Source organism: Tepidicella baoligensis, from assembly GCF_013432195.1.
In the GTDB taxonomy this organism is placed as follows: Bacteria; Pseudomonadota; Gammaproteobacteria; order Burkholderiales; family Burkholderiaceae_C; genus Tepidicella; species Tepidicella baoligensis.
In genome coordinates, this window is the sequence record NZ_JACCDB010000004.1 from 57062 (window position 1) to 172404 (window position 115343).

A 115343-nucleotide genomic window follows, 5' to 3' on the forward strand; every position below is an offset into this window, starting at 1 on the left:
GCGAATTGACGGTGCGGCAAAACCTGGTGCTGCACGCGCGCCTGTACGGCCTGCCGGAAGCCGACGTCGCGCCCCGGGTGCAGGCCATGGCCGAACGCTTCGATTTGCTGGACATCCTGGATGCCTTGCCCGACGCCCTGCCGCTGGGCGATCGGCAACGCCTGTCGCTGGCGGTGGCGATGATCCATGGCCCGGAGATGTTGATCCTCGACGAGCCCACTTCGGGCGTGGACCCGGTGGCGCGCGACGCCTTCTGGCAGACGCTGATCGAACTGTCGCGCAAGGATGGCGTGACCATCTTCATTTCCACCCACTTCATGAACGAGGCCGAGCGCTGCGACCGCATCTCGCTGATGCACGCCGGGCGCGTGCTGGTGAGCGACACGCCGCAGGCCATCGTGGCCTCGCGCGCGGCAAAGACGCTGGACGACGCCTTCGTCGCCTACCTGCAGGAGGCGGCCGGCGAGGCGCCGCAGGCGCGCGAGCGCAAAGCCCGCCCGGTGGACTCGGCGCCCGCCCAAGCGACGCCGACGCCTGATGTCCGCAGCGCCTTCAGCCTGCGTCGCCTGTTGAGTTTCACCCGGCGCGAATCACTGGAACTGCGCCGCGATCCAATCCGGCTAAGCCTGGCCGCTCTGGGCAGCATCGTGCTGATGCTGGTGCTGGGCTACGGCATCACCCTGGATGTGGAAGACCTGACCTTTGCCGTGCTCGATCATGACCAGACCAGCATCAGCCGCGATTACAGCCTGAGCCTGTCGGGCTCGCGCTATTTCGAAGAGCGCGCGCCGCTTGCCGACTACGCCGAGTTGGACCGCCGCATGCGCGCCGGCGAGATCAGCCTGGCCATCGAGATTCCGCCTGGATTCGGACGCGATCTGTTGCGCGGCCGGCCGGTGCAGGTCGGCGCGTGGATCGACGGTGCCATGCCGCAGCGTGCCGAGACCGTACGCGGCTATGTCCAGGGCATCCACCAGCACTGGTTGAGCCAGCGAATGCGCGAGGCGATGGGCGACACGGCAATGACCCCGCTGGCGACCGTGGAGACGCGTTTCCGCTACAACCCCGATGTGCGCAGCCTGCCGGCCATGGTGCCGGCGGTGATCCCGCTGCTGCTGATGCTGATTCCGGCCATCCTCGCCGCCCTGTCGGTGGTGCGCGAGAAGGAACTGGGCTCGATCATCAACTTCTACGTCACCCCGGCCACCCGGCTCGAATTCCTGCTCGGCAAGCAGATTCCCTACATCGTGCTGGCAATGGCGAGTTTCCTGCTGCTGGTGGTGTTGGCGGTGGTGCTGTTTCGCGTACCGGTCACCGGCAGCTTCGCGGCACTGGCGCTGGGCGCCTTCCTGTATGTCATCAGCGCCACCGCCTTTGGCCTGCTGATCTCCTCCTTCGTGCGCAGCCAAGTCGCCGCCCTGTTCGGCACGGCCTTGCTGACCATCCTGCCGGCGGTCCAGTTCTCCGGACTGATCGATCCGGTGAGTTCGCTCGAAGGTGCCGGACGCCTGATCGGCGAGATCTTTCCGACCACGCACTTCGTCATCATTTCCCGCGGCACCTTCTCCAAGGCGCTGGAATTCGGTGATCTCTGGGCCTCGTTCGTTCCGCTGCTGATCAGTGCCCCGGTGCTGGTCGGCTTGACCGCCCTGCTGCTGAGGAAGCAGGAAAAATGATCCGCCAGCGCCTGCGCAACATCACCCAACTGGCACTCAAGGAGCTGCACAGCCTGCTGCGCGACCCGATCATGCTGGTGCTGATCGTCTACGCCTTCAGTGCCTCGATCTACACCGCCGCCACCGCGATGCCCGAGACGCTCAACAAGGCCCCCATCGCGGTGATCGACGAGGATCGCTCGCCCTTGTCCCGGCACATCATCGACGCCCTGTATCCACCGTACTTCATGCCACCGGTGCTGATCACATCAGCCGAGCTGGACGCGCGCATGGACGCGGGCCTCGACACCTTCGCCCTGTACATCCCGGCCGGCTTCCAGCGCGACGTGCTGGCCGGTCGCGCCCCGGCCATCCAGTTGAGCGTGGACGCCACCCGCATGAGCCAGGCCTTCACCGGCAGCGGCCATATCCAGGTGATCGTCCAGGAACAGGTCAACGAATTCGTGCGCCGCCACCGTGCGGTGGAAAGCCCCCCCGTGGACCTGGCCCTGCGCGCCCGCTTCAACCCGCAGCTGAACAAGGCCTGGTTCGGCGGCGTGATGCAGATCATCAACAACATCACCATGCTGTCCATCGTGCTCACCGGTGCGGCGCTGATCCGCGAGCGCGAACACGGCACCCTGGAACATCTGCTGGTGATGCCGGTCACCCCGTTCGAGATCATGACCGCCAAGGTGCTGGCGATGGCCGCCGTGGTCCTGGTCGCCTCGGCGTTTGCGCTCAACGTCGTCGTGCGGGGCTTGATGGGGGTGCCCATCGAAGGCTCGCTGCTGCTGTTCTTCAGCGGCGCGGCCCTGCACCTGTTCGCCACCACGTCGCTGGGTATTTTCCTGGCAACCCTGGCGCGTTCGATGCCGCAGTTCGGCATGCTGCTGCTGATGGTGCTGCTGCCGCTACAGATGCTCTCCGGCGGCAGTACGCCGCGCGAGAGCATGCCCGAGCTGGTCCAGCTCGTGATGCTGGCCGCACCCAATACCCACTTCGTGATGCTGTCGCAAAGTATCCTTTACCGCGGCGCCGGCCTGGATGTGGTCTGGCCCCAGTTGATCAGCCTGGCCGTGATCGGGTCGGCCTTGTTCATCTTCTCGCTGGCGCGTTTCCGCAAGACCCTGGCGGCCATGGGTTGAGTGCGATCACAGCAGGCCCATGCGCGCCAGGATCTTCACGCCTGTCAATGGAGAAACCGAGTGAAACTTGTCGTCAAACACATGTCCCCGCGCGTGGTCCTACTGGCATTCATCATGGCACCTCTGGCCGCTCAGGCCGACGGCGATGCGCCGGTGGACCCGCGCTCCGAGTCTCCCCCGCCTTCCCTCGTGGAGGTACTGGCGGATCGCCAAGAACCGGCCCTGACGGTCAATGAGCCCATGTACTTCGTCGTGGGCAAAGACGGTGGCGACACCAAGGCCCGCTTCCAACTCAGCCTCAAGTACCGGATCCTGGACGAAAACTCGGGAGTCGTACAGAAACTACCGTGGCTGGAAAACCTACATTTCGCCTACACCCAGACCTCGCTTTGGAACCTCAGCAAGGACAGCGCGCCTTTCGAAGACACCAGCTATCGACCCTCGCTGTTCTGGGAGTTTGGACGTATGCGTGGCCCTGACCGCACCCATTTCCTCAGGGTGGGCTACGAGCATGAATCCAACGGCCAAGCCGGTGAAAAATCGCGTTCCATCGACACCCTGTTCTTTATGCCTGGCCTGGCTACCCGAGCCTTCGGCCGCGATCTGGTGTTCACGCCGAAACTTTATACCTACCTGGAGCGCAGCGACAACCCGGACATCGCCGACTATCGCGGCCACGGCGACTTCATCGTGCGTTACGGCAACGACGACAGCACCGTGATTCAGCTCATGTACCGGCATGGAAAAAGCGGGCGCCACACCACCCAGCTCGATCTCAGCATCCCCATCCGGGAACGGATTTTTGCCCGCACCGGCGCCTTTTTCTACGTCCAGGCATTCGACGGGTACGGTGAAACCCTCCGGAATTACAACCAACGTACCTCGTGGAATGTTCGGGTAGGGCTGGCCATCGTACGATGATGGTGTGATGCGCAGCCTCAATCGCTTGTCGGTGACGCAGGCTCACGGCGGCGGAACATGCCGTAGCCTTCCATGTGCAGGACCTTCTGCTCGTCCTGGTTGAACATTTCCCACACCGTGCGTACCAAACCGACGTCGGGCCGCTTGTTCATGGGGCGCTTCTCCACGATGCGGTGTTGCAGGCGCAAGGTGTCGCCCGGAAACACGGGCCGCAGCCATTTCAAGCTGTCCAGGCCGGGAGAACCCAGACTGGACGTTTGGTGCAGAAAGTTCGTGACCATCAACCGCATGGCCAGGGCGCAGGTGTGCCAGCCGCTGGCGCAGAGTCCCCCGAAAACCGAATGCCGGGCCGCCTCCGGGTCCAGGTGAAAGGGCTGGGGGTCGAACTGGCGAGCGAAGGCCACGATCTCTTCTGCCGTGGGGGAGATGGTGCCGAGGTCGCGCACCTCACCCACCGACAGGTCTTCCCACCAGATGCTGATGTGCGGACTTTGATCGGGGTTGATTGCGGTCATGCGGGACTCCTCGGTAGCGGTTTCAGGCCATGGAGCGCACCTTACACCAGACCACCCTGACGCGCATACAGGGAGTTGTCACACAACGGACTGGAGGGGCCAGCGACCGTCACATCCGTTACAGGCCAGAGGAACGGTCGCCGCCAGAATGCCTCCAACCCCCAGGAGCCGGCCCATGCAGCAACAGGAGACAGCACCCCCTTCGATCCGCAGCCAGGTGAGCGACGCAGAATGGCAAATCCGCGTCGATCTGGCCGCAGCCTACCGCTTGGTGGCCCTGTTTGGCTGGGACGACCTGATCTTCACCCACATTTCCGCCCGGGTGCCCGGCGAAGCGGAGCATTTCCTCATCAACCCCTATGGGCAGTTGTTCGACGAGATCACCGCCTCCAGCCTGGTGAAAGTGGACGCCCGCGGCGAGCCGGTGCTGGAGACGCGGTTTCCGGTCAACCCGGCAGGCTTCACCATTCACAGCGCCATCCACGACGCCCGACCGGACGTGCAATGCGTGCTGCACACCCACACCCCGAGCGGGGTGGCGGTCTCGGCCCAGCAGGGGGGGCTGCTGCCGCTGTCGCAGCAATCGATTTTTCCGTTGGCCAGCCTGGCCTACCACGACTACGAAGGCGTGGCCCTGCGCGACGACGAAAAGCCACGCCTGGTGCGCGACCTGGGCAACGCCAACCACATGATTTTGCGCAACCACGGTCTGTTGACCTGTGGCCGCAGCGTGGCCGAGGCGTTCCTGGCCATGTACACCCTGGAATCGGCCTGCCGCATCCAGATCCTGGCGCAGTCGGGTGGAGCGGGCCTGATCGAAATCCCACTGTCGGTACGGGCCAATGCCGCCGAACAGGCACGGCAGGTAACCAAGGGGCTGGGTGGCGGGCTGGCCTGGCCCGGGCTGCTGCGGCGGCTGGACCGACTTTCACCCGGCTACGCAGCGTGACACCTGTACTCCCGATGGCTCCACGTCCCCTGCCCCACCCCCATTGGCCACCGGGCCTGCCGGCACACCTGACCCTGCCCCAAACCAGCCTGTTCTACAACGCGGAGGTATCGGCCCGGCGCTTTCCGGACAAGCCGTTCATCCTCTACTACGGCACGCCGCTGACCTTCGCCGACTTTCACGCCCAGGCCGAGCGGCTGGCGGGCTATCTGCAGCGGCACTGTGGTGTTCAATCGGGTGAGCGCGTTCTGCTCTACCTGCAAAACAGCCCTCAATGGGTATTGGCTTACTATGCCATTCTGCGTGCCAACGCCGTGGTGGTGCCGGTGAACCCGATGAACAAGACGGACGAACTGGAGCACCTGATCCACGACAGCGGTGCCCGGGTGGCCTTCGCGGCTCAGGACCTGCTGCCTGTCCTGCAACCTCTGCTGGGTCGCGCAACCACCGGTGCAAATGGTCTGGACCACGTAGTGGTGGCTACCTACAGCGACTATCTGGGGCCTGAAACCGCAGGCCTGCCCCTGCCCGACTGGCTCACCGCTCCGGCCATCCCTCTGGCACAGCCCGGTTTGCACGCCTGGCAGCAGGCGCTGGCAACGGATGCGCGACCCGGCCCCCACACCCGTGGGCCTGACGACCTGTGCGTGCTCCCTTACACCTCCGGCACCACCGGGCAGCCGAAAGGCTGCATGCACACCCACCGCAGCGTGGCCGCCACGGCCGTGGGGGGCATGCAGTGGTTCGGACGCACGCAGGATGCGGTGCTGCTCTCCGTGCTGCCCTTCTTCCACGTCACCGGCATGGCCAGCGGCATGAACGGTCCGCTGTACGTGGGCGCCACCATCGTGCTGATGTCGCGCTGGGACCGGGCACTGGCCGCCCGCCTGATCGCCCAGCACCGGGTGACGAACTGGCAAGCCATTTCCACCATGGTGGTGGACTTCCTGGCACAACCCGGAATCGAACAGGCGGACCTCTCCTCCCTGCAAGGCATACGCGGCGGTGGCGCCGCCATGCCCGAAGCCGTGGCGCAACGCTTGAAGGCTCTCACCGGGCTGGATTATGTGGAGGGCTACGGCATGTCCGAGACCATGGCGGCCACCCACATCAACCCACCCCATCGGCCCAAACCGCAGTGCCTGGGCATTCCCGTGTTCGACGTGGACGCCCGCCTGATCGACCCGCAGACGCTGCAGCCGGTGCCGGCAGGCGAAACCGGCGAGATCGTGGTACACGGCCCGCAGGTGATGCTGGGCTACTGGCGCAACGAGGCGGCCACCCGAGAAGCGTTCATCGAACTGGAAGGCCGGCCATACCTTCGCACCGGCGACCTGGCCCGGGTCGATGACGAGGGCTATTTTTTCATGGTGGACCGCCTCAAGCGCATGGTCAACGCCTCGGGCTTCAAGGTCTGGCCCGCCGAGGTGGAGGCCATGCTCTACCACCACCCCGCCATTCACGAGGTGTGCGTCATCGGCGCGCGCGACGCGCGACGCGGGGAAACCGTCAAGGCCTTCGTCGTCTGCCGGCCCGAGCACCGGGGCACGGTGAACGAGGCAGACATCATCCGTTGGGCCCATGACCACATGGCAGCCTACAAGGTACCGCGCATCGTGGAGTTCGTCGAGCAACTCCCAAAGTCTGGCAGCGGCAAGATCCTGTGGCGCCAGTTGCAGGAAGAACAGGACCGGCTAGACCGCGCCATTTCCACCCCCTAGAAAAGGAGACGAACCATGAAAAAACCCGTTTCACGCCGCCTGGTGCTGGGCGCGGCTTCCGCCGCCGTGATGGCCCCATGGGTCGCCCCGCAGGCCTGGGCCCAGAGCTTCCCGAGCCGGCCCATCACGCTCATCGTGCCTTGGCCCGCCGGTGGTTCCACCGACCGGCACCTGCGCACCCTGGCCGAAATCGCCAGCACGCACCTGGGGCAGCCCATCGTGGTGGACAACCGCCCGGGTGCCGGCGGCACCCTGGGCCCGGGCACCATGGCCCTGCAGGCACGCCCCGACGGCTACACCATCGCCCAGTTCCCGCTGGGCATGCTGCGCATGCCGCACATGCAGCGCACCAACTGGCACCCGATCAACGACTTCAGCTTCATCCTGGGCGTTTCGGGTTACACCTTCGGTTTCGTGGTGCGGGCCGACTCGCCTTACAAGACCTTCCAGGACTATGTGGAGGCCGCGCGCAGGGAACCGGGCAAGATCGACTACGGCTCCACAGGCACCGGCACCAGCCCGCACTTGCTCATGGAGGAAGTGGCCACGGCGGTGGGTATCAAGCTGAACCATGTTCCATTCCGAGGCAATGCCGACCTGATGCAGGCCGTGCTGGGCGGCCACGTGAGCGCGGGCAGCGACGCCACGGGCTGGGACCGGTTCGTGGATGCCGGCCAGATGCGCCTGCTCCTGACCTTCGGCGAACAGCGCACCAAGCGTTGGCCCGACGTGCCCACGGCCAAGGACCTGGGCTACAACGTGGTGTCGCAGTCGCCTTACGGGCTGGTCGGCCCCAAGGGTATGGATCCGGCGGTGGTGCGCACGCTGCACGACGCATTCAAGAAGGCCATGGAAGACCCGCGTCACCTGGAGGTGCTTGGGCAGCTCAACCAGGAGGTGTGGTACCGCAACAGCGAAGACTACCGGGCCTGGGCCATCGCCACCTTCGAGAAAGACCGCCAACTGATCGAACGCCTGGGGCTGGCAGCCAAATGATCACGCGACGGCCGGTCAGCCTCAAGGCCGAGGCTTGCGCCGCAAGGCCACATTGAGTTGATCAATGACCGGAGCCCAGTCGGCATCTTCCAGCAATTCCTCGCGCAGCAGGGCACGCTGGGCTTCGGTCCAGAACGGTGCCTCGTGCAACGGCATGTCGTCCGGCAACGGTGAATGTGACTCGATGAATTGGCCGATACTGGCCGGGTCGTCTGGCAGACCCAGTTGAGCAAACAGCTCGCCTAAGTGGTGGTAGGGTGATTCCATGACTACACTCTATCGCTTACCATGCCGGGCGGTCAATCATCGCCATCACCATGTCCAAAGCCTCCCGAATCAGCGAGACCCCGGCCACCGCCCTGCTCAAGTCTCGCGGGGTGGTGTTCAGTGAACACCCTTACGAGTACCTGGAACACGGTGGCGCCCTGCACAGTGCCGAGGTGCTGGGACTGGACCCTTTTGCCGTGGTGAAAACCCTCGTCATGCAGGACGACAAGGCAGCCCCGCTGCTGGTGCTCATGCACGGCAACCGCAGTGTGTCCACCAAGAACCTGGCGCGCCAGATCGGCGCCAAGTCGGTGGAGCCTTGCAAACCCGAAGTGGCCAACCGCCACAGCGGCTATCTGGTGGGGGGTACGTCGCCGTTCGGTACCCGGCGCGAGATGCCAGTGTATGTACAACGCACGGTGCTGGAACTCCCCCGCATCTGGCTCAACGGCGGGCGGCGCGGCTACCTCATCGGAATCGAGCCCCGTGTGCTCACAGACATACTGGGTGCCCGCCCCGTGGACTGCGCCTTGCCCCTCTGAAACGGACCTCAACGGACGCTGCCGGTCTGTGGGTCGGGGAGCAGCCACGAAACGTCCTGGATGACCCGGTCCGGTGCGCAGGCTTCGATGGGCTCGCCCATGTTGTAGCCATAGGGCAGCGCCCAGACGGCCATGGCCGCGCGGCGTGCCGTGTCCACGTCGATGGACGAGTCCCCCACCAGGAGCGTTCGCCCAGGTTCCACACCGAAGCGCTGCATGCAATCCTGCGCACCACGGGGGTCCGGCTTTTTCACGGCGAAGGTATCGCCACAGACGACGTGATCGAACAAGGGCACCAGGGCGTGAGCGTCGAGCACGCGCTGGGTGTAACGCCCTTCCTTGTTGGTAAGCACCGCGAGCTTGACACCGATCCCGCGCAGCGCCTGCAGGGTTTCGCGCACCCTCGGGTACAGGCGACTGCGGGTACCACAGCGTTGCAGGTAGTGTGCGGCAAACCGGCTCTCCACCGCCGCGAATGCCCCGGATGCCCGCGCCTGAGTCACCGGCACCCCCGAACGAAAGGCCAGCGCCTGCGCCAGCAGCTCACGCGTGCCCAGGCCAATCCAGCGTTCCACGCGTGGTTGCTCCAGCGGCGCCAGGGCCAGCTCGGCCAATGTGTCGTTGACGGCATCGGCGATCTCGGCAGCCGTCTCGACGAGTGTGCCGTCCAGATCGAACAGGATCAGATCGAAAGGGTAGGAAGATTCGGGCATGCCCGAGGTTATACCTGCTTACGCCGCGGCCCAGCCGATCACCGCACAACCCAGCACCACCAGCCACGGCGGCAGGCGCCAGAACATGAGTGCCACCAGGGCCAGCAGCGCCAGGATGAATTCGTGTACGCCCACAATGGCGCTGGTCCAGACCGGGTGGTAGAGCGCTGCCAGCAGCAAGCCCACCACGGCGGCATTCACACCCGCCAGCGCGGCCCGCGCCAGCGGGTGGCTGCGCAACACCTCCCAGAACGGCAGGGCGCCCACCACGAGCAGGAAAGACGGCAGGAAAATGGCCACCAGCGCCAGCGCACCACCCCACCAGCCCGTAGGCCCCTGCAACGACGACGCCCCCAAAAACGCCGCAAAGGTGAACAGCGGCCCCGGTACCGCCTGCGCCGCACCGTAACCAGCCAGGAATACATCGTTGTTCACCCAACCTGTGGGCACCAGCTCCGCCTGCAGCAGCGGCAACACCACGTGCCCGCCGCCAAACACCAGCGACCCGGCACGGTAGAAGGCATCTGCCATCTGCAAGGCAGGGGATGACAGGCTAAACGCCAACAACGGCAGGCCCAACAACCCCCCGAAGAACAATACCAGCCACAGCGCACCCGCACGGCGCCCCACCCGCTGCGGCAACGGTTCGTGATCGCCCACCTGGCCTGCCGGCAGCCACCACACACCGGCCACGCCGGCCAGCAGCAAGCAGCCCACCTGCACCCAAGCTGTGGGCACGAGCAGCACCACGGCAGCCGTCAGCGCCATGAAGGTCACACGCTGGGCATCGGGGCACAACTGGCGTGCCATGCCCCAAACCGCCTGGGCCACCACCGCCACCGCGGCCACCTTCAACCCCTGCAAGGCGCCACCAGAGATGACCTCATCCATCGCCCCCAAACCGAGCGCAAACAGGATCAGCAACAGCGCCGAAGGCAACGTGAACCCCAGCCATGCGGCCAAGGCACCCCGATAACCCGCCTGGTTGAGCCCCAACGCCATGCCCACCTGGCTGCTGGCTGGCCCGGGCAGAAACTGGCATAGCGCCACCACGTCGGCATAGGCTCTTTCACTCATCCAGCGCCGGCGGTTGACAAATTCCTCGCGAAAATAGGCCAAGTGCGCCACCGGCCCACCAAAAGAGGTCAGGCCCAGACGCAAGAACGCCCAAAACACAGTCCAGGCGGAGGTTGGTTCAGGTGACATGCCTCCATCCTAATGGATCACCACGCCCTGCCATCCCGGCCCAACATCATGCGCCTGCCAGTCAACCCTAAAGCGCCGGCCGGCACTCCAGGGCGGCGTTCTGGAGCAGGGGCAACAGCTCGGCCTGGACCGCCCCTGACTGAAGCCTGGCCGTAGAGACCACGGCGTTGAGCGCAGCCACCGTACGACCAGCCATGTTTCTGAGAGGAACCGCGACGGCATGCACCCCCAGCTCGTGCTCCTCGCTGGCCAGGCACCAGTCCTGCCGGCGCACCTGCGACAGAATGCGCCGCAATCCCTTGTGCTCGATCACGGTATAAGGCGTCAGCCGGGACAGCAACCGCCCCTTGAGCCATGCCGTCAATTCAGCCGTTGGGAGGCTGGCGAGCAACACCCGCCCGGTGGAGGTTGCATGCGCGGGCAAACGCGCCCCCAGATGCAGGCCATGCGCCGTCCAGCGCACATCCTGTGACGGGCGAAGCGGGTTACCCAGTGAGGATTCCAGCCAGTCGTTGCGGGAGCCGTCCTTCGCTGCAAGTACGCTGCGCGCCACGATCACGACCGAATCGCCCTCCAGCACGGCCACAGAGAAAGAATCCCCCGTGTAAGCGGCCAGCCGATTGAGCACGGGCTGCACCGTCCTGGGCAGTCGGGCGCTGGCCAGATAGCTGCCGGAAAAACGCAGCACCTTGGACGACAACCAGAAGTAACTGCCATCGGTTTCCAGATAACCCAGATGCGCGAGCGTGAGCAAATGGCGTCGGGCTGCAGCCCGGGTGATCCCGGCTCGCTGCGCCGCCAGCGTGGCGTTGAGGCGCTGACGCTCGGTATCGAAACTTTCCAGCACCGCCATCCCTTTGGCCATGCTCTCGATGAAGTCGGCCTTGGCGATGACGAAGTTTTGCGCGCTCATCGCGCAATTGTTTCACACATCGCGCAAAAGCGCTGCTGCACGCCCCCCAAACCGCTTGGCCCTGCCTAGCATGGCAGCACTGTCATCAATGGAGACATCATCATGCGCACCCAAGTTGCCATCATCGGCGCCGGCCCTTCCGGCCTGCTGCTCGGCCAGTTGCTTTACAAAGCGGGGATCGACGCCGTCATCCTGGAGCGCCAGACGGCGCAATACGTGCTCGGCCGTATCCGAGCCGGTGTGCTGGAGCAGGTGGCCACAGACTTGCTGGACGAAGCCGGCGTCGGCGACCGCATGCACCGGGAGGGCCTGGTACACACCGGATTCGACATGCTGTTCGACGGCAAGCGTCACCGGATCGACCTAGAAAAACTCACGGGCGGCAAGAAGGTGATGGTGTATGGCCAGACCGAAGTCACCCGTGACCTGATGGATGCGCGTCAAGCCGCCGGCCTGCCCACAGTGTACGAAGCCACCAACGTGCAGATCCACGACTTCGACAGCACCCGGCCCCGCGTGACCTATGAGAAAAATGGCCAGAGCCACACCATCGAGTGCGACTTCATTGCAGGCTGTGACGGCTTCCATGGGGTGTGCCGGGCCAGCGTGCCGCGCAACGCCATTCAGGAATTCGAGAAGGTCTACCCCTTCGGCTGGCTGGGCCTGCTGTCGGACACCCCGCCCGTGCACCATGAACTGATTTATGTGAACAGCGAACGGGGGTTTGCTTTGTGTTCGCAACGCAGCCACACCCGCAGCCGCTACTACCTGCAGGTGCCGCTGACCGACAAGGTGGAACAGTGGAGCGACGACGCCTTCTGGGCCGAACTGAAGTTGCGTCTGGACCCGGAAGCCGCCGACAAGCTGGTGACGGGCCCGTCGCTGGAAAAGAGCATCGCGCCGCTGCGCAGCTTCGTCACCGAGCCACTGCGCTTTGGCCGACTGTTCCTGGCGGGCGATGCCGGCCACATCGTGCCCCCGACCGGCGCCAAAGGCCTGAACCTGGCCGCCACCGACGTGAAGTACCTCTCCAACGCCTTCGTGGAGTTCTACCAGGACAAGACCGAAGCAGGCATCGACAGCTATTCCGAACGCTGCCTCAAGCGCATCTGGCGCGCCGAGCGTTTCAGCTGGTGGTTCACTTCCATCATGCACCAGTTCCCCAATGAGGGCGCCATCCACGCCAAACTGCAACACGCCGAGCTGGACTACCTCATGCACTCCGAAGCGGGCCTGCGCACGATCGCCGAGAACTACGTGGGCCTGCCACTGGACTTCGGTTCCTGACCTTATGATGAGGGGCATGAAACCCCTCCAACCCCTGCGGGGCGTGCGCGTGCTCAGCCTCGCCCTCAACCTCCCAGGCCCGGCGGCGCTGATGCGCCTGCGGGCCATGGGCGCCCGCTGCACCAAGCTCGAAGCCCCTGCACCGCAAGGCTTGGACAGCAGCGACCCGATGGCCCAGTACAGCCGCAAGGCTTACGACGAGATGCACACGGGCATTCGGCGCATCGAAGCCGACCTCAAGTCCCCGACCGGCCAGCGCAAGCTGCACCGGACTCTGGCGAGCAGCGATGTGCTGCTCACCTCCTTTCGCCCCTCGGCGCTGCGCAAGCTCGGACTCGACTGGCCAGCCCTGCGCCGAACCTACCCGGCCTTGTGCATGGTGGCCATCGTCGGCAGCCCCGGCGAGCGGGCGGACGAGCCCGGGCACGACCTCACCTACCTCGCCGAGGCCGGCTTGGTCGATGGCCTGAACACCCCACCCACCCTGTTTGCCGACATGGGTGGCGCCCTGCTGGCATCGGAAGCCGTGCTGCGGGCCATGCTGCACCGTCAACACAGTGGAAAAGGCTGCTTCCAAGAGGTGGCTCTGTCGGAAGCCGCCGATTGGCTGGCCTTGCCTCGCCACTGGGGGCTGACGGTGCCGGGCGCCGCCGTGGGAGGCGGGCACGCGGGGTATCGGGTCTATCCGTGCAAGGACGGGCGGGTGGCCGTGGCCGCGCTGGAGCCCCACTTCGCCCGAGCCCTGTGCACCGTGGCGGGCCTGACCCCGCGCAGCTTGGCCGGCATGTTCGACGCGGACACCCACGAGGCCATCGCGGCCTACCTGCGCAGCAAGACGCGGCGGCAACTGGACAAGCTCGCCACCGAGCACGACCTCCCCTTGCACACCCTGCCGGCGAACTGACCTGGGGTTTCAGCGGCCCGTGGATCGGCGATACCGAGGGCTGGAACCGCTGCCCTGACCACGGGGTGGCAGGCCAGTGTGCTGCGTCAGGATCCGGCCTTCTCGCACCGAAGCGGTGGAGGCGGCTTGACCCCCAGGGGTGGAATTCTTTCGCCGCGGGCTTTGGTAAGCGCCGTCCGTCACGGGCTGGAAGGTCGGAATCAGGTGCTGCTTGCCGTTACCGATCAGGTCGGCGCGGCCCATGCGCTTCAAGGCCTCGCGCAGCAGGGGCCAGTTGTTCGGGTCGTGGTAGCGCAGGAAGGCCTTGTGCAAGCGGCGGCGCTTCTCGCCCTTGACGATGTCCACCGTTTCGGCCCGTTCGTCGCGGTGTATGCCCTTGAGCGGGTTCAACCCAGTGTGGTACATGGCCGTGGCCGTGGCCATGGGGCTGGGGTAGAAGGTCTGCACCTGGTCGGCACGGAAACCGTTGCGCTTGAGCCAGATGGCCAGGTTCATCATGTCCTCGTCGCTGGTGCCGGGATGGGCGGCGATGAAGTACGGAATGAGGAACTGTTTCTTGCCTGCTTCTTCGCTGTACTTCTCGAACATCTGCTTGAAGCGGTCGTAGCTGCCGATGCCGGGCTTCATCATCTTGGACAGCGGGCCGGGTTCGGTGTGTTCGGGCGCGATCTTCAGGTAGCCACCCACATGGTGCTGCACCAGCTCCTTCACGTACTCGGGGCTTTTCACGGCCAGGTCGTAGCGCAGGCCGGAACCGATCAGGACTTTCTTGATGCCCTTCAAGCTGCGGGCACGTCGGTAGATGTTGATGAGCGGGCGATGGTTGGTGGTGAGGTTGGAGCAGATGCCGGGATAGACGCAGCTCGGCTTGCGGCAGGCGGCCTCGATCTCTGGGCTTTTGCAGCCCAGGCGGTACATGTTGGCGGTCGGGCCGCCCAGGTCGGAAATGACGCCGGTGAAACCGGCCACCTTGTCGCGAATGTCTTCCACCTCTCGGATGATGGACTCTTCGGACCGGCTCTGGATGATGCGGCCTTCGTGTTCGGTGATGGAACAGAAGGTACAGCCCCCGAAGCAGCCGCGCATGATGTTGACGCTGAAGCGGATCATCTCCCAGGCCGGGATCTTGGTGGGGCCGTCGTGGCGGCCGTTCTCGTCGGCGTAAGCGGGGTGCGGGCTGCGGGCGTAAGGCAGACCGAACACCCAGTCCATCTCGGCGGTGGTCAACGGAATCGGGGGCGGGTTGATCCACACATCCCGCGCCGACGAGCCGCTGCCGTGCGCCTGCACGAGCGCCCGCGCGTTGCCGGGGTTGGTTTCCAGGTGCAGCACGCGGTTGGCATGGGCATACAGCACCGGATCGGCCTTCACTTGCTCGTAACTGGGCAGGCGAATGACGGTGCGCTCGCGCGGCGGCTTGCCTTTGGAGGGCAGGGCCGGGTTGGCCACGAAGCGCAGCGGTTGCACCGCCGCCGCCTGCGCCTTGTGGCCGACGGCAGTCCCGCCTGCGGCTTCGAGCACGGCGTTGGCTGCGTCGGCATCGGCTCGGGCTTCTTCCTCGCGGGCACAGGTCTGTCCCTGGGCCTTGGCCTGCTCGGACACCATCAGGTAGGGGTTGATGTGCGCATCCACACGGCCCGGCTGGTCCACCTCGGTGGAATCGATCTCGAACCAGCCTTCGGGCGTGCTGCGGCGCACGAAGGCGGTGCCGCGCACGTCGGTGATTTGTTCGATCGGCTCACGCTTGGCCAGCCGGTGTGCGACCTCCACCAGCGCACGCTCGGCGTTGCCGTAGAGCAGGATGTCGCACTTGCTGTCGAGCACGATCGAGCGGCGCACGGTCTCGCTCCAATAGTCGTAATGGGCGATACGGCGCAGCGAGCCTTCGATGCCGCCCAGCACGATGGGCACGTCCTTGTACGCCTCGCGGCAGCGCTGGCTGTACACGATGGCCGCGCGGTCCGGACGCTTGCCGCCCACATCCCCCGGCGTGTAGGCGTCGTCGGAACGGATTTTCCGGTCGGCCGTGTAGCGGTTGATCATGGAGTCCATGTTGCCCGCCGTCACGCCCCAGAACAGGTTCGGCTTGCCCAGCACCTTGAACGGTTCGGCACTGTGCCAATCCGGCTGGGCAATGATGCCCACGCGGAAGCCCTGCGCCTCCAGCACCCTGCCCACCACCGCCATGCCAAAGCTGGGGTGGTCCACGTAGGCGTCGCCCGTCACCAGAATCACGTCACAACTGTCCCAGCCGAGCTGGTCCATCTCGGCGCGGCTCATGGGCAGGAAGGGGGCGTTCCCGAAGCGTTTAGCCCAGTACGGCTTGTAACTGGTCAACGGTTTGGCGGCACGCGGGAAGAAGGAGACGTCGATGGGGGCGTTCATGATCGGGCAGTCAACAGGCAATTATCCCGGCAAAGGGGGCAACCCCACAACTCCCGGGGAGCTGCATCGCAGGGGTGGCTGTCATCAAAAATTCCACTGCGTGTGACACACTGGTCGTCTGCGACTGTGTCGCTGCTTGCTTGTCTTCTGTCGTTTCTTTCAAAACGGTTGCATGAAACTGCGTTACAAATTGCCTTTGTCGTTCGGCGCGCTGATGCTGGTGATGCTGCTGGCCTCCGCAGTCGGCATGTTCCAACTCAGCCGAGTCATCGCTTTCTTCCAGACCGATGTCGAGGAAATAGCCCAAGTAGAGCGCCAAGTCGTGGAGACCGAGCTGCGGTTCCGGACCCAGGTGCAGGAATGGAAAAACCTGTTGTTGCGCGGGTATGCGGCCGATGATCTCGAACGCTATTGGAACGCCTTTCAGCAGGAAGAGGCCGCGGTGGCCGAGCAGGTACGCCAGATCATGGCCTCCATGCCAGACAACGAGCGCATTCAGGACATCGGCCAGCGCTTTCTGGACGCTCATACCGCCATGGCCACGGGTTACCGACGCGGCTATGCTTCGTTCGAAGCCTCGCTGTTCGACCACCGCGCCGGAGACCAGGCTGTGGCGGGTCAAGATCGGCAGCCTGCACAGATGTTGCGTGAACTGCGTATGGCCGTTGCCGAATACAACCAGGCGGTCACCACACAAGCCGCCAACATGGCCCGCCTGACGCTCTGGACCGCCGTCATCGTGCTGTTGCTCGCCGCCATTGGAGGTCTCGTTTTTGCCGTGTACACCTCCCGCTCCATGGTCAGGCCACTCGATGCAACCCTGACGCTGGCGCGCCGCGTAGCTGAAGGTGATCTGACCACCCCGGTGGAGGTACAAGGCCGCGACGAAATCGCCCAGCTCCGTGAAGCCATGCGCGACATGCAGGGGGCACTCACCGCCATCGTCCAGGAGGTCCGGCAATCGGCCGACAACCTTTCCAACACCAGCCAACAGATCGCCAGTGGCAACCAGGACCTGGGCGCACGCACCGAATCGCAGGCCGGATCGCTGGAGGAGACGGCTGCCTCCATGGAGCAGCTCAGCGCCACGGTGAGCCAGAACGCCGACAACGCGCAGACGGCCAACACCCTGGCCACCGAAGCCAGCCAGGTGGCCTCCGAAGGCGGACAGGTTGTGAACGAGCTGGTACAGACCATGCAGGGGATCACGCAAAGTTCTCGGCGTATCGGCGACATCATCGGTGTGATTGACGGCATTGCCTTCCAGACCAACATCCTGGCCCTGAACGCCGCCGTGGAAGCGGCCCGGGCTGGAGAGGCTGGCCGCGGGTTTGCCGTGGTGGCCTCCGAGGTGCGCAGCCTGGCCGGCCGCAGCGCCGAAGCCGCCAAGGAAATCAAGCAACTCATCAACGACAGCCTGCAGCGCGTGGAAACCGGCAACCAACAGGCCACACTGGCCGGCGACACCATGATCCGGGTGGTGGACTCCATTGCCAAGGTGTCCAGGGTGATGGCCGACATCACCGCTGCCAGCCGGGAACAGAGCGACGGCGTGGCACAGATTGGCCAGGCCGTGAGCGAACTGGATCAGACGACCCAGCAGAACGCCGCCCTGGTGGAAGAAATGGCCGCCGCTGCCGATGCCCTCAAGCAACAGGCGGCGGCCCTGGTTCGCACGGTGTCGGTGTTCAAACTGGCCATCGGGTCCCAGAACATGTCATCGGCGGTCGCGCTGGCTGTGCGAGGCTGAAGAACCCACCCCCCCCAGCTTCGCACGCCGTCCGGGGCATCAGTCTCCGAACGCCTGACGCAGCGCCCGCGCCGCGTCCTGATGCGCTTGCAGTGCCTCGGGAATGGCCCGGCCCATCTTGATGAACTCGTGCGTCACACCGCGGTAGATCTCCAGGTCCACTGGCACCCCGGCCATGCGGAAGCGGTCGGCCATCATCACGCCCTCGTCCACCAGCGGGTCGCATTCCGCCAAGCCCATCCACACCGGGGCCGCGCCATCCAGGTCGGGAGCGTTCAACGGGGAAAAGCGCCAATCGTCCCGATCGGCGGGGGTGTTGACGTACTGGTTGAAGAACCAGGTGATGCTGGCCTCCTCTAGCACAAAGCCGTGGGCATAGGTTTTGTGGGAGGGGGTGTCCTGGTGCGCGGCGCAGCCGGGGTAGAACAGCAATTGCAGCCGCAAGGACAGACCGGCATCGCGGGCTTGCAGAGCCGTCACGATGCTGAGCGTGCCCCCGGCGCTGTCGCCCCCGATGGCGATGCGTGCCGCATCCAGCCCGAGCGCAGGGGCCTGGGTGTGCAGCCATTGCAGGGCATCCCAGGCATCGTTCACGGCGGTGGGGAATTTGTGCTCCGGTGCCAACCGATAGTCCAACGACAGCACCGCGCAATGCGCCAGATGGGCGAGGTGTCGGCAAAGGCTGGCGTGGGTGGCCACGCTGCCCACGGTGAAGCCGCCGCCATGCAGGTACAGCAGCACCGGCCACGGCGCGTGCATCTGTGCGTCATCAACCCCTTTGAGGTGTGGCACCACCAGTTCAGCGGGCAGTTCGGCACCGTCGCGTGTGGGAATTCGCAACGCCTCCACCCGCGCCATCTTGTGAGGCGGAATGTCCAGCACGCCGGAGCCGACCTCGTAGAACGCGCGGGCTTGCTGGGGCGACAGGGCATGCATGGGCGGGCGGCCGGCACGGGCCATGCGGTCGATCACACCGCGCATGGCAGGGGTCAACAGGGAACGGGGGTTGGCATGGGCACGCATGGACCGCATTGTCACATCCGCTCCATCGTGTCCAAGCCGTAGGCGCTATATTGCTTGGCAAAAACCACGACGGAGACAAGCGTGTCACAGATCCTCTACCTGACGAACATCCAGATCGAATGCGGTGCCTTGAAGCTGTTGGCCAGCGAATGCGAGCGCACCGGCATGCGCAAGCCGCTGATCGTGACCGACCCCGGCGTGAAAGCCGCCGGGCTGCTGGATCGGACCGTGGCAGCCCTGGGTACAAGCACCAGCGCCCTGCCCCATGCGGTGTTCGACCAGACACCCTCCAATCCCACCGAGGCGGCTGTGCGTGCGGCCCAGGCGATTTTCGAAGCCCACGGTTGCGACGGCCTGGTGGCGTTGGGCGGCGGCAGCGCCATCGACTGCGCCAAGGGCGTGGCCATTGCCGTGGCCCACCCCGGCCCGCTCAAGACCTATGCCACCATCGAAGGCGGCTCGCCCAAGATCACCGATCGCGTGCCGCCGCTCATCGCCATTCCCACCACTGCAGGCACCGGCAGCGAGGTGGCTCGCGGCGCCATCGTCATCGTGGACGACGGACGCAAACTGGGCTTCCACAGCTGGCACATCCTGCCCAAGACCGCCCTGCTCGACCCCGAACTCACCCTGGGCCTGCCGCCACTGCTCACCGCCGCCACCGGCATGGACGCCATCGCGCACTGCATGGAAACCTTCATGGCTGCCCCCTTCAACCCACCCGCCGACGGCATCGCGCTGGACGGCTTGGAGCGCGGCTGGTCGCACATCGAACGCGCCACCCGAAACGGCAACGACCGCGAGGCCCGGCTGCAGATGATGAGCGCCAGCATGCAAGGCGCCCTAGCCTTCCAGAAAGGGCTGGGGTGCGTGCATTCGCTCAGCCACAGCCTGGGTGGGGTGAACCCGCGCCTGCACCATGGCACCCTCAACGCCCTCTTCCTACCCGAGGTGATCGCCTTCAATGCGGAGGCTGAGTCGGTGCGGAAAGAGCGCCGGCTGGAGCGCATGGTGCGCGCCATGGGCTTGGGCAGTGCGGCCGATCTGGGACTGGCCATCCGCGACATGAACGCCCGCCTGGGTCTGCCCAACGGCCTCGCCGCCCTGGGCGTCACCGAGGCCCTGTTCGACCGGGTGATCGAAGGCGCACTGGCCGATCACTGCCACAAAACCAATCCAAGGCTGGCCAGCGCGGACGACTACCGGCGCATGTTGCAAGCCGCCCTGTGATGCGTGGCCCAGGGGGTACAAGGCAGAGGGGGAGAAGAGCCCACTGCACCCTGAATGATTTCACAGGGGCAGGATCACCGAAGGATCGGGCCGCTGCAGCCACTGCGCGAATTCGTCGGCCAGTTGCTGGCTGGCCGCCACGGCAGCTCCCCAGGCCCGCATGCGGGCCGGCAAGTCGGCACCATAGCGGGGAAAGTCCGCCCGGTCCGGCAGCTTGCCATTGGGCAGGCGGCTCACCCAGGCCGGATCGGGTGCCAGCACCAGAACATGGTCCAGGAAGGACGTGGCCCGGTGACGCCATTTCCACGCCTTGTCCAGCCACCCGGGCACCACTTGACGCTGGAAGTGCGGGTACAGCACCAACCCGCGTTCAGGCCGGTAGGCCAGATGCAGGTGGTAATCGGTGATGCCGCCATCCCAGTACGCGCCACGCGGCGCGCCTGCAATATCGTGCACCGCTTCCAGCAGGAACGGGATCGAGCAACTCGCCTGCAGAGCGGGCATGAAGTTCGCTTCGTCCAGCCACACCTGGCGCGTGCGGTAGTCGTGCGTGGCAAACGGTAAGGGCGTCGCCCGCGTGCTGAACACCACACGCTCCAGCCAGGCCCCCATCGCTCGCCGGTGCAACGCGTTCGTGAGGTAGGCACCCAGATAGCCGGCTGGTGTGCGCCACCCGCCTTCCCGAGCCAGCACATGCCGTCCGCGAGAGGTGACGATGTGCACCCGGTAGCGGGGATGTTCCAGCACCTCACGAATCCGCCCCCCGTAAAAAGCCTGCAGGCTCTCCCCGAACCGCTCACTCACATGCCGCGCGCTGGGGCGCTTGCGCCCGGGAGGGACTTCGTAATCCTGCCCGATGTAGTCGCGCTCCAGCCGCAGGAAGGCCTGTACCGGGTCGTTCAGGCAGGCCGTGGCCATGCGCCATGCCCCGATAGAAGCCCCGACCAAGTCCACTGGATGAGCTTCTCTGGCGAGCCATTCACCAAAAATCAGCCGGTCCAGCGGTCCGAGAATGAGCCCCTTGGGGCCACCGGCAGCGCCGGCCACCACCCCCACATGCGAGGGCTGCAACCCCTCGGAACGGATATGCGCCCAAGCTTCGGGGCCCGCGTAGATGCGCAATGCCTGCATACCGTGGACCACCCGCTACCACCCGCCACCCAAAGCGTCGAGCCCGGCCACATCAGGTGCCACGAGCAGGTCGGGATCGAGTTCAAGCACCTCGCCCAAGGCGTCGGGATAGGTGTGGATCAGGTCATCGCTGCGGTTGCCCGACAACAGCAGCCGCGCTCGCCAGCTCGCCAAGTGGACCACGGCCGCCAACGGATCCAGCGGGTCGTGTTCCATCGGGTTCGCATGTTGCGCGATCGCATCCACCAGCAAGCGAGGCAGGCGCCAGTGCTGCGCCAAGGCGCCACCTGCTTCGGCATAAGAGTAGCCCAGCGCCAGGTATTCCGCACGGCCGCGATTCAGATCGAAAACATCGAGATTGTGGTCGATCGCCTGCATGGTCTCGGGCATACCGATGTGCATGACCAGCTCCCCCACACCGTGCAGCAGCGCCGCGGTAAAGGCCACGTTTTCGTCCAAACGGCGTGGCAGGCAGATCAGTTTGGCCACGCTCGCTGCGGCAAAGCTGAAGTGCCAGAAACGTTCGAGATTGACGCCACTGACCGCATGAAAACTGTCGTTCAGCGCCGCGCCGATGACGAGGGCGCGCACCTTGTGGAGCCCGAGCACCATCAGGGCATCGCGCACCGTACCCACCGGCCGGATGAGTCGGAAAAAAGAGGAATTCGCCTGCTGCAGCAGCCGCGCCACCAGCGCCGGGTCATGTTCGATTTCCCCCGCGATGCTGGACAAGTCAACATGTTCCTGCTCAAACGTTTCGATGAGCCGGGCCGCCAGTTCGGGGACCACGGGCAGGGCCTGGGGTTGGCGCAGCAACTCGTCGAGCTGCATGTTCACCCCATGAACGCCGACAACTCACCGGCCGAAGTCCATTCGCTCGGGTCTTTGTCCAGCACCATGTCCAGCTCCAGCCCCAGGAGGATGGCGACCACGTCGGGAAAGGTGGCGGTGAGCCCTGCACGGTCCATGTGGATTTCCTGCGCCCGGGCGCGCCAGGAGGCCATGTGCACCACCCCCGCCATGGGCTCGTAGATGTCACCCTCGAACGGCAGCAATTGGTGTTTGAGCGCTGTGACGATGACTTCCGGAAAATCCCATTTCTGGGCGAACGCAGCGCTCACGTCGGCATAGGTGTAACCGAGCGCCGCGCGCTCGGCTTCGGCACGCTTCAAGTCGAGGGGTGACACCGTCCAGTCGAGCTTGGCCACAACCTCAGGCATGCCGATGTGCATCACCAGATCACCTACGGCATGGACCAAGCCGGCGGTGAAGGCGGCCCCATCGTTGTAACGCAGGCTTTTGGCCAGCGTGCGGCAGATCTTGGCGGTGTTGAGGCTGTAGCGCCAGAACTGTTCCAGATTCACGCCTGGCACCGTTTTGAAACTGCTGCTGAGCGCCACCGCCTGCACCAGTGTGCGCACATGATGGAAGCCCAGGACGCTGATCGCATCCTGCACACTGAGAATTTCCCGCGTGAGCCCGAAAAAGGCCGAATTCGCCAGCTTGAGCATACGCGCCGTCAGGCCCGGATCGGTCGCGACGGCCTCGCTGATGAGGCGCGGGTCGGGATCGTCCTTGTTCAGCTCGGCCATGACTTCGGAGACCACCCGGGGAATGCTGGGCAGTGCCTTGGCTTGGGCCAGGAGCTCTTCGAGTTGCATGACGGCACTGGATCGAAGCTATTGATGAGGGCAGTATAGTGGACGCAATCAGCGCTTGAGGCCCTGGAGCTTGGCAAAGGCCGAGGCCATGGCGCTGACCGGCGTGGGCTCGCTGGAGCGGTTGCCAACCCGCCCCGCTTGGTGCGGCCGCCCCGCCGGTTGGAAGCGGTGACTGCCCTCCTCGCGCCGTTCGCTGCGCGAACCCACGGGAGCATCGAGTTTCATGGTCAGGCCGATGCGCTTGCGCGCGACATCCACCTCCACCACCTTGACCTTCACGATGTCGCCGGTCTTGACGACCTCCCGGGCATCGTTCACGAACCTGTGTGACAGTTGGCTCACGTGGATCAGCCCGTCCTGGTGCACGCCCAAATCCACGAAGGCGCCGAACTGCGCCACGTTGCTCACGGTGCCTTCCAGCACCATGCCCTCTTTCAGGTCGGTGATGTCTTCCACCCCCTCGTTGAAGCGGGCCACCTGGAAGTCGGGGCGCGGGTCGCGACCCGGTTTTTCCAGCTCACCCAGAATGTCCTTGACGGTGATGACACCGAACCGCTCGTCGGCGAAGCGTTCGGGCTTGAGGGTCTTGAGCACATCCACCCGACCCATCAGCTCGGCCACGGGTTTGCCGGTGGCCTCGATGATCTTTTCCACCACCGGGTAGGTTTCGGGGTGCACGCCGGTCATGTCCAACGGATTATCGCCGCCCCGGATGCGCAGGAAGCCCGCGCATTGTTCGAAGGTCTTGGCCCCCAGGCCGGTGACCTTGAACAAATCCTGCCTGTTCTTGAATGCACCGTTCGATTCGCGCCAGCGCACCACAGCCTTGGCCACGCTGCCCGACAGGCCGGACACGCGCGACAACAGCGGCGCACTCGCGGTGTTCAGATCGACACCGACGGCGTTGACACAATCCTCCACCACGGCGTCCAGCGTACGGGCCAGTTCGCTTTGGTTCACGTCGTGCTGGTACTGGCCCACGCCGATGCTCTTGGGCTCGATCTTCACCAGTTCGGCCAGCGGGTCCTGCAGGCGGCGGGCGATGCTGGCCGCGCCGCGCAGGCTCACGTCCACGTCGGGCATTTCCTGGCTGGCGTATTCGCTGGCGGAATAGACGGAAGCGCCCGCTTCGCTGACCACCACCTTCTGGAGCTGCACGCCCCGGTCGGCCAGGCGTTTGATGAGGTCGGCGGCGAGCTTGTCCGTCTCGCGGCTGGCGGTGCCGTTGCCAATGGCGATGAGCTGCACGCCGTGCTTGAGGCACAGCGCCCCGAGCGTGGCGATGGCGCCTTCCCAGTCGCGGCGGGGCTCGTGCGGATACACGGTGGCGGTGTCCACCAGCTTGCCGGTGGGGTCCACCACGGCCACTTTTACGCCGGTTCGGATGCCCGGGTCCAATCCCATCACGGCCTTGGCACCTGCGGGCGCGGCCAGCAGCAGGTCGCGCAGGTTGTCAGCGAAGACCTTGATGGCGACTTTTTCGGCCTCTTCGCGCAGGCGGGCGAACAGATCGCGCTCGGTGGAGAGACTGAGCTTGACGCGCCACGTCCAGCTCACGCATTTGCGGATCAGGTCGTCCGCCGGGCGGCCCTGGTGGCTCCAGCCCAGGTGACGGGCGATGCGGCCTTCGGCCAGCGCGGGTACGGCGGGCTTGGCACTGGCTTGCGCACTGATCTGGACACTCGGGGACAGCTCCGGCTCGGGCACCACCAGCTTCACGTCCAGAATGTCGAGCGCGCGGCCACGAAACACGGCCAGGGCGCGGTGCGAGGGCACGCGGCCGATGGGTTCGTCGTATTCGAAGTAGTCGCGGAACTTGGCCACGTCTGGATCGTTCTCGTTCTTGCCTGCGACCCTCCTGCTCTGCAGCAGGCCTTCTTGCCACAGCCATTCGCGCAGCATCTGCACCAGCACAGCATCTTCGGCCCAACGCTCGCTCAGAATATCGCGTACCCCATCGAGCACGGCGGCCACGGTGGTGAAATCACTTCCATCCTCGCCTTTTTCGGCCTTCACATAAGCCTGGGCTTCGTCAGCAGGCACCCGGGTGGGGTCGTCGAACAACAGATCGGCCAACGGCTCGATGCCGTTTTCACGGGCGATCATGCCCTTGGTACGGCGCTTGGGCTTGTAGGGCAGGTACAGGTCTTCCAGTTCCTGCTTGGTGGGCGCGGCTTCGATGGCGGCACGCAGTTCCGGGGTCAGCTTGCCCTGCTCTTCGATGCTCTTGAGCACGGCGGCGCGGCGGTCTTCCAGTTCGCGCAGGTACGCCAGGCGATTTTCCAGTTCGCGCAGTTGGGTGTCGTCCAGGCCACCCGTGGCCTCCTTGCGGTAGCGGGCGATGAAGGGCACGGTGGCCCCTCCATCCAGCAGCGCCACGGCAGCCTCAACCTGCCGGGCCTGCACCTTCAGTTCGTGCGCGATCTGGGTGATGATTTTTAGCATGCGTTCAAAGCAGAAGCCGACCCGCAGGTCGGCCTCAGGGTTCCATCGAATGGGTCGAGTTTGCCAGAAAAATCCACCCAGTCAGTCGGGCACGACAGCGGTGACTTCGATTTCCACCTTGGCCCGGTCCTCGATCAGGGCCGACACCTCCACCGCCGTCATGGCCGCGTTGTAGCAGCCGATCAGTTCCTTGAACGCCTTGCCGATGTCGGGGTAGGCCGCCACGTATTCGCGCTTGTCGGTCACGTACCAGGTCATGCGCACGATGTGCTCCGGCTTGGCACCACCTTCGGCCAGTACCGCGACCACGTTCTCCAGCGCCTGCCGTGCTTGGACGCCGATGTCGTCGCTATGGAAAACCCCTTGTGCATCCCAACCGATCATGCCGGCAACGAATACCATGCGGCCACGGGCCGTGACCCCATTGGCATACCCCTTGGGGCGCGGCCAACCGGGCGGAAGCAGTACTTGCATGTCAACTCTCCTTGAAAAGGCTTGTGAACCGTGGTCCGATGGCTCGGCGTACATCGTCGGGGCGGAACGGAGTCCGGAACACGGTCAGCAGGCAACCCTGCACCGCCGCACTCATTTTGCCCCCGCGGCTTGGGCGGCCATGGCCTTTTCACGGGCAAAGAGCGTTTCCATCTGCGCCTTGGCCGAGCGGTACTGCTTCGGCCATTCGAGCATGGTATAGCCGATCTTGGCCGCTTCGGTCAGCGTCCAGGCCGGGTTGGCCAGGTGTGGACGGGCCACCGCGCACAGGTCGGCCCGGCCGGCGGCGAGAATGGAATTGGCATGATCGGCTTCACTGATCGCTCCCACCGCAATGGTGGGGATACCGGCCTCCTGACGGATGCGATCGGCAAAGGGTGTTTGGAACATGCGGCCATAGACCGGCTTTTCCTTCTTGCTCACCTGGCCAGAGGAGCAGTCAATCATATCGGCGCCGGCGGTCTTGAAGGCCTTGGCGATCTCGACCGCGTCGTCCGGTGTGGTGCCACCCTCGACCCAGTCGTGGGCGGAAATGCGCACCGACATCGGCTTGTCCGCCGGCCACACCGCGCGCACCGCCTGAAACACCTCCAGCGGGTAGCGCAAGCGGTTTTCCAAGCTGCCGCCGTACTCGTCGCGGCGATGATTGGTCAGCGGTGAAATGAAGCTCGACAACAAGTAGCCGTGCGCGCAGTGCAGCTCCAACCAGTCTGCACCGGCCTCGGCAGCAGCCCGAGCGGACGCAACGAACTGGGCTTTGACCTCGTCCATGTCGGCCCGAGTCATTTCACGAGCCATCTGGCTCACGCCCTCCAGGTACTGCTGCGGCGAAGCCGCCATGATCGGCCAGTTGCCGCTTTCCAGCGGCTGGTCGATGCCCTCCCACGCCACACGGGTGGACGCTTTGGGACCCGCGTGTCCGATCTGGATGCCAAACTTGGCATCGGTGTGTTGGTGGATCCAGTCCGCAATGCGTTTGAAACCGGCGGTGTGCTCGGGCTTGTAGAGGCCGGGACAGCCGGGGGTGATGCGACCCTCGGGGCTGACACAGGTCATCTCGGCAAACACCAGGCCGGCCCCACCCATGGCCCGCGCACCCAGGTGCACCAGGTGGTAGTCGGCCACCAGACCGTCCACGGCGGAATACTGCGCCATGGGCGAGACCACGATGCGGTTCTTCAAGGTCACGCCGCGCACCGTGTAGGGCGTGAACATGGGTGGAGGCACGGGCGCGGCGTCGGACACCTGAACACCAGCCCTCTCGGCAAACCAACGCTCATATCCTTCCAGCCATTGTTTGTCACGCAGGCGCAGGTTTTCATGGCTGATGCGCTGGCTACGCGTGAGCATGGAGTACATGAACTGCTCCGGCTCGAACTGGTCGCAGTAGCGCTGACCGCACACCTCGAACCACTCCATGGCGTTCCAGGCCGCGTTTTGCAGGCGCAGCGTCTCCACACGGCGCAGTTCCTGGTAAGTCGCCAGCACCTCGGGCAACTTCTCGGGGCTGTCGCCCAGCAACTGAAACTGGCGGGTGAGCTCGATCGCGTCCTCGATGGCCAGTTTGGTACCAGAACCGATCGCGAAGTGTGCCGTGTGCACGGCGTCGCCCATCAGCACCACATGGCTGCCGTTGGCATTCCTGAGCCACCACTGCTCGCACACCACGCGCTGGAAATTGAGCCAGGCCGAGCCGCGCAGGTGGCGGGCATTGGTCATCAGCTTATGGCCTTGCAGGGTATCCTTGAACAGGTTTTCACAGAAGGCGATCGACTGCTCCTGGTTCGCCTTGTCCAGCCCGTGGGCCAGCCACACCTGCTCAGGGCATTCCACGATGAACGTGGTGGTGTTCTGATCGAATTTGTAGATATGGGCCTGAAACCAGCCGTGCTCGGTCTTCTGGAAATCAAAGGTGAAGGCATCGTACAGGCGGTTCGTGCCCAGCCAGATGTAGCGGTTCGGCCGGGTGACGATATCAGGCTTGAACACCTCCTGATACCGGGTGCGGATGCGGGAGTTGATGCCATCACTGGCAACGATCAAGTCTGCATCCGGAAAATCCAGGTCCGAATCCACCTCGGTCTCGAACACCAGTTTCACACCCAGTTGCTCGCAACGAGCCTGGAGGATGTTGAGCAGCTTTTTACGGCCAATGCCCACGAAACCATGCCCGCCGGAGCGGATGATGCGCCCCTTGAAGCGCAATTCGATGTCATCCCAGTGGTTGAAGGCCTCCTGGATCTCGTCGGCGGTTTCGCGGTCCCACTGGCGCATGTTGTCCATGGTTGCGTCCGAAAACACCACGCCCCAGCCGAAGGTGTCGTAGGGGCGGTTGCGTTCGACCACGGTCACGTCGTGCCCGGCGTCCAGCTTCTTCATCAACAGACCCAGATACAAGCCAGCCGGGCCGCCGCCGATGCAGACGATTTTCATGAGGACTCCTTCGATGGGTTGATGGACGGATGCACCATTCATTCATAAATAGTTTAAGCCTGAAGCTTAAGAAGGAGATCCGGGATTACCCTTGATGCGTGCATCCAACCCCTAGCCAAGGAGATGTCTCGGGTCAGCAGTGCGGCGGGCGCCTGCGAACCTGCCCACCCCAGTGGGGCGGATGAACTTCAGGCGGGTCTCAGGCTGCAGTGCGCAGCGCCGCGCGTAACCGTTCGCCCACTTCGGGGCGTTCGGCAAACGGATCGGGCGGGTTGAGACCCGACACGATGGCCTCCATGCGCGTGCGCACATTGCCCAGCGCCTGGGGGTGGCTGTAGATGTAGAACGTGCCGGTCTCCAGGGCGTCAAACACCCGGGCTGCCACTTCAGCCGCCGTCACCTTGCCGCTGCTCACGGCCTTGTCGCTCATGGCCTGGCCAATCAACTGGCTGCGCGTGGGCTGCCCACCCGCGAGCTCATCCGGCCGGTTGCGCTGGCTCTGGCTGATGCCTGTGGGCACGAAATACGGGCACAGCACGCTGGCACTCACCTGGTCGGTCACCAGTGCCAGATCCTGGTACAGCGTTTCAGTCAGGGCCACCACCGCATGCTTGCTCACGTTGTACACACCCATGTTGGGCGGCGTGAGCAGGCCCGCCATGCTGGCGGTGTTCACGATGTGCCCCCGGTAAGAGGGGTCAGACTGGGCAGCCGCCAGCATGCGCGGGGTGAACACACGCACCCCATGCACCGCCCCCCACAGGTTGACGCCGAGCACCCAGTTCCAGTCGGCCACGGTGTTTTCCCAGATCAGCCCCCCCGCCGCCACCCCCGCGTTGTTGAACACGAAATGCGGTGCCCCGAAACGCTCCTGTACCTCCACTGCGAGCGCTTCCATGGCCTCGGCGTTGGACACATCCACCCGGCGGGCCAGCACCTCCGCACCCTGGGTTTGCAGTTCCTCACGTGCCCGCTCCAGCGCATCGGCCTGCACATCCACGAGCACCAGCTTCATACCCCGCGCGGCGCCGATGCGCGCCACTTCCAGCCCAAACCCCGAGCCCGCACCGGTGAGCACGGCGGTCTTGCCCTTGAAAGTCTCTATCATGTCCCTGCCTCCTGTTCAGCGCGGCCGGGCCCGCGCAATGATGCCGTCCATATCGACGCCCGCTCCCAACGAGCCGAAGCTGTGGCCCCACCTGCCCGCGATGCGCGAATCACAAAAGGCCCCGAACACGGCCGGCGGGGCACTGGGGGCCAACCAAGCAGCCTGCACCGCAAGGGCGACCGCCTCCGCCAGACGACGGGCCTCTGCCTCATGAGCCATGGCCTCCATCTGTTGCGGCAGGCGCTCTATCCAACGGTCCAGCGCCTCATGCATCCCACGGACAGGGACCAGCTCCTGGGCCAGAGCCGCCGCCGCATCGGCCTGACGCAACGCCCGCAACAGGTCCAGCGCCATGATGTTGCCGGCACCTTCCCAGATGCTGTTGACCGGCATTTCCCGGTAGATCCGGGCCATGACACCCTCACCCTGCTCCTCCACGTAACCGTTGCCCCCGAGGCATTCCATCGCCTCCTGGGCGAACAGGCTGCCGCGTTTGCAGATCCAGAACTTCGCCACCGGCGTAAGCAGCCGCTGCATCACACGCTCGTGCTCGTCGGCAGAGGCGCGGTCGAAGCTGTGCGCCAGCCTCAAGGCCAGCGCCGTTGCCGCTTCCGACTCCAGGGCCAAGTCGGCGAGCACATTCTTCATGAGCGGCTGCTCGATCAGCTTCTTGCCGAAGGCGCTGCGCTGACGGGTATGGTCGATCGCGAGCGACAAGGCCTGTCGCATCAGCCCACTGGTGCCCAGAGCGCAGTCCAGGCGCGTCATCGTTCCCATGGCGAGGATTTGCGGTACCCCCCGCCCTTCTTCGCCCACCAGCCAGGCCGCTGCCCCCTGAAACTCCACCTCCGCGCTGGCGTTGGCTTTGTTGCCCAGCTTGTCTTTCAGGCGCTGGATGTGCAGAGCGTTGAGCGTGCCATCCGGCAACACACGCGGCAGAAACAGGCACGACAGGCCGGCAGCCGTCTGAGCCAGAATCAAGAAGGCGTCAGACATGGGGGCGGAGAAAAACCACTTGTGCCCGGTGACCCGATATCGCGCTCCCCAGCCGTCGCTGCCATCTGGCTCTGCGCTGGTGGTGTTGGCGCGCACATCGGAGCCGCCCTGCTTTTCCGTCATCCCCATGCCCATGGTCACGCCAGGCTTGTCTTTCCAGAGCCGCAGGTCCGGATCGTAGGCCCGGCTGGTGAGTTGCGGCGACCAGTCCCGGTAGATCGCGGGCTGCCCCCGCAACGCCGGTGTGGCGGCATAGGTCATGGATATCGGGCACAGCGTGGATGGCTCCAACTCCGTGAACAGCATGAAGCCAGCCGCCCGCTTCAGATGGGCATGCCCGCTGGCCTGCTCGGCGTCGGCAAAAGGCGTGCCGTGCAAACCCGCCGCCGTGGCCGCACGCATCAGGGCGTGGTAACTCGGGTGGAATTCCACCCGGTCGATCCGGTGCCCGTAGCGACTGTGGGTACGCAACTGAGGAACGAATACGTTGGCCAAACGGGCATGGGTCTGCATCTCCGCACTGCCGGCCAGTGCTCCCAGCCGCTCCAGGGGCTCGGTATCCAGTGTGGGCGCATGCAGCCGCAACGCATCCTGCATGGGCCGGTTGCCCTCGAACAGGTTCACATCCGCCAGAGGCTCTGCCTGGTTGAAGACCTGATGCGTGGCGTTCATGGCCGTGCTTCCCGGGACATCAAATCAATTTGACCAGCTGCTTGCCGAAGTTGCGGCCCTTGAGCAACCCCAAAAAGGCCTCGGGCGCCGACTCGATGCCTTGTGCCACCGTCTCTCGGGGGCGGAAACGGCCGCTGCCCACCAGCTCGGCCAGTTCGGCCAGGGCCTGCGGCCACACCTCCATGTGTTCACTGACGATGAACCCCTCGACCCGCATGCGGTTGACCAGAATCAAGGCCGGGTTGGCCATCGGCAGCGGCTGGCCATCGTAGCCGGCGATCATGCCGCAGACCGCGATGCGCGAAAACGCATTGGAGCGCAGCATCACGGCGTCCAGCACCATCCCCCCCACATTCTCGAAATGCCCGTCGATGCCGTTGGGGCACGCCTGTTTGAGCGCCTTGGCCAGCGACAGGCCATCCTTGTGTTCACGGTAGTCGATGCAGTCGTCGAAACCGAGTTCGTGTTTGACGTAGGCGCATTTGTCGGGGCCACCGGCGATGCCCACCACCCGGCACCCACGTGCCTTGGCCAAGACCCCCACGGCACTGCCCACCGCGCCGCTGGCCGCGCTCACCGTCACGGTCTGGCCCGGCTTGGGTTCGATGATCTTCACCAAGCCGTACCAAGCCGTCACGCCCGGCATGCCCACGGCACCCAGGTAGTGGCTCAGCGGCACGCGCGTGGTATCCACTTTGCGCAACACCCCCGGCTGGGACGCATCCACCACACTGTACTGCTGCCACCCTCCCATGCCAACCACCCGGTCCCCCGGCGCGTAATCCGGGTGGCGACTCTCGACCACTTCGCCCACCGTGCCGCCTATCATCACCTCCCCCAGGGGTTGTGGTGGGGCATAGCTCTTGGTGTCGTTCATGCGGCCACGCATGTACGGATCGAGGCTCAGATAATGGTGGCGCACCAGCACCTGCCCTTCGGCCAGCGCGGGGGTTTCCACGGTTTCGATCTTGAAGTTGCTGACACTGGCCTCGCCCTGGGGGCGATTGTCCAGCAGGATGCGGGTATTGGTCGGCATGGTGTCTCCTGGGTCGGGCGACAAAGGCCCGGTGGGTGGCGTGGAATCAGTCGGTCGCAATACCGGCCGCTGAGACGTTGAGTTCATGCACGCCCCTGGCATTCACGGGCAAGCGCTTCACATATTTGAAGGTGCCGGTGGCGTGGGCACACAACCTGCCATCGGCATCGAACACCTGGCCTTCGGTGAAGGCCAGGGTGGTCGTGCGGTGCAGCAGTCGGCCGCGTGCACGCTGTGGTCCCTTGGCTGCCTGCATGAACGAGGTCTTCATCTCGATCGTCACGACACCCATGTCCTGCTGGACACTGCGCGCGGCATGGGCCATGACCACGTCCAGCAGCGTCATGCTTGCCCCACCATGTACCACGTTGAAGGAATTCAGGTGCTCGGGCGCCGGGTCGAAGGTGATCTCGGCCTCGCCATCCACCCAATGCTGGAGCACGAAACCCAAATGCTCGACGAAAGGGATGCGGACCTGGAATTCCACTCAGCCCCCCGTGACGATGCTGACGCCACCATCCACCGCCAGCCATTGACCGGTGATGTGTTTGCCGGCGTCGGAGGCATACAGCAGTGTCAGACCCTTGAGGTCCTCGTCGTCGCCGAGGCGGCCCAGCGGCGCATGTTGGGCCAGACGCTCTTCGCCCAAAGCCTCCAGTGTGCCCTTGGTCATTTTGCTGGGGAAAAAACCGGGGCAGATGGCGTTGACCCTGATGCCATACGGCCCCCACTCGGCCGCCAGCGCCCGCGTGAAATTGATCACCGCACCCTTGGAGGTGTTGTAGGCAATGGTGTTCATGCCGCGCGGGTTACCCCCCAGCCCGGCGATGGAGGCCACGTTGATGATGCTGCCTTTGCGCCGTGCAATCATGTGGTGCTTCGCCAGGTACTGGCTCAGGATGAAGTAGCCGCGCACGTTGAGGTTCATCACCTTGTCCCACGCCTCGATCGGGTGATCTTCGGCCGGAGCTCCCCAGGCGGCCCCGGCATTGTTCACGAGGATGTCCACCGCACCCATGCGCTGCAGGGTTTCGGCCGCGAGGCGGTGGATGTCGGCCTCCTGGGCACAGTCGGCCGCGATCCACTGCGCGTCGATGCCGGCGGCTTTGAGCTGGGCCACCGCCTCTTCGAGTTCGCCCGCCTTGCGGGCCGTTACCAGCACCCGGGCACCGGCCTCGCCCAATGCGTGGGCCATCTGCAGGCCCAGTCCGCGGGAGCCGCCCGTCACCAAGGCCACCTGGCCCTTGAGGTCGAACAGCTGTTGAATGGTTCGTGTCATGCGTGTCTCCTTGTGGGGCCGTGGCCCGGTTCAGAATGCGTCTTCGGCCAGTTCGGTGCAAGTCATGTCACGGTTGGACACCACCTGCAACCAGGCGCCGATCTTGGGCAGTTCGTAGCGGAAGAAATAACGGCAGGCGGCCAGCCTTCCCTGTTGGGCCGGTGCGGCAGCCGCTCGAGTCGCCACCAGCGCCACGTCCAACCAGATCCACGCCAGCACCGTGTGCCCGAACGCCTGCATATAGGGTACGGCATTGGCCAGCGCTTCGGTAGGCTCGCCTGTCGCCCAGGCGGCTTGGGTAGCAGCCCCGACCTGTTGCAAGGCCTGGGCGAGGTCTTTCGCTTCACGTGCGAGTTCCGGCACCTGGAGCGCGCGGTCGATCGTGCCCTGCATGTGCGCAGCCAGCAGCTTGAGGCCCTTGCCGTTTTCCATCAGCACCTTGCGCGCCAGCAGGTCCATGGCCTGGATGCCGTGGGTCCCCTCGTGGATCATGTTCAGGCGGTTGTCGCGCCAATATTGCTCGACGGGAAAATCGCGCGTGTAGCCATATCCGCCGTGGATCTGAATGGCCAGGCTGTTGGCCTCCAGACACCATTCGCTGGGCCAGCTCTTGGCGATGGGGGTCAGCACCTCCAGCAGCAGGCGAGCGTCGTCGGCCGCTTCGGGAGCGCCCGTGTGCTGTTCGTCCACCAGGCGGGCACAGTACAGCTCCAAGGCCAGCGCCCCCTCACAGTAGGCCTTCTGGGCCAGCAACATGCGCTTCACATCGGCATGCTCGATGATGCGCACCTGCGGTTGGGTCGGGTCTTTGCCGCTGGCGCCCATCGGTCTTCCCTGGGGACGGTTTTTCGCATAGTCCAGGCTCGCGTGGTAGCCGGCCATGCCCAGCATGGTGGCCGCCATGCCCACCCCGATGCGCGCCTCGTTCATCATGTGGAACATGTAGCCCAGGCCCTTGCCCGGCTCCCCCACCAGGTAGCCTATGGCCCCGGCGCCTTGCCCGTCCAGGCCAAGCCCCATGCCTTCACCCAGGACCGGGAACTTGCCTTCGCCGAAGTTCAGCAGCGTGTTCGTGGTCCCACGCCAGCCACATTTGTGATTCAGACCGGCCAGCGCCACGTCGTTGCGCACGCCAGTCAACCGCCCATCGGTATCCACCAGCTTCTTCGGCACGACGAACAGGGACAGCCCTTTCACCCCGGGCGGCAGTTTGCCGTCGGGGCCGGGAATCTTGGCCAGCACCAGGTGAATGATGTTCTCGGTCAACTCGTGCTCGCCGGCGGAAATCCACATCTTGTTGCCGCGCAGCCGGTAGCGGGGTCCCAGGGGATCGGCCTCAAAGCCCTCGCCATCGGGCACGGCACGGGTGGCCACGTCGCTGAGGCTGGAACCCGCCTGCGGCTCGCTCAGGCACATGGTGCCCGAAAACCGGCCATTGAATTCGTTGAGCGCAAACACCTCGCGTTGCAACGCCGAGCCGTGCGCCATCAGCAGGTTGGCATTGCCCACCGTAAGCATGCCCGCCCCGATGCTGACCGACGCCATGGCGAAAAACGCATTGCCCGCTGCCTCCACCGTGTAGGGCAACTGCATCCCGCCCACGTCATAGTCCTGCGCGGCACTGAGCATACCGGAAGCGGCATAGGCATCCCAAGCATCTTTCGTGGCTTGGGGCAGGATCACCTTCTCGCCATCGAACTGCGGCTCCTGGATGTCCACCAGCCGGTTGAACGGCGCGTACTTTTCGCGGGCGATGCGTTCACAGATGTCGAGCACCGCGTCAAAGGTTTCGCGGCTGTGCTCAGCGAAACGCTCACGTTCACTGAGAGCTTGCGCCCCCAGCCAGTCGTACAAAAGAAAATCGACGGTGAGGCGCAAGCTCATGGCCACTCCGCCGTCACAAGACCTCGAAGACGCCGGCCGCGCCCATGCCGCCGCCGATACACATGGTCACGCACACCCGCTTGGCGCCCCGGCGTTTGCCCTCGATCAGGGCATGACCGGTGAGCCGTTGGCCCGACACCCCATAGGGGTGACCCAGCGCAATGGCACCGCCGTTCACGTTGAGGCGATCATTCGGGATGCCCAACCGGTCTCGGCAATAGATCACCTGCACCGCAAAGGCCTCGTTCAACTCCCACAGGTCGATGTCCTCGACCTTCAGGCCGAGCTTTTGCAGCACCTTGGGCACGGCGAACACCGGGCCGATGCCCATCTCGTCCGGCTCGCAGCCGGCCACGGCAAAGCCCAGGAAACGCCCCAGCGGCTGGAGGTTGTGGCGGCTGGCATACGCCTCGCTGACGACCACGCAGGCCCCAGCCCCATCGCTGAACTGGCTGGCATTGCCCGCGGCCACCAGCCCGCCCGGCAGCGCCGGCCGAATGCCGCTGATGCCTTCTTTGGTGGTGCCTTCGCGCAGCCCTTCGTCTTTGCTCACCGTCACCTGCCGGGTGATGAGGCCCAGCGTCTTGTCGGCCACCCCCATGGTCACGGTGATCGGCGCGATTTCCGCCTCGAACAACCCGGCGGCCTGCGCCGCGCAGGCTTTCTGCTGGCTCGCCGCGCCATACTCGTCCATCGCGTCGCGGCCGATGCCGTACCGCTTGGCCACCTGCTCGGCCGTTTGCAGCATGGTCCAGTAAATCTCAGGTTTTTTCTTCTTCAGCAGGGGATCGAAGGCCATGTGCATGTTCATTTCCTGCTGCACGCAGGAAATGCTTTCCACGCCACCGGCCACGTACACATCGCCCTCACCGGCGATGATGCGCTGCGCCGCCAAGGCAATCGTCTGCAAGCCGGAGGAGCAAAACCGGTTGACCGTCAGCCCGGAGGTGGTGATCGGGCAGCCGGCGGCCAACGCGATCTGGCGCGCGATGTTCATGCCAGTCGCCCCTTCCGGGTTGGCGCAGCCCATGATCACGTCTTCCACCTCGGCGGCGTCGATGCCGGCGCGGGCAATCGCGTGCTGCACGGCATGGCCCCCAAGGGTGGCGCCATGGGTCATGTTGAAAGCCCCTTTCCAGCTCTTGGCCAGCGGGGTGCGTGCGGTCGATACGATGACGGCTTGGGTCATGGTCGTTCCTTGCGATTCGGGATGGGGTGGCGAGGCATCAGCGGTTGAGGTCGGCGAAGGTCTTGCCTTCGGCCAGCAGGCGCCGGATCAGAGGGGCGGGCTGCCAGAATTGCGCGTCGTCATGCGGATTGCGGGCAAAGCGCTTCATGGCCTCGGCCACGTTGAACAGCCCCACGAAATCGGCGTAGTGCATCGGGCCGCCCCGGTGGACCGGGAAGCCATAGCCCGTGAGGTACACCATGTCGATGTCGCTCGGCCGGCTGGCAATGCCTTCCTCCAGAATGTGCGCCGCCTCGTTGACCAGCGCATACACCAGGCGCTGCACGATTTCCTCGTCTGCAATCTGACGCGGGGTGATGCCCAGCGCCTGGCGATGCCGCTCGATCATCTCGACCACCACCGGGCTGGGAATGGCATCGCGCTTGCCGGGGGCGTAGTCGTACCAGCCGGCGCCGGTTTTCTGCCCAAAACGCCCCATCTCGCACAGCAAATCGGCCGTCTTGCTGTAGCGCAGATGGGGTTTTTCCACATAGCGGCGCTTGCGAATGGCCCAGCCAATGTCGTTGCCGGCCAGGTCGCCCATGCGGAATGGCCCCATGGCAAAGCCGAACTTCTCGATCGCCTGATCGACTTGCTGAGGCGTACACCCCTCTTCCAGCAAAAACCCGGCTTGGCGGCTGTACTGCTCGATCATGCGGTTGCCGATGAAGCCATCGCACACCCCAGCGACCACGCAAGTCTTCTTGATCTTCTTGCCGATGGCCATCACGGTGGCCAGCACATCCTTGGCGGTTTTCTCGCCACGCACCACTTCCAGCAGCTTCATCACATTGGCCGGGCTGAAGAAGTGCATCCCCACCACGTCCTGCGGGCGCTGGGTGAATGCGGCAATCTTGTTCACATCCAGCGTGGAGGTGTTGGTGGCCAGGATGGCGCCGGGCTTGATCACCGCATCGAGTTGCCTGAACACCTGCTCTTTCACCCCTATCTCCTCAAAAACCGCTTCGATCACCAAGTCGGCGTCGGCAATGTCCTGATAGTTCAAGGTGGTGGAGAGCAGCGCCATGCGCTGCTCGTAGATGTCCTGCTTGAGCTTGCCTTTGGCCACCTGGGCTTCGTAGTTCTTGCGGATGGTGGCCAGCCCGCGGTCCAGCGCCTCCTGCTTCATTTCCAGGATCGTGACCGGAATGCCCGCATTGAGGAAGTTCATGCTGATGCCGCCACCCATGGTGCCAGCACCGATGACGGCCACCTTCGCCACCGTGCGTTGCGGGGTGTCGGCCGGCACATCCGGGATTTTGCTGGCCGCCCGCTCGGCCACGAACAGGTGGCGCAGCGCCATGCACTCCGGGGTCATCATCAGGTTGACGAAGGTCTCGCGCTCATAGGCCATGCCCTCATCAAACTTTTTCTTCGTGGCAGCTTCCACCGCATCCACGCATTTGACCGGCGCCGGAAAGTGCTTCGCCATGCCGCGAACCATGTTGCGGGCAAACTGGAAGTAGCCGTCGCCCTGGGGGTGCTTGCAGGGCAGGTCGCGCAACCGCGGCAGCGGCTCGCCTGCGGCGTGCTTGGCCGCCACCTCCCGGGCCAGCGCCAGGGCCTCATCCATCAGGCTGTCGGCGCTGGCCGCCAGCTTGTCAAAGAGCTTTTGGCCAGGGATCTGGGCCAGCAACTCGCTTTTCACCGGCTCACCGCTGACGATGAGGTTGAGCGCCGGCTCCACGCCAATGGCGCGGGGCAGCCGCTGCGTCCCGCCCGCGCCCGGAATCAAGCCGAGCTTGACCTCCGGCAGGGCCACGCTGGCACCGGGCGCGGCAATCCGGTAATGGCACCCCAGCGACAGTTCCAACCCTCCCCCCATCACCACGGTGTGCAACGCGGCCACGACAGGCTTGGGCGAGGCTTCCAGCGCGTTGATCACACTGATGAGATTCGGGTCCTGGTAAGCCTTGGGTGAGCCAAATTCCTTGATGTCGGCGCCACTGGAAAAGGCCTTGCCAGCCCCGGTGAGCACGATGGCCTTGATCGCCGAGTTCTCGTTGGCCTGCTCCAGCGCCCGCACAATGCCCTGCCGGGTGCTCAGCCCCAGTCCATTCATCGGGGGGTTGTCCAGGGTGATGACGGCCACGTCGCCGTGGTCTTGGTAATGCGCGGTCATGCGGTCTCCTTGTCTATCGGTAGCAGAAAAACGGCCGAAAAAGAACGACCGTTCGTGTTATTGCATGATCGGAAGTCTGCCTGATTCCGGAGGGTGCGCCTGTCACCTGTTTGTCTCCGGCATCACATCATGCATCAGACCTCCAGCCACTCCTTGCGCACATAGGGGTTGGCCTTGAGCGCCGCGGGTGTATCGTCGAACACGATGCTGCCGTGCCCCATCACCAACGCGCGGTCCGAAATGTGGAGCGCGATCGTCAGCTTTTGCTCGATCAGCAGCACCGAGATGCCTTTTTCCTTGAGTTTCTTGAGGAAGTCGGCCACCTGCTCCACGATCTTGGGTGCCAAGCCTTCGGTGGGCTCATCGATGATGATCAGCTCCGGATCTCCCATCAGCGTGCGGCACAGGGTCAGCATCTGCTGCTCCCCGCCAGACATCACGCCCGCTTCGGTATGTTGGCGTTCCTTGAGGCGCGGAAACATGGCGTACATGTCATCGAACGACCAGCGGCTGCCCTTGCCGTTGCCTTTCTGGCCCAGCATGAGGTTCTGGTGCACGGTGAGCTTGGGGAAAATGTCGCGGTTTTCTGGCACATAACCAATCCCCAAATGGGCAATTTCGAAAGGTTTCATGCCACGGATGGGCTTGCCTTTCCATACGACGTCACCATCGGCATCCACCAGCCCCATGATGGCCTGGGCCGTGGTGGAACGGCCCGAGCCGTTGCGTCCGAGCAAGGCGACGATCTCGCCCTGCCCGACCTTGAAATGCACGCCATGCAGCACATGGCTTTTGCCGTAATAAGCGTGCAGGTTGTTGATGTCGAGCATGTTATCCGGTCCCTTCAATGTGCCGCGCCCGCGGCCTGCTCTTCGGCCAGCACCGAGCCCAGGTAGGCCTCCTGCACACGCGCGTTGGCACGCACCGCTTCAGGCGTGTCAAAAGCAATGACTTCGCCATAAACGACCACGGCGATCTTGTCCGCCAACCCGAACACCACCCCCATATCGTGCTCCACGGTCAACAGCGTCTTGCCGACCGTGATCTCTCGAATCAGGTCAATGAATCGCTTGGTCTCGCTTTTGCTCATGCCTGCCGTCGGCTCATCCAGCAGCACCACATTGGCCCCACCGGCGATGGTGATACCGATCTCCAACGCCCGCTGCTCCGCATAGGTGAGGTTCATGGCGAGCGTGTCGCGCTTCTTGTCCAGGCGGATCATCTCCAGCAACTCATCGGCGCGCTGGTTCGCGTCCTCCAGGTCGGCCAGGAACTTGAAGAAGGTGTACTTGTAGCCCAGGCTCCACAACACCCCGCAGCGCAGGTTCTCGAACACGCTGAGCTTGGGAAAAATGTTGGTGATCTGGAAGCTGCGCGACAACCCGAGTCGGTTGATCTGGAATGGCTTCTTGCCGTCGATGCGCTGGCCGTTGAGCCACACCTCTCCCGAGGTGGGGGCGAAACGGCCGCTGATCAGGTTGAACAACGTGGACTTACCCGCCCCGTTCGGGCCGATGATGGCCACCCGTTCCCCCGCGCTGACCGCCAGGTTCGCGCCACGAATGATTTCGGTTTTGCCGAAACTCTTGCGCAGATCTTTCAGTTCCAGAGCATAAGGTGTGGACATCAGGAAGTCTCCCGGCGTTTGATTTCTTTCTCGATATAGGTCTGGATCTCGGCCCATTGCAGCCGGAAGTGGTAGCGCGTGAGCTCGAACAGCCCCAACCCGGTGAGCGCCACGAAAATGGAGCCAAACCAGCTCGACGTCTCGCGGGCATTCAGCGTCACGCCCAGGAAGCGGACCTCATCGCCCAGCGCCGTGTTGAGCTGCAGGTGATAGATCATCTCGATCATCGCCCCGGCTCCGGCCAGGAACACCAGAGCCGTCACCGCCAGCGCCAGATAGCTCACCCACAGCTCCCGCAGCCGCCCGAACATGGCCACCCGCAGGTTCATCATGATCAGGCTGGCAATGCCACCTGGGGCATACATCACCATGAACAGGAAAATCAGGCCCAGATACAGCAGCCAGGCCTTGGTGATTTCAGAGAACAGCACGAACGCCAGCACCATCAACACACCCCCGATGATGGGACCGAAGAAAAACGTCGCCCCCCCCAGGAAGGTGAAGAGCAGGTAGCCTCCGGAACGGATCGGTCCCACCACCTCGGCCGTGACGATCTCGAACTGGATCGCCGCCAGCCCGCCGGCAATGCCAGCGAAGAAACCGGCGATGATGAACACCAGGTATCGCACCACCTGGGTGTTGTAGCCGATGAACTCGACCCGCTCGGGGTTGTCACGCACGGCATTGATGATCCGGCCCAGCGGTGTGCGGGTGAAGGCGTACATCAGCGCCACGCACACGAAGGTGTACACCGCAATCAAGTAGTACACCTGTATGTTCGGCCCATAAGTGATGCCAAACACCGCATCGCCCACCACCCGGTCTGCAGAAATCCCAGCCTCGCCGCCGAAAAAGTCCGAAAACATCAGCGACATGGCAAACACCAGTTCACCCACGCCGAGCGTGATCATGGCAAACGTGGTACCGGCCTTCTTCGTGGTCACATAGCCGAACAGGATGGCGAAGAACAGCCCCGCCAGTCCACCGATGAGCGGGATCAGGCTCACGGGCACCGACATCAGTCCATCGGAAACACGCAGCAGCACGTGAATGGCCACATAAGAACCCAGCCCGGTATAGACGGCATGGCCGAAGCTCAGCATCCCGCCTTGCCCGAGCAGCATGTTGTAAGACAGGCAGGCAATGATGGCAATGCCCATTTGGGCCAACATGCTGACCGACAGATTGCTGTCGAATACCTGCGGCGCAAAGATCAGCACCAGCGCAAACAGCGACCAGATGATCCAGCGCCCGACGTTGTACGGTTTGAAACTGTAATAAGCGGTTGTCATGGATGTGCAGCCTCAGGTTTCACGGTTACCCAGCAAGCCCCTGGGGCGGAAGATCAGAATCAGCACGAGGAACAAATACGGCAAGATCGGGGCCACCTGCGAGATGGTCAGACGCAACAGATCGTTCTGGCGCGCCGCATCCGACAACTCCACCCCCATGTTCTGCAACACCCCGGCGATCGAGTGGTCCATGGCCACCGCAAACGTCTGGATGACCCCTATGAGTAGGGAGGCCAGAAACGCGCCAGACAACGAGCCCAGCCCCCCGACCACCACCACCACGAAGATCAGCGACCCCAGCGTCAACGCCATCGCCGGCTCGGTCACGAAGGTGCTGCCACCGATCACGCCGGCCAGACCGGCAAGCGCAGTCCCAGCCCCGAACACCAGCATGAAAACCCTGGGCACGTTGTGGCCCAGCGCCTCCACCATCTCGGGGTGTGTCAGCGCGGCTTGAATGACCAGGCCTACCCGGGTGCGCGTGATCAGCAGCCACAGGCTCACCAGCATCACGATCGCCACCAGCATCATGAAAGCCCGGGTGGCCGGGAAGTAGGCGCACACCGTACCTGTGGCGGCGCCGCACAGCTCGGCGGGTGCCCGCCCGAACATGAATCCGATGGTGTCATCGGCATGGTGCAACAGGGTGAAAGCGGAGCCTTGCAGCAGCTCGGCAGGGCGGAACTCCACCGCCGCACGGCCCCAAATCAATTGGACCAGTTCGAGAATGATGTACGACAACCCGAAGGTGACCAGCAGCTCGGGCACATGGCCATACTTGTGCACCTTGCGCAGACTGGTGCGTTCGAAGGCCGCCCCCAACACCCCCACCAGCACGGGTGCCAGCAGCAGCGCCACCCAAAAGCCAGCCACTTGGGCAATCGAATAGCCCAGATAAGCGCCGACCATGTAAAAGCTGGCATGCGCGAAGTTCAGCACGCCCATCATGCTGAAGATCAGGGTCAGACCGGAGCTGAGCATGAACAGCAGCAAGCCGTAACTCAGCCCGTTCAGCATGGAAATGATGAAAAATTCCAGCGTCACATCGTTTCTGGCGGGTGGCCAGCCTCTCGGAGGAAAAAACAGCCCCGGACCACGCGAACGGCAGTCGGATCACAGGGTCTGAAAACCTAAATCGGAGCCTGACGCCCAGCCAGGCTCCGGATCAGGGGTGGGGACGGCGGTCAGCCCGGACGCCGCATCTGGCAGCTCGTGGGCGTGCTGGCCACGTAGGCAGGGAATTCACGCACCGGCACCAGGGTCATCCCGGTGTTCTCCGGGCTGTACGGGTGTTTGGCGTCCACTTTCTGCCAGCGGGTCAGGTACAGGGGTTGCTGCAATTGGTGATCCGTGCGGCGCATTTCCACTTCGCCGTTGTAGCCCTGGAACTTCAAGCCGGAAAGGGCATGCGCCACCTTCACCGGATCGGTGCTCTTGGCGTTAGCCATGGCCTGCGCAAGCCCCTTGTAGATGTTCACCACGGACCCAGTGTAGAAGTCATCGTTGAAGCGCTGCTTGAACTCGGCCATCCATTTGTCCATCTGGCCGCCCATGTTGTAGTGGTTGTAACCCACCTGGTACACCCGGCCTTCGGCCTGGGTACCCAGCGCGGTCGGGGTACCCGTCACGCCCGCGTAGTAAGTGAAGAAGCGCACATTCAAACCGGCCTCATTGGCGGCACGCACCAGCAGGGAGAGGTCGGAGCCCCAGTTGCCAGTGATCACCGTATCAGCACCCGAGGCGCGAATCTTGGCGACATAGGGCGCAAAATCACGAACTTGGGCCAGCGGATGCAGGTCTTCGCCCACGATCTCGATGTCGGGGCGCTTGCGCTTGAGGCTTTCCTTGGCGTACTTTGCCACCTGATGGCCATGGGAGTAGTTCTGGTTGATCAGGAACACCTTCTTGATGGTCGGATCGTCCTTCATGAAGGCGGTCATTGCTTCGATCTTCATGGAGGTGTCGGCATCGAAGCGGAAGTGCCAGAAGCTGCATTTGCTGTTGGTGAAGTCAGGGTCCACAGCAGAATGGTTCAGGAACACCACCTCCTTGCCAGGGTTGCGGCTGTTGTGGCGGTTGAGCGCGTCGATCAGGGCACCGGCCACCGAAGAGCCGTTGCCCTGCGTGATGTAGCGAACACCCTGATCGATCGCGGCCTGCAGAGCCGTGAGGCTTTCGGCGGGACTGAGCTTGTTGTCGAAGCCTATCACCTCGAACTTGACTCCAGCGGGGTTGGCATCGCCACTCAATTTTTCTGCGAAGAACTGGAAACTGCGCAGCTGGTTGGTGCCCACCGGGGCCATGAGGCCCGACAGTGGGTCGATCCAGGCAATCTTCACCGTTTCGCCCTTCTGGGCGAACGCCGTGAAGGCGCAGGTCAGCATGGCAGCACCGGTCAGGGCTTTGATCATGAGTTTCATCGGTTTGTCTCCTTGGGGTGGTGGAACGTACAAAGCTTACTGGGGACTTGCAAACACGCTCTCAGGGATAGCCCTAGCCCCTATCGCCTGAGTGACTGCGCGGCCCGGCATCACAGCCCCGGGAGCCGGTAATCGGCCAGCTGCTCACGCAGCTTGACCTTCTGCATCTTGCCGGTGGCGCCCAGCGGAATGGATTCCACGAACACCACGTCATCTGGAATCTGCCACTTGGCGATCTTGCCTTCATAGAAAGCCAGCAATTCCTCGCGGGTCACCTCCTGGCCGGGTTTCTTGACCACGACCACGATGGGGCGTTCATCCCACTTGGGGTGCTTCACCCCAATACAGGCCGCCATCAACACGGCGGGATGCGCCATGGCGATGTTCTCCACGTCGATGGAACTGATCCACTCCCCACCGGACTTGATCACGTCCTTGCTGCGGTCGGTGATCTGCATGAAACCGTCGGCGTCGATGGTGGCCACATCGCCGGTGGGGAACCAGCCGTCCACCAGCGGAGGCGGGCCCTCGCCCTTGTAGTAGTCGCGGATGACCCAGGGGCCCTTGACCAGCAGATCGCCCGAGGTCTTGCCGTCCCAGGGCAGTTCCCGCCCGTCGGGGCCCACCACCTTCATGTCGATGCCAAAGATCGCGCGCCCCTGCTTGAGGCGAATCTTCATCTGCTCGTCTTCCGGCAGCAGCAAGTGCTTGTTCTTCAGCGTGCACAGCGTGCCCAGCGGGCTCATCTCGGTCATGCCCCAGGCATGCAGGACCTCCACGTCGTACTCTTCCCGGAAGGCCTTGATCATGGCGGGGGGGCAGGCCGAGCCGCCGATCACGGTGCGCGTCAGGTGCGGCAGCTTCAGGCCATTCTGCGCCATGTGGGTGAGCAGCATCTGCCACACCGTGGGCACGCCGGCCGCGAAGGTCACACGCTCGCCATCCAGCAACTCGTAGATAGACTTCCCGTCCATGGCCGGGCCGGGGAACACCAGCTTGCAGCCGACCGCGCAGGCCGAGTAAGGCAGGCCCCAGGCGTTGACGTGGAACATGGGCACCACGGGCAGCACGCTGTCGCGGGCGCTCAGGCACATCACGTCGGGCAACGCAGCGGCATAAGCGTGCAAGATGGTGGACTTGTGGCTGTACAGCACCGCCTTGGGGTTGCCGGTGGTGCCACTGGTGTAGCACATGCTGGAGGCGGTCTGGTCGTCGAACCGGGGCCAAGTGTAGGTGGTGGGCTGCCCGGCGATCAACGTTTCGTAGCTCACCAGGTTGGGTATGGCAGCACCTTCGGTCACCTTGGCCAGATGGGCGTCATCGCACAGCGCCACCCAATGCTTCACAGCGGGACAGCGGCCCTGAATGGCCTTGATGATGGGCCAAAAGGTCACATCGAAAAACAGCGCCTGGTCCTCGGCATGGTTGACGATCCAGGCGATCTGGTCCGGAATCAGGCGCGGATTGATCGTGTGCAACACCCGCCCGGAGCCGCTCACACCGAAATACATCTCGAAATGGCGATAGCCGTTCCAGGCCAAAGAGGCCACACGGTCGCCTTGGGCCAGACCCATGGCGTCCAGAGCGCCGGCCAACTGGCGCGCGCGGCCAGCCGCCTCCCGGTAGGTGGTGCGGTGGATGTCGCCCTCCACGCGCCGCGAAACGATCTCCACATCCCCGTGATGACGGGCAGCGTGTTCGATCAGGTCTGAAATCAGCAAGGGTTGGTCTTGCATCAAGCCTAGCATTTGCATCTCCATTGGTGTCTGCACATAAAACCAGTCAAACTATCTAGCGTTCCGGCTCATCTGGCAACACGAAAAACCCTAAAGACAGGCACAATCTGTCGCAGAGCCGACACCTAGCCACAGACTGCCCCATGCTGCTTGAACCTCGTTCACCCGCCAGCGTTTTCCTGCACGCCCAGCCCTGGTTCGCCACCCTGTCGGCCCAGGAAAAAAACGAGCTGCTGGACGCCATGGTGCTGCGCAAGGCCGCCAAGGGCGAAGTCCTGCTGGCCGAAGGCGACCCGATCGATGGCTGGTACGGCGTGTTGTCGGGCATGGCGAAGCTGCAGACCAAGTCCTCCGACGGGCGGCTGTCGGCGTTTCTGGGAGTGCCCGCCGGCGAATGGTTCGGTGAAGGCTCGGTGCTCAAGGGCGGGTTCTGGCGCTACGACGTGATCGCCCTGCGTGACACCACCCTCATCGGCATGCCTCTGGCGCATTTCCAACACCTGTACCGCCACAGCCTGCCGTTCGCCCACTTTCTGATCGAACACCTCAACATGCGGCTGGGACAGGCCATGTCGGCGATCGAGTCCGGTCGGCTGCGCAGCCCCGACGAGCGCGTGGCCCAATACCTGAGTCATTTCTTCTGGTCGGGTCTGCGCAAGATCACCCTGTCCCAAGAAGACCTGGGCCACCTGGCCGGTCTGTCGCGTCAGACCATCAACCGCGTGCTCAAGCAATTCGAAGCCCAGGGCTGGGTGTCTCTGGAATTCGGTCGGGTGGACATCCTCAACCAAGCGGCACTCGAACAACTCGCCAACCCTGCCCGCATCAAGGCTTCCTCGGCCGATGCACAATGACCTCGACATGACCTTTCCAATCCAGAAATCCGACGAAGCCTGGCGCGAGCTGCTGGCAGCCAAGGGAGCCGAACCCCTGGCCTATCACGTGACGCGCCTGGCCCACACCGAACCCCCCTACAGCGGCAAATACGAACAGGTCTGGGCCGATGGCAGCTACCACTGCATCTGCTGCGGCAACCTCCTGTTTCAGAGCAGCACCAAATTCGACGCTGGCTGCGGTTGGCCCAGCTTTTACGAGGCCATCCCCGGCACCATCACCGAAATCACCGACACCAGCCACGGCATGGTCCGCACCGAAACCGTGTGCAGCCAGTGCGGCGCCCATCTCGGCCACGTGTTCAATGACGGCCCCCACCCCACCGGCCTGCGCTATTGCATGAACTCCGCCGCCCTGGAGCTGAAGCCGCGATAATCGGGTCATGCGTCTGCTCATCGACTTTTTTCCCATCGCCCTGTTCGTGGTGGCGTACAAGATGCACGACATCTACGTTGCCACCGCCGTGCTGATGGGTGCCACCGTGGTCCAAACTGCGCTCATCTACGGCATCGACCGCCGCCTGCAGACTCTGCAGAAGGTCACCCTGCTGCTGGTACTGGTATTCGGCACCCTCACCCTGCTGTTGCAAGACGAGCGCTTCATCAAATGGAAACCCACCGTCATGTACGCCAGCATGGCCATCGTGCTCGGGGCAGCGCTGTGGGTCTGGAAAAAGAACTTCCTGCAGATGCTCCTGAGCAGCCAGCTCAAGCTGCCTGATGGTGTCTGGGCGCGTCTCACCGTCGCCTGGGTACTCTACTTCCTGTTCATGGCCGGCCTCAACGCCTATGTGGCAGCCTACTTCTCCACCGAGGCTTGGGTCAACTTCAAGCTGTGGGGCTACATCTTCCCGGTGCTCTTCCTGGTCGGCCAAGGGCTCTATGTGGCCCGCCACCTCAAAGAAGAACCCAGCACCGAAAAGCCATGAACGGCACCATCGTTGCCACCGCCGCCGCACTCGAAGCCACCCTGCGCGAGCGCCTGGCCCCCACGGTGCTGGAGGTGCTGGACGAAAGCGCCGCCCACGCCGGCCACGCCGGCGCCAACGGGCTGGGCTACGGTACGCACTTTCGGGTTCGCATCGCCTCGCCGCTGTTCGCTGGCCTCAGCCGCGTGGCCGCCCACCGGCTTGTGTATGATGCACTGCAACCTTATATCGACGCCGGGCTCCACGCCCTGGCCATTGAGATTCAACGCTAGCTTTCCTTCAACGACCACACCCCTCATGAAACGTCTGCTCACCGCCGTGGCCTTGGCCACCACCCTGACCCTGCCTGCTCACGCCCAAAACATCGCAGTCATCAACGGCAAGCCCGTTCCCTCCTCCCGGCTGGACGCCCTGGTCCACCAGATCGAGCGCTCCGGCCGCCCGGTCGATGCCGCCATGCGCGAACAGCTCAAGGAAGAGGTCATCCTGCGTGAAATCTTCGCACAGGAGGCGGAAAAGCGTGGCATCAAGGCCCAACCCGAGTACCGCGCCCAAGTCGAACTCGCTACGCAGACCATCCTGATCCGCGAACTGTTCAACGATTACCAGCGCAAGAACCCCGTCACCGACGCCGAAATCCAAGCCGAATACGACAAGTTCCTGGCCGCCAATGGCGGACAGGAATACCGCTCGCGCCACATCCTGGTCGAAACCGAGGACGAGGCCAAGGCCCTCATCACCCAGATCAAAGGGGGTGCCCGCTTCGAGGAACTGGCCCGCACCCGCTCGCTGGATACGGGCTCCGGCCAGGCCGGCGGCGACCTGGACTGGGCCGGCGCCAATGTGTTTGTGCCCGAATTCTCCGAAGCCATGATCAAGCTGTCCAAGGGCCAGATGACCGACACCCCCGTGCGCAGCCAGTTCGGCTGGCACATCATCCGCGTGGACGACATCCGTCAGGCCGAACTCCCCAGCGTGGACGAACTGCGCCCGCAGATCGAACAGTCGCTCCAGCAGCAAAAGCTGCTGGACTTCCAGGAAAACCTGCGGGCCAAGGCCAAGATCCAGTGAGGGCATCAGCCACGCTCGGGCGCTGGTGACACCCGGGCGACTTGCCGCGTTTGCGGCAACCCCAGAAACTCAATACAGTTTCTGAATGGGTACTCCTGAGCATGTCATCGTGGTCACTGGCGCCAGCAGTGGTATTGGACGGTCGGTCGCCGAAGCCCTCCTAGCCCAGGGCCGTCGGGTCATCAATGTGGACGCCCGGCACCCTGAATGGACACACCCCGGGCTGAGCACCATGGTCGCCAACCTGACCGATGCAGCAGACATACGCCGCGTTGCCACAGAGCTTGCCAGCAGCCACCCCATCAGCGCTTTGGTCAACAATGCCGGAGCCACCCGCCCAGGCACCATCGACAGCCTACAGACCTCAGACCTGCTCGACCTTGCACACCTACATCTGCTGGCTCCTACGCTGCTGACACAAGCCCTGCTGCCCAGCCTTCGCTCCTGCAAACAAGGGCGTATTGTGAATGTGGCCTCAAGAGCTGCACTGGGCAAGCCGGAGCGGATAGCCTACGCGGCCACCAAGGCCGGGCTCATTGGCCTGACACGAACACTGGCCATGGAACTGGGGCGTGATGGCATTACCGTCAATGCCGTCGCCCCCGGCCCCATTGCCACCAAACTGTTCCGGCAGAGCAACCCGCCAGAAGCACCCCAAACCCAAAGGATTCTCAACAGCATCCTCGTGGGGCGTATGGGTACCCCGGAAGACGTATCCAGGGCGGTGCTGTTTTTTCTGTCGCCCGACAACGGGTTCGTCACCGGGCAGGTCCTGTACGTCTGCGGTGGAACCACACTCGGCGTGGCACCGGGCTGACTTTGCGCCGTGAGGCCGCGCACGGCAAAAAACCGCGGCATCAAGACCATCCAACAGGAGACTGCAACATGCACAACACCCCCGACAGACCCGCTGTCAAGCAACGCCGCCAAGCCCTTGTGGTCATGGCTGCTTTTGCTGCCACCAGCTGGTTACCTGGCGCAGCCATCGCGCAGAACTACCCCACCAAACCGATCACCATCGTGGTGCCGTTCCCTGCGGGTGGCACCACCGACATCCTGGCCCGCATCGTTGGGCAGTACATGTCACGCGACCTCAACCAAGCGGTCGTGATTGACAACCGGGGAGGTGCAGGTGGCAATCTAGGAGCCCAGGCCGTAGCCCGCGCACCTGCCGATGGCTACACTCTGCTGATGGGCACGGTAGGCACCCATGCCATCAACGCATCGCTTTACAAGCGCATGCCCTTTGACCATATCAAAGACTTCGCACCGCTCAGCAGGGTGGCCATGGTGCCCAACATGCTGGTGGCGCACCCCTCCCAGCCGTTCAATACCGTCGCAGAAATGATCGCCTACGCCAAGGCCAATCCTGGGCAGATCCGCTACGCGTCCTCGGGGAACGGCACGTCCATCCACCTCTCGGGTGAGTTGTTCAAGATCATGGCCAAGGTGGACATGCAACATGTACCTTACCGCGGCAGCGCCCCCGCCATTGCCGACCTGCTGGGTGGCCAGACCGCGATCATGTTTGACAACATGCCATCGGCCATTCAGCATGTGCGTGCCGGCACCCTCAAAGCGCTGGCCGTTACCACGGCCCAACGCTCCCCGGAAATGCCCGACCTGCCCACCATTGCCGAGGCCGGCGTACCGGGCTATGAAGCCACTTCATGGTTTGGGCTACTGGCCCCCTCCGGCACACCCGATGCGGTGATCCGTCGGCTCAATGCCAGTATTGTGAAGGCACTGAATGATCCGGAAGTGCGCCAGCGCATTGCAGAACTGGGCGCGACGCCTACCCCCGAGACCCCAGAATCTTTCGCCAGCTTCATCCAGCAGGAAACCACCAAATGGGCGGAAGTGGTGAAAGCCTCGGGCGCCAGCATTGACTGAGGCCATGGGCTGCTGTTGCCATTGAAGCAGCGTAAAGAAAAAGCCCGTGACAGCCGTCACGGGCTTTAGGGTTTGGTGGGTGATACATGGATCGAACATGTGACCCCTGCCGTGTGAAGGCAGTGCTCTACCGCTGAGCTAATCACCCGTCAATCCATAGATTATATACCGAAATCAGGCCCCTTCCAGGGCACGCCACACGGTTTTTCCTTGACTGGCTTTGTCGAGGTCGGCGAGCAAGGCTTCGTGCGCCTGTGCCTCCTGTTCGCTGGGCCTGAGCACCGGCAACTCGAACTGGGAAAGGTCGAGGGAGCGAACCTCGGCTTGGATGCTGCCCGGCGCATCGATCTCCATGACCAGGGCGTCTTGGCCCCGGGTCAGGTTGATGTACACGTCGGCCAGCAATTCGGCATCCAGCAAGGCACCGTGCAGGGTACGCCCGGAGTTGTCCACGCCCAGCCGGTCGCACAGAGCGTCGAGACCGTTGCGTTTGCCAGGGAACATTTCCTTGGCCATGACCAGGGTGTCGATCACGCCGCTGACGATCCGGCGCGTAGGCCCGTGCCCCAGGCGGCGGAATTCCTCATCGAGGAAGCCCAGGTCAAACGGCGCGTTGTGGATGATCAGTTCGGCACCGGCCAGGTAATCGAGCAGGTCGTTGGCCACCTCGGCGAACTTGGGTTTGTCTGCCAGGAATTCGAGCGAGATGCCATGCACCCGCAGTGCGTCTTCATGGATGTCGCGCTCGGGGTTGAGGTAATAGTGCCTGTTGTTACCGGTGAGCTTGCGGTTGAGCAATTCGACGCACCCGATTTCGATGATGCGGTCACCGTCCTGTGCGGACAGGCCAGTGGTTTCGGTATCCAGGACGATCTGGCGCATGGGTGACTGTTCAGTGGTGCTCGCGGGCGTGGTTGATGGTGTAGCGCGGGATTTCGATGGTGAGGTCGTTGCTGCCCAATTGGACCTGACAGCTCAGGCGGGATTGCGGCTCCAGACCCCAGGCCTTGTCCAGCAGATCCTCCTCTTCTTCGCTGGCTTCGTTGAGCGTCTCGAAACCCTGGCGCACGATCACGTGGCAGGTGGTACAGGCGCAGCTCATGTCACAGGCGTGCTCGATTTCGATGTCGTTGTCGAGCAGCGCTTCGCACAGCGTGGTACCGCTGAGGGCTTTGATCTGGGCGCCCTGTGGGCAGTATTCGGGGTGCGGCAGGATGGTGATGGTGGGCATGGCGGCAAAAGGTTCAGAGCTCGTCGATGTTGTGGCCGGCCAGGGCTTGGGCAATACTGCGGTTCATGCGCCGGGCGGCAAACGCTTCCGAACCTTTGGCCAGGGCCTGGGTGGCCGCTTCGATGGCGGCGGCGTCGTTGAGTGCACGGGCGGCTTCTGCGGCCTGCATGAGCCGTTCGATCTCGGCGCGTTCACTGGCAGTGAGCAAATCACCATCGGCGGCGAGGGCTGAACGGGTGGCGTCCACCATGCGCTCGGCCTCGACCCGGGCTTCGACCACGGCCCGGGCCTGCATGTCTTGCTCGGCGGTGGCGAAGCTGTCTTGCAGCATGGCGGCGATTTGTTCATCGCTGAGCCCGTAGGAGGGCTTGACATCGATGCGCGCCTCCACCCCCGTCGTTTGCTCCCGGGCGCTGACGGTGAGCAGCCCGTCGGCATCAACCGTGAAGGTGACGCGGATGCGGGCCGCGCCGGCCGCCATGGGCGGGATACCCCGCAACTCGAAGCGGGCCAAACTGCGGCAATCGGCCACCAGGTCGCGCTCGCCTTGCACCACATGCAGCGCGAGCGCGGTCTGCCCGTCTTTGAAGGTGGTGAAGTCCTGGGCCATGGCCGTGGGGATGGTGGTGTTGCGCGGCACGATGCGCTCGACCAACCCGCCCATGGTTTCGATACCCAGGGACAAGGGGATGACGTCGAGCAGCAGGAGTTCGCCGTCTGGGCGGTTGCCCGCCAGCTGGTTGGCCTGGATGGCGGCCCCCAGGGCCACCACCTCATCCGGATTGAGGTTGACCAGCGGCTCCTGCTCAAAATAGGCGGCCACCGCTTGGCGCACGACAGGCATGCGGGTGGAGCCCCCCACCATGACCACGCCTTTGACCTCGCTGCGGTCCAACTTGGCGTCGCGCATGACGCGCCGGACCGCCGCCAGGGTACGCTGCGTGAGCGCTTCGGTGGCCGCGGCGAAATCGGCATGGCTGAGCGCACGCTCCAACCGGCGCCCCTGCACCGATGCGGAGAACAACACCCGTTCGTTGGAGTCGGCCAACGCCGACAAGGCTTCCTTCACACGGCGCGCTTCGGCCAGCACGGCTGCGCGCTCGCCCGCCGGCAATTCAACGGCATGGACCGGCCATCCGGCACCGGCCAACACGGCGTCGGCCAAGGCGCGGTCGTAATCGTCGCCCCCCAGGGCGGAATCACCGCCGGTGGCCAGCACCTCGAACACCCCGCGCGTCAGCCGCAGGATGGACACATCGAAAGTTCCACCGCCCAGGTCATAGACGGCGTAGATGCCTTCGGCGGCTTGGTCCAGCCCATAGGCGATGGCGGCCGCCGTGGGTTCGTTGATCAGGCGCAGCACCGTCAGGCCAGCCATCTGGGCGGCGTCTTTGGTGGCTTGGCGCTGAGCGTCGTCGAAATAGGCAGGCACGGTGATGACCGCGCCGTAGAGATCGGTGTCGAAGGTATCTTCGGCCCGGTGGCGCAGCGTCGCAAGGATTTCGGCACTCACTTCCACGGGCGTCTTGTCACCCGCCACGGTGCGAACCGCTGCCATGCCAGGCCCATCCACCACGGTGTAAGGGAGCTTGTCCACCACACCCTGAGCGACCAAGTCCTCCCGCTTGCGGCCCATGAGGCGCTTGACGGAACTGATGGTGTTGAGCGGGTCGTTCACCTGGGCGGCCAGCGCATCAAACCCGATCTGGCGGCCCGGGCTGCTTCCTGGCGGCAAGTAACGCACCACGCTGGGCAGGATGACGCGCCCCTGCTCATCGGGCAAGCATTCGGCCACCCCATGACGTACCGCCGCCACGAGCGAGTGGGTGGTGCCCAGGTCTATGCCCACCGCCACGCGGCGCTGGTGCGGGTCCGGGGTCTGCCCGGGTTCGGATATCTGTAACAGGGCCATTTTGGATTCAAAGCCGTTCCAGGCGATTGTGGACTTCCTCGGCAAAGCGCTCGATGAACATCAGGGCACGGACCTGACCGACGGCGGCCTGGGCATCGCCCCGTTCGTCGATGGCTTTGGCGAGTTCACTCAGACAGGCGTCCCGCGCCTGACGGGTTTCGGCCAGCAGCCGCTCCAGCGTGGCTTCGTCGTTCGCCTCGTCCAGCGCCTCGCGCCATTCCATTTGCTGCATCAGAAAGGCGGCGGGCATGGCGGTGTTGTCTTCGGCGTTGACCGGCACCCCTTGCAGTTCGCACCAGTAGGCCGCCCGTTTGAGCGGGTCTTTCAGACGGGCGTAGGCTTCATTGATCCGCACCGACCACTGCATGGCCACCCGCTGTGCCGCCGCGCCCTGGTGGGCAAAGCGATCGGGATGCACCCGACGCTGGAGTTGTTTCCAGCGTTCGTCGAGCACGGCGCGGTCGAGCCGAAACCGGGGCGGGAGGCCGAACAGGGTGAAATCGTCAGCCTGAAGGTTCAACCCCTCAGACACGGAAGGACTCGCCACAGCCGCAACGATCCCGCTCGTTCGGGTTGTTGAACTTGAAGCCCTCGTTGAGCCCCTCGCGGACGAAATCGAGCTGTGTGCCGTCGATGTACGGCATGCTCTTGGGATCGACGAGGATCTTGATGCCGCGGTCTTCGAACACCACATCTTCGGGCGCCACCTCGTCGGCATACTCCAGCTTGTAAGCCAAGCCGGAGCAGCCAGTGGTTTTGACGCCCAAGCGCACACCCACCCCTTTGCCCCGGCGGGCCAGGTATTTGTTGACGTGTTTGGCTGCGGCTTCGGTCACGGTCACGGGCATTCCACTCACCTTCGATCCCTTGGGCGCTCAATGAGCGTGCTTCTTCTTGTAGTCGTCCACCGCGGCCTTGATGGCGTCTTCCGCCAGGATGGAGCAGTGGATCTTGACCGGCGGCAGGGCCAGCTCCTCGGCGATCTGGCTGTTCTTGATCTGGGCAGCTTCGTCCAGCGTCTTGCCCTTGACCCATTCAGTCACCAGGGAGCTGGAGGCGATGGCCGAGCCACAGCCGTAGGTTTTGAAGCGGGCATCCTCGATCAGCCCGGTGGCGGGGTTGACCTTGATCTGCAACTTCATCACGTCGCCACAGGCCGGGGCACCGACCATGCCGGTGCCGACGGTGTCGTCACCTTTGTCGAAGCTGCCGACGTTGCGGGGGTTTTCGTAGTGGTCGATGACTTTTTGACTGTATGCCATGGTATTGCTCCTTCAATGCGCTGCCCACTGGATGGTGGACAGGTCGATGCCTTCCTTGTACATCTCCCACAAGGGCGACAGTTCGCGCAATTTGGCGACATTGTCCTTGATGGATTGGACCGCGTAATCGATCTCCTGTTCCGTCGTCCAGCGGCCGATGGTTATGCGCAGACTGCTGTGAGCGAGTTCGTCGCTGCGGCCGAGGGCGCGCAGCACGTAGCTGGGCTCCAGGCTGGCCGAGGTGCAGGCCGAGCCACTGGACACCGCCACGCCCTTGATACCCATGATGAGCGACTCGCCTTCGACGTAGTTGAAGCTCATGTTCAGGTTGTGGGGCACGCGCTGCGTGAGGTGACCGTTGACGAACGCCTGCTCGATGGTAGACAGGCCGGCCAGCAGACGGTCGTGCAGCGCCCGGATGCGCGGCAGCTCGGTGTGCATCTCGGCCTTGGCGATGGCGTAGGCTTCGCCCATGCCCACGATCTGGTGCGTGGGCAGCGTACCGGAGCGCATGCCACGCTCGTGACCCCCACCGTGCATCTGCGCTTCGATGCGCACACGCGGCTTGCGCCGCACATACAGGGCACCAATGCCCTTAGGGCCATAGGTCTTGTGGCTGGTCAGGCTCATCAGGTCCACGGGCAGCGTGGCCAGATCGATGTCCACACGGCCGGTGGCCTGCGCAGCGTCCACATGGAAAATCACGCCCTTTTCCCGGCAGATGGCACCCAGCGCGGCGATGTCTTGAATGACGCCGATCTCGTTGTTCACGAACATCACACTGGCCAGGATGGTATCGGGGCGAATGGCGTCCCGGAAAGCATCCAGGTTCACCAAGCCGTCGGGCTGGACATCCAGATAGGTGACCTCGAAGCCTTCGCGCTCCAGATGCCGGCAGGTATCGAGCACGGCTTTGTGCTCGGTCTTGACGGTGATGATGTGCTTGCCTTTGCCCTGGTAGAAGTGAGCCGCCCCTTTGAGGGCGAGATTGTCGGACTCGGTGGCGCCGCTGGTCCAGACGATTTCACGCGGATCGGCGCCGATGAGATCGGCCACCTGCTCGCGGGCATGCTCCACGGCCTTTTCGGCCTCCCAGCCCCAGGCATGGCTGCGTGAGGCGGGGTTGCCGAAGTGTTCATAGAGCCACGGCACCATCTTCTCCACCACGCGCGGGTCGCACGGGTTGGTGGCGCTGTAGTCCATGTAGATGGGCAAATGAGGGGTCATGGTCATGGAAGTCTCGTCTGGTGTGGAACCAAGGTCGGATGGGATGGGATTCACTTGGAAGCCGCAGCCCCGAGCGCGAACACCGAATTGGGTGCGTTCACCCGAATGGGCTTGACCACTGGGGTTGAGGAGATCGCCCGCTTGATGGTGGGCGCGTTTTCCACCACCACGCCCTTGGCCAACTGCTCGTCCACCAATTTTTGCAGGGTGATGGAATCCAGGAAATCGACCATTTTGGCGTTGAGGGCCGCCCACAGCTCATGCGTCATGCACCGGGCCCCGTCGCCGTGGCAATTCTCCTTGCCGCCACACTGAGTGGCGTCGATGGGTTCATCCACCGACACGATGATGTCGGCCACGGTGATTTCCGACGCCTTGCGGCTGAGGGTGTAGCCTCCCCCCGGCCCCCGGGTGGATTCCACCAGGTCGTGGCGGCGCAATTTGCCAAACAACTGCTCCAGGTACGACAGGGATATGTGTTGCCGCTGGCTGATGGCCGCCAGGGTCACAGGCCCGCCAGACTGGCGCAGGGCCAGATCGATCATCGCGGTGACGGCAAACCGTCCTTTGGTGGTGAGGCGCATCTCAAGCTCCTTGGAAGAATGACCAACAACGACCGTCGCACGCAGCGGCTGCCTCGGATCACTCGCCAACCCAGTCAATAACCGACTGTTTTCGTCGAGTATATCAAAAAATCCGAGTTTTTCAATCAACCTTCAAGGGAAAGATGTTTTGTCATCGACAAACATCTAGGCTTCGCCGGATCCGGTGTGGGCCCACTCTGTGCGGACGGGATGTTGCATTGGAAACCTGAACTCTACGCCAGTTCCTGGGTTTACGCTGTAAAAACGAATATGTGCACCGAGTTTGGCCGCTCGGACCCGGAGATTGCCAAGACCCCGACCGTTGCCTGAAGCAGACGGATCGACGGAGAGGCCAATGCCATTGTCTTCGACACAAAGATACACCGCCTCGGCATCGCTGAAGGTTCGCACCGTCACCGCCGTGGCCCGCGAGTGCTTCACCACGTTGGCAAAGATCTCCTGCATGCAACGGAACAAATGCATGATGCCCCGGGAGTCCAGGGCACTCAGCGCAGGCACCTCCTGCACGTCCCACACCAGGGCAATGCCGGCCGAGTCCAGCGCCGGGGCAATCCGCTGCCGGAATGTGCCCAGGATGGTGGGCAGATCGCCCTCCATCGGCTCCAGCGAATCGAGTGTCATGCGCAATTCTTCGAGCGCGTGGTGAATCATGGCTTCCACCGAGCGGGGGTCCAGAGCGCCGCGCTGGCTGCGCACCATGTTGAGCGTCTGCACGAGCTGGCTGCCGAGCCCGTCGTGCATGTCCCGCATGAGGCGCCGCCGCTCGCCTTCCACCGCACGCTGTTGTTCAGACACCCTGAGTTGTTCGAACGCTTGCCTGAGCTCGGCCTCCCGACGGGCCACGATTTCGGCCAGCGACTGGTTGAGGCGGTGAACCTCCCGGGTGGAGGCCGTGGCCCGCTGGACCAGCACCCAGCCCAGGGTGAACATCAAGGCAAGGCTGCCGATGGACATCCAGCGGATGTCGGCATCCCCCGGGAAGTGTAGTTGTAGAACCAGAAAATCCCGCACACCGGTGATGAGGGTGAACAGCGCCACCACCATCACCAGTGCCTGGTCCTGATTGATGCGCCGCCCCCACTCCACGCGCACGAACAACATGAACAAACTCACCCCGGCGAGCAGCGCCAGCCCACCCGCCCAGATGCGGGCATAGGTGTAGCTTTCCGTCCAGAGCGCCGCCAGAAGCCAGAGGGGGCCGGAAACCAACAAAAAGTACGCCAGCCAGCGCACGACGCGCATCTGCAGCCCAAACAGTTCCTCGATGAACAGACAAAAGAAGGCCACATAGAGGTTGAAGGCCAGGCGGTACACGAAAAAATGCCACTCCGGCGACAGTGGCGATTCCAGCATGAGCAACAACAACAGACGCACCACATGCGCCAGCGAGGCGGCGGCCATCAACAAAAACAAACGCTCTTTGAGGGAATACCAAAGAAAGATCGAGATCAGCCCCATGAACACCGAGGCGATGGCCATCATCCAGCCGCCCATGACCTGCCAGATTTCCAGCACCCGATAGCGGTCGAACAACGGGTCGTGCTCACCGATCTGAAATGGCGACAGACCACTGCGTTCGAGCGGCACGCCCTGCACCTCGATGACCAGCACATTGTCTTGCGGCCGCTCGGCCAGCAGGCCCGCTGGCAAGGGGATGTGGTAGGGAAACAGGCCAGACAGAATGGTGCGATCGGCAGCGGCGTACCAACCGATGCTGAAAATCTCATGGTCGTTGAGCAGCACCCGGAATCTCGCATCGACCCGGGGCAGGAGCAGGGCCAGACGCTGACCTTCCCGGCTGTCGTAATCCAGTTCAGCCGGCCAGTTCAGCCGATAGGCCACCCTTTGGTGCCAGGGCGGGGATTCGTCGTCCAGCACATGCGGCAATTCGACCATTTTGGGTGGAATGTCGTCACGACCGATCACCGAAACCTCAATCCGGTCCACGTGCACAGCACCGGCAATCATCCCGGGCCGGGACACCCAGTACAACGCCGCCAGCAACCCCAGCAGTATCAGTCCCACCCACACATAATGGGGGAGTTGGCGCCAACCAGCCGGCAAGCGCAAGGGCTGGTATGGCATCAGATCAGGCCCCGCTCCTGGGCCACCCGAACCACCTGGACCCGGGTATGTACGGCGAGCTTGCGATACAGGTTTTTGATGTGGGTGCTGACAGTGGCCGTGCCAATGCCCAGGCGGTTGGCGATTTCCTTGTTCACATACCCTTGCGCGACCAGCTTGAGCACGTCGGTTTCGCGGTCCGAGAGGGCGGGCATGTCGGTGCTTGCCAGGTCTGCGGACGCACCGCCTCCCGAACGGAATTGCTTGAGCAGCATGCGGGCCAACAACGGTGAGATCGGGGCTCCGCCTTCCTGGATTTGTTCGATGGCCTCGATCAGTTCGCTGGGGCTGCAACCCTTGAGCACATAGCCGGTGGCGCCCATCTGTAAAGCGGTGATGAGGCGGGATTCGTCACCGAACACGGTGAAAACGAGCAACTCGGCCTCTGGCTTGGCCACGGCCAGCTGGCGCAGCATGTCCTCTCCGCGACCATCGGGCAACCCGAGGTCCACCAGAAACACGTCGGCCATGCTGATGGGCGCCATGAGCCGGGCGTGTGCAAAGGTATCCGAATGGCCCACGAGGCGCCAGTCCGGGCGCAGTTCCAGCGCCTTCTCCACGAACTGGAGAATGCTGCGATCGTCCTCGATCAGATAAATGCGCGTGATACCGGCCATCGTGGAATTTTCCGTCAAGCTGGGCAGGCAGCGCCTCACCTGAATGAGGGAGGCATGCTCACGCCGCCGGCCGCAAAGGCACGACGGGGTCGCTGCCATGCGCGCCCAGCACCCGGTCTTTCAAACGGGCCAGTTGGTCGCGCACGCGCGCCGCCTGCTCGAACTCCAGATGGCGGGCGTGCTCGAGCATCTGCTTTTCCAGCCGCTTGATTTCCTTGGCCAGGTCTTTTTCGCTCATCTCCTCCACCTCTGCCAGATGCTGGCGGGCGAGTTCGAGCTGGCGCGCTTCCTCACCCGCCTTCTCGCTGTACACACCATCGATCAGGTCTTTGATGCGTTTGACCACGCCTCTGGGCGTGATGCCGTGCGCTTCGTTGAAAGCGATCTGCTTGGCGCGGCGACGTTCGGTTTCGCCGATGGCTTGCTTCATCGAGTCGGTGATGCGGTCGGCGTAGAGGATGGCTTTGCCGTTGAGGTTGCGCGCCGCACGGCCGATGGTCTGGATCAGGCTGCGCTCGGAGCGCAGGAAGCCTTCCTTGTCGGCGTCCAGAATGGCCACCAAGGACACCTCGGGTATGTCAAGCCCCTCGCGCAGCAGGTTGATGCCGACCAGCACGTCGAAGGTGCCCAGGCGCAGATCGCGGATGATCTCCACCCGCTCCACGGTGTCCACGTCGGAATGCAGGTAGCGCACCTTCACACCGTTTTCGGTGAGGTAGTCGGTCAACTGCTCGGCCATGCGCTTGGTCAGCACGGTGATGAGCACCCGCTCCTGCCGCTCGACCCGCAGACGGATTTCCTGGAGCACGTCGTCCACCTGATGGGTGGCAGGACGCACCTCCACCTCCGGATCGACCAGGCCGGTGGGACGCACCACCTGTTCCACGATCTGCCCCGAATGCTGTTTTTCGTACTCCGCCGGGGTGGCGGAGACGAAGATGCACTGGCGCATGCGCTGCTCGAACTCCTCGAACTTGAGCGGTCGGTTGTCCAGCGCGCTGGGCAGGCGGAAGCCGTATTCCACCAGCGTGGTCTTGCGGGCGCGGTCGCCGTTGTACATGCCGCCCAACTGGCCGATCATCACATGGCTTTCGTCCAGAAACATGAGGGCGTCCTTGGGCAAATAATCTGTCAGCGTGCTCGGCGGCTCACCGGGGGCGGCACCGCTGAGGTGGCGGCTATAGTTTTCGATGCCCTTGCAGTGGCCCACCTCGCTGAGCATTTCGATGTCGAAGCGGGTGCGCTGCTCCAGCCGCTGCGCTTCCACCAGCTTGCCCATACCCACCAGCTCCTTCAAGCGCTGCTCCAGCTCGATCTTGATGCTTTCGACCGCGTTCAATACCTGCTCCCGAGGGGTGACGTAATGGCTGCTGGGGTACACGGTGAAGCGCGGAATCTTCTGCCGGATGCGCCCGGTGAGCGGGTCGAACAACTGCAGGGTTTCCACTTCGTCGTCGAAAAGTTCGATGCGGATGGCCAGTTCGGAATGCTCGGCGGGGAACACGTCGATGGTGTCGCCGCGCACGCGGAACTTGCCACGCGAAAAGTCCTGCTCGTTGCGCTGGTACTGCATGCGCACCAGTTGGGCGATGATGTCGCGCTGGCCCAGCTTGTCGCCCACGCGCAGGGTCATGATCATTTGGTGGTAGCTCTCGGGCTTGCCGATGCCATAGATGGCCGAGACCGTGGCCACGATCACCACGTCGCGCCGCTCCAGCAGGCTCTTGGTGCAGCTCAGGCGCATCTGTTCGATATGCTCGTTGATGGCGCTGTCCTTTTCGATGAACAGGTCGCGCTGCGGCACATAGGCTTCAGGCTGGTAGTAGTCGTAGTAGCTGACGAAGTATTCCACCGCGTTCCTGGGGAAGAACTCGCGGAATTCGCTGTAGAGCTGAGCGGCCAGCGTCTTGTTGGGTGCGAACACGATGGCCGGCCGCCCCAGCCGGGCGATGACGTTGGCCATGGTGAAGGTCTTGCCCGAGCCGGTCACGCCCAGCAGGGTCTGAAACACCTCGCCAGCTTGCACGCCCTCCACCAGTTGGGCAATGGCAGCGGGCTGGTCGCCGGCAGACGGGAACGGCTGGTACAGCTCGAATGGCGAACCGGGAAAAGTGACAAACGAACCTGGCGTTTCGGACATGGCAGGCATTGTGCCATTCGGCGCGAACCAGAGACGACTTCGGCAGCGGCAACCTCTTCTGACGCTGTTTGCATGAGCTATCCTTCGATTTCGTCAAAATCGATGGGGGTTTCGTGCGCAACAATGCCCTGAGCCCCTGCTGGAGCCGACATGTCACACGTGGAATGGGGCGTGCTGCTGGTGTTCTTGCTGGTGTACCTGGGCATGTTCCTGGGTGGCCTGCCTCGCCTCAAGCTCGACCGCTCCGGGGTGGCCTTGTTGGGCGCCATCGCGGTGATTGCGCTCACGGGCATGCCCATCGAAACCGCTGCCCAGGCCGTGGACCTGCCCACCCTCGTGCTGTTGTTTGCGTTCATGCTCATCTCGGCCCAGATGCGGCTGGGCGGCTTCTACACCGAGGTGACCCGGCGCGTGGCAGCGCGCCCATTGTCTGCGCCGGCACTGCTGGCGGCGCTGATCGCCGTGGCGGGCGCACTGTCGGCGGTGTTCTCGAACGATGTGGTGTGCCTGGCCATGACGCCCGTGGTGGTCCAGCTGTGCCTGCAGCGTGGCCGCAACCCGCTGCCCTTTCTCATCGGGCTGGCCTGCGCTTCCAACATCGGCTCCGCCGCCACACTGATCGGCAACCCACAGAACATGCTCATCGGATCGGTGCTGTCCATTCCTTTTGGTGCCTACCTGTGGCAGGCGCTGCCGCCGGTGCTGTTGAGCCTGATCATCCTGTGGTTGTGGCTGTTCGTGTTCCACCTTCGGCGGGACGGCTGGAAGGCGCCATCCATGCCTGCGGGGGATGCGCCTCTGGTGCCCCAGGACGCCCCGCCCTACAACCCCTGGCAAACCACCAAGGGGTTGGTCGTGGCTGGCTCGCTGATGGCGATTTTTCTGTTCACCGACTGGCCACACGAGGTGGCGGCGCTCGTTGGCGCGGGTGTGCTGCTGCTGAGCCGCAGACTGCATTCGGCGCATGTGATCGGCCTGGTGGACTGGTCGCTGCTGCTGCTGTTCATCGGCCTGTTCGTGGTCAATGCGGCCATGCAACAGACCGGCATGGCGGGTGAGGCCGTGCGCTGGCTGGGAGAGCATGGCATCGTCCTGACCGACCCCGGCGTGCTTCTCGTGCTGGGCACGGCGCTGTCCAACCTGGTGTCGAACGTACCGGCGGTCATGCTGCTGTTGCCCCACCTCGGCACCGAGCCCGGCCAGGCCGGGGTGATGCTGGCGCTGGTCAGCACCTTTGCCGGCAACCTGCTGCTGGTGGGCTCGATCGCGAACCTCATCGTCGCCGATCTTGCCGCTCGCCAGGGCGTGCGGATCGACTGGCGCCAGCATGCCGCCGTGGGCCTGCCCGTGACGCTGCTCACCCTGGCCGTGGTGTGGGCCTTCATGGGCTGATCGACACGGCCGGCCTGTGCCGGCACGGCGTCAGTCTGGGGTCTTCTGGCGGTCGGCCATGACATGGCGGATCAGCGACAGGAGCGAGCCGCCCGTGAACATCCCGAGCACATAGACGCCAATCACCAACAGGGACAGCGGCAACGTGAGCGACGCGGTGAGAAACGCCACCGTGACCGACTGGATATTCTGCAAGGTGAACACCACCACCGCAGCCGTGAACACCACGATCACGGCCGTCTTGAGCCATTTCATCATGTGCGTACTCCTGGTGAAAGCATCGCCGACATTGTGCAGCAACGTCAATGCCACAAGGCCGACAGCGGCGTCTCGGGCCCAAAGCGGTGGGCCACCTGCGCCTGGAACAACTCGGCAGTGGCCAAAGCATCGGTGAGGGCATGGTGCATGCGGTAGCGAGGCAAGCCATAGCGCATCCGGCTCGGTGACAGGCGGATCGACACGGGTGTGGCAGGCGCTGCGAACCATCGCTTCCACCAGGGCAGCGGACGCCGGTACAGCCGGGCTTCGAGCTCCATGGTGTCAATGGTCGGAAACTCGATGCCTTCGCCGGTTCGTTCCCGGATCGCCTTGTCCAGGAACCGCCGCTCGATCTCGCGGCAGTGGACCACCAGCACCCGGCCTGCCATCTGCGCCAGCACGTCGGCCAGCACCTGGTCCAGGTCCGGGGCGCGGCGCACCCGCTGCTCGGTGATGCCGTGCAAGGTCACGGCTTCGTGCCCCAGCGGCGCTCGGGGCCTGAGCAGCCAATGTCGCGCCTGACTGGCACGGATGCGGTCAAGCGAGAGCGGCACCACCCCGATGCTCACCACCTCGTCCCTTGCCAGGTCGAGACCGGTGGTCTCGACGTCGAGCGCGAGCAACGGTGCCTCCTTCAAGGGCGTCCGACCCGCAGGAGCGCCCGCCAAGTAGTAGGCTTTCAGCCTAGGGTCGCGGGTGGTATGCGCCAGCGTACGGAACCGCTCGGCCCAGTCGGCACGGTCCATGACAGTGGCATCGCCTCCGGTGCCATGGTTTTTGAGCAGGCCCGCGTGAAACATGGCCATTCAAGCGCCGTAACGGTACTTGAGGTAGTCCTGGGCGTGGCTGAGCACGGTGAAGGCATCGCGCAGGCTTTTGCGTTCGAATTCGGAGAGCCGCTCCGGCTCGATGCTGTTGCCTGGCTCGCGCCCCGCCCGCACGTCCTCGGCCTGGTTGCGCAGCCGGACATCCGACAAGAACGCGAGTGCATTGCGCAGATCTTCGCCCCGTCCGGGGGGCAGGATGCCGGCGCGGATCACGTCATCGAGCCGCTCATGGGAGTTGATGGCCTGCGAGCCGGCGGCAAGGGCATGCACCCGGATCAGATCGGTCAGGGGGGCGGTTCCGCGCCGTTTGAGGTTGACGGCGGCGGTGTGCCGGCCGTCCGGCTCGAGCACGAATTCTTTGAAGAAGCCCAGCGGGGGGGTACGCTGCACCGCGTTGCGGGCCATGCTGGCGAGGAAACGCGGATGCTGCCGGGCCGTGCGTGCCACGTACTGGCGTATGCTCTCGGCCCAGGCGGTGCGGCCATGCACGGCATCGAGGTCGAAGAAGATGCTGCCATGCAACAACCCCTCCGGCGAAGGCTGCTCGATCCATTGCTGAAAGTATTGCCGCCACACCCGCAAAGGCTGCCGCCACTTTGGCGTCGTGGCCATGATGCCGCCGCTGCAGTAAGGGTAGCCGCAGCGTGCCAGCCCGTCGGAGACGTCTCGCGCCAGTTGTTCGAAGTAAGCCCCGTGACGGTCGGGGTCGAAGGCATCGTCCAGGATCATGGCGTTGTCCTGATCGGTCAACAGCCCCTGCTCCTGCCGTGCCATCGAGCCCAGCGCCAGAAAGGCATATGGCACCGGAGGCGGCCCCAGCCGCTGTTCGGCCAGATCGAGCAGACGCTGCTTGAACGCCCGACCGATCGCAGACATGGCCCCGGCCACGATGCGCGAACCCGCCCCCTCCCCCACCATACGCACGAAACTGGCGCGCACTTCCGGTTCCAGGGCCGCCAGCTCCTCGACATCCTGCGCGCGACCGATTCGGCTGACCACGAACAAGCTGTGGTGGGATTCGTGGCGAATGATGTCCGACAAGGCCAGCACGCCGACCGGCCGCCCCTGGCGCAACACCGGAAGGTGGTGCACGTTGTGGCGCAGCATCAGCGTCATGGCCTCGAACACGGGACGGGCGGCTTCGATGGTCACCACCTCACGGGTGGCGATCTGGGCGACGGGGGTATCCAACGGCAGCCCTTGCGCCACCAGCCGGGTGCGCAGGTCACGGTCGGTCATGATCCCGGTGAGGTGGGCGGCCTCGCTGCCATCGGCCACCAGCAAGAGCGAAGACACACCCGCCTCCGTCATCCGGTGCGCTGCGGCTTGAGCGGTGACCGTATCGGCCAACAGCACCGGCTCGCGCTGTAGCAGGCTCTCCACCTGGGCCGACAGCCAGGGGTTGTCTGCTTCTTGACGCGACACCACCTTGTGCAGGCGGGTCCGGTCCTCGATCTCGACGTGATCGGCAAACACCTCATGGTGCTCGAAGAGTTCCGTGAACACCGGCTCAGGCAACAGATAAAGCAGCGTGTCTTCCTTCGCTCGGGCGGGAAAGCGCACTTTCTTGCGATGCAACAACCCAAATTCGCCGAAGTAGCCCCCTTCGGTGAGCCGGTTGTAGAGGGTGCCGTCGCGCCGGAACACCTCCACCACCCCGCTGCGCACGATGTGCCAGAACAAGGCGTCTTGGCCGAACGCCACGATCTGGGTGCCGGCTTTGCAGTAGCGCACATCGATGGCGCTGGCGATGCGCTCCAGCGTCGCCTCGTCCAGCTCCCGGAACGGCGCATGCTGCCGCAGAAAGCCAACGATCTCGTGGCGCTCGTCTTCCATCAGCTGGGTCGGGGCTCGGACGCCAGCCCTTTGACCACGGCCACCGTTGCAACCAGCAGCACGATCGCGAATGGAAAGCCGGTGGATACTGCCATGGCTTGCAGGGCGACGAGACCACCGCCCAGGATGAGCGCGATCGCCACCAACCCCTCAAACGTGCACCAAAATACGCGCTGAGGGGTGGGCGCGTCGATCTTGCCGCCGGCAGAGATCACATCGATCACCAGGGAGCCCGAATCGGATGAGGTCACGAAGAACACCACGACCAGCACGATCGCGATGAACGATGTGATCTGCGCCAGAGGCAAGGCTTCGAGCATCAGGAACAGCTGCAGCGGCAGGTCCGCCCCCGCGGCGGCTTGGTAGCCAAGCTGTACCAGTTGATGGATGGCGGTACCGCCAAACACCGTCATCCACAGCACACAGGCCAGCGAAGGCACGATCAGCACCGAAAAAATGAATTCCCGCACCGTACGACCGCGAGACACCCGAGCGATGAACATCCCCACGAACGGCGACCAGGAGATCCACCAGGCCCAGTAGAAGGCGGTCCAGCCCTGCGCGAAGTTGGCGTCATCGCGCCCAAAGGGATTGGCCAGCGCCGGCAGATAGGCCAGATAGGACACCAAATTGCTGAATACCCCCGTGAGGATGGCCAGCGTGGGCCCGACCGCCATGACGAACAGCACCAGCAGCAGGGCCAGCACCATGTTGATTTCGGACAGGCGCTTGATTCCGGCGTCCAGCCCGGCGAGCACCGAGACCAGTGCGACGGCCGTGATGCCGATCACCAACAGCACCTGGGTGGTGTTGCCCAACGGTACCCCGAACAGATGGTTCAGCCCGGCAGACGCTTGCGCCGCACCCAACCCGAGCGATGTGGCCAAGCCGAACATGGTCGCGAGCACGGCCAAAATGTCGATCACATGGCCCGGCCAACCCCACACCCGCTCGCCCAGCAGGGGATAAAACACGGAACGGATGGTCAGTGGCAAGCCTTTGTTGAACGAGAACAGCGCCAGACCCAGAGCCAGGATGGCGTAGATGGCCCATGGATGCAGGCCCCAGTGATAGATGGTGGCGGCCATGGCCAGACGCTGCGCGGCGGCGGCATCGTCGGCAGCGGCGCCGAGCGGTGCCCAATCGGTCCGCACACCACCCTCTGACGTGATGCCCCCGATGGCGCTGCCGAAATGTGCCAAGGGCTCGGAAACCCCATAGAACATCAGCCCGATCCCCATGCCCGCGGCAAACAGCATCGAAAACCAGCCGAGGTAGCTGTAATCCGGCGTGGCTTGCGTACCGCCCAGGCGCACCTTGCCCAGCGGCGAGAGCGCCACCCCCAGGCACACCAGCACGAATACGTTGCCGGCGATGATGAAGAACCAGTCCAAGCGGGAGGTCAGCCATCCGCGCAGGCTGGCGAACATCGGCTCGGCAGACGCCTGGAACATCAGGGTGAGCAGCACGAACGCCACCACCGACAAGCCCGAGACGGCGAATACCCGGTTGTGGATGTCGAGCCCGAATGGCCCGACCTTGACGACGATGTTGTCTTGGCCGATCTTGTAATCGGTGTGAATGGGATTGACCTCACCGTCGGGTCGCATGGGGTCGTGCGGGGGAGTGGACATGATGAGCCTCCTCATGTGAGGGCCGTTGGTCGGAGCCGGTCAACGCCTCCGGTCGGCCCGTGGTTTTGCAAGAGCAGCCCGGCAGAGCAGCGCGCGAATGCCGCGCTGGGCATGCCTCAAGTGTAAAGGTTACGCCGGGTTTCGGGGCAACGTCACTGGCAAACTCCCAGGGTCAGTCGGGTTCGATGTGCAGCAAGTCACACAGCATGTTCAAGTTCGGGCAGGCCAGCACACGCACCTCCTCCCCGGCCGGCCAGGGGTGTCCCTCCCGATTCACCCAGACCGCCTGCATGCCAGCCCCGATCGCGCCCACGACATCGAGCGCAAAATCGTCCCCGACATGCAGCACCGCTTCGGCCGGGACGCCGGCCAACCCAGCGGCATGGTGAAAGATGCGTGGATCGGGCTTCTTGCAACCGACCTCGCGCGCACTCACGGCGCCCACGAAATGCGCGCGCAGCCCAATCCGTTCCAGATCGGCATTGCCGTTGGACACCGACACCACCGGAAAGCGGCGGCTGAGCCGGTGCAGGGCGGGCAAGGCATCGGGGTAGAGACTCACCTTTTGCCGCTCGGCGAAAAACACCTCGAAAGCGGGCTCGGCCAGCTCAGGTGCCTCCCCGGCTTCGAGCAGGGCCCTGCGAATGGCCTCGCGGCGCAGCCGCGTCAGGTCGTGGACGTGATCTGCCCAATCGGCGTTGACGCGCTCACGGATCGCCCGGCGGCGCTGCGGGTCACTCAGCCACGCGGCGGTGGCCGGCGCGTGCAGGCAAAGCCAGGCTTGCAACGCCTGCTCCGCGCGCTCGATGGTGGGCCACACGGGCCACAGGGTGTCGTCCAGGTCGAGGGTGATCGCTCGGATGCGCGACAGGTTCAGCATAGGTCGGTAAGAATAGCGCATGGCTTTTGCAAAAGAACCTCCCTACACCCACGGCCAGCCCGCCAGAATCGGCGTCCTCCTGTGCAACCTCGGCACTCCCGAGGCGCCCACACCGTCCGCCCTGCGGCGCTATCTGGGCCAGTTTCTGTCAGACCATCGGGTGGTGGAAATCCCCAAGGCCATCTGGTGGCCTATCCTGCACGGCGTCATCCTGCGCAAGCGCCCCAAGGAATCGGCCGCCAAGTACGCCAGCATCTGGACGCCCGAAGGCTCTCCCCTCAAGGCGTGGACCGAAAAACAGACCAAGCTGCTGCGCGGCTACCTGGGCGAGCGTGGACACCACGTGGACGTGCGCTACGCCATGCGCTACGGCCAGCCATCGGTGCCGAGCCAACTCGACGCCATGAAGGCCGACGGCTGCACGCGCATTCTGGTGCTGCCGGCCTACCCGCAATACTGCGCGGCCACCACGGCCAGCGTGTACGACATGGTGTTTCGATGGGGCCTGAACACCCGCACGTTGCCGGAATTCCGTTTCGTCAACCACTACCACGACGATGCCGGTTACATCGACGCCCTGAAGGCTTCGGTACAGAAACACTGGATGGCCCATGGCCGACCCGACAAGCTGGTGATGAGTTTTCATGGCATGCCCGAACGCACCCTGCACCTGGGCGATCCCTACCACTGCGAGTGCCACAAGACGGGCCGCCTGCTGGCCGAAGCCCTGGGCCTGCAGAGAGACGAATACCTCGTCACGTTCCAATCGCGTTTCGGGCGAGCCAAATGGCTGGAGCCCTATACCGAGCCGAGCCTGGTGGCTCTCGCCGGGCAGGGCGTGGGCCGCGTGGATGTGATCTGCCCCGGTTTCAGCAGCGACTGCATCGAGACGCTGGAGGAAATCAACCAGGAAGCGCGCGAAGCCTTTCTGCACGCAGGCGGCAAGGAGTTCCACTACATCCCCTGCCTGAACGACAGCGCAGAAGGCATGCGGGCCCTGACGGCGATCTGCGAAAGACACCTGGCTGGTTGGCCTACCCAGCAGGCCCCGGCGGCCGATGAACAGCAGCGCACCCGAGCCACGGCGATGGGGGCCACGGTCTGACTGGCACCATGGCCGATCTGCATGTGCACCGTAACCACCCGTTGGGCCTGGAGGGCGCGCGCCGGTTGATCGACGCCTGGATCGCCGACGGCGAAAGCCGCTTCGGCCTGCAATGCGCACTCACGCGAACGCCCGAAGGTGATGTGGTGACGTTCAGCCGCACGGGGGTGAGCGGCACCCTCAGGGCCAGTGCTTGCGAGTTGGAGCTGTCGGCCCGTCTGGGCTTTCTGCTGCGCCCCTACGCCCAACGCATCGCCGCGGAGATCCAGCGGCAACTGGACCAGAGCATCGGCACGGCCCCCTGACCGTGAGGAGACGCTGGGCTCAGCGGCTGCGCAAACCGTCGAAACAGGTGTGCATGACGAGGTCAACGATCTCGTCATCGGAAAACTGCCCCGTGCTCTTGAGGAAACCCAGCACGGGATCGCAGGCCCGCGCATACAGGGTATAGAGCACCACAATCGGCGGCAGTCGGGGACTGATGGCGTCTTGTGCCTGCGCCGCTTCGATCCACTCGCCCAAGCGCTCACTGATGCTCATCAGCAAATCGGTGTAGGCCGTGTTCACCGTCAACGCCGCGCGCAGCGAGGAGTTTTGGCTCGGCAGCGAAGGCATTTCCCCCGCCAGTTGCACCTGCATCGTCCAGCGGGCCACCGCCTGCAGGCGCTCCAGCGGACAAGCCACGGGCTCCAGCGACAGCAGAAATGCCTGCGCCCGCTGCATGACCTTGACCATGGCCGCCGCCGCCAGGTCTTCCTTGCTGGGAAAGTGCTTGTACAGGCTGGCTTTGGCAATGCCCACCTCAGCGGCCACTTCGTCCACCGTCATGGCGTCGAAGCCCTTTTCGGCCAGCAACCGGTTCACGACGGAGACGATCGCGTCTTCCCGGGCACGCTGCATTTGCTGCCGAAACGAGACCTTCTTGGTGGATGGGGCATCCAGCGTGGTGTTCATGACCATGGATTCTCAGGGATTCGGGTTCTGCAACCCGAAAAACCATACCAACAGATACAGTATTGAACTATGCAGTCTATTTCTAAACTTTTTGGTTATTATTTGGCCGCACCAGTAGAAAACTTGGTGTACCCCCAACCAACCACCTGGAGCTGATGATGAAAAAACTGTTGATTGCATCCGTACTGACTCTCGGCGCCCTGACCGCCAAGGCGGCCGACATCGTGGACACCGCGATCGCGGCCGGTTCCTTCAAGACCCTGGTCACGGCCGTGCAGGCCGCCGGCCTGGTCGAGACCCTGAAGGGTCCCGGCCCCTTCACCGTGTTTGCCCCGACCGATGAAGCCTTTGCCAAGATTCCCAAGGACAAACTCGATGCCCTGCTGAAAGACAAGAACGCGCTGACCGCCGTGCTGACCTACCATGTGGTTCCCGGCAAGGTCATGGCCGCCGATGTGCAAGCCGGTCAGGTCAAGACCGTGCAGGGCGGCACCATCACCGTCAGCACCCAGGGCGGTGTCAAGGTCGATAACGCCAACGTGGTGAAAACCGACATCACCGCCAGCAACGGCGTGATCCACGTGATCGACACCGTCATCATGCCCAAGTGATTTCCCACCCGGCCGGGCTTCGGAGATGCGCGAAGCTCAGGCCGGCGCCAGGAATGCCTCGACCAGCTGCCACTGCTCCGGGACGTTCAAGGCCGGAGCGTGGCCGCAGCCGTCAATGGTCACGACCCTTGCACGCGGGCCACGTCTGGTCATGGCCTCGGCGGTGGACGCCAGCAACAGATCCGAATCCACGCCACGCAGACACAGCACCGGCACCTCGATCCGGTCGTACACCGGCCACAGGTCGTAATCGTGCGGGTGGTGTTCGAACTGCAGGGCCATGGCGGGGTCGTAATGCGGGGTCACACGCCCGTCCGGCAAGCGGCGCGTGGACGTCTCCGTCAGGCGCCGCCATTGCGCATCGGTCATCTCGCCATACGGCTGGTAAACCTTGCGGAAATACGACTCCAGTTCGCTGACCGTGGCAAACGCCTCAGGCTTGCCCGCGTAGGCACGGATGCGCTGCACAGCCGGCGCGGCCAGCTCCGGACCTATGTCGTTGAGCACCAGCCGGCGGATGCGCCCCCGGAGTTGCCCGGCCGCACAGACCATGCCGATCGCTCCACCCATGGACGTGCCTACCCAGTGGAAATGGTGGATACCCAATTGATCGACCAGATCGACTGCCAGGCGCTCATAAAAGGCCAGACAATACTCGGCAGCAGGTTGCGGGCTCCATTCGCTCAGGCCTCGGCCCACGGTATCCGGACAGATGACGCGGTAGCGCTGGCTCAGATGGGCTGCCAAGTCATCCATATCGCGCCCGGTGCGCGCCAGGCCATGCCAGGCGACAACCGTCTCCTCGTTCCCGCTCCCCCATTCCATGAAATGAATTTCCCGCCCTGCGCAGCGCAGGTAACGCGACACAGGGGTTTGCGTGGCTGCGGTGCTCATTGGGCCCTCTGATTCAAGGCGAGCCGGCGCCAGACGGCGCGCTCGCGCAACTTGCCGACGATGCCGGTGGGAAAGTAATAGACCGACAACACGAACAGCACACCGAGCCAGAGCATCCACCGGTCGGGCGTGAACAGGGCCGGCAGCAACGGAATGCCTTCGGTGACCTGGCCGATCCAGCGCAGCAGATCCTGCAGATAACTTTGTGCCAGCAGGAACAACACGCTGCCCACCAGCGCTCCATAGAGCGTGCCCATGCCACCGATCACCACGATCAGCAAGACGTCCAGCATGATCTCGAAGGACAAGGAGGTGTCGGGGCCGTTGTAGCGCAGCCACAGAGCGAGCAGACAGCCCGCGAGCGTGGCGAACAGCGCGGATATCACGTTCGACAGGGTGCGGTACACGACGGTGCGGTAACCCAATGCTTCGGCACGGAAGTCGTTTTCGCGGATCGCCTGCAGCACGCGGCCGAACGGCGAATTCACGATGCGCAGCATGACCAGGAACATCACCGCCACGACCGCCAGGATGAGGTAGTAGGTGATGAAGCGCCCATTGAGCACCACCGTGCCGAAGGGGCCCACGAAGTCGTCCTCCATCAAGGAAAACCCCGGCGACAGGAGGTAGGGCACACGGAAGGTCAACCCATCCTCACCGCCGGTGATGGCCGAAAGCTGCGACGCCAGTGTGAGGAACGCGGAGGCCACGGCCAGGGTGATCATCGCGAAGAAAATGGCCCGCACCCTCAGCGAGAACAGTCCGATCACCAGCGAGAGCAGCAGCGACACGAACAACGCACACAACACCCCCACACCGATGGCCGTCCAGGTCGGGCCCATGGCGTTGAGGGCGATCGCGATCCCGTAGGCGCCGATGCCGAAGAACATGGTATGGGCGAAACTCACGATGCCCGTGTAGCCCAGCAACAGGTCGAAACTCACCACCAACGCGATGAAGATCAGCACCTTGGCGGCCACGTTCAGGGCCTTGACGCCGGGAAACAGAAAGGGCGCAAACACCAGGCCCAGCACGATCAGCACCAGCAGCACCGACAGCACCCGGCTGCGCGGCAGGTCGTTGGAAAGCAATCTCAGCCACATGCCCATCTCTCCCTTCACCGGTTCGCCACCGGGTACACACCCTGCGGCCGCCACAGCAGGATCGCCACCATGAGCGCAATATTCGAGAACAGCGCCACCTTAGGCGCCAGAAAACCGGTGTAGTTGGCCATCAGGCCCACCAACAGCGCACCGATCAGTGCGCCCAGCGTGGAGCCCAGGCCGCCAATGATGATGACGATGAAGATGAGCACATTGACCTGGGCCCCCATCTGCGGAATCACCGTCTGCTGGTACAGCCCCCACATGACGCCGCCCAGACCCGCCAGCGCGCTGCCCGCCACGAACACCCCGACGAACAGGCGCTTGATGCGATAGCCCAGGGACTCCACCATCTCGCGGTCCTGCACACCGGCGCGGATCAGCAGGCCGACCTTGGTGCGGTTGAGCGTCCACACCATGGCCGCAAACACCGCCAGGCCCACGAGCACCGCCAGCGCCCGGTATTTCTCGACGGCGGCATCGCCCCAGATGAAGGCGCCGCGCAACGACTGCGGCAAGGGCAGCGGAATCTGCTCCGGCCCCCACACCACCTTGATGAGTTCCTCGCCGATGATCATGCCGCCCATGGTGATGAGGATCTGCTTGAGGTGCTGCCCGTACACGGGACGCACGATCAGACGCTCGAAGACATACCCCAGCGCCCCGGCCACGGCCATGGCCACGAGCATGGCCGGCAACAAGGCCACCATGTTCAGCCAGAAGCTGTCGGCCGCGGCATAGCTGCCCATGCTGCCGATGACGGTGGTGGCCACGAAGGCCCCCAGCGCAATGAACACCCCATGCCCGAAGTTCAGCACGTCCATGAGGCCGAAGACCAGCGTCAAGCCAGAAGCGATGATGAAGATGATCAGGCCCATGGCCAGGCCCGCCACCGTCAGCGTGAGCCAGGTGGAGGGGCTGCCCGTGAGCGGCAGGGCCACCAGAGCGAGCACCGGCACCAGGGCCAGGGGTTTCCAGTCGAGTTCCTTGAGAGCCATCATGGGTGGGCTCCCAGTGAGAGGCCCAGCAGCCGGGCCTGCAGTTCGGCATCCTCCGCCAGCTCGGCCATGGAGCCGCTGTGGACCACCCGACCATCGTCCATCACCGCCACGGTGTCCCCGAGTTGCTTGGCGAAATTGAAGTTCTGCTCGACCAGCAGGATCGTGGTCTGGGCCTGCTTGAGCGCCCGGAATGCCTCGATCATGTTCTGGATGATGGCCGGCGCCAGTCCCTTGCTGGGTTCGTCGATCAGCAACAACTTGCGCGGTTCCACGATGGCGCGCGAGACAGCCAGCATCTGCTTCTGTCCACCCGAGAGCTTGCCCGCCGGGTGCAGCCAGAACTTCTTCATCGCGGGGAACAGGTCGAAGATCCATTCCAGACGACGGGTATCCACATCATCCAGCGTGCGTGCGCTGCGCGCTGCCAGCAGGATGTTCTCCCTCACCGTCAGGTCGGAAAAGATGCCCATGCTTTCCGGCACGTAGGCCACGCCGGAACGGGCGATCACCGGCGTCGAGAGCGCCGTGATGTCCTGCCCGTCGAGCATGATGCGGCCTTGACTGGCGGGCCACAAACCCATGATGGTCCGCAGGGTGGTGGTCTTGCCGGCACCGTTGCGGCCGAGCAGCATGGTGAGCTGGTTCACGGGCACCTTCAGGTCCATCCCATGCAGGATGTGATACGCGCCGATGTGGGTGTGAACCCCTTCCAGGGTCAGCAGGTTTTTATCTGTCATGCGACTTCCTTCTGTGCCCGGGCGGGATCGACCCCGAGATAGGCCTGTTGCACCACGGGCGAGGCGATCACCGCCTCGGGTTCGCCGTCGGCCACCAGTTCACCGTTGTGCAGCACGATGATGCGGTCAGAGAGTTCACGCACCACGTCCATCTTGTGCTCCACCAGCAGAATGGTCTTGGTCCGGTCCGCCTTGAGCTGGCGGATCAGATTCAAAATGACCGGCACCTCGTCCACGCTCATGCCGGCCGTGGGTTCGTCAAACATGAACACCTGTGGCTCCAGCGCCATGAGTATGGCCACCTCCAGCTTGCGCTGGTCGCCGTGCGGCAGGCTGGCGGCCCGAGCATCGCGCTTGTCCGCAAGGGCCACCACCTCCAGGATTTCGTTGGCACGCACGAGCAGATCGCGGCGGTCGCTCCAGATCTGCCACAGGTTCAACCCCGCCCCGGCCCTGGCCTGAACCGCCAGCCGCACGTTCTCCAGCACGGTGAGCTGCGGAAACAGGTTGGTGAGCTGAAACGCCCGGCCCAGCCCGGCTCGGGTCCGCTGGGGCGCCGACAGCGCCGACAGGTCTTGCCCATTGAGCGTGACCGTGCCGGCCGAGGCCTTGATCTGCCCGGAGATCAGGTTGAAGTAGGTGGTCTTGCCGGCCCCGTTGGGGCCGACGATGGCGGTCAGGGTGCCGGGCTCGAAAGCGCACGACACAGCATGGACCGCCACGTGTCCGCCGAAACGGACCGTGAGATCTTGAGTCCTGAGCATGGATCAGCGCTGGTTGCGGATCGGCACGTTCATGTCGCTGGGCTTGATTTCCCTGACCAGTTCCGGAATGCCCCATGCCACGTTCGGATCGACCTTGATCCTGAAGTGGTACATGCTCTGCATGGCCTGGTGGTCTTCTTTGCGGAACGTCATGGGGCCTTTGGGCGTGTCAAAGGTCATGCCTGCCATGGTGGCGATGAGCTTGTTGGTGTTGGTGTCGCCCTGGGTTCTCTTGAGGGCTTCCACCACGGCCATGCCCGCTGCCATGCCCCCTGCGGTGAAAAAGTCTGGCGGAGCGTTGAAGCGCTTCTGGTGCTCGCTGACCAGCCACTGGTTCACCGGGTTCTTGGGGATGTCATAGTAGTAATAGGTGGCGCCTTCCATGCCCGGGAACTGTTTGTAGGCCACCATCGCCGGCAGAATGTTGCCCCCCGTGGCGATCTCGATGCCGTAGCGCTGCAGGTCCAGGTCGGCGATCTTGAACGGATTGCCACCGCCACCGGCCCAGAGGATCCAGATCACCTTGCGCCCGGGCTGGTCCTTCAGGCGGTCGATCAGCCGCTGAGCGCCGGCGGTGAAGTCGGTGGTGTTGGTCGGCAGGTATTCTTCATGCACGACCTTCGCGTGTTTGATGGCCTCCTTGAAGGCCTTCACGCCATCGCGCCCGAAAGCATAATCCTGCGCCAGCGTGGCAATGACCGTGCCCGGCTTGTCCAGCGCCACGGCATTGCTGATGGCGTCCTGCGAGCTGTTGCGGCCGGTGCGGAAGATGTAACGGTTCCACTTGTCGCCGGTGATGGAATCGGCCACCGCCGGCTCGACCAGCAGGATCTTGCGGTATTCCTCGGCCACGGGCAGCATGGCCAGGGCCACGCCGGAACCGGTGGGGCCGATCGCGATGTCGGCCTTGTCGTCGGCATAAGCCGCTGCCAATTCCTTGGCACCCACGTCAGGTTTGAACTGGCTGTCTTTCTCGATCACCACCAGCCGCTTGCCTGCCACCGTCATGGTCCCGCCGGTGGCGTACTCCAGGCCCATCATCAGACCCACATGGGTCTGCTTCGCATAGGCTTCCAACGGGCCCGTCTTGTCGTACACGTGGGCAATGCGAATTTCGCCCGATTGGGCATGGACGGCCACGGCGGCGCAGGCCATGACCATGAGCGCGAGGCGGCGGGTGGTATTGAGCATGTTTGTCTCCTGATATGACGGTGCAGCGTCGAGCGCTACGCCGATCTCGAGCAAACTTCATGCCAATTCACAACCCGTTGTTCTGTATAGACTTTTATAAAAACGATCGAAGAATTGTCTAAAAAACAGACGGATCAAGAGGGAAAAATGTCTGGTTTCTGGACTGGTGTTTACGTTTTGGACACTTCATCCAGCGAAGCCAGCTTTTCGTAGAACGTGGCGCGTGACATGCCCAACAACCGGGCCGCTGCCGCCCGGTTGCCCCCGGTGTGCTGCAAGGCCGCCCGCATCGCGCGTCGTTCGAGATCCCTGACCTGCTCGGCCAGCGGTCGGTCGAGCAGTCCGGTCTGTGCAGGCACGTGTTCACCGGCCTCGCTGCTCGAACGGGCCACGGGTGCGACGATCTGCCCGACACCGGCCCGGCGCAACACGGCCTCCACCGTGACAGCGTCGATATGGTGGTCCTCGCTGCGCAGGGCGGCCTGTTCCAGCACGTTGCGCAGTTCACGGGTGTTGCCACGCCAGTGCTGAGCCTGCAACAATGCCACCGCATCGGCGCTCACGTCCATCGGCAGCATGCCGTTGCGGGCGGCGATGTCCTCACACAGCGCCTCGATCAGCAAGGGAATGTCGGTACGCCGCTCACGCAAGGGCGGGACCCGAATCGGCAGCACATGGAGACGGTAGTACAGATCCTCCCGGAAGCGCCCTTCCCGCACGCATTGCGCCAGATCCCGCGAGGTCGCAGCCACCACACGCACGTTGAACGTGACCACCTGGTTCGATCCAAGCGGCTCGATCTCGCCTTCCTGCAAGGCGCGCAGCAGCTTCACCTGCACCGCCATGGGCATATCGCCCACCTCGTCGAGGAACAGCGTGCCACCGTCGGCCAGTTTGAACTTGCCGTCGCGTCCCTTGCGATCGGCCCCTGTATAGGCGCCCGGGGCAACCCCGAAAAACTCGGCTTCCAACAACGTATCGGGTACGGCCGCGATGTTCACGCTCACGAAGGGGCGGGAAGCACGATCGGAAGCCGCGTGGATGGCATGCGCCAACAACTCCTTGCCTGTGCCGGTTTCGCCCAGCAGCAGCACCGGGCTGGAGGATTGCGCAGCCCGCCGTGCCTGCCGCTTGACCTCCTGGGCCTCGGGGCTGCGACCAATGAAACTGGCCAGCGTGTACTTGCTGCGCCGTTGCTGCGCCAGTTCTCGGCGGGCATCGTCGAGGTCTTGCTGCAGGCGCGCGAACTTGTTGATCAGCGGCTGCATGGTGGTTTCGGGGTGATCGAAAAGCACGATGCCCAGCGCCCCCATCACCTCACCATCCGCCCCACGCAGCGGGATGCGGCTCACGACGAAAGTACCGGCCTTGTTGGTCAACAGGTCGATGAGGATGGGCTGCCCGGTTTCCAGTACGCGATGCATCTGGGTGTTGTGCACCACCTCCGAGACCGGACGCCCCACGAAATCGGCCTCGCTCTCGTATCCCAAGGCAGGCAGAAAGCGCCGATACTGTTCGTTGATCCAGACCACCCGCGCCTGCCGATCGACCAGCAACATCCCCTCGCTGGCATTGGCAAACAGGTCGAACATGGAGCGCGCCGCAAGTTCCAGTATGCTTTGGGCGTCGCGTGGCAGACGGTTGTCGTGAGGCATGCGGCCATGTTAACGTTTCGCCGCATCCATGAGCAGCTCACCTTCATCGACCGAACGCGTCCGCCTCGACAAATGGCTCTGGGCGGCACGGTTCTTCAAGACCCGCAGCCTGGCGGCCGACGAGATCGACAAGGGCCGGGTACGGATCAACGGTCAAGTCGCCAAGGCCTCGCGCGAACCCAGACTCGGCGACGAGATCGAATTCAAGGCCGGCTACACCATCCGCACCGTGGTGGTCCGGGCCTTGAGCACGGTGCGTGGCCCTGCCCCGCAAGCCGCCCTGCTCTACGAGGAAACGGCGGCCTCTCTGCTGGCTCGCGAACAGGCCGCCGAACAAAGGCGCTTGGCCCCCGAACCCGCGCATGCCATTGCCCAGGGCCGCCCCACCAAGCGCGACCGCCGCCGCATCGACGACCTGCGCAGCGCTGGCGAAGGCCCACGCCGACGCTGGAACGACCGCTGGAGCGCTTCGATCGACGAATAAACCCCCACCCACATCGACCCAGGAGACACCCTTTGAGCACCCCGCGCTACCCGTTCCCAGATCTCGACACCCTGCCCGAAGACATTCGCACCCGGATTCTGGAAGTCCAGGAAAAAGCAGGCTTCATACCCAACGTATTCCTGGCCTTTGCGCGGCGCCCGGCCGAGTGGCGCGCCTTTTTCGCCTACCACGACGCTTTGATGCTGCCCGAGACCGTTGGCCGCCAGAGTGGCCTCACCAAGGGCGACCGTGAAATGATCGTCACCGCCACCAGCGCTGCCAACCAGTGCCTGTACTGCGTGGTGGCCCACGGCGCCCTGCTGCGCATCTATGAAAAGAAACCGCTGGTGGCCGATCAGGTGGCCGTGAACCACCGCAAGGCCGACATTTCGCCACGCCAGCGCGCGATGCTGGACTTCGCCATGAAGGTTTGCCAGCGCTCGCACGAAATCGACGACGACGATTTCGCCACGCTTCATGCCCACGGCTTCACCGATGAGGACGCCTGGGACATCGCCGCCATCACGGCCTTTTTCGGCCTGAGCAACCGCATGGCCTCGTTCAGCGGCATGCAACCCAACCCGGAGTTCTACCTCATGGGCCGGGTGCCCAAAGCCAAGCCGGCCGCCTGATCAGCTGATCTGTGCGCGCAGCCGATCCGGCATGGGCGCGGATTTCTGGTTGGGAAAATCCACCCACACGACTGTGGCCCCGCCGTTGGCATAGACCGTATCGGGGTCGTCGGTCCGTGACATCACATGGTAGGTGTCGAACGAGGTGCGCCCCACCGCCCCCGTGTAGGTGTGGATCAGCACCTCACCGGGATACTCGAACTGCTTGATGAAGTTGCAAAAAGCGTTGACGATCACCGGCCCCTCTCCCTGAGGATTGGCGGGCACGCCGGAGTCGAACATCCATTGCAGGCGGGCGATTTCCATGTAGCGGAAATACAGCGTGTTGTTCACGTGGCCCATGGCGTCCATGTCGCCCCAGCGGATGGGAATGACCATGGTGTGAATCCGCTTCTTGTGCTCGGGGATGTCGAATCGCATCCAGCCCTCCTGCCAGTCTGATGATGGATGATGTGTGCGGTATCGACCCGCATGGCATGGCCAATGTCGTGCACTCGACAAGAATTGTGCCGCAGCCGCCTCTAAAATCCGTCGCAGGCATGACAGCTTGGCGTCAGCTTGAGCCCTCTGCAGCCCCGTGACCCGTCCTCCAAAGAGCACCATGAAAACACCTGACAACCTTCTTGAACAGTTCGGCCCACGCGAGGCCATGGAATACGACGTGGTCATCGTTGGCGGTGGCCCGGCCGGCCTGTCCACGGCCATCCGGCTCAAGCAACTGGCCGCCGAAAAAGGCAGCGAATGCACCGTGTGCGTGCTCGAAAAAGGCTCCGAGCCGGGCGCGCACATCCTCTCGGGCGCGGTCATGGACCCGCGTGCCCTCAGCGAGCTGTTCCCGAACTGGAAGGAACTCGGCGCTCCCCTGAACCAGCCCGTCAGCGGCGACGAGGTGCTGTTCCTCAAAGAAAACAGCGCCATCCGCACGCCCAACTGGCTCGTCCCCAACAACTTCCACAACGAAGGCTGTTATGTGATCAGCCTGGGCACCGTCACCAAATGGCTGAGCGAGCAGGCCGAAGCCCTGGGCGTGGAAATCTTCCCCGGCTTCACCGCCGCCGAGGTGCTGTACCACGAGGATGGGCCATTGAGCGGCTCCGTCAAGGGCGTGGCCACCGGCCACATGGGCCTGGGCAAGGACGGCCAGCCCACCGACGCCTTTCAGCTCGGCATGGAACTGCATGCCAAGTACACGGTGTTTGCCGAAGGTGCACGCGGTCATCTGGGCAAGCAGTTGATCGCCAAATACCAGTTGGACGCCGGCAAGGACCCACAAACCTATGGCATCGGCATCAAGGAACTGTGGGAAGTGCCGGCCGACAAGGCCAAACCGGGCTTGGTGGTCCACACCGCTGGCTGGCCGCTGGACAGCAAGACCTACGGCGGTGGATTCCTGTATCACCTCGAAGGCAACAAGGTGACGCTGGGCTTCGTGGTGGGACTGGACTACCAGAACCCCTGGTTGAGCCCGTTTGAAGAAATGCAGCGCTGGAAAACACACCCTGCGATCCGCGCCCACATCGAAGGCGGCAAACGCATCGGCTATGGCGCGCGTGCCATCGCCGCCGGTGGCCTGATGAGCCTGCCCAAGACGGTGTTTCCGGGCGGAGCCCTGGTCGGCTGCGACGCCGGCTACCTCAACGCTGCGCGCATCAAGGGCAGCCACGCCGCCATCAAAAGCGGCATGCTCTGCGCCGAAGCGGCCTTCGAGGCTCTGCAAGCCGGCCGCAGCGGTGATGAGTTGACGGCCTACCCCGCGGCTTTCGAGAAGAGCTGGCTGTACGAAGAGCTCGATGCCTCGCGCAACTTCAAGAGCTGGTTCAAGAAGGGCAATACCGTGGGGTCGCTGATGACCGGAATCGAGCACTGGCTGCTGCCCAAGCTGGGCATGAAGCGCCCACCGTGGACCATCCACCGCACCCAGGCCGACCACACTTTCCTGCGCCCGGCCGCCGAATGCCCACAAATCAGCTACCCCAAGCCCGACGGCAAGCTGACCTTCGACCGTTTGAGCAGTGTGTTCATCAGCAACACCAACCACGAAGAGAACCAGCCCGCACACCTCACCCTGAAGGATCCCAGCGTGCCGGTGCGCGTGAACCTGGCCAAGTTTGCAGGCCCCGAGAGCCGCTACTGCCCGGCGGGGGTGTACGAGTTCGTGAACAAGGACGGGGTTGATGAGCTGGTGATCAACGCGCAGAACTGCGTGCACTGCAAAACCTGCGACATCAAGGACCCGACGCAGAACATCGTTTGGGTCACACCCGAAGGTGGAGGCGGGCCCAACTACGCGGGCATGTGAGCGCCAACCAGCCCCTGGTGACGGGGTCGTGCAGCTACAATAGCTGCGTCAGGAGAGTGCACCGACCTCTGATGTGGGGCGGGTGCCGCCGAAGGCGCAGGCCATCGCATCGTCGGGGGCTGAACGCTCAGGCAAAAGGACTGGCAAGCGCTTGCCGCTGGCAGGCGTTCCCCCCTGGAGAGAGGCCGCCCGCTGAGGCGGTCCACCGAAGGAGCAAGCGCCCGGTCGCCCCATGGCGGCCAGCGTGAATCTCTCAGGTAGAGCGGACAGGTGGGCAGTGACCGGACATGCCGCAGGGCATGCCGGTGTTTGGCCTTTCGGGGTCGCTGCCTTCCACACCTGATCCATGTCTGACACCGCCTCCTCTTTACTGACCACCCCCCTGCATGCCTTGCATCGGGAGCTGGGCGCGCGCATGGTCGCGTTTGCCGGCTACGCCATGCCGGTGCAGTATCCCGCCGGGCTGATCGCGGAACACCTGCACACGCGCCGTGCCGCCGGCTTGTTCGACGTCTCGCACATGGGGCAGTTGCGCCTGGTCGGCCCTGATGCGGCGGCGGCCTTCGAAACCCTGATGCCGGTGGACGTGATCGGCCTGGGCTTGCACAAGCAGCGTTACGGCCTGCTGCTGAACGACGACGGCGGCATCATCGACGACCTCATGTTCGTCAACCGGGGCGAGGATTTGTTGGTGATCGTCAACGGTGCCTGCAAGGTGGGCGACATCGCTCACATCCAGGCCCGCATTGGCCAGCGGTGTCAGGTCATCCCCATGCCAGAGCGGGCGCTGCTGGCGCTGCAAGGCCCACAGGCCGTGACCGCGCTGCAACGGGTCGTGCCTGGCGTGGAACAACTGGTGTTCATGACCGGCATGGCCGCCACCTGGAACGACGCCGACCTGTACATCACCCGCAGCGGCTATACCGGCGAAGACGGTTTCGAAATTTCGCTGCCCGCCGACGCGGCCGAAGCGTTCGCCCGCGCGCTGCTGGCCCAGCCCGAGGTGCAACCGATTGGCCTGGGCGCGCGCAATTCCCTGCGGCTGGAAGCCGGCCTGTGCCTGTACGGCAACGACATCGACACCCACACCACCCCGGTGGAGGCTGCACTGAACTGGGCGATACAGAAGGTACGCCGCACCGGCGGCGAACGTGCTGGCGGCTTCCCAGGCGCCGCCAAGGTGCTGGCGCAACTGGACGGCACCGCGCGCCTCACGCGCCAGCGCGTGGGCCTGATCGCCCAAGAGCGCATTCCCGTGCGTGAACACACAGAACTGCAGAACACGGCTGGCGAACGCATCGGCGAAGTCACCAGCGGGCTGCTCTCGCCCTCCATCAACCAGCCCATCGCCATGGGCTATGTGCAGTCCGGTTATGCTGCGCTCGGCACACAGGTGCAGGCGCTCGTCCGGGGCAAGGCGGTGCCGATGGAGGTCGTTGCCCTGCCCTTCGTGCCCAACCGTTACCACCGCGGCTGAGTCTGCGACACAACCCGCACCCGATTTCTTTTTTGATTGGAGCCCTCATGAGCCTGAAGTACACCCCCGACCACGAATGGGTCCTCGTCGATGGCGACATTGCCACGGTGGGCATCACCCACCATGCGCAAGACGCGCTGGGCGATGTGGTGTTCGTGGAACTGCCCGACGTGGGCAAGACCTTGGCACAAAAAGACGTGGCCGGCGTGGTCGAATCCGTGAAGGCAGCCGCTGACGTGTATATGCCCGTCAGCGGCGAGATCGTCGAGGTCAATGAGAACCTGAAGCTCGACCCCGCACTGGCCAACAGCGACCCGCTGGGCGCCGGCTGGTTCTTCAAGGTCAAGCTGTCGAACGCCGCCGAACTGGCCGAGCTGCTGGACGAAACCGCCTACGGCGAATTGACCCAGTAACCCCCTTTCCTGCGCAGACCGCCCTGCCCCCGGAGCCCGCCATGCTCATGCCCACCGCCCGGCCTCTGGCCGACCTGGAAAACGCCAACGAGTTCGTTGCCCGCCACATCGGCATTTCGAAAGACGACGAGCGCCTGATGCTCTCCGTCATCGGCGAGGCTTCGCGCCGCGCGCTGATCGACAGCATCGTGCCGCGCAGCATCGCCCGCGCCCGGCCCATGGAACTGCCGCCGGCCGTGACCGAGGCCGCCGCGCTGGCCGAGCTCAAGGCCATCGCCAGCCAGAACCAGGTGTTCAAGAGCTACATCGGGCAGGGGTACTACGGCACGCACACGCCGGGCGTGATTTTGCGTAACGTCCTGGAAAACCCTGCCTGGTACACCGCCTACACGCCCTACCAGGCCGAGATTTCCCAGGGCCGCATGGAAGCGCTGGTCAACTTCCAGACGATGGTGACCGACCTCACCGGCATGGACATCGCCAACGCCTCCATGCTGGACGAGGCCACCGCCGCCGCCGAGGCCATGACGCTGGCCAAGCGCTCGGTCAAGGCCAAGGGCCACACCTTCGTGGTGAGCGGCGACTGCCACCCGCAAACGATCGAGGTCATCCAGACCCGCGCCGCCCCGTTGGGCCTGACGGTGCGGGTGGTGCACTCCACCGACGAGTGGATGGCCGCGATCGCCGCTGACGACTGCTTTGCCGCCATCAACCAGTACCCCGGCAGCAGCGGCTGGCTGGCCGATTGGCAGGCCAGCGCCGACGTGCTGCACGCCAAGGGCGCGGCGCTCATCCTGGCGGCCGATCTGCTGGCCCTGACGCTGCTCAAACCCCCGGGTGAGATGGGCGCCGACATCGTGGTCGGCACCACACAGCGCTTCGGCATGCCCATGGGCGCAGGTGGCCCGCACGCCGCCTACATGGCCTGCCGCGATGCGTTCAAGCGCTCGCTGCCCGGCCGCCTGGTCGGCGTGAGCGTGGACGCACACGGCAACCCGGCCTACCGGCTGGCGCTGCAAACGCGCGAACAGCACATCCGCCGCGAAAAAGCCACCTCCAACATCTGCACCGCACAGGTGCTGCCTGCCGTCGTGGCCAGCATGTACGCCGTGTACCATGGGCCGGAGGGCCTCAAGCGCATCGCGCAGCGGGTGGCGGCCTACACCGCCGTGCTTGCCACTGGCCTGGAACGACTGGGCCTGATCAGCCTGCACCACACCGCGTTCGACACACTGACGCTGGACCTGGGCTCACCCGATGCCGCCCACGCCCTCCACCAGCGCGCCGCGGCCCTGCGCATCAACCTGCGCCGCTACAGTGGCACGCGCGCCGCCTGCGTCGGCATCAGCCTGGACGAAACCACCACCCGCGACGACATCCGCCAACTGTGGGCCCTGTTCGCTGCCGAAGGCCAGGCACTGCCCGACTTCGCTGCGTTCGAAAAAGGCGTGGAGCCGCGCATCCCGGCCGAGCTGCGCCGCAGCAGCGACTTCATGACGCACCCGGTGTTTCACCGCCATCACAGCGAAACCGCCATGCTGCGCTACATCCGCGCCCTCTCCGACAAGGACTTGGCGCTGGACCGCAGCATGATCCCGCTGGGCTCGTGCACCATGAAGCTCAACGCCACCAGCGAAATGATCCCCATCACCTGGCCGGAGTTCGCCCAGGTGCACCCCTTTGCCCCGGCGGATCAGCTCAAGGGCTACCAGTTGCTCGACGCGCAATTGCGCGCCTGGCTCTGCCAGGCCACTGGGTATGCCGGCATCAGCCTGCAACCCAACGCCGGCTCCCAGGGCGAATACGCCGGTTTGCTGGCCATCCAGGCTTGGCACGCCTCCCGTGGCGAGGCGCACCGCAACGTCTGTCTCATTCCCCAGTCGGCCCACGGCACCAACCCGGCCAGCGCCCAAATGGTGGGGATGCAGGTGGTCGTCACGAAGTGCGACGAGCGCGGCAACGTGGACATGGACGACCTGCGGGCCAAGTGCGAACAGCACAGCGCGAACCTGGCCTGCGTGATGATCACCTACCCCAGCACGCACGGCGTGTTCGAAACCCAGGTGAAAGACCTGTGCGCGCTGGTGCACCAACACGGCGGGCGCGTCTATGTGGACGGAGCCAACATGAACGCCCTGGTGGGCGTGGCCGCGCCGGGCGAGTTCGGCGGTGACGTGAGCCACCTCAACCTGCACAAGACCTTCTGCATCCCGCACGGCGGCGGGGGCCCGGGCGTGGGGCCGGTCTGCGTGGTGGAAGATCTGGTGCCGTTCCTGCCGGGTCACGCGACGGCTGAGGCCCAAGGCGCGGTCATGGGCGCTGCCCCCATGAATGCCAAGGTGGGGGCGGTGTCGGCTGCTCCACTGGGCAATGCCGCCGTCTTGCCCATTTCGTGGATGTACATCCGCATGATGGGCGCCGAGGGCCTGAAGCACGCCACCGAGGCCGCCATCCTGGCCGCCAATTACATCAGCGTGCGGCTGAAAGACCATTACCCCACGCTCTATGCGAGCGACAACGGCCATGTGGCCCACGAGTGCATCCTGGATTTGCGCCACCTCAAGGACAGCAGCGGCGTGATGGCCGAGGACGTGGCCAAACGCCTGATGGACTATGGCTTCCACGCCCCCACCCTGAGCTTTCCGGTGGCCAACACGCTGATGGTAGAGCCCACCGAGAGCGAAACGCGCGAGGAACTCGATCGCTTCATCGACGCGATGATCGCCATCCGCGAAGAAATCCGTCTGATCGAGAACGGTACCTGGCCTCGGGACGACAACCCCTTGAAAAACGCCCCGCACACCGCCGCCAGCCTGATGAAGGCGGACTGGCCTCATCCCTATGGCCGCGAGGTCGGCGCCGCGTCGCCATCGAGCCGGGCACACGCCAAGTACTGGCCTCCCGTGGGCCGCATCGACAACGCTTACGGCGACCGCAACCTGTTTTGCAGTTGCGTGCCGGTTGGCGAGCCGGACTGACCCCGGGGACCAGGCAGGCGTCCTGGCCGGCTGCGCGCTGGACGCCCCCGGCCAGCGCGCAGCCTGAAGGAAGCGCTCACTGCAAACTGAGGGCATCCATCGCCAGGTAGCGATAGCTCACCTCCCGGACGAGGTATTCGGGCAACGGCCCGCCTTCCACCCCCCAGTTGGCCGCCCCGAGGGCAAAAAACAGCGGCAGAAAGTGCTCATCCGTGGGATGCGCCCTCACGGCTTCGGGGGCCTGACGCCGATAGTCGAAAAGCCGGTCTCGATCACCGGCCAGCAGCACGCCCTCGACCCAGCGGCTGAACGCCGACACATAGGCCGCGGCCGGGGCCTCGCGCTCGGGCCGACCGCCGAAAAACTCCTGCAGGTTGTGCGTCATGCTCCCGGAGCCCATGAGCAGAATGCCCTTGCCGCGCAGATCGCGCAGCGCCTGGCCCAGCGCATAGACGTCGGCCGGCCCGGCGTGTACGGGCAGCGAGAGCTGCACCACCGGCACATCGGCCTGCGGAAACAGAAAACCCAGCGGCACCCAGGCCCCGTGATCGAACGGGCGCCGGCCATCGGCCACGGCCGCAATACCCGCCTGCGCCAGGCGCTGCAAGACCGCCTCGGCCAGTGCCGGCGACCCTGGGGCCGGGTATTGCAGCCGGTAGAGCTCCTGAGGAAACCCGCCGAAATCGTGCCAGGTCTCGGGCGCAGGATGCGTCATCACGGCGGGCAGGTCCGACATCCAGTGCGGAGACATGACCACCACTGCCTGGACCCCGATCGCCTTCAGGTGCTCGCCATGGCGAGTCAGGGCGGGCCCGGTCTGACCGGGCTCGAGGGCCAGCATGGGAGACCCATGGGAAACGAAAAGGGCAGGTATGAGGGCATCTGTATGCATGTGCACACTGTACGCCCACAGGCGAGTGGGGTCGTTCAATCTTTTGCAGCGCAGTGTTCAAAGTCCACCAACCTGATCGGCGACAATGGTGCGCTGCATCAGCCATCCCATCTGCCCTGCATGTCCACTCCGACCGTTGACCGCTACGCCGTGATCGGCCACCCGATTGGCCACAGCAAGTCCCCCACCATCCATGCCGCGTTTGCCGAGGCCACCGGCCAGCGGCTGGAGTACACCGCCATCGACAGCCCGCCGGGGGCATTCGCCGCCACGGTGGACCGCTTCAGGCAGGAAGGGGGGCGTGGCGTCAACGTGACCGTGCCGTTCAAACTGGAGGCCTGCGCCTACGCCACCGACGTCTCAGCGGCCGCTCGCGCCGCCGGTGCCGCCAACGCGCTCAAATTCGACGGCGAACGGGTGTTCGCGGAGAACTTCGACGGCTCGGGCCTGGTCCGCGACATCCGGGACAACCTGGGCCATCGTCTGGAAGGCCTGCGCGTGCTGCTGCTGGGCGCCGGTGGCGCGACGCGCGGCGCCGTGTTGCCCTTGCTCCAGGAAAACCCGGCCCGACTGTTCGTGGCGAACCGGACCGTGGACAAGGCCATGGCCCTGGTGGCCGATTTCCACGCTGCGGGAGCGAACACGGCCGTCCTGCAAGCGGGCGGTTACAACGATCTGGGGCGGGACGACACCTTCGACATCGTGATCAACGCCACCTCCGCCAGCCTGACGGCTGAAGCGCTGCCGCTGCCCGCCACGGCCCTGCAAGCCGTCGGGCTCGCCTACGACATGGTCTATGGCAAGGGGCTCACGCCGTTTTTGCTTCAGGCCCAGGCAGCGGGTGTGCGCCATCTGGCCGATGGCATCGGGATGCTGGTCGAGCAGGCCGCCGATGCCTTCGCCTGGTGGCGCGGTGTCCGCCCCGCCACGCACGATCTCATCCGCCGCCTCTCCACCCCTCTGGTTTGACCCACACCCCCGACTCCGATGAACCAGCTCGAAGCCCTGAAACAGTTCACCACCGTCGTGGCCGACACCGGCGACTTTCTGCAGCTCGCCCAGTTCCAGCCGCAGGACGCGACGACCAATCCCTCGCTCATCCTCAAATCGGTCCAGAAGGCCGACTACGCGCCCCTGCTGCGCGACACCCTGAAACAACACGGCCACCGCCCGCTGGACGAGCGGATGGACCGGCTGCTCGTGCGTTTCGGCTGTGAAATCCTGTCCGTCGTCCCCGGCCGGGTTTCCACCGAAATCGATGCCCGGCTGAGCTTCGATACCGAAGCCACGGTGCAGCGGGCGCAGCGGCTGATGGCGCTGTACCAGGCCGAAGGCATCTCACGCGAGCGGGTACTCATCAAGATCGCCTCCACCTGGGAAGGCATTCAGGCCGCGGCCCGGCTGGAAGCCATGGGCATCCACACCAACCTGACGCTGCTCTTCTCGTTCTGCCAGGCGGTGGCCTGCGGCCAGGCCCGGGTGCAACTGATTTCGCCTTTCGTGGGACGCATCCATGACTGGTACAAGGCCCGCGCCGGGGCATCGTGGAACGAAGCGGAACAGGGCGGCGCGAACGACCCCGGTGTCCGGTCGGTGCGCCGCATCTTCGAGCACTACAAGCGCTTCGACATCCCCACCGAGATCATGGGCGCGAGCTTTCGCAACGTCGGCCAGATCGTGGCCCTCGCTGGCTGCGACCTGCTCACCATCAGTCCGGATTTGCTGGCGCAACTCGCCGCCAGCGATGCTCCGCTGCAGCGCACACTCGATGCCGAGGCGGCCCGCCAGATGGACCTGCCACCGGTTGAATACGATGAGTCCGGCTTCCGCCTGGCCCTCAACGACGACGCCATGGCCACGGAAAAACTGGCCGAGGGCATCCGCGCGTTCTGCGCCGACACCCTGAAACTGGAAGCCCTGCTCCAGGCGCCCTGACCCCTCGCCGCCAGCCACCCTTCCCATGCGTGAACCGCGCTTCACCCCTCCCCAGCAGCGCCCGGCGTGGCAACGCCTGGCCAGCCTCGCCCGTGGCCCGCTGCCGCACCTGCGTGAACTGCTCGCCCAGCCCTGCCCGCAGCGACAGTCACGTCTGCATCTGGAGGCCGCGGGCATCCAGCTGGATGCCACGCGCCAGCAGGTCACCCTGCCGGTGCTCGACGCCCTGAACGACCTGGCCCGCGAGAGCCGGGTGCCGGAACAGGCCGAAGCCCAACGGCGGGGCGAACCCGTCAACGGCACCGAAGGTCGTGCCGCACTGCATGTGGCGTTGCGGGGGGCCGATATAGACAGCCCGCCTTGGGGCGCCCAAGTCTCGACGCTGGTGCGGGCAGAACGGGAGCGCTTTCTGGCCGCAGCAGAACGGCTGCACCGCGGGCAATGGCCGGGGCATACCGGTCGGCCCATCGCCCATGTGGTCAACATCGGCATCGGGGGCTCGGATCTGGGGCCGCGCATGGCCTGTGAGGCGCTGTCCAACCTGCACGGCCCTGCGGTGCGGGTCCACTTCGTCTCCAACCCCGACGCCTGGGCCCTCTACGAAGTCCTGCGCCACCTGCCGGCCGATCGCACGCTGTTCGTGGTCCAGAGCAAGTCGTTCACCACCCAGGAGACCATGACGCTCGCGGCTTCGGCCCGGCGCTGGCTGGCCGACCACGGCTGCACGGGCGAAGCGCAAGCAACCCATCTCGTGGCCGTGACGGCCCGCCCTGACTTGTCCGCTCAGGAAGGGTATGCACCCGAACACCCCTTCGGCTTCTGGGACTGGGTGGGTGGGCGCTATTCGGTCTGGTCGGCGATCGGGTTTGCGCTGGCGGTGGCCATCGGCGCGCAAGGGTTCCGGGACTTTCTGGCCGGTGGGCACGCCATGGACCGCCACTTCTGGGACGCCCCCGCCACGAGCAACATGCCACTGCTCATGGCCCTGCTGGGCCTGTGGAACCGCAATTTCCTCGGCAGTCCCACCCAGGCCATAGCCCCCTACGCCAGCCGTCTGGTTCATTTCGCCCCCTTCGTGCGGCAAATGGACATGGAGTCGAACGGCAAGCGCACCCACGTCGATGGCAGCCCGGTCGAGATCGACACCGGCCCCATCGTCTGGGGCGGGCTCGGCATCGAAGGACAACATGCCTTTTTTCAGCTGTTGCACCAGGGGCGCCACCGGGTGCCGGTGGACTTCATCGGCGTGGCCAGCGAAGACACCCCGCTGCCGCTGGCCGCCGAACACCACCGCATCGTCTTGCTGAACATGCGTGCGCAAGCCGAAGCATTGGCCCTGGGCCGCGACGCCGAGGCCACCGCCGCGCTGCTGCGTGCCGAAGGTCTGGACGACACCACCATCGCCGCGCTCATCCCCCACCGGACTTTTGCCGGCAACGTGCCGAGCAACAGCCTGTGGCTGCCGGCCCTGACGCCGCACGCCCTGGGTGCTTTGGTGGCCCTGTACGAACACAAGGTCTTCTGCCAGGCCGCCATCTGGGGCATCAACCCCTTCGACCAATGGGGCGTCGAGCTCGGCAAGACCATGGCCCGAGCGATGGAGCGACAGGCCGCCCCGCACTCCTGACCATCCTCTCGCGCCATGCCTCGCCAACCGCAGCTTCCCCACAAGGACCAACCCCTGATCGACGACATCCGCCTGCTGGGCCGCCTGCTCGGCGACGTGATCCGTGAGCACGAAGGCCTCGAAACCTTCGAACTCATCGAGCAAATCCGGCAATTGTCCGTCGCTTACCGCCGTCAGGCGGATCATGCCGCCGACCGCCGGCTCAACAAATTGCTCAAGGGTCTGAGTGACGACCAGGCCGTGAGCGTGATCCGCGCGTTCACCTATTTCAGCCACCTGGCCAACCTGGCCGAAGACCGCCACCACATCCGTCGTCGCGCGGTCCATGAGCAGGCTGGCCATGTGCAGCAAGGCAGTCTGGCGCACACCTGGCAACGCATGCGCAGCGCTGGCGTCACCGCCACGGCGCTGGCCGAGTGCCTGGCCAGCGCCCACGTCTCCCCCGTGCTCACCGCCCACCCGACCGAGGTGCAGCGCAAAAGCATCCTGGACGCCGAGCGCGACATCGCCCGCCTGCTGGCCGAACGAGACCACCTCCAACTGCCCCGCCATCGGGCCGACAACGAGGCCCAGATGAGCGCCCGTGTGTTGCAGCTCTGGCATACCCGGCTGCTGCGCTTCACCAAACTCACGGTGGCCGACGAAATCGAGAACGCCCTCGGCTACTACCAGAGCACCTTCCTGCCCGAGATCCCACGGCTGTACCGCGACATCGAAGAGGCCCTGCAAGGCCAGCGCGTGGCCCCCTTCCTGCGCATGGGCCAGTGGATAGGCGGTGACCGCGATGGCAACCCCAACGTCACCGCCGACACCCTGCGTCTGGCACTGCAGCGCCAGGCCGACGTGGCTTTGCGGCACTACCTGACGCAAGTTCACCGGCTCGGTGCGGAGCTGTCGTTGTCGGCCATGCTGCTGCCGGTCGGTGCAGACATGCAGGCTCTCGCCGAGCGCTCCCCCGACCGCAACGAGCACCGTCAGGACGAACCCTACCGCCGCGCCCTCACCGGGCTGTACGCCCGGCTCGCAGCCACCCTCCAGGCATTGACCGGCGGCGAGGCGCACCGGCACGCGGTGGCCCCTTACGCTCCTTATGAGTGCGCCGAAGCGTTCCTGAGTGACCTGGGCGTGATCGACCGCTCCCTGGTGGCCCAAGGCTGCGTGGCCTTGGCCGAGCACCGTCTGCGCCCATTGATCCGCACCGCAGAGGTATTCGGTTTTCACCTCGCCACGGTCGATCTGCGGCAAAGCTCCGACCAACACGAGCTCGCCGTGGCCGACCTGCTCGCCCAGGCCCGGATCGAACCGGATTACAGCGCGCTGGACGAAGCGGCGAAGCAGCAGTTGCTGCTGCGTCAGCTCAACGATGTGCGACCGCTGCGCATTCCCGAAGCACCGTACCAGCACCACACCCTGAGCGAGCTGGCCATCTTCCAGGCCGCGCGCGAGATGCGCGAGCGCTTCGGTGCCGCCGCCGTCCGGCATGCCATCATCAGCCACACCGAAACGGTGAGCGACCTGCTCGAAGTCTTGCTGCTGCAAAAGGAAGTGGGCCTGATGCGCGGCACACTCGACCACGACGCCGTGGCCGAACTGATCGTGGTGCCGCTGTTCGAGACCATCGACGACCTGCGCCACGCCCCGGGCATCATGGAAGCCTTCTACCGCTTGCCCGGCATCGCGGCCATGGTGCGGCGCGGCGGGCCGTTGCAATACCACGAGCAGGACGTGATGCTGGGCTACTCCGACAGCAACAAGGACGGTGGCATCTTCACCAGCAACTGGGAACTGTACCGGGCCGAAACCGCGCTGGCCACGCTGTTCGACCGGCTTTCGGACGAGCTGGGCCATCCGCTGCGCCTGCGCCTGTTCCACGGTCGCGGCGGCACCGTGGGCCGTGGAGGCGGCCCCAGTTACGAGGCCATCCTGGCGCAACCGGCGGGTACGGTGCGGGGCCAGATCCGCCTGACCGAACAAGGCGAGGTGATCGGCTCCAAATACGCCAACCCCGACATCGGGCGGCGCAATCTGGAAACGCTGGTCGCCGCCACGTTGGAGGCCACCCTGATACCACCCACTCAGCCCGTTCCCCAGCGCTTCCTGGATGCGGCCCAGCGCCTGTCGGCAGCCAGCATGGCAGCCTATCGGGCGCTGGTCTATCAGACGCCCGGTTTCACCGACTACTTCTTTCAGGCCACGCCGATCCGGGAAATCGCCGAGCTCCACATCGGCTCACGTCCGGCCTCGCGCAAACCCTCCCAGCGCATCGAGGATCTGCGCGCCATCCCCTGGAGCTTCAGCTGGGGCCAGTGCCGCCTGACACTGCCGGGCTGGTTTGGTTTTGGCAGTGCGGTGGAGGCGCTGCGCGACCACATGGGCATGGCCGAGGCGGATCGGCTGCTGCAGCAGATGGCCCGCAAGTGGCCGTTCTTCAGCACACTGCTGTCCAACATGGACATGGTGCTGGCCAAGAGCGACCTGTCGCTGGCGCGCCGCTACGCCGACCTCGTGCCCGACGCCCGCCTGCGCAAACGCATCTTCGGCCGCATCGAAGCCGAATGGCATCGCACCCAGGAAGCGCTGAACACCATCACCTGGCAGACCCAGCGGCTGGCCAACAACCCCGCCCTGGCGCGCTCCATCGAGCACCGATTCCCCTACATCGACCCGCTGCACCATCTGCAGGTCGAGTTGATTCGCCGCTACCGCGCCGGCAGCCAGGCCGAAAAGGTCAAGCGCGGCATCCACCTCTGCATCAACGGCATTGCCGCCGGGCTGCGCAACACGGGATAAACGCCTCATGAACACCGACACCCTGGTCGTCCACCACCTCGAAACCTCCCGCTCGCACAGAGTACTCTGGCTGCTGGAGGAGCTGGGTGTGGACTACGCGTTGCGCACCTACCGGCGCGACCCCAAAACCCGCCTCGCCCCTGCCGAGCTCAAGGCGGTTCATCCCTTGGGCAAATCACCGGTGATCACCCATGGCCAGACCGTGGTGGCCGAATCGGGCGCGATCCTGGAATACCTGGCCGAAGTCTTTGCCGATCGCGCCCAGGGCGATCTGGCGCACCTCGTGCCCGCCCCCGGCACACCCGAGCACCGGCAATACCGGTTCTGGATGCATTACGCGGAAGGCTCGCTCATGAACTGGCTGGTGATGAAGCTGCTGTTCCAGGTCATCCCCCAACAGCCCATGCCGTTTTTCGTGCGCCCGATCGCCAAGGGCATCTGCCAGCAGGTCCAGGACAAGCTCATCGACCCCAATCTGGCCACGGCGCTGCCGTTCATCGATGCCGAACTCGCACAACGCCCCTGGTTCGCCGGTGAGCACCTGACCCTGGCCGATGTCCAGATGAGTTTTGCGGTCGAGGCGGCCCTGTCACGCCCCCAGGCTGCTGAACGTTGCCCCCACATGGCGGCCTGGTTGCGCCAGGTGCGCGAGCGCCCGGCGTATCAGCGGGCACTGGCAAAAGGCGGCCCCGTGATCATGTCGGCTTGAAAGCGCACAGCCTCCGCCGGGAACCCCGGTCTGGACAGAGAACTCACATTCAAATGTTTCGATTTCGCGCACGAACGACTGCATTGTTCCTGACGGTCATGTCCATCGGTGGGGCGCATGCCTGGACACCCTGCCCAGGCTACGCTGCCGGTGATCCGACCCAGACCCGCTCGCTGTTCGTCTCGCCCTACACACATCACTGGCGACACTCCGACGACCATAAGCATGTCGTGCTCATCGGTGTGCAGCGTCAGCTGCCCAACGACCGCCTGTGCGGCATCAGCCTGTTCAGCAACTCGTTTGGCCAGCCCTCCCTGTACGCCTTCACGGGCTGGTACTGGCCCCAGGTGTCTTCTCGCCATCCCCGGCTGTATGCATCACTCTCGGCCGGGGTGCTCTACGGCTATGTGGGAGAACACAAGGACAAGGTACCGTTGAACGTCGGCGGTTTCTCTCCTGCGCTCATTCCGGCCATCGGCTGGCGCCTGAACCAACAGACGTCGGCAGAGGTGCATGTACTGGGCACCGCTGCGCTCCTGTTCGGCGTCTCGCGCCGGTACTGAGGATCAGGATCCCGACGGCCGCCGGCGGTGGCGCTCTTCTTCTTGCAGACGCAATACCCGGCGCTGCACCTTGCCGGTGGTGGTCATGGGCAAGGCGTCGATGAATTCGATTTCCTTCGGGTATTCGTACGGTGCGAGCCGCCCCTTCACATGGTCCTGCAGTTCGGCCACCAAGGGCGCATCGAACTCCCGCACGGGATCGCCGCACAGGGCCCGGCGCTGGGCATGGTCCGGTGCCAGCACCACATAGGCCTTCACCAGGGCGCCACGCTCTTCGTCAGGTTTGGGGACGACGGCAGCATTGACCACCGCCGGGTGCTTGACCAGACAATTTTCAATCTCACTGGGGCCGATGCGATAGCCCGCCGCCTTGAACATGTCGTCGGCACGCCCTTGGTACCAGAGGTAGCCGTCCTCGTCGCGCACGGCCATGTCGCCGGTGCGGCACCAACTGTCCAGCGGGTCGCCGGTGAACTTGGCCAGCGTGGCGGCCTCGTTGTTCCAGTAGCCCAGGAAGAAGACCGGGTCCAGGTCACCATGCACGTCACGTCGGTGCACCGCCACCTCGCCCGGCACGCCCACGGGGCACTCCCGGCCTTCGTCGTCGATCACTGCCACCCGGTGGCCCGGATACCCCTTGCCCATGCTGCCGGGCTTGGCTGGCCACAGGCGGGTGCAGTTGCCCACCACGTAGTTGATCTCGGTCTGGCCGAACATCTCGTTGACGGTGACACCGAGCTGGTCACGGCAGTAGGCAAACACGGCATCACCCACGGCTTCCCCCGCACTCATGATGGCGCGCAGGCGCAGGCGATACCGGGCACGCGGCTCGGGGCAGGCTTTCATCATGGCCTTGAGCGCGGTGGGGAACAGGAAGGTATGCGTGACGCGGTGGCGCTGCAGCAGTTCGAAGGCCACGTCTGGCGCAAAGCGGCCGTTCCAGGCCACGATCGGCCGCCCGAAGTACAGTGAAGGCAGCAGCGCATCCATCAGCCCGCCCGTCCAGGCCCAGTCCGCTGGGCTCCAGAACACCGCCTCGCTCTTCACCCGTGGATCCCAGGGGTCGAAGCCGAACCAGTTCTGGCTGCAGACGAAGCCCGTGAGGTTGCCGATCAAGGCCCGGTGCGGGATCAGTGCCCCCTTGGGATTGCCCGTGGTGCCGCTGGTGTAGATGAGCACGGCCGGATCGTCGGCGGCGGTGTCCACCGGATCGAAGCGCTTGCGCAGGCCGTCGCGGACGTGGGGCCAGTCGATCACCTCGGTGTCGAACGCCCCCGTCAGACCCACCACATGCCGCAAGGCGGGGCAGCGGCTGCGCACCGCCTGAACGGCCGGGCCGGTCACCTCGTCGACCAACGCCACCACGGCGGCACTGTCCTGCAGACGGTACTCCAGGGCCTCGGGGCCGAACAGTTGCGACAGCGGCATGGCCACCGCGCCCATCTGCAACACGGCCATGTACGCCACCGCCGTCTCGAAGCGCTGGGGCAGGACGATGGCCACCCGGTCCCCACGTCGTACGCCCAGCACGCGCAGGGCATGGGACAGGCGGTTCGCGGCCTCGGCGAGCTCGGCATAGCTGTGGGCGCGGGGCTGGCGGCCAGGGCCGTCGTCGATGACGGCGATCTGCGAAGCCGTGGTCTTTCTGGCCGCCCAGCGCCGGCAGCAGACTTGAGCCATGTTGAACTGGGCGGGTACCCGCCACCCGAAAGACGCATACAGGGTTTCGTAGGCGTCGCTGGCTTGACTGACTTTCACGGCTGGTCTCCTGAATAATGTCTGGAATGTACCAAGTCCGCGTTCCTTCCCGCAGCGAATTCGTTGCCATTCGCACCCATCGCTACCACCTGCGCCATTGGGGCCAGCCCGTTGAAGGGTTGCCGCCACTGGTGCTGGTGCATGGCTGGATGGACGTCGCCGCCTCCTGGCAGTTCATGGTGGATGCGCTCGCCGACACCACACTCGCTGGCAGGCACATCGTCGCTCCGGACTGGCGAGGCTTCGGCCTCACCCGCGAACGCCGTGTCGCAGGCGAGCGGCCCAGCGACTACGGGCATGCCGACCACTACTGGTTTCCCGATTACCTGGCCGATCTCGAGCAGCTCATCGTCCATGTCAACACACAGCAGGGCCGCGCGCCCGATGCGCCGGTGGATCTGGTCGGCCACAGCATGGGGGGGAACGTGGCCATGCTCTATGCCGGGGTACGGCCGCAACGCATCCGCCGGCTCGTCAACCTCGAAGGCTTTGGCATGCCGGCCAGCCGACCCAGCCAGGCGGCTGGGCGTTACGCGAAATGGCTGGACGCGCTCGACGCGCTGCGCCGGGGCGAGCTCACGCTGAAAACCTACGACGGTGTCGAAGGCGTGGCCCGCCGCCTCATGAAGACCAACCCCAGACTCTGCGCCGACCGGGCGCTGTGGCTGGCTCACCACTGGGCCGCGCCCAATGCCGAAGGGCGCTGGGAAATTCTCGGTGATCCGGCGCACAAGGTCATCAACGCACAGCTCTACCGACTGGAGGAAGTGCTGGACATCTGGCACCGCATCACGGCACCGGTGCTCGCGGTCGAGGCGAGCGACGACAGCTTGGCCCAGTGGTTCAAGCAAGGCGAATACACCTTGGCCGAATACCATGAGCGGCTGAAAGTGGTGCCAGACCATCGGGTGGAAGTGATCCAGAACGCCGGCCACATGCTCCACCACGACCAGCCCCAGGCCCTGGCCCATCTGCTGGAGACCTTTCTGGCCTGACAGCAGCCCGTCCATGCGAAAATTGCAGGTTTTCGACCAGAAACACGAGATTTGACCATGGAAGCCGAACGTCTCAACGCCCTTTCCGCCCGACTCAAGGACCTCAGCGAGCGCGTGGTCGAGCTACGGAGGTATCTTTGACTACGATGCCAAAGCCCTCAAACTGAGCGAAGTCAACGCTGCGCTGGAAGACCCCACCGTCTGGGACAACCCCAAGCGTGCCCAGGATCTGGGCAAGGAAAAGCGCTCTTTGGAAGACGTGGTGCTGGTGCTCGACCGCCTGAGCAGCGAACTGGCAGACAACACCGAGCTGTTCGAGATGTCCGCCTCCGATGGCGACGTCGCCGGGCTCGAGACCATCGAAGGCGAAGTCGACAAGCTGGCTGCCGACGTGGAAAAACTCGAATTCCGCCGCATGTTCAACCAGCCGGCCGACCCCAACAACTGCTTCCTCGACATTCAGGCCGGCGCGGGCGGAACCGAAGCCTGCGACTGGGCCAGCATGCTGCTGCGCCAATACCTGCGCTACGCCGAAAGGCAAGGTTTCAAGGCCACCGTCGAGGACGAAACCCCCGGCGACACCGCCGGCATCAAGAGCGCCACCATCAAAGTCGAGGGCGATTACGCCTACGGCCTGCTGCGCACCGAAACCGGTGTGCACCGCCTGGTGCGCAAATCGCCATTCGACAGCTCGGGCGGCCGCCACACCTCCTTCGCCTCGGTGTTCGTGTACCCCGAAATCGACGACTCGGTCGAGATCCACATCAACCCGGCGGACGTGCGGGTGGACACCTACCGCGCCAGCGGTGCCGGCGGCCAGCACATCAACAAGACCGACTCGGCCGTGCGCCTGACGCACATTCCCACGGGCATCGTCGTCCAATGCCAGGACAGTCGCAGCCAGCACAGCAACCGCGACATGGCTTGGCAGCGCCTGCGCGCCAAGCTCTACGACTTCGAAATGCGCAAGCGCCTGGAAGCACAGCAAAAGCTGGAAGACACCAAGACCGACGTGGGCTGGGGTCACCAGATCCGCTCTTACGTGCTGGACCAAAGCCGCATCAAGGACCTGCGCACCAACGTTGAAATCTCCAACACCCAGAAAGTGCTCGACGGCGACTTGGACGCCTTCATCGAAGCCGCTCTGAAACAAGGCATTTGACCCATGACCTCTCTGCGTGAAGGCCCCACCACCGTGATCCGGCGTGAAGACTACGTCGCTCCGGCCTATTTCATCGACACGGTCGATTTGACTTTCGACCTCGACCCAGCCAAAACCCGTGTGCTCAACCGCATGCGCGTGCGGCGCAACCCGGCGCTTCCAGCACAAGCCCTGCGGCTCGACGGCGAAGACCTGAACCTGGCGCGCGTGCTGGTCAACGGCACCGGCACCAGCTTCAGGATGGAAGGCAGCCAGTTGGTGCTGGAAAAGCTTCCCGAGGGCACCGAGCCCTTCGAGCTCGAGATCTTCACCACCTGCAATCCGGCCAAAAACACCCAGCTCATGGGCTTGTACGTGAGCCAGGGCACCTTTTTCACCCAGTGTGAAGCCGAAGGGTTCCGCCGCATCACCTATTTCCTGGACCGGCCCGATGTGATGGCCAGCTTCACGGTGACGCTGCGCGCCGACCAGGCTGCCTACCCGGTGCTGCTGTCCAACGGCAACCTGGTGGAACAGGGCCCACTGGAGGGCGGCCGACACTACGCCAAGTGGGTGGACCCCCACAAAAAACCCTGCTATCTGTTCGCACTGGTGGCCGGCAACCTGGTGCACCGGGAGCAAAAAATCATCAGTCGCAGCGGTACCGAGCACACGCTGCAGGTGTACGTGCGCCGCGGCGATCTGGACAAAACCGAGCACGCCATGCACTCGCTCATGGCCGCCATCGCCTGGGACGAAGCCCGTTTCGGCCTGCCGCTGGACCTGGAGCGCTTCATGATCGTCGCCACCAGCGACTTCAACATGGGCGCGATGGAAAACAAGGGCCTGAACATCTTCAACACGAAGTACGTGCTGGCCAGCCCCGCCACCGCCACCGACACCGACTTCGCCAACGTGGAGAGCGTGGTGGCCCACGAATACTTCCACAACTGGACCGGCAACCGTGTCACCTGCCGCGACTGGTTCCAGCTCAGCCTGAAGGAAGGCCTCACCGTCTTCCGCGACCAGGAATTCAGCATGGACATGGCCGGCAGCCCCTCGGCTCGCGCCGTCAAGCGCATCGAAGACGTGCGCGTGCTGCGCACCGCCCAGTTCCCGGAAGACGCGGGCCCCATGGCCCACCCGGTGCGTCCCGACCAGTACGCCGAAATCAACAACTTCTACACCCTCACCGTCTATGAAAAAGGCGCTGAGGTGGTGCGGATGCAGCAGACCCTGGTCGGTAGCCAGTCCGATCCTTCGGGGCGAGAAGGCTTCGCCAAAGGCATGAAGCTCTACTTCGAGCGCCACGACGGCCAGGCCGTGACCTGTGACGACTTCGCCCAGGCGATGGCCGACGCCAACCCCGACAGCGACCTCGCCCGCCTGCTGCCCCAGTTCAAGCGTTGGTACAGCCAGGCAGGCACGCCGCGCGTCAAGGCGCAGGGTATTTACAACGCGTCCGAACGCACCTACACCCTCACCCTGTCGCAAAGCTGCCCGGCCACGCCCGGCCAGCCAGTCAAGGAGCCTTTCGTCATCCCGGTGGCGCTGGGCCTGCTGAGCGCCGAAGGCCAGGAGCTGCCACTGCAACTGGCACACGAAAGCCACGCCCGAACCGGCAACCGCACCCTGGTCCTGACCCAGGCGAGCGAAACCTTCACATTCATCAACCTCGACAGTGCGCCCGTGCCATCACTGCTGCGCGGCTTCAGCGCCCCGGTGATTCTGGAACACGACTACACCGACACCCAACTCCTGACCCTGCTGGCCCACGACACCGACCCCTTCAACCGCTGGGAAGCCGGTCAACGGCTGGCGTTGCGCCGCGCCCTCACCGCCATCCGAGCCGATGGCCCGGTGCCTGCCGAGGTACTCGACACCGCCTACCTGGACGCCATGCGTGCCGTGTTGCACCACCCCGGCCTGGACGCTGCGTTCAAAGAACTCGTGCTCACCCTCCCAGCCGAAACCTACATCGGCGAACAGCTCGACGTGGTGGACCCGCAGCGCATCCACACCGTGCGCGAAGCCATGCGTCAACAGCTCGCCCATGCCCTGCACGACGACTGGGTCCACGCTTATGAGGCCCACAAGGACAACGGCGCCTACCGGCCCGACCCCGTCTCCAGCGGTCGCCGCGCTTTGGCGGGGCTGGCGCTGCAAATGCTGTGCGTGGCTGCCCGCGACAACGGCAACCCGGTCTGGCCGGGCAAGGCCTACCAGCGCTTCAAGGACGCGGGTAACATGACCGACCGCTTCAACGCCCTGCAAGCGCTGGTGATCAGCGGCCATGCCCTGGCGCAAGAGGCGCTGCAACGCTTTCACAGCCAGTTCCAGCATGACGATCTGGTGCTCGACAAATGGTTTGCACTGCAAGCAGGCGCGCCCGACCGCTCGGGCAACATCCTGCCCCTGGTGCGCCAGCTCATGCAACACCCAGACTTCCACCTGCGCAACCCGAACCGGGCGCGCAGCGTCATCAGCACCTACTGCCACGCCAACCCCGGCGCCTTCCACCGCGCAGACGCCGCAGGGTATGCGTTCTGGTGCGAGCGGGTGCTGGAAATCGACGCCTTCAACCCGCAGGTGGCCGCCCGCTTGGCCCGTGCACTCGACCGCTGGAGCAAGCTCGCCGAGCCCTATCGCAGCGCCGCCCGCGAGGCCATCGCTCGTGTCGCCGCCCACGATGCGTTGAGCAACGATGTGCGCGAAGTCGTCACCCGGGCCTTGGCCGACTGACCCCCGGCGCTAAAATGGAGGGCTTCGGCGCGGTTTCTCTGCGCGTGCCCTCCCCCTTTTTTCACCCAGACAGGTACTTGTCATCATGTCTTTGTTTTCCGCCGTCGAAATGGCCCCCCGCGACCCCATCCTGGGTCTGAATGAGCAGTTTGCCGCCGACACCAACCCGCACAAGGTCAACCTCGGCGTGGGCGTCTATTACGACGACAACGGCAAGCTGCCCCTGCTGCAATGCGTGCAGCAGGCCGAAAAAGCCTTGATGGACCGACCCGCCGCCCGCGGCTACCTGCCCATCGACGGCATTGCCGCTTACGACAACGCCGTCAAAGGCTTGGTCTTCGGCACCGACAGCGAGCCGGTCAAGAGCGGCCGGGTGGCCACGGTGCAGGCACTGGGCGGCACCGGCGGCCTCAAGATCGGCGCCGACTTCCTCAAGAAGCTCACCCCCAATGCCAAGGTGCTGATCTCCGACCCGAGCTGGGAAAACCACCGTGCGCTGTTCACCCACGCCGGCTTCACCGTTGAAACCTACACTTACTACGACGCGGCCAAGCGGGGCGTGAACTTCGAGGGCATGTTGGCCAGCCTCAAAGCCGCCGCACCCGGCACCATCGTGGTGCTGCATGCCTGCTGCCACAACCCCACCGGCTACGACCTCACCCCCGAGCAGTGGGACCAGGTGATCGCCACCATCAAAGCCCACAGCCTGACCCCGTTCCTGGACATGGCCTACCAGGGCTTTGGCCACGGCATTGCCGAAGACGGTGCTGTGATCCAGAAGTTCGTGGCGGCCGGTCTCACGTTCTTTGTGTCCACCAGCTTTTCCAAGAGCTTCAGCCTGTACGGCGAGCGCGTGGGCGCCTTGAGCGTGCTGTGCGAGAACAAGGATGAAGCCGACCGCGTGCTCAGCCAGCTCAAGATCGTCATCCGCACCAATTACTCCAACCCGCCCACCCATGGCGGCGCCGTGGTGGCCGCCGTGCTCAACGACCCCGCGCTGCGCGCCTTGTGGGAGAAAGAGCTGGGCGAAATGCGCACGCGCATCAAGGCCATGCGCCAGGCGCTGGTGGATGGCCTGAAAGCCGCCGGCGTGAAGCAGGACATGAGCTTCATCACCACCCAGATCGGCATGTTCAGCTACTCCGGTCTCAGCAAGGACCAGATGGTGCGCCTGCGCAACGAGTTCGGGGTCTATGGCACCGACACCGGCCGCATGTGCGTGGCCGCGCTCAACAGCAAAAACATCGACCACGTCTGCAAGGCCATCGCCGCTGTGGTGTGATTCGCGCAAGTGTCAAGACATCATCAGCGATTCCTGATATATTTGCTGCACCGCAACATAACTGAGAGGTAGCCCCATGCTGTACCACATCTACGAGACCCAGCGCTCGCTGATGGAACCGTTCTCGGACTTCGCACAGGTCACGGCCAAGCTGTTTGCCAACCCTCTCAGCCCCCTGGGCCAGCTTCCGATGGCCGAACGCATCGCCGCTGCCTACGACCTGCTGCACCGGCTGGGCAAAGACTATGAAAAGCCGGAATTCGGCATCCGCAGTGTGGACATCGGTGGCCAGCAAGTGGCCATCCACGAGCGGGTCGAGATCGACAAGCCTTTCTGCGAACTGCGGCGATTCAAGCGCTATGCCGACGACACCCAGACCCTGGCCCTGCTCAAACAGCAACCCGTCGTGCTCATCGTGGCCCCTTTGTCCGGGCACTATGCCACCCTGCTGCGCGACACCGTTCGCACCATGCTGCAGGGCCACAAGATTTATATCACCGACTGGAAAAATGCCCGGCTGGTACCGCTGAGCGAGGGGGAGTTTCATCTCGATGACTATGTCAACTACGTGCAGGAATTCATCCGTTACCTGCAGAAGCAGTACGGCAATTGCCACGTGATGAGCGTGTGCCAGCCCACGGTTCCGGTATTGGCAGCCGTATCGCTCATGGCCAGCCGTGGCGAGCCGACTCCCTTGTCCATGACCATGATGGGCGGCCCCATCGACGCCCGCCGCTCCCCGACCGCGGTCAACAACCTCGCCATGCACCGCAGCTACGAGTGGTTCGAGAACAACGTGATCTACCGCGTACCCTCGACCTTCCCCGGAGCCGGGCGCCGGGTGTACCCAGGCTTCCTGCAGCACGCCGGCTTCATCGCCATGAATCCGGACCGCCATGTCAGCAGCCATTACGACTACTTCATGGACCTCGTGAAGGGCGACAACGAGAGCGCCGAAGCGCACCGCCGGTTCTACGACGAGTACAACGCCGTGCTCGACATGGATGCCGACTACTACCTGGAAACCATCCACACCGTGTTTCAGGAGTTCAAGCTGGTCCACGGCACCTGGGACGTACGCAACGAGCAAGGCCGACTGGAACGGGTACGGCCGCAGGACATCCGCAACACCGGCCTGCTGACGGTGGAAGGCGAACTCGACGACATCTCCGGCTGTGGACAGACCCGGGCCGCGCATGACCTGTGCACCGGGATCGAAGCCTCGGAACAGCGGCATTTCGAGGTCGAGGGTGCCGGGCACTACGGTATTTTCAGCGGCCGGCGCTGGCGCGAAAAGGTGTACCCGGTGGTCAAGGCCTTCATTGCCGAACACCAACCGTCTTCCACGGTCCCCAAACCCTCCACCAGCGAGACGACGACTCGCCGGTCCGCCCCACGCGAGCGTGCATCGACCGCCTCCACACCGGGTGAGTGAGCGCCACGCCTCCCGTAACGACCCGCCCTGCCGGCCGCCTACCGACAGGGCGCTGCCCCCCTTGGCCCGTCAAATCGACGCGCTGCTGCCCCAAACCCAATGCACCCGATGCGGCTATCCGGATTGCGCCGCCTATGCGCAGGCCATCGCGGCGGGTCAGGCCCAGATCAACCAGTGCCCCCCGGGAGGGGAGGAAGGCGTTCGGCGTTTGGCTGCACTCACGGGTCAACCGGCTCTGCCGCTGAACCCGGCGCACGGGCAGGAAGGCCCGCGCAGCGTGGCGGTCATCGACGAAGACTGGTGCATCGGCTGCACCTTGTGCATCAAGGCCTGCCCCACCGATGCGATCGTGGGCACGAACAAGCGCATGCACACCGTCATCGAGCCCTATTGCACGGGTTGCGAGCTGTGTATACCCGTCTGTCCGGTGGACTGCATCGGCCTGGAAAACGTGAGCGGCACAGCCACCGGTTGGGCGGCCTGGTCACCCCAGCAAGCAGATCTCGCCCGTTCACGCCACCAGTGGCACCTGGAGCGCACCCGGCGCGAGGCATTGGAACACCAAGCACGCCAAGAACAGAAAGCCCAGGAAAAGCTCGCGCATCTGCAAGCGCACTCCAAGCATGACGACCCCGCCGTGCTGGACAAAAAACGCGCCGTGATCGAAGCCGCCCTGGCACGCGCACGGGCGGCACGCCAAGCCGCCAGCTGACTCCATGGCCAGATCGGTGGCACCGATGCCTGTGCGCAGTCAGGCCGCACGCACGGGCAACATGGCCAGGCCTCGATAGAGCGGATTGCGGTTGCGCACAGGCACCCCATCCAGCGTCAAGCTGGGCTTGTGCGTGGCCAGAACGCGCAGCACGGTCTGGGCCTCCATGTGGGTGAGCGCGGCCCCTATGCAAATGTGCGCACCACTGCCGAACGACAGGGCACCAGGGCTGCTGCGGTCGATTTGCAAGGCCTCCGGGTTGCGATGGCGGGCGGGGTCGCGGTTGGCGGAGCCGATCAACGGCAGGACCAGATCGCCACGCTGGATGGCTTGGCCACACAGCGTCATGGCGCGCGTGACACGGCGGCCAGTCCATTGCACCGGGCTGTCGAAACGCAGCAGCTCGCGCACAGCGTTGCCTGCCAGATCGGGTTGCCGACACAGCAAACGCCATTGGCTGGGGTGAGAGAGCAAGGCGTGCAGGCCGTTGCCGAGCAGGTTGCGGGTGGTCTCATACCCGGCAAACAGCAACATGGCGCATTGGGCCAACAGCTCCAGGCTGGATTCGATCTGCCCTTGCGCCTCGGCGTGCAGCAGGCGGCTCACCAGGTCGTCGCCCAGGTGCTGCCGGCGCCAGGGCAGCAGCTCGCGCTCGAAATAGGCCGTCATCTCCAGCAGGCTGCGCTGCGCGCGCAGCAATTGAGCGTGTTCGGGTTGTGTCGCTCCAATGAACACGGCGATGTTGTCGCACCAGTGCATGAAGGTGGTTTCGAGAGCCGGGTCCACGTCCATCAGCCGGCCGATGACGTGTGCCGGCAGCGGCCGGGCCAGCTCCGCCATGAAGTCGAACCGGCCATGGAAGGCACGCACGCGCTCGGTCACCGTGGCGTCCAGCCAGTTTTGCAGCGGAGCCAGCGCGTCGGGCCGAAAAGCAGGCATGAGGATCTGACGCAGGCGACCATGGTCGGGCGCATCCAGAAAAAGCATGGCACGGGCGAACAGGCTCTGGAAGGGGCGCAGTTCGGCCCGGCCTTGCTGTGCGGCGGCCATCACCCAGCCACCCGTGCGCTGGGCAGACAGCGCCGGGTCACGCAAGGCGGCCTCCACGACGGCGTGGCGGGTGAGCAGCCACGCCCCGCCGAAGAAGGCGTCGCTCCACAGCACGGGACCGGCCTCGCGCCATGCGCGGTAGGCAGGGTAAGGGTCGTCCAGGAACGCGTCGTCTATCGACGGCGCAGCGACCGCCTCGGCAAGCGTCATGCCTCAGCGCCCGGCACCTCCGTGCCTTTCACGGCGGGACGTTCGCCTTGGGGCTTGAGGCCCAAACGCTCGAACAGTCGGCGGTCACGCTGGGCCTGGGGGTTGGTGGTGGTGAGCAGTCGGTCGCCGTAGAAGATGGAATTGGCCCCCGCCGCGAAGCACAGGGTTTGCAGGGCGTCGTCCATCTGCTCGCGGCCTGCCGAGAGGCGCACCATGGTGGTGGGCATGGTGATGCGCGCCACGGCAATGGTACGAACGAACTCGAAGGGGTCGATGGGCTCGGCATCGGCCAGCGGGGTACCGGGCACGGCGACGAGGTGGTTGATGGGCACGGACTCGGGGTAAGGGTCGAGGTTGGCCAGTTGGGCGATGAGGCCCGCACGCTGGGTGCGGGTCTCGCCCATGCCCACGATGCCGCCGCAGCACACGTTGATGCCCGCCTGGCGAACGCTTGCCAACGTGTCGAGCCGGTCTTGGTAAGTGCGTGTGCTGATGACATGGCCGTAGTAGTCCGGCGAGGTGTCGAGGTTGTGGTTGTAGTAGTCCAGGCCGGCGTCCTTGAGCTGGCGGGCCTGCTCGCCGTCGAGCATGCCCAGCGTCATGCAGGTTTCCAGGCCCAGCTCGCGCACGCCTTCGATCATGGCCACCACGCGCTCCATGTCGCGCTCCTTGGGGCTGCGCCAGGCGGCTCCCATGCAGAACCGCGTGGCTCCTTGCTCCTTCGCGGCGCGGGCGGCCTCGAGCACCTCATCCAACGACATGATTTTGCTGGCTTCGAGCCCGGTGTCGAAGTGGGCGGACTGGGGGCAATAGCCGCAGTCCTCGGCGCAGCCGCCCGTCTTGATGGACAACAGCGTGGAAAGCTGCACCTCGTTGGGGTCGAAGTGTGCACGGTGTACCTGCTGGGCGCGGAACAGCAGATCCATGAAAGGCAGTTCGTACAGCGCCTCGACGGCAGCCACGCTCCAGCGGGTTTCGGGCACGCCCACGTTGGCGCGGCGCAGGGACGACAGGGAGATGGGGGCGACGGTGGTCATGGTGTCACTTCACAAAAAGGTTGTTGCAGGCCGAACAGGGTTTGCAGGCCGGTGGCGCAGAGGTGTGGGGCCACGGCGGCTGCGTGCGGGCGTTCCAGGTAGGGCACGATGCCCAGGCAAGGCGCGTGAAAGCGCCGTTCCAGCTCGTGTGTGAGGGTGTGGATGTTGTCTGGCAAGTGCAGCATCAGCGGGTCCAAGGTATTGCCGACCCAGCCGGCCAGGCGCAGGTTGCGGGCGACGATGGCCTCGGCGGTGAGCAGCGCGTGGTTGATGCAGCCCAACCGCAGCCCGACGACGAGCACCACCGGCAAGTTCAGCGCGCGCATGAGATGCGAGCTGTCCCAGTCGGGACCGAGCGGCACACACAGCCCGCCGGCGCCCTCCACCACGATCAGGTCGGCGCGTTGGGCGAGCTGCCGGGCGCCTTGCTCCAGCGCGTCGCGGTCGATCACCCGTCCCTCGGCCTGGGCGGCGAGGTGCGGCGCGCAGGGCTGGCGCAACTGGCATGGGCCCACTTCTTCGCGCCGCAGCTCGATGTTGCTGGCAGCCCACAGGGTTTCCACGTCCTCATTCACCCAGTGTCCGGCAATGGGGTCCATGCCGGCGGCCACGGGCTTGTACCCGGCCACGCGCAAGCCTGCCTGGGCGGCGCGGTGCAGCAGCCCAGCACTGACGCGGGTCTTGCCCACCTCGGTGTCGGTGCCGGTGACGAAACAGCCTTTCATGATTGCTCCTCGTTCAGGATGTTGGACAGCGCGCCCAGCAGTTGGTCCACATCGGCTGCGGTGTGGCTGGCCGACAGGGTCAGGCGCAAACGCGCCGTGCCCACAGGCACGGTGGGCGGTCGAATGGCGGGTGCCCGAATGCCACGCGCTTGCAGCGCGGTTGCCAGTGCCAGGGCGCGTGCATTGTCACCCACGATCAGGGGCTGGATGGGCGTCCATGACGGGGGCAGCGACAGGCCCGTGTGTTGCAACACCAAAGCCGCCAGCCCGGTGCGCAGTTGAGCCACCAACTCGTTCAGCCGCGCGCGCCGTTGGGCACCTTGCGCACCTTCGATGATCTCCAAGGCATGTCTGAGCACATACGCCAACGCGGGCGGCATGGCCGTGGTGTAAATGTAAGGCCGGGCTCGCTGCACCAGCCATTGGATGATGAGCGGATGCGCCGCCACGAAGGCGCCCGACACCCCGGCGGCCTTGCCCAAGGTACCCATGTAGATCAGGCGTTCGCTGCATAGCGCGAAATGCTCCAGGCTGCCATGGCCATGTGCGCCGAGCACGCCCAAACCATGTGCATCGTCGATCACCAGCCAGGCGTCGTATTGCTCGGCCAGTTGCAGCAGCGCGGGCACGTCGGCCACATCGCCGTCCATGCTGAACACGGCGTCGGTGACGATGAGCTTGACCGGGCTGGTGCAGGCCCGCAACTGCCGTTCCAGCGCGTCGAGCTGCGCGTGGGGGTAACGCTGCAGCTTGGCCCGCGCCAGCAAGGCACCGTCGATGAGCGAGGCGTGATTGAGTTTGTCGGACAGGATGGTGGCCTGGTGGTCGCCCAGCGCCGTCATCAGCGCCACATTGGCCATATAGCCGCTGCAAAACAGCAACGCCTGCGCACCGGGGATGTGGGGTCCCAGCCATCGCGCGAGCATGGCCTCCAGCTCGGCATGGGCTTGGCTGTGACCGCTGACGAGATGTGAAGCGCCACTGCCCACCCCCCACAGACGAGCGCCCTCGGCCAGCGCATCGATGAGCACGGGATGGTTGGCCAGCCCCAGATAATCGTTGCTGCAGAAGACCAGCAGGTCTGCCGCGTCTTGCCAGCGCTGGCGGGGTGAACATGGCGACATGCCCACCCGGCGGTGCCTGCGCAGGCCGGCGGCCTCCAAGTCAAGCAGTTGCTGGTTGATGTGCTCGATCAGCATCGGGTTGTTGCAAGGTGTCGTGCAAGGTGGCCTGCAGGCGCTCGGACAACCAACGCGAGAGGTCTGCGTCGAGCACGTAGGGCGGCATCAGGTACACGGTGCGTCCGATGGGGCGCACCAGCAGTTCGTGGCGGCGGCCCGCCAGATGGAACGCCTCAGCGAAGCGGCCCTGGGCAAGCTCTACCTTCACGTCGAAGGCCCAAATCATGCCACGGCGGCGTGGGTGCTCCACCCCGGGGTGTGCCATCAGCGGGGCCAGCGCCTCGTCCAGTACAGCCGCTTGCCCGGCGTTGCGACCCAGCACGTCGTCGGTGTCGAAACGGTCGAGCACGGCCAGCGCTGCCCGGCAGGCCAGTGCGTTGCCGGTGTAGGAATGCGAGTGCAGGAAGCCGCGCGCCACGTCGTCGGACAGGAAGGCGCGGTAGATGGCGTCGCGGCACAGCACCAGCGACAGCGGCAGAAAGCCGCCCGTGATGCCCTTGGACAGGCACATGAAGTCGGGCCAGATGCCTGCCTGTTCGCAGGCAAAGAAGGTGCCTGTGCGGCCACAGCCCACGGCGATTTCGTCGGCGATGAGGTGTACCCCGTGCTGGTCGCACAGCGCACGCACCCGTTGCAGGTAGGACGCATGGTGCATCGCCATGCCGGCGGCGCATTGCACCAGCGGCTCCACGATGACGGCGGCGATGTGCGCGTGCCGCTCGGCCAGCAGCGCCTCCAGATCGGCGGCGGCGCGTTGGGCCACGGCGGCGGCATCCTCGCCTGCGGCGGCCTGGCGGTCGTCGGGCGATGCCACCAGGTGCGATCGCATCAGCAGCGGGTCGTAGGCATCGCGGAAGACGGGCACGTCCGTCACGGCCAGGGCGCCCAGCGTCTCACCGTGGTAGCCCTGCCGCACGCAGACGAATTCGCGCTTGCCGCCCTGCCCCACGTTGCGCCAATGGTGGAAGCTCATCTTGAGCGCGATTTCCACGGCGGAGGCGCCATCGCTGGCGTAGAAGGCGTGGCCCAGCACACCGCCCGTGCGGGCCGAGAGGCGTTCGGCCAGCTCGATGGCGGGCGCATGGGTGCAGCCGGCCAGCATCACATGGGGCAAGGTGTCAAGCTGCTGCTTGAGCGCGCTGGCAATGCCTGCATCGGCATGGCCGAACAGATTGACCCACCAACTGCTGTTGGCGTCGAAGTAGCGGTGGCCTTCCTGGTCGTACAGCCAGGGGCCCTTGGCGCGGGCAATGGGCAGCGGCGGCACCACGGCCGCGCGCTGCATTTGCGTGCAGGGGTGCCACACGCTGGCCAGGCTGCGGGCCTGCCAATCGGCGTTGTTGTTCGTCACGTCAGCCCAGCGCCTTGACCACTTCGGGCGGTGCCTGCACCAGCTCGATCAGCACCCCCTCGCCGGCGATGGGAAACTCGTCACTGGCCTTGGGGTGGAGAAAACAGATGTCGTAACCAGCGGCCCCCTTGCGGATGCCGCCCGGCGCCATGCGCACGCCCTGCGCGGTGAGCCACTCCACGGCCTTGGGCAGGTCGTCGATCCACAGGCCCACGTGGTTGAGCGGCGTGGTGTGAACAGCAGGCTTCTTCTCGGGGTCGAGCGGCTGCATCAGGTCCACCTCCACCCGGTGCGGGCCTTGGCCGATGGCGCAGATGTCCTCGTCCACGTTCTCACGCTCGCTCTTGAAGGTGCCGGTCACCTCCAGGCCTAGCATCTCCACCCACAACTTCTGCAGGCGGGACTTGTCCGGGCCACCGATGGCAATCTGCTGGATGCCCAGCACCTTGAAAGGCCTTTGACTCATTTCTCGAACTCCACGATGGGCTGGTCCACCACCAGGCTGTCGCCCTTGTTGGCCAGGACCTTGGCCACCACGCCGTCGGCGGCAGCAAAAAGGATGTTTTCCATTTTCATGGCCTCGATCACGGCCACGCGCTCACCGGCCTGCACTTTCTGGCCCGGCTGCACCGCCACCTCCACCAACAGGCCCGGCATGGGCGAGAGCACGTACTGGCTCATGTCGGGCGGCGCTTTGAAGGGCATGAGTTTGTGCAGCTCGGCCATGCGTGGCGACACCACCATGGTCTCCAGCTTGGTGCCGTTGTGCTGCACCACCAGGGCCAGCGGGTTCTTGGCCGAGCCGCGCTCCATCTGGGCGGTGAACGGCTGACCATTGCATTCGCCGGTGATGACGATGTCGTTCAGGCGCGACGACGAAGTGATCTTGTAGCGTTTGCCGTTGACCACCACCGCGGCATAGCCCGTCTCGCCGGTGAATTCGTCCACATGCACCGGGGTGTAGCGGTGCTGACCGTCGGGGGACAGGCTGATCACCGTGAAATCGCTGCCCACCTTCACGCCATAGCCGGGCAACTGGCCGCTCAGGCCGGTGGCACGCTCGCGGCTCTTGCGCCGCACGAAAGCGGCCAGGGCCACGAGGAAGTCCGGGTCCTCGTGCGGCACATCCTCGGCGCGAAAGCCGCCGGCGTAGTGCTGCGCGATGAAACCGGTGTTGAAGTTGCCGGAAACGAAATCCGGATGCGCCAGCAGCGCGGCCTGAAACGGGATGTTGCTGCTGATGCCGCGAATGACGAAGCCGTTGAGGGCCTCGCGCATCTTGGCGATCGCATCGTTGCGGTCCTTGCCATGCACGATGAGCTTGGCGATCATCGAGTCGTAGTACATCGGGATCTCGCCGCCTTCGAACACACCGGTGTCCACGCGCACGCCGTACTTGTGACCGGTGTCGGCCTGCCACATGGTTTCTCTCGGGGGCGTGAACCGCACCAGACGGCCCGTGGACGGCAGGAAGTTTCGGAACGGGTCTTCGGCATTGATGCGGCACTCGATGGCCCAGCCGTCACGCTTGACGTCGGCTTGCGTGAGCGGCAGCTTTTCGCCGGCGGCCACGCGGATCATCAGTTCCACCAGATCCAGCCCGGTGATGCACTCGGTCACCGGATGCTCCACCTGCAGGCGGGTGTTCATTTCCAGGAAGTAGAAGTCCTGGTTCTTGCCGACCACGAATTCCACCGTGCCCGCGCTCTGGTACTGCACGGCCTTGGCCAGGGCCACGGCCTGCTCGCCCATGGCCTTGCGGGTGGCCTCGGTGATGAAGGGCGACGGCGCTTCCTCGATGACCTTCTGGTGCCGGCGCTGGATGGAGCACTCGCGCTCGTTGAGGTAGATGACGTTGCCGTGGCTGTCGCCGAGGATCTGGATCTCGATGTGACGCGGCTGCTCGACGAACTTCTCGATGAAGATGCGGTCGTCGCCGAAGCTGTTGCGGGCCTCGTTCTGGCAGGCGGTGAAGCCTTCGAGGGCCTCCTTGTCGTTGTAGGCCACGCGCAGACCCTTGCCGCCACCGCCGGCGCTGGCCTTGATCATCACCGGATAGCCGATGCCCTTGGCGATCTCCACCGCCTTCTCAGCGGAAGGGATCGGGTCGTTGTAGCCGGGAATGGTGTTGACCCCGGCCTCATTGGCCAGCTTCTTGGAGGCGATCTTGTCGCCCATGGCGGCAATCGAGTGCGCCTTGGGGCCGATGAAGACCAGACCCTCGTCCTCGCAGCGCTTGGCGAAATCCTCGTTTTCACTCAGGAAGCCATAGCCGGGGTGGATGGCTTCTGCGCCGGTCTGCTTGGCGGCGGCGATGATCTTGTCGGCCACCAGGTAAGACTCGCGCGACGGCGCCGGGCCCAGCAGCACGGCCTCGTCGGCCAGGCGCACGTGGCGGGCTTCTTTGTCGGCCTCGGAATACACCGCCACGGTGGCAATGCCCATTTTCTTGGCGGTGGCCATGACGCGGCAGGCGATCTCACCTCGGTTGGCAATCAGGATTTTCTTGAACATGTGCGGACTCCTCGGGCGCGGATTACAGGGGGATGTTGCCGTGCTTGCGCCACGGGTTTTCGATCTTCTTGTCCTTGAGCATCACCAGCGAGCGGCAGATGCGCTTGCGGGTGTTGTGCGGCATGATCACGTCGTCGATGTAGCCCCGGTTGGCGGCCACGAACGGGTTGGCGAAACGGGCCTTGTACTCGGCCTCGCGGGCAGCCAGCTTTTGCGGGTCGTTCTTGTCTTCGCGGAAGATGATTTCCACCGCGCCCTTGGCGCCCATCACCGCGATCTCGGCATTGGGCCAGGCGAAGTTCACATCGCCGCGCAGGTGCTTGGAGGCCATCACGTCATAAGCCCCGCCATAGGCCTTGCGGGTGATGACGGTGATCTTCGGCACGGTGCACTCGGCGTAGGCGTAAAGCAGCTTGGCGCCGTGCTTGATGATGCCGCCATACTCCTGACTGGTGCCGGGCATGAAACCGGGAACGTCCACGAAGGTGATGACCGGAATGTTGAAGGCATCACAGAAGCGCACGAAGCGCGCCGCCTTGATGCTCGACTTGATATCCAGACAGCCCGCCAGTACGAGCGGCTGGTTGGCCACGATGCCCACGGTCTGTCCGTCCATGCGGGCGAAACCGACGATGATGTTCTTGGCGTAATCGGGCTGGATCTCGAAGAAGTCGCCGTCATCGACCGTCTTGAGGATCAGCTCCTTCATGTCATACGGCTTGTTCGGGTTGTCCGGCACCAGGGTGTCCAGGCTCATTTCGACGCGGTCGATCGGGTCGCCGCTGGGGCGAACCGGCGCTTTTTCACGGTTGTTGAGCGGCAGGTAGTTGTAGAGCCGGCGCAGCATCAGCAGCGCTTCCACGTCATTCTCAAAAGCCCCGTCGGCCACGCCGCTCTTGGTGTTGTGGGTGATGGCGCCGCCCAGTTCCTCGGCGGTGACTTCCTCGTGCGTCACGGTTTTCACCACCTCGGGGCCGGTCACGAACATGTAGGAGCTGTCCTTGACCATGAAGATGAAGTCGGTCATCGCCGGCGAATACACCGCGCCGCCGGCGCACGGCCCCATGATCAGGCTGATCTGCGGAATCACGCCACTGGCCAGCACGTTGCGCTGGAACACCTCGGCATAGCCGCCCAATGAAGCCACGCCTTCCTGAATGCGCGCGCCACCCGAGTCGTTGAGGCCGATCACCGGAGCGCCCACTTTCATCGCCTGGTCCATGATCTTGCAGATTTTTTCGGCGTGCGCTTCGGACAGGGCACCACCGAAGACCGTGAAGTCCTGGCTGAAGACGAACACCAGGCGCCCGTTGATCATGCCGTAGCCGGTAACCACGCCATCGCCGGGGATTTTGTTGTCGGCCATGCCGAAGTCGGTACAGCGGTGCTCGACGAACATGTCCCATTCTTCGAAGGTGCCCTCGTCGAGCAGGATTTCGATGCGCTCACGAGCGGTGAGTTTGCCTTTGGCGTGCTGGGCGTCGATGCGCTTTTGACCGCCGCCGAGTCGGGCGGCAGCGCGCTTTCGTTCGAGTTGTTCGAGGATTTCGTGCATGGAACTCTCCGGTGTTAAACGTGGCGAAGGTGGTAGCGGTAAAGAAAGGCAGCGGTGGCGCGGGCACTGATGCCGTCGCGCCCCCAGAGCTTGCGGTTGTCGGACAGATGACGCAACCAGGCCAGCCGCTTGATGGCCGCGCCAAGCGCGCGCTGAACCTCGGGGGTTTCCTGGCCGAGCCAGGCGTCCAGTTGTGCATCGACCCATGACGGGGGCGCATCGAGCGCCCAGAGGGAAGATTGCAGGAAGATGAGCCAATCCCGCGCCTGGGCGTCGGGCAGGGACATCACCTCCAAGGGATCGTCCTCGAAGTCGATGGCGCCGATTTCGTGCGGGAGCACCATGATGTTGCGGGCGAAACACTGGCTCAGATACTGTCCTGCCCGATGGACCTCCAGCAGATAATGCGCACAGCGTTGCCAG

The 115343-nt window shown here is 64.5% G+C and carries 103 protein-coding genes, 1 tRNA gene and 2 riboswitches (2 of these 106 running past the window's edge); of the genes, 40 read left to right on the plus strand and 64 right to left on the minus strand.

Features of this window, described 5'->3' with window-relative positions; genetic code table 11:
• The 3 genes from rbbA to HZS63_RS06355 form a co-directional block, all read left to right on the plus strand.
• Positions 1-1676 carry the 3' portion of a ribosome-associated ATPase/putative transporter RbbA gene (gene rbbA, locus HZS63_RS06345; protein ID WP_343039960.1) on the plus strand. 1078 nt of this gene lie to the left of the window's left edge, so 1676 of the gene's 2754 nt are visible here — the last part of the coding sequence; its start codon lies beyond the left edge, outside the window; it ends in the stop codon at positions 1674-1676.
• The gene (locus HZS63_RS06350) at positions 1673-2803 is read left to right on the plus strand and encodes an ABC transporter permease (protein WP_180683217.1); all 1131 of its coding nucleotides are present in this window, start codon (positions 1673-1675) and stop codon (positions 2801-2803) included. Before rbbA ends, HZS63_RS06350 begins: the two co-directional genes overlap by 4 nt.
• A gap of 114 nt (positions 2804-2917) precedes the next feature.
• The gene (locus HZS63_RS06355; protein WP_180683218.1) at positions 2918-3724 is read left to right on the plus strand and encodes a phospholipase A; all 807 of its coding nucleotides are present in this window, start codon (positions 2918-2920) and stop codon (positions 3722-3724) included.
• A 17-nt stretch (positions 3725-3741) separates the two neighbouring features.
• Here the strand turns inward: HZS63_RS06355 and HZS63_RS06360 are convergent, their stop codons facing one another.
• On the minus strand, positions 3742-4239 hold the full coding sequence (locus HZS63_RS06360; protein ID WP_180683219.1) for a MaoC family dehydratase: 498 nt from the start codon (positions 4237-4239) through the stop codon (positions 3742-3744).
• 175 nt (positions 4240-4414) lie between these two features.
• Here HZS63_RS06360 and HZS63_RS06365 point away from each other — a divergent pair, with 175 nt between their 5' ends.
• From HZS63_RS06365 to HZS63_RS06375, 3 genes are all read left to right on the plus strand, one after another.
• Positions 4415-5188 carry a class II aldolase/adducin family protein gene (locus HZS63_RS06365; RefSeq protein ID WP_180683220.1) on the plus strand — a complete coding sequence of 258 codons (774 nt, stop codon included), beginning with the start codon at positions 4415-4417 and terminating at the stop codon, positions 5186-5188.
• Positions 5189-5202: 14 nt separating this feature from the next.
• Complete coding sequence (locus HZS63_RS06370) at positions 5203-6909, plus strand: long-chain fatty acid--CoA ligase (RefSeq protein ID WP_180683221.1); 1707 nt, start codon at positions 5203-5205, stop codon at positions 6907-6909.
• Positions 6910-6978: 69 nt separating this feature from the next.
• On the plus strand, positions 6979-7905 hold the full coding sequence (locus tag HZS63_RS06375) for a tripartite tricarboxylate transporter substrate binding protein (protein ID WP_425505927.1): 927 nt from the start codon (positions 6979-6981) through the stop codon (positions 7903-7905).
• A 21-nt stretch (positions 7906-7926) separates the two neighbouring features.
• Here HZS63_RS06375 and HZS63_RS06380 read toward each other — a convergent pair whose 3' ends face one another.
• The gene (locus tag HZS63_RS06380; protein WP_180683223.1) at positions 7927-8172 is read right to left on the minus strand and encodes a DUF2789 domain-containing protein; all 246 of its coding nucleotides are present in this window, start codon (positions 8170-8172) and stop codon (positions 7927-7929) included.
• A 50-nt stretch (positions 8173-8222) separates the two neighbouring features.
• On the opposite strand from HZS63_RS06380, the gene HZS63_RS06385 reads away from it, so the two are divergent.
• Positions 8223-8714 carry an aminoacyl-tRNA deacylase gene (locus tag HZS63_RS06385; RefSeq protein ID WP_180683224.1) on the plus strand — a complete coding sequence of 164 codons (492 nt, stop codon included), beginning with the start codon at positions 8223-8225 and terminating at the stop codon, positions 8712-8714.
• Positions 8715-8722: 8 nt separating this feature from the next.
• On the opposite strand, the gene HZS63_RS06390 is transcribed toward HZS63_RS06385, so the two are convergent.
• The 3 genes from HZS63_RS06390 to HZS63_RS06400 all read right to left on the minus strand — a co-directional run bounded on the left by HZS63_RS06390 (position 8723) and on the right by HZS63_RS06400 (position 11546).
• A complete protein-coding gene (locus tag HZS63_RS06390) occupies positions 8723-9427 on the minus strand; it encodes an HAD-IA family hydrolase (protein ID WP_180683225.1) in 705 nt (234 codons plus the stop codon).
• 18 nt (positions 9428-9445) lie between these two features.
• Positions 9446-10633, minus strand: a complete 1188-nt coding sequence (gene chrA, locus HZS63_RS06395; protein WP_180683226.1) for a chromate efflux transporter — start codon at positions 10631-10633, stop codon at positions 9446-9448.
• Between the two features lie 67 nt (positions 10634-10700).
• Positions 10701-11546 carry an IclR family transcriptional regulator domain-containing protein gene (locus HZS63_RS06400; protein WP_180683227.1) on the minus strand — a complete coding sequence of 282 codons (846 nt, stop codon included), beginning with the start codon at positions 11544-11546 and terminating at the stop codon, positions 10701-10703.
• 102 nt (positions 11547-11648) lie between these two features.
• On the opposite strand from HZS63_RS06400, the gene pobA reads away from it, so the two are divergent.
• The gene (pobA, locus tag HZS63_RS06405) at positions 11649-12833 is read left to right on the plus strand and encodes a 4-hydroxybenzoate 3-monooxygenase (protein WP_180683228.1); all 1185 of its coding nucleotides are present in this window, start codon (positions 11649-11651) and stop codon (positions 12831-12833) included.
• Positions 12834-12840: 7 nt separating this feature from the next.
• On the plus strand, positions 12841-13737 hold the full coding sequence (locus tag HZS63_RS06410; RefSeq protein ID WP_180683229.1) for a CoA transferase: 897 nt from the start codon (positions 12841-12843) through the stop codon (positions 13735-13737).
• A 9-nt stretch (positions 13738-13746) separates the two neighbouring features.
• Here the strand turns inward: HZS63_RS06410 and HZS63_RS06415 are convergent, their stop codons facing one another.
• Entirely contained in the window at positions 13747-16122 is a 2376-nt protein-coding gene (locus HZS63_RS06415) for a YgiQ family radical SAM protein (protein ID WP_180683230.1), read from the minus strand.
• Positions 16123-16294: 172 nt separating this feature from the next.
• Between HZS63_RS06415 and HZS63_RS14125 the strand changes: the two genes are divergently transcribed.
• The gene (locus HZS63_RS14125) at positions 16295-17872 is read left to right on the plus strand and encodes a methyl-accepting chemotaxis protein (protein ID WP_180683231.1); all 1578 of its coding nucleotides are present in this window, start codon (positions 16295-16297) and stop codon (positions 17870-17872) included.
• 39 nt (positions 17873-17911) lie between these two features.
• Here HZS63_RS14125 and HZS63_RS06425 read toward each other — a convergent pair whose 3' ends face one another.
• On the minus strand, positions 17912-18895 hold the full coding sequence (locus tag HZS63_RS06425) for an alpha/beta hydrolase (RefSeq protein ID WP_246316204.1): 984 nt from the start codon (positions 18893-18895) through the stop codon (positions 17912-17914).
• Between the two features lie 81 nt (positions 18896-18976).
• On the opposite strand from HZS63_RS06425, the gene HZS63_RS06430 reads away from it, so the two are divergent.
• The gene (locus tag HZS63_RS06430) at positions 18977-20125 is read left to right on the plus strand and encodes an iron-containing alcohol dehydrogenase (RefSeq protein WP_180683232.1); all 1149 of its coding nucleotides are present in this window, start codon (positions 18977-18979) and stop codon (positions 20123-20125) included.
• Between the two features lie 60 nt (positions 20126-20185).
• On the opposite strand, the gene HZS63_RS06435 is transcribed toward HZS63_RS06430, so the two are convergent.
• The 20 genes from HZS63_RS06435 to HZS63_RS06530 all read right to left on the minus strand — a co-directional run bounded on the left by HZS63_RS06435 (position 20186) and on the right by HZS63_RS06530 (position 45699).
• Positions 20186-21256, minus strand: coding sequence for a patatin-like phospholipase family protein (locus tag HZS63_RS06435; RefSeq protein WP_180683233.1), 1071 nt, complete (start codon positions 21254-21256; stop codon positions 20186-20188).
• A gap of 15 nt (positions 21257-21271) precedes the next feature.
• Positions 21272-22087 carry an HDOD domain-containing protein gene (locus HZS63_RS06440; protein ID WP_180683234.1) on the minus strand — a complete coding sequence of 272 codons (816 nt, stop codon included), beginning with the start codon at positions 22085-22087 and terminating at the stop codon, positions 21272-21274.
• A 2-nt stretch (positions 22088-22089) separates the two neighbouring features.
• Positions 22090-22917, minus strand: coding sequence for an HDOD domain-containing protein (locus tag HZS63_RS06445; protein ID WP_180683235.1), 828 nt, complete (start codon positions 22915-22917; stop codon positions 22090-22092).
• Positions 22918-22965: 48 nt separating this feature from the next.
• Complete coding sequence (locus HZS63_RS06450) at positions 22966-25362, minus strand: Tex family protein (RefSeq protein WP_180683236.1); 2397 nt, start codon at positions 25360-25362, stop codon at positions 22966-22968.
• Between the two features lie 81 nt (positions 25363-25443).
• Positions 25444-25836 carry a RidA family protein gene (locus tag HZS63_RS06455; RefSeq protein ID WP_180683237.1) on the minus strand — a complete coding sequence of 131 codons (393 nt, stop codon included), beginning with the start codon at positions 25834-25836 and terminating at the stop codon, positions 25444-25446.
• Positions 25837-25947: 111 nt separating this feature from the next.
• On the minus strand, positions 25948-28287 hold the full coding sequence (locus HZS63_RS06460; RefSeq protein ID WP_180683238.1) for a bifunctional salicylyl-CoA 5-hydroxylase/oxidoreductase: 2340 nt from the start codon (positions 28285-28287) through the stop codon (positions 25948-25950).
• A gap of 199 nt (positions 28288-28486) precedes the next feature.
• Entirely contained in the window at positions 28487-29395 is a 909-nt protein-coding gene (locus HZS63_RS06465) for an SDR family oxidoreductase (RefSeq protein WP_180683239.1), read from the minus strand.
• Between the two features lie 15 nt (positions 29396-29410).
• Positions 29411-31063, minus strand: coding sequence for an isovaleryl-CoA dehydrogenase (locus HZS63_RS06470; protein ID WP_180683240.1), 1653 nt, complete (start codon positions 31061-31063; stop codon positions 29411-29413).
• Between the two features lie 19 nt (positions 31064-31082).
• On the minus strand, positions 31083-32099 hold the full coding sequence (locus HZS63_RS06475) for an NADP-dependent oxidoreductase (RefSeq protein ID WP_180683241.1): 1017 nt from the start codon (positions 32097-32099) through the stop codon (positions 31083-31085).
• 46 nt (positions 32100-32145) lie between these two features.
• Positions 32146-32586 carry a hotdog fold thioesterase gene (locus HZS63_RS06480; protein ID WP_180683242.1) on the minus strand — a complete coding sequence of 147 codons (441 nt, stop codon included), beginning with the start codon at positions 32584-32586 and terminating at the stop codon, positions 32146-32148.
• Entirely contained in the window at positions 32587-33378 is a 792-nt protein-coding gene (locus HZS63_RS06485; RefSeq protein ID WP_180683243.1) for an SDR family oxidoreductase, read from the minus strand. It abuts the gene before it with no gap.
• A gap of 30 nt (positions 33379-33408) precedes the next feature.
• Positions 33409-35262, minus strand: a complete 1854-nt coding sequence (locus HZS63_RS06490; protein WP_180683244.1) for an acyl-CoA dehydrogenase — start codon at positions 35260-35262, stop codon at positions 33409-33411.
• Between the two features lie 13 nt (positions 35263-35275).
• Positions 35276-36451: an acetyl-CoA C-acyltransferase gene (locus HZS63_RS06495; RefSeq protein ID WP_180683245.1), complete on the minus strand. Its 1176-nt coding sequence runs from the start codon at positions 36449-36451 to the stop codon at positions 35276-35278.
• 37 nt (positions 36452-36488) lie between these two features.
• Positions 36489-38612: a 3-hydroxyacyl-CoA dehydrogenase NAD-binding domain-containing protein gene (locus HZS63_RS06500; RefSeq protein ID WP_180683246.1), complete on the minus strand. Its 2124-nt coding sequence runs from the start codon at positions 38610-38612 to the stop codon at positions 36489-36491.
• A gap of 134 nt (positions 38613-38746) precedes the next feature.
• A complete protein-coding gene (locus HZS63_RS06505; protein ID WP_180683247.1) occupies positions 38747-39442 on the minus strand; it encodes an ABC transporter ATP-binding protein in 696 nt (231 codons plus the stop codon).
• A gap of 14 nt (positions 39443-39456) precedes the next feature.
• On the minus strand, positions 39457-40239 hold the full coding sequence (locus HZS63_RS06510) for an ABC transporter ATP-binding protein (protein WP_180683248.1): 783 nt from the start codon (positions 40237-40239) through the stop codon (positions 39457-39459).
• Positions 40239-41531 carry a branched-chain amino acid ABC transporter permease gene (locus tag HZS63_RS06515; protein WP_180683249.1) on the minus strand — a complete coding sequence of 431 codons (1293 nt, stop codon included), beginning with the start codon at positions 41529-41531 and terminating at the stop codon, positions 40239-40241. The genes HZS63_RS06510 and HZS63_RS06515 overlap by 1 nt, the downstream gene beginning before the upstream one ends.
• Positions 41532-41543: 12 nt before the next feature.
• A complete protein-coding gene (locus tag HZS63_RS06520; protein ID WP_180683352.1) occupies positions 41544-42569 on the minus strand; it encodes a branched-chain amino acid ABC transporter permease in 1026 nt (341 codons plus the stop codon).
• A 146-nt stretch (positions 42570-42715) separates the two neighbouring features.
• Positions 42716-43951, minus strand: coding sequence for a branched-chain amino acid ABC transporter substrate-binding protein (locus HZS63_RS06525; RefSeq protein ID WP_133596837.1), 1236 nt, complete (start codon positions 43949-43951; stop codon positions 42716-42718).
• A gap of 110 nt (positions 43952-44061) precedes the next feature.
• A complete protein-coding gene (locus tag HZS63_RS06530; RefSeq protein WP_180683250.1) occupies positions 44062-45699 on the minus strand; it encodes a 3-(methylthio)propionyl-CoA ligase in 1638 nt (545 codons plus the stop codon).
• A 131-nt stretch (positions 45700-45830) separates the two neighbouring features.
• Here HZS63_RS06530 and HZS63_RS06535 point away from each other — a divergent pair, with 131 nt between their 5' ends.
• From HZS63_RS06535 to HZS63_RS06565, 7 genes are all read left to right on the plus strand, one after another.
• Complete coding sequence (locus HZS63_RS06535) at positions 45831-46541, plus strand: Crp/Fnr family transcriptional regulator (protein WP_180683251.1); 711 nt, start codon at positions 45831-45833, stop codon at positions 46539-46541.
• 7 nt (positions 46542-46548) lie between these two features.
• A complete protein-coding gene (msrB, locus tag HZS63_RS06540) occupies positions 46549-46956 on the plus strand; it encodes a peptide-methionine (R)-S-oxide reductase MsrB (protein WP_180683252.1) in 408 nt (135 codons plus the stop codon).
• A gap of 7 nt (positions 46957-46963) precedes the next feature.
• Positions 46964-47509, plus strand: coding sequence for a septation protein A (locus HZS63_RS06545; protein ID WP_180683253.1), 546 nt, complete (start codon positions 46964-46966; stop codon positions 47507-47509).
• Positions 47506-47781, plus strand: a complete 276-nt coding sequence (locus HZS63_RS06550; RefSeq protein WP_180683254.1) for a BolA family protein — start codon at positions 47506-47508, stop codon at positions 47779-47781. Before HZS63_RS06545 ends, HZS63_RS06550 begins: the two co-directional genes overlap by 4 nt.
• Positions 47782-47806: 25 nt before the next feature.
• A complete protein-coding gene (locus tag HZS63_RS06555; RefSeq protein WP_180683255.1) occupies positions 47807-48580 on the plus strand; it encodes a peptidylprolyl isomerase in 774 nt (257 codons plus the stop codon).
• 85 nt (positions 48581-48665) lie between these two features.
• Positions 48666-49397, plus strand: coding sequence for an SDR family NAD(P)-dependent oxidoreductase (locus HZS63_RS06560; RefSeq protein ID WP_180683256.1), 732 nt, complete (start codon positions 48666-48668; stop codon positions 49395-49397).
• Between the two features lie 68 nt (positions 49398-49465).
• Complete coding sequence (locus tag HZS63_RS06565) at positions 49466-50473, plus strand: Bug family tripartite tricarboxylate transporter substrate binding protein (RefSeq protein ID WP_180683257.1); 1008 nt, start codon at positions 49466-49468, stop codon at positions 50471-50473.
• A 73-nt stretch (positions 50474-50546) separates the two neighbouring features.
• Here HZS63_RS06565 and HZS63_RS06570 read toward each other — a convergent pair.
• The 12 genes from HZS63_RS06570 to uvrB form a co-directional block, all read right to left on the minus strand.
• Positions 50547-50621, minus strand: a tRNA-Val gene (locus HZS63_RS06570).
• Between the two features lie 26 nt (positions 50622-50647).
• Positions 50648-51355, minus strand: coding sequence for a DNA polymerase III subunit epsilon (dnaQ, locus tag HZS63_RS06575; protein ID WP_180683258.1), 708 nt, complete (start codon positions 51353-51355; stop codon positions 50648-50650).
• Positions 51356-51365: 10 nt separating this feature from the next.
• Entirely contained in the window at positions 51366-51704 is a 339-nt protein-coding gene (gene fdx / locus HZS63_RS06580) for an ISC system 2Fe-2S type ferredoxin (protein WP_180683259.1), read from the minus strand.
• Positions 51705-51717: 13 nt separating this feature from the next.
• On the minus strand, positions 51718-53616 hold the full coding sequence (gene hscA / locus HZS63_RS06585) for a Fe-S protein assembly chaperone HscA (RefSeq protein WP_180683260.1): 1899 nt from the start codon (positions 53614-53616) through the stop codon (positions 51718-51720).
• Positions 53617-53623: 7 nt separating this feature from the next.
• Positions 53624-54136: a Fe-S protein assembly co-chaperone HscB gene (gene hscB, locus HZS63_RS06590; protein ID WP_180683353.1), complete on the minus strand. Its 513-nt coding sequence runs from the start codon at positions 54134-54136 to the stop codon at positions 53624-53626.
• A gap of 4 nt (positions 54137-54140) precedes the next feature.
• Positions 54141-54464, minus strand: a complete 324-nt coding sequence (iscA, locus tag HZS63_RS06595) for an iron-sulfur cluster assembly protein IscA (protein WP_180683261.1) — start codon at positions 54462-54464, stop codon at positions 54141-54143.
• 27 nt (positions 54465-54491) lie between these two features.
• The gene (gene iscU, locus HZS63_RS06600) at positions 54492-54878 is read right to left on the minus strand and encodes a Fe-S cluster assembly scaffold IscU (protein ID WP_180683262.1); all 387 of its coding nucleotides are present in this window, start codon (positions 54876-54878) and stop codon (positions 54492-54494) included.
• A 12-nt stretch (positions 54879-54890) separates the two neighbouring features.
• Positions 54891-56111 carry an IscS subfamily cysteine desulfurase gene (locus tag HZS63_RS06605; RefSeq protein ID WP_180683263.1) on the minus strand — a complete coding sequence of 407 codons (1221 nt, stop codon included), beginning with the start codon at positions 56109-56111 and terminating at the stop codon, positions 54891-54893.
• 44 nt (positions 56112-56155) lie between these two features.
• Entirely contained in the window at positions 56156-56689 is a 534-nt protein-coding gene (gene iscR, locus HZS63_RS06610; RefSeq protein WP_180683264.1) for a Fe-S cluster assembly transcriptional regulator IscR, read from the minus strand.
• 165 nt (positions 56690-56854) lie between these two features.
• Positions 56855-58795 (minus strand): sensor histidine kinase, encoded by a 1941-nt coding sequence (locus tag HZS63_RS06615; RefSeq protein ID WP_180683265.1) that lies wholly within the window; start codon positions 58793-58795, stop codon positions 56855-56857.
• Positions 58795-59451: a LuxR C-terminal-related transcriptional regulator gene (locus HZS63_RS06620; protein ID WP_180683266.1), complete on the minus strand. Its 657-nt coding sequence runs from the start codon at positions 59449-59451 to the stop codon at positions 58795-58797. The genes HZS63_RS06615 and HZS63_RS06620 overlap by 1 nt, the downstream gene beginning before the upstream one ends.
• A gap of 58 nt (positions 59452-59509) precedes the next feature.
• Entirely contained in the window at positions 59510-61591 is a 2082-nt protein-coding gene (uvrB, locus tag HZS63_RS06625) for an excinuclease ABC subunit UvrB (protein ID WP_180683267.1), read from the minus strand.
• 150 nt (positions 61592-61741) lie between these two features.
• Here uvrB and HZS63_RS06630 point away from each other — a divergent pair, with 150 nt between their 5' ends.
• Positions 61742-62983, plus strand: a complete 1242-nt coding sequence (locus HZS63_RS06630) for an anion transporter (RefSeq protein ID WP_180683268.1) — start codon at positions 61742-61744, stop codon at positions 62981-62983.
• Positions 62984-63013: 30 nt separating this feature from the next.
• Here the strand turns inward: HZS63_RS06630 and HZS63_RS06635 are convergent, their stop codons facing one another.
• The 5 genes from HZS63_RS06635 to HZS63_RS06655 form a co-directional block, all read right to left on the minus strand.
• Positions 63014-63241 (minus strand): LapA family protein, encoded by a 228-nt coding sequence (locus tag HZS63_RS06635; RefSeq protein WP_246316205.1) that lies wholly within the window; start codon positions 63239-63241, stop codon positions 63014-63016.
• A gap of 44 nt (positions 63242-63285) precedes the next feature.
• Positions 63286-64047, minus strand: a complete 762-nt coding sequence (locus HZS63_RS06640; RefSeq protein WP_219339110.1) for a 3'-5' exonuclease — start codon at positions 64045-64047, stop codon at positions 63286-63288.
• Positions 64048-65904: a DUF294 nucleotidyltransferase-like domain-containing protein gene (locus HZS63_RS06645; protein ID WP_180683269.1), complete on the minus strand. Its 1857-nt coding sequence runs from the start codon at positions 65902-65904 to the stop codon at positions 64048-64050. It lies immediately after the preceding gene.
• The gene (locus HZS63_RS06650) at positions 65904-67538 is read right to left on the minus strand and encodes a BCCT family transporter (protein ID WP_246316206.1); all 1635 of its coding nucleotides are present in this window, start codon (positions 67536-67538) and stop codon (positions 65904-65906) included. The genes HZS63_RS06645 and HZS63_RS06650 overlap by 1 nt, the downstream gene beginning before the upstream one ends.
• A gap of 172 nt (positions 67539-67710) precedes the next feature.
• The gene (locus tag HZS63_RS06655) at positions 67711-68439 is read right to left on the minus strand and encodes an HAD family hydrolase (protein WP_246316207.1); all 729 of its coding nucleotides are present in this window, start codon (positions 68437-68439) and stop codon (positions 67711-67713) included.
• Here HZS63_RS06655 and hemH point away from each other — a divergent pair.
• Positions 68438-69523 carry a ferrochelatase gene (gene hemH, locus HZS63_RS06660; RefSeq protein WP_180683270.1) on the plus strand — a complete coding sequence of 362 codons (1086 nt, stop codon included), beginning with the start codon at positions 68438-68440 and terminating at the stop codon, positions 69521-69523. The genes HZS63_RS06655 and hemH overlap by 2 nt on opposite strands.
• Before the next feature lie 8 nt (positions 69524-69531).
• A complete protein-coding gene (locus HZS63_RS06665; RefSeq protein ID WP_180683271.1) occupies positions 69532-69828 on the plus strand; it encodes a polyhydroxyalkanoic acid system family protein in 297 nt (98 codons plus the stop codon).
• Between the two features lie 19 nt (positions 69829-69847).
• Here the strand turns inward: HZS63_RS06665 and HZS63_RS06670 are convergent, their stop codons facing one another.
• A complete protein-coding gene (locus HZS63_RS06670; protein ID WP_246316209.1) occupies positions 69848-70477 on the minus strand; it encodes a TetR/AcrR family transcriptional regulator in 630 nt (209 codons plus the stop codon).
• A 158-nt stretch (positions 70478-70635) separates the two neighbouring features.
• On the opposite strand from HZS63_RS06670, the gene HZS63_RS06675 reads away from it, so the two are divergent.
• Positions 70636-71088, plus strand: a complete 453-nt coding sequence (locus tag HZS63_RS06675) for a fasciclin domain-containing protein (protein ID WP_180683272.1) — start codon at positions 70636-70638, stop codon at positions 71086-71088.
• Positions 71089-71124: 36 nt separating this feature from the next.
• On the opposite strand, the gene HZS63_RS06680 is transcribed toward HZS63_RS06675, so the two are convergent.
• From HZS63_RS06680 to HZS63_RS06710, 7 genes are all read right to left on the minus strand, one after another.
• Positions 71125-71982, minus strand: coding sequence for an alpha/beta fold hydrolase (locus tag HZS63_RS06680; RefSeq protein WP_180683273.1), 858 nt, complete (start codon positions 71980-71982; stop codon positions 71125-71127).
• The gene (locus HZS63_RS06685; RefSeq protein WP_180683274.1) at positions 71979-73085 is read right to left on the minus strand and encodes a branched-chain amino acid ABC transporter permease; all 1107 of its coding nucleotides are present in this window, start codon (positions 73083-73085) and stop codon (positions 71979-71981) included. The genes HZS63_RS06680 and HZS63_RS06685 overlap by 4 nt, the downstream gene beginning before the upstream one ends.
• 14 nt (positions 73086-73099) lie before the next feature.
• Complete coding sequence (locus HZS63_RS06690; RefSeq protein WP_180683359.1) at positions 73100-74083, minus strand: branched-chain amino acid ABC transporter permease; 984 nt, start codon at positions 74081-74083, stop codon at positions 73100-73102.
• Positions 74083-74823 carry an ABC transporter ATP-binding protein gene (locus HZS63_RS06695; protein ID WP_180683275.1) on the minus strand — a complete coding sequence of 247 codons (741 nt, stop codon included), beginning with the start codon at positions 74821-74823 and terminating at the stop codon, positions 74083-74085. The genes HZS63_RS06690 and HZS63_RS06695 overlap by 1 nt, the downstream gene beginning before the upstream one ends.
• Positions 74820-75587: an ABC transporter ATP-binding protein gene (locus tag HZS63_RS06700; protein ID WP_180683276.1), complete on the minus strand. Its 768-nt coding sequence runs from the start codon at positions 75585-75587 to the stop codon at positions 74820-74822. Before HZS63_RS06700 ends, HZS63_RS06695 begins: the two co-directional genes overlap by 4 nt.
• Before the next feature lie 3 nt (positions 75588-75590).
• Positions 75591-76748, minus strand: a complete 1158-nt coding sequence (locus HZS63_RS06705) for a substrate-binding domain-containing protein (RefSeq protein WP_246316224.1) — start codon at positions 76746-76748, stop codon at positions 75591-75593.
• Between the two features lie 200 nt (positions 76749-76948).
• Positions 76949-78433 (minus strand): sigma-54 interaction domain-containing protein, encoded by a 1485-nt coding sequence (locus HZS63_RS06710; protein WP_180683278.1) that lies wholly within the window; start codon positions 78431-78433, stop codon positions 76949-76951.
• A gap of 28 nt (positions 78434-78461) precedes the next feature.
• Between HZS63_RS06710 and HZS63_RS06715 the strand changes: the two genes are divergently transcribed.
• Together HZS63_RS06715 and HZS63_RS06720 are read left to right on the plus strand one after the other, a co-directional pair.
• A complete protein-coding gene (locus HZS63_RS06715; RefSeq protein WP_180683279.1) occupies positions 78462-78917 on the plus strand; it encodes an RNA-binding S4 domain-containing protein in 456 nt (151 codons plus the stop codon).
• A 32-nt stretch (positions 78918-78949) separates the two neighbouring features.
• A complete protein-coding gene (locus HZS63_RS06720; protein ID WP_180683280.1) occupies positions 78950-79549 on the plus strand; it encodes a peroxidase-related enzyme in 600 nt (199 codons plus the stop codon).
• Here HZS63_RS06720 and HZS63_RS06725 read toward each other — a convergent pair whose 3' ends face one another.
• On the minus strand, positions 79550-79969 hold the full coding sequence (locus tag HZS63_RS06725) for an acyl-CoA thioesterase (protein WP_180683281.1): 420 nt from the start codon (positions 79967-79969) through the stop codon (positions 79550-79552).
• Positions 79970-80150: 181 nt separating this feature from the next.
• On the opposite strand from HZS63_RS06725, the gene HZS63_RS06730 reads away from it, so the two are divergent.
• The 4 genes from HZS63_RS06730 (at position 80151) to gcvP (ending at position 86716) form a co-directional block, all read left to right on the plus strand.
• Complete coding sequence (locus HZS63_RS06730) at positions 80151-81848, plus strand: electron transfer flavoprotein-ubiquinone oxidoreductase (RefSeq protein ID WP_180683282.1); 1698 nt, start codon at positions 80151-80153, stop codon at positions 81846-81848.
• A gap of 39 nt (positions 81849-81887) precedes the next feature.
• Positions 81888-82001, plus strand: a riboswitch (glycine riboswitch).
• Positions 82002-82012: 11 nt separating this feature from the next.
• Positions 82013-82128, plus strand: a riboswitch (glycine riboswitch).
• A 66-nt stretch (positions 82129-82194) separates the two neighbouring features.
• A complete protein-coding gene (gcvT, locus tag HZS63_RS06735; protein WP_180683283.1) occupies positions 82195-83325 on the plus strand; it encodes a glycine cleavage system aminomethyltransferase GcvT in 1131 nt (376 codons plus the stop codon).
• Positions 83326-83372: 47 nt separating this feature from the next.
• A complete protein-coding gene (gene gcvH, locus HZS63_RS06740; RefSeq protein WP_180683284.1) occupies positions 83373-83738 on the plus strand; it encodes a glycine cleavage system protein GcvH in 366 nt (121 codons plus the stop codon).
• Positions 83739-83779: 41 nt separating this feature from the next.
• Complete coding sequence (gene gcvP / locus HZS63_RS06745; protein ID WP_180683285.1) at positions 83780-86716, plus strand: aminomethyl-transferring glycine dehydrogenase; 2937 nt, start codon at positions 83780-83782, stop codon at positions 86714-86716.
• A 76-nt stretch (positions 86717-86792) separates the two neighbouring features.
• Here gcvP and HZS63_RS06750 read toward each other — a convergent pair whose 3' ends face one another.
• A complete protein-coding gene (locus HZS63_RS06750; protein WP_180683286.1) occupies positions 86793-87608 on the minus strand; it encodes a DODA-type extradiol aromatic ring-opening family dioxygenase in 816 nt (271 codons plus the stop codon).
• A gap of 120 nt (positions 87609-87728) precedes the next feature.
• Between HZS63_RS06750 and aroE the strand changes: the two genes are divergently transcribed.
• The 6 genes from aroE to HZS63_RS06780 all read left to right on the plus strand — a co-directional run bounded on the left by aroE (position 87729) and on the right by HZS63_RS06780 (position 95232).
• The gene (aroE, locus tag HZS63_RS06755) at positions 87729-88577 is read left to right on the plus strand and encodes a shikimate dehydrogenase (RefSeq protein ID WP_180683287.1); all 849 of its coding nucleotides are present in this window, start codon (positions 87729-87731) and stop codon (positions 88575-88577) included.
• Positions 88578-88595: 18 nt separating this feature from the next.
• Positions 88596-89543, plus strand: a complete 948-nt coding sequence (gene tal / locus HZS63_RS06760; RefSeq protein WP_180683288.1) for a transaldolase — start codon at positions 88596-88598, stop codon at positions 89541-89543.
• A 25-nt stretch (positions 89544-89568) separates the two neighbouring features.
• A complete protein-coding gene (gene pgi, locus HZS63_RS06765) occupies positions 89569-91170 on the plus strand; it encodes a glucose-6-phosphate isomerase (RefSeq protein ID WP_180683289.1) in 1602 nt (533 codons plus the stop codon).
• 15 nt (positions 91171-91185) lie between these two features.
• Positions 91186-93960, plus strand: a complete 2775-nt coding sequence (gene ppc / locus HZS63_RS06770; RefSeq protein WP_180683290.1) for a phosphoenolpyruvate carboxylase — start codon at positions 91186-91188, stop codon at positions 93958-93960.
• Positions 93961-93967: 7 nt separating this feature from the next.
• The gene (locus HZS63_RS06775; protein WP_180683291.1) at positions 93968-94669 is read left to right on the plus strand and encodes a glutathione S-transferase family protein; all 702 of its coding nucleotides are present in this window, start codon (positions 93968-93970) and stop codon (positions 94667-94669) included.
• An 83-nt stretch (positions 94670-94752) separates the two neighbouring features.
• Positions 94753-95232: a hypothetical protein gene (locus HZS63_RS06780; RefSeq protein ID WP_180683292.1), complete on the plus strand. Its 480-nt coding sequence runs from the start codon at positions 94753-94755 to the stop codon at positions 95230-95232.
• A 3-nt stretch (positions 95233-95235) separates the two neighbouring features.
• On the opposite strand, the gene HZS63_RS06785 is transcribed toward HZS63_RS06780, so the two are convergent.
• Positions 95236-96912 carry an acetate--CoA ligase gene (locus HZS63_RS06785; RefSeq protein ID WP_180683360.1) on the minus strand — a complete coding sequence of 559 codons (1677 nt, stop codon included), beginning with the start codon at positions 96910-96912 and terminating at the stop codon, positions 95236-95238.
• A gap of 104 nt (positions 96913-97016) precedes the next feature.
• On the opposite strand from HZS63_RS06785, the gene HZS63_RS06790 reads away from it, so the two are divergent.
• The 6 genes from HZS63_RS06790 to rsxB all read left to right on the plus strand — a co-directional run bounded on the left by HZS63_RS06790 (position 97017) and on the right by rsxB (position 105297).
• Positions 97017-97985, plus strand: a complete 969-nt coding sequence (locus tag HZS63_RS06790; RefSeq protein ID WP_180683293.1) for an alpha/beta fold hydrolase — start codon at positions 97017-97019, stop codon at positions 97983-97985.
• Positions 97986-98042: 57 nt separating this feature from the next.
• Positions 98043-99147 (plus strand): peptide chain release factor 2 gene (gene prfB, locus HZS63_RS06795; protein ID WP_180683294.1). Its coding sequence is split into 2 segments (ribosomal slippage): positions 98043-98123 and positions 98125-99147, totalling 1104 coding nucleotides; the frame shifts between segments, so codons are not numbered across the junction.
• A gap of 3 nt (positions 99148-99150) precedes the next feature.
• The gene (gene pepN / locus HZS63_RS06800; protein ID WP_180683295.1) at positions 99151-101868 is read left to right on the plus strand and encodes an aminopeptidase N; all 2718 of its coding nucleotides are present in this window, start codon (positions 99151-99153) and stop codon (positions 101866-101868) included.
• A gap of 85 nt (positions 101869-101953) precedes the next feature.
• Positions 101954-103150 carry an amino acid aminotransferase gene (locus HZS63_RS06805; protein ID WP_180683296.1) on the plus strand — a complete coding sequence of 399 codons (1197 nt, stop codon included), beginning with the start codon at positions 101954-101956 and terminating at the stop codon, positions 103148-103150.
• Positions 103151-103226: 76 nt separating this feature from the next.
• Positions 103227-104585, plus strand: a complete 1359-nt coding sequence (locus HZS63_RS06810; protein ID WP_246316211.1) for a polyhydroxyalkanoate depolymerase — start codon at positions 103227-103229, stop codon at positions 104583-104585.
• A gap of 52 nt (positions 104586-104637) precedes the next feature.
• Positions 104638-105297: an electron transport complex subunit RsxB gene (gene rsxB, locus HZS63_RS06815; protein WP_246316226.1), complete on the plus strand. Its 660-nt coding sequence runs from the start codon at positions 104638-104640 to the stop codon at positions 105295-105297.
• Between the two features lie 39 nt (positions 105298-105336).
• Here rsxB and HZS63_RS06820 read toward each other — a convergent pair whose 3' ends face one another.
• The 9 genes in view from HZS63_RS06820 to HZS63_RS06860 are tightly spaced (at most 22 nt apart) and all read right to left on the minus strand, a layout consistent with a single transcriptional unit that may run on beyond the window.
• Positions 105337-106557 (minus strand): cytochrome P450, encoded by a 1221-nt coding sequence (locus HZS63_RS06820; RefSeq protein WP_180683298.1) that lies wholly within the window; start codon positions 106555-106557, stop codon positions 105337-105339.
• Positions 106554-107594 (minus strand): biotin synthase BioB, encoded by a 1041-nt coding sequence (bioB, locus tag HZS63_RS06825; protein ID WP_180683299.1) that lies wholly within the window; start codon positions 107592-107594, stop codon positions 106554-106556. Before bioB ends, HZS63_RS06820 begins: the two co-directional genes overlap by 4 nt.
• Positions 107591-108319, minus strand: coding sequence for a dethiobiotin synthase (gene bioD, locus HZS63_RS06830; RefSeq protein WP_180683300.1), 729 nt, complete (start codon positions 108317-108319; stop codon positions 107591-107593). Before bioD ends, bioB begins: the two co-directional genes overlap by 4 nt.
• Complete coding sequence (bioF, locus tag HZS63_RS06835) at positions 108316-109518, minus strand: 8-amino-7-oxononanoate synthase (RefSeq protein ID WP_180683301.1); 1203 nt, start codon at positions 109516-109518, stop codon at positions 108316-108318. The genes bioD and bioF overlap by 4 nt, the downstream gene beginning before the upstream one ends.
• On the minus strand, positions 109484-110851 hold the full coding sequence (bioA, locus tag HZS63_RS06840) for an adenosylmethionine--8-amino-7-oxononanoate transaminase (RefSeq protein WP_180683302.1): 1368 nt from the start codon (positions 110849-110851) through the stop codon (positions 109484-109486). Before bioA ends, bioF begins: the two co-directional genes overlap by 35 nt.
• A gap of 1 nt (position 110852) precedes the next feature.
• A complete protein-coding gene (locus HZS63_RS06845; protein ID WP_180683303.1) occupies positions 110853-111317 on the minus strand; it encodes a VOC family protein in 465 nt (154 codons plus the stop codon).
• Positions 111314-113365, minus strand: coding sequence for an acetyl-CoA carboxylase biotin carboxylase subunit (gene accC / locus HZS63_RS06850; protein ID WP_180683304.1), 2052 nt, complete (start codon positions 113363-113365; stop codon positions 111314-111316). Before accC ends, HZS63_RS06845 begins: the two co-directional genes overlap by 4 nt.
• A gap of 22 nt (positions 113366-113387) precedes the next feature.
• The gene (locus HZS63_RS06855) at positions 113388-114920 is read right to left on the minus strand and encodes an acyl-CoA carboxylase subunit beta (protein ID WP_180683305.1); all 1533 of its coding nucleotides are present in this window, start codon (positions 114918-114920) and stop codon (positions 113388-113390) included.
• 14 nt (positions 114921-114934) lie between these two features.
• Positions 114935-115343, minus strand: partial view of a BUD32 family EKC/KEOPS complex subunit gene (locus tag HZS63_RS06860; protein ID WP_180683306.1) — the 3' portion only. The gene runs 371 nt beyond the window's last position; the window shows 409 of its 780 coding nt (coding positions 372-780); its start codon lies beyond the right edge, outside the window; it ends in the stop codon at positions 114935-114937.

Excerpts from the sequence above, each read along its gene's own strand:
- HZS63_RS06515 (WP_180683249.1), bottom strand. The coding sequence starts at position 41,531 with ATGACAACCGCTTATTACAGTTTCAAACCGTACAACGTCGGGCGCTGG.
- HZS63_RS06450 (WP_180683236.1), bottom strand. The coding sequence starts at position 25,362 with ATGCTAAAAATCATCACCCAGATCGCGCACGAACTGAAGGTGCAGGCC.
- HZS63_RS06690 (WP_180683359.1), bottom strand. The coding sequence starts at position 74,083 with ATGGCTCTCAAGGAACTCGACTGGAAACCCCTGGCCCTGGTGCCGGTG.
- HZS63_RS06820 (WP_180683298.1), bottom strand. The coding sequence starts at position 106,557 with ATGACGCTTGCCGAGGCGGTCGCTGCGCCGTCGATAGACGACGCGTTC.
- bioF (WP_180683301.1), bottom strand. The coding sequence starts at position 109,518 with ATGCTGATCGAGCACATCAACCAGCAACTGCTTGACTTGGAGGCCGCC.
- HZS63_RS06500 (WP_180683246.1), bottom strand. The coding sequence starts at position 38,612 with ATGACCGCGCATTACCAAGACCACGGCGACGTGGCCGTCATCACCCTG.
- HZS63_RS06445 (WP_180683235.1), bottom strand. The coding sequence starts at position 22,917 with ATGCAACTCGAAGAGCTCCTGGCCCAAGCCAAGGCACTGCCCAGCATT.
- HZS63_RS06410 (WP_180683229.1), top strand. The coding sequence starts at position 12,841 with ATGAGGGGCATGAAACCCCTCCAACCCCTGCGGGGCGTGCGCGTGCTC.
- aroE (WP_180683287.1), top strand. The coding sequence starts at position 87,729 with ATGTCCACTCCGACCGTTGACCGCTACGCCGTGATCGGCCACCCGATT.
- HZS63_RS06550 (WP_180683254.1), top strand. The coding sequence starts at position 47,506 with ATGAACGGCACCATCGTTGCCACCGCCGCCGCACTCGAAGCCACCCTG.
- gcvT (WP_180683283.1), top strand. The coding sequence starts at position 82,195 with ATGTCTGACACCGCCTCCTCTTTACTGACCACCCCCCTGCATGCCTTG.
- HZS63_RS06365 (WP_180683220.1), top strand. The coding sequence starts at position 4,415 with ATGCAGCAACAGGAGACAGCACCCCCTTCGATCCGCAGCCAGGTGAGC.
- HZS63_RS06665 (WP_180683271.1), top strand. The coding sequence starts at position 69,532 with ATGGCCGATCTGCATGTGCACCGTAACCACCCGTTGGGCCTGGAGGGC.
- accC (WP_180683304.1), bottom strand. The coding sequence starts at position 113,365 with ATGTTCAAGAAAATCCTGATTGCCAACCGAGGTGAGATCGCCTGCCGC.
- uvrB (WP_180683267.1), bottom strand. The coding sequence starts at position 61,591 with ATGTCCGAAACGCCAGGTTCGTTTGTCACTTTTCCCGGTTCGCCATTC.
- HZS63_RS06355 (WP_180683218.1), top strand. The coding sequence starts at position 2,918 with ATGGCACCTCTGGCCGCTCAGGCCGACGGCGATGCGCCGGTGGACCCG.
- HZS63_RS06750 (WP_180683286.1), bottom strand. The coding sequence starts at position 87,608 with ATGCATACAGATGCCCTCATACCTGCCCTTTTCGTTTCCCATGGGTCT.
- HZS63_RS06645 (WP_180683269.1), bottom strand. The coding sequence starts at position 65,904 with ATGGAAGACGAGCGCCACGAGATCGTTGGCTTTCTGCGGCAGCATGCG.
- HZS63_RS06465 (WP_180683239.1), bottom strand. The coding sequence starts at position 29,395 with ATGATAGAGACTTTCAAGGGCAAGACCGCCGTGCTCACCGGTGCGGGC.
- HZS63_RS06505 (WP_180683247.1), bottom strand. The coding sequence starts at position 39,442 with ATGCTCGACATCAACAACCTGCACGCTTATTACGGCAAAAGCCATGTG.
- HZS63_RS06855 (WP_180683305.1), bottom strand. The coding sequence starts at position 114,920 with ATGCACGAAATCCTCGAACAACTCGAACGAAAGCGCGCTGCCGCCCGA.
- HZS63_RS14125 (WP_180683231.1), top strand. The coding sequence starts at position 16,295 with ATGAAACTGCGTTACAAATTGCCTTTGTCGTTCGGCGCGCTGATGCTG.
- HZS63_RS06790 (WP_180683293.1), top strand. The coding sequence starts at position 97,017 with ATGTACCAAGTCCGCGTTCCTTCCCGCAGCGAATTCGTTGCCATTCGC.
- HZS63_RS06425 (WP_246316204.1), bottom strand. The coding sequence starts at position 18,895 with ATGCGTGCCCATGCCAACCCCCGTTCCCTGTTGACCCCTGCCATGCGC.
- HZS63_RS06680 (WP_180683273.1), bottom strand. The coding sequence starts at position 71,982 with ATGAGCACCGCAGCCACGCAAACCCCTGTGTCGCGTTACCTGCGCTGC.
- HZS63_RS06475 (WP_180683241.1), bottom strand. The coding sequence starts at position 32,099 with ATGCCGACCAATACCCGCATCCTGCTGGACAATCGCCCCCAGGGCGAG.
- HZS63_RS06545 (WP_180683253.1), top strand. The coding sequence starts at position 46,964 with ATGCGTCTGCTCATCGACTTTTTTCCCATCGCCCTGTTCGTGGTGGCG.
- chrA (WP_180683226.1), bottom strand. The coding sequence starts at position 10,633 with ATGTCACCTGAACCAACCTCCGCCTGGACTGTGTTTTGGGCGTTCTTG.
- HZS63_RS06535 (WP_180683251.1), top strand. The coding sequence starts at position 45,831 with ATGCTGCTTGAACCTCGTTCACCCGCCAGCGTTTTCCTGCACGCCCAG.
- HZS63_RS06485 (WP_180683243.1), bottom strand. The coding sequence starts at position 33,378 with ATGACACGAACCATTCAACAGCTGTTCGACCTCAAGGGCCAGGTGGCC.
- HZS63_RS06700 (WP_180683276.1), bottom strand. The coding sequence starts at position 75,587 with ATGCTCAGGACTCAAGATCTCACGGTCCGTTTCGGCGGACACGTGGCG.
- HZS63_RS06695 (WP_180683275.1), bottom strand. The coding sequence starts at position 74,823 with ATGACAGATAAAAACCTGCTGACCCTGGAAGGGGTTCACACCCACATC.
- ppc (WP_180683290.1), top strand. The coding sequence starts at position 91,186 with ATGCCTCGCCAACCGCAGCTTCCCCACAAGGACCAACCCCTGATCGAC.
- hscA (WP_180683260.1), bottom strand. The coding sequence starts at position 53,616 with ATGGCCCTGTTACAGATATCCGAACCCGGGCAGACCCCGGACCCGCAC.
- HZS63_RS06685 (WP_180683274.1), bottom strand. The coding sequence starts at position 73,085 with ATGTGGCTGAGATTGCTTTCCAACGACCTGCCGCGCAGCCGGGTGCTG.
- HZS63_RS06620 (WP_180683266.1), bottom strand. The coding sequence starts at position 59,451 with ATGGCCGGTATCACGCGCATTTATCTGATCGAGGACGATCGCAGCATT.
- bioB (WP_180683299.1), bottom strand. The coding sequence starts at position 107,594 with ATGACCACCGTCGCCCCCATCTCCCTGTCGTCCCTGCGCCGCGCCAAC.
- HZS63_RS06725 (WP_180683281.1), bottom strand. The coding sequence starts at position 79,969 with ATGCGATTCGACATCCCCGAGCACAAGAAGCGGATTCACACCATGGTC.
- pgi (WP_180683289.1), top strand. The coding sequence starts at position 89,569 with ATGCGTGAACCGCGCTTCACCCCTCCCCAGCAGCGCCCGGCGTGGCAA.
- HZS63_RS06400 (WP_180683227.1), bottom strand. The coding sequence starts at position 11,546 with ATGAGCGCGCAAAACTTCGTCATCGCCAAGGCCGACTTCATCGAGAGC.
- HZS63_RS06650 (WP_246316206.1), bottom strand. The coding sequence starts at position 67,538 with ATGTCCACTCCCCCGCACGACCCCATGCGACCCGACGGTGAGGTCAAT.
- HZS63_RS06655 (WP_246316207.1), bottom strand. The coding sequence starts at position 68,439 with ATGCGCTATTCTTACCGACCTATGCTGAACCTGTCGCGCATCCGAGCG.
- HZS63_RS06675 (WP_180683272.1), top strand. The coding sequence starts at position 70,636 with ATGAAAAAACTGTTGATTGCATCCGTACTGACTCTCGGCGCCCTGACC.
- HZS63_RS06470 (WP_180683240.1), bottom strand. The coding sequence starts at position 31,063 with ATGAACGCCACGCATCAGGTCTTCAACCAGGCAGAGCCTCTGGCGGAT.
- pepN (WP_180683295.1), top strand. The coding sequence starts at position 99,151 with ATGACCTCTCTGCGTGAAGGCCCCACCACCGTGATCCGGCGTGAAGAC.
- HZS63_RS06350 (WP_180683217.1), top strand. The coding sequence starts at position 1,673 with ATGATCCGCCAGCGCCTGCGCAACATCACCCAACTGGCACTCAAGGAG.
- pobA (WP_180683228.1), top strand. The coding sequence starts at position 11,649 with ATGCGCACCCAAGTTGCCATCATCGGCGCCGGCCCTTCCGGCCTGCTG.
- tal (WP_180683288.1), top strand. The coding sequence starts at position 88,596 with ATGAACCAGCTCGAAGCCCTGAAACAGTTCACCACCGTCGTGGCCGAC.
- HZS63_RS06565 (WP_180683257.1), top strand. The coding sequence starts at position 49,466 with ATGCACAACACCCCCGACAGACCCGCTGTCAAGCAACGCCGCCAAGCC.
- HZS63_RS06530 (WP_180683250.1), bottom strand. The coding sequence starts at position 45,699 with ATGCTAGGCTTGATGCAAGACCAACCCTTGCTGATTTCAGACCTGATC.
- HZS63_RS06715 (WP_180683279.1), top strand. The coding sequence starts at position 78,462 with ATGAGCAGCTCACCTTCATCGACCGAACGCGTCCGCCTCGACAAATGG.
- HZS63_RS06370 (WP_180683221.1), top strand. The coding sequence starts at position 5,203 with ATGGCTCCACGTCCCCTGCCCCACCCCCATTGGCCACCGGGCCTGCCG.
- HZS63_RS06440 (WP_180683234.1), bottom strand. The coding sequence starts at position 22,087 with ATGCAGCTCGACGAGTTGCTGCGCCAACCCCAGGCCCTGCCCGTGGTC.
- HZS63_RS06460 (WP_180683238.1), bottom strand. The coding sequence starts at position 28,287 with ATGAAAATCGTCTGCATCGGCGGCGGCCCGGCTGGCTTGTATCTGGGT.
- HZS63_RS06805 (WP_180683296.1), top strand. The coding sequence starts at position 101,954 with ATGTCTTTGTTTTCCGCCGTCGAAATGGCCCCCCGCGACCCCATCCTG.
- HZS63_RS06785 (WP_180683360.1), bottom strand. The coding sequence starts at position 96,912 with ATGGCTCAAGTCTGCTGCCGGCGCTGGGCGGCCAGAAAGACCACGGCT.
- HZS63_RS06710 (WP_180683278.1), bottom strand. The coding sequence starts at position 78,433 with ATGCCTCACGACAACCGTCTGCCACGCGACGCCCAAAGCATACTGGAA.
- HZS63_RS06810 (WP_246316211.1), top strand. The coding sequence starts at position 103,227 with ATGCTGTACCACATCTACGAGACCCAGCGCTCGCTGATGGAACCGTTC.
- HZS63_RS06510 (WP_180683248.1), bottom strand. The coding sequence starts at position 40,239 with ATGTCCACACCTTATGCTCTGGAACTGAAAGATCTGCGCAAGAGTTTC.
- iscR (WP_180683264.1), bottom strand. The coding sequence starts at position 56,689 with ATGCGCCTCACCACCAAAGGACGGTTTGCCGTCACCGCGATGATCGAT.
- HZS63_RS06490 (WP_180683244.1), bottom strand. The coding sequence starts at position 35,262 with ATGAGCTTGCGCCTCACCGTCGATTTTCTTTTGTACGACTGGCTGGGG.
- HZS63_RS06435 (WP_180683233.1), bottom strand. The coding sequence starts at position 21,256 with ATGCAGGCATTGCGCATCTACGCGGGCCCCGAAGCTTGGGCGCATATC.
- HZS63_RS06375 (WP_425505927.1), top strand. The coding sequence starts at position 6,979 with ATGGCCCCATGGGTCGCCCCGCAGGCCTGGGCCCAGAGCTTCCCGAGC.
- HZS63_RS06775 (WP_180683291.1), top strand. The coding sequence starts at position 93,968 with ATGAACACCGACACCCTGGTCGTCCACCACCTCGAAACCTCCCGCTCG.
- HZS63_RS06670 (WP_246316209.1), bottom strand. The coding sequence starts at position 70,477 with ATGAACACCACGCTGGATGCCCCATCCACCAAGAAGGTCTCGTTTCGG.
- HZS63_RS06360 (WP_180683219.1), bottom strand. The coding sequence starts at position 4,239 with ATGACCGCAATCAACCCCGATCAAAGTCCGCACATCAGCATCTGGTGG.
- HZS63_RS06635 (WP_246316205.1), bottom strand. The coding sequence starts at position 63,241 with ATGATGAAATGGCTCAAGACGGCCGTGATCGTGGTGTTCACGGCTGCG.
- HZS63_RS06555 (WP_180683255.1), top strand. The coding sequence starts at position 47,807 with ATGAAACGTCTGCTCACCGCCGTGGCCTTGGCCACCACCCTGACCCTG.
- HZS63_RS06495 (WP_180683245.1), bottom strand. The coding sequence starts at position 36,451 with ATGACCCAAGCCGTCATCGTATCGACCGCACGCACCCCGCTGGCCAAG.
- HZS63_RS06385 (WP_180683224.1), top strand. The coding sequence starts at position 8,223 with ATGTCCAAAGCCTCCCGAATCAGCGAGACCCCGGCCACCGCCCTGCTC.
- HZS63_RS06730 (WP_180683282.1), top strand. The coding sequence starts at position 80,151 with ATGAAAACACCTGACAACCTTCTTGAACAGTTCGGCCCACGCGAGGCC.
- HZS63_RS06525 (WP_133596837.1), bottom strand. The coding sequence starts at position 43,951 with ATGAAACTCATGATCAAAGCCCTGACCGGTGCTGCCATGCTGACCTGC.
- HZS63_RS06455 (WP_180683237.1), bottom strand. The coding sequence starts at position 25,836 with ATGCAAGTACTGCTTCCGCCCGGTTGGCCGCGCCCCAAGGGGTATGCC.
- HZS63_RS06390 (WP_180683225.1), bottom strand. The coding sequence starts at position 9,427 with ATGCCCGAATCTTCCTACCCTTTCGATCTGATCCTGTTCGATCTGGAC.
- dnaQ (WP_180683258.1), bottom strand. The coding sequence starts at position 51,355 with ATGCGCCAGATCGTCCTGGATACCGAAACCACTGGCCTGTCCGCACAG.
- fdx (WP_180683259.1), bottom strand. The coding sequence starts at position 51,704 with ATGCCCACCATCACCATCCTGCCGCACCCCGAATACTGCCCACAGGGC.
- HZS63_RS06845 (WP_180683303.1), bottom strand. The coding sequence starts at position 111,317 with ATGAGTCAAAGGCCTTTCAAGGTGCTGGGCATCCAGCAGATTGCCATC.
- iscA (WP_180683261.1), bottom strand. The coding sequence starts at position 54,464 with ATGCCCGTGACCGTGACCGAAGCCGCAGCCAAACACGTCAACAAATAC.
- HZS63_RS06380 (WP_180683223.1), bottom strand. The coding sequence starts at position 8,172 with ATGGAATCACCCTACCACCACTTAGGCGAGCTGTTTGCTCAACTGGGT.
- gcvP (WP_180683285.1), top strand. The coding sequence starts at position 83,780 with ATGCTCATGCCCACCGCCCGGCCTCTGGCCGACCTGGAAAACGCCAAC.
- HZS63_RS06640 (WP_219339110.1), bottom strand. The coding sequence starts at position 64,047 with ATGGCCATGTTTCACGCGGGCCTGCTCAAAAACCATGGCACCGGAGGC.
- HZS63_RS06615 (WP_180683265.1), bottom strand. The coding sequence starts at position 58,795 with ATGCCATACCAGCCCTTGCGCTTGCCGGCTGGTTGGCGCCAACTCCCC.
- HZS63_RS06560 (WP_180683256.1), top strand. The coding sequence starts at position 48,666 with ATGGGTACTCCTGAGCATGTCATCGTGGTCACTGGCGCCAGCAGTGGT.
- HZS63_RS06605 (WP_180683263.1), bottom strand. The coding sequence starts at position 56,111 with ATGACCATGACCCCTCATTTGCCCATCTACATGGACTACAGCGCCACC.
- gcvH (WP_180683284.1), top strand. The coding sequence starts at position 83,373 with ATGAGCCTGAAGTACACCCCCGACCACGAATGGGTCCTCGTCGATGGC.
- hemH (WP_180683270.1), top strand. The coding sequence starts at position 68,438 with ATGGCTTTTGCAAAAGAACCTCCCTACACCCACGGCCAGCCCGCCAGA.
- bioD (WP_180683300.1), bottom strand. The coding sequence starts at position 108,319 with ATGAAAGGCTGTTTCGTCACCGGCACCGACACCGAGGTGGGCAAGACC.
- msrB (WP_180683252.1), top strand. The coding sequence starts at position 46,549 with ATGACCTTTCCAATCCAGAAATCCGACGAAGCCTGGCGCGAGCTGCTG.
- HZS63_RS06705 (WP_246316224.1), bottom strand. The coding sequence starts at position 76,748 with ATGGTCATGGCCTGCGCCGCCGTGGCCGTCCATGCCCAATCGGGCGAA.
- HZS63_RS06415 (WP_180683230.1), bottom strand. The coding sequence starts at position 16,122 with ATGAACGCCCCCATCGACGTCTCCTTCTTCCCGCGTGCCGCCAAACCG.
- HZS63_RS06630 (WP_180683268.1), top strand. The coding sequence starts at position 61,742 with ATGTCACACGTGGAATGGGGCGTGCTGCTGGTGTTCTTGCTGGTGTAC.
- iscU (WP_180683262.1), bottom strand. The coding sequence starts at position 54,878 with ATGGCATACAGTCAAAAAGTCATCGACCACTACGAAAACCCCCGCAAC.